Annotated in this window: 64 protein-coding genes and 1 tRNA gene (1 of these 65 running past the window's edge); 30 read left to right on the top strand and 35 right to left on the bottom strand. The window is 41.0% G+C overall.

The window, feature by feature from the left end; all coding sequences use genetic code 11:
- The first annotated feature begins 1,768 nt into the window (after positions 1 to 1,768).
- On the top strand, positions 1,769 to 2,515 hold the full coding sequence (locus LH29_RS22470; RefSeq protein WP_045033574.1) for a PRC-barrel domain-containing protein: 747 nt from the start codon (positions 1,769 to 1,771) through the stop codon (positions 2,513 to 2,515).
- A gap of 514 nt (positions 2,516 to 3,029) precedes the next feature.
- The gene (locus tag LH29_RS22465; protein WP_045033573.1) at positions 3,030 to 3,728 is read left to right on the top strand and encodes an energy transducer TonB; all 699 of its coding nucleotides are present in this window, start codon (positions 3,030 to 3,032) and stop codon (positions 3,726 to 3,728) included.
- Positions 3,729 to 4,016: 288 nt separating this feature from the next.
- On the opposite strand, the gene LH29_RS22460 is transcribed toward LH29_RS22465, so the two are convergent.
- The 4 genes from LH29_RS22460 to LH29_RS22445 form a co-directional block, all read right to left on the bottom strand.
- Positions 4,017 to 4,089, bottom strand: a tRNA-Thr gene (locus LH29_RS22460).
- Between the two features lie 104 nt (positions 4,090 to 4,193).
- Positions 4,194 to 4,673, bottom strand: coding sequence for a hypothetical protein (locus LH29_RS22455; protein WP_045033572.1), 480 nt, complete (start codon positions 4,671 to 4,673; stop codon positions 4,194 to 4,196).
- Positions 4,674 to 4,796: 123 nt separating this feature from the next.
- The gene (locus LH29_RS22450) at positions 4,797 to 5,213 is read right to left on the bottom strand and encodes a hypothetical protein (RefSeq protein ID WP_045033571.1); all 417 of its coding nucleotides are present in this window, start codon (positions 5,211 to 5,213) and stop codon (positions 4,797 to 4,799) included.
- Between the two features lie 348 nt (positions 5,214 to 5,561).
- Positions 5,562 to 5,948: a hypothetical protein gene (locus tag LH29_RS22445; protein ID WP_045033570.1), complete on the bottom strand. Its 387-nt coding sequence runs from the start codon at positions 5,946 to 5,948 to the stop codon at positions 5,562 to 5,564.
- 675 nt (positions 5,949 to 6,623) lie between these two features.
- On the opposite strand from LH29_RS22445, the gene LH29_RS22440 reads away from it, so the two are divergent.
- A complete protein-coding gene (locus tag LH29_RS22440) occupies positions 6,624 to 8,315 on the top strand; it encodes an ELWxxDGT repeat protein (RefSeq protein ID WP_082063908.1) in 1,692 nt (563 codons plus the stop codon).
- A gap of 182 nt (positions 8,316 to 8,497) precedes the next feature.
- Here LH29_RS22440 and lysS read toward each other — a convergent pair whose 3' ends face one another.
- Positions 8,498 to 10,204, bottom strand: a complete 1,707-nt coding sequence (gene lysS, locus LH29_RS22435) for a lysine--tRNA ligase (protein WP_045033568.1) — start codon at positions 10,202 to 10,204, stop codon at positions 8,498 to 8,500.
- Between the two features lie 239 nt (positions 10,205 to 10,443).
- Here lysS and recJ point away from each other — a divergent pair, with 239 nt between their 5' ends.
- Positions 10,444 to 12,171 (top strand): single-stranded-DNA-specific exonuclease RecJ, encoded by a 1,728-nt coding sequence (recJ, locus tag LH29_RS22430; RefSeq protein ID WP_045033598.1) that lies wholly within the window; start codon positions 10,444 to 10,446, stop codon positions 12,169 to 12,171.
- Here the strand turns inward: recJ and LH29_RS22425 are convergent.
- On the bottom strand, positions 12,168 to 12,374 hold the full coding sequence (locus LH29_RS22425; protein ID WP_045033567.1) for a hypothetical protein: 207 nt from the start codon (positions 12,372 to 12,374) through the stop codon (positions 12,168 to 12,170). The two genes, recJ and LH29_RS22425, sit on opposite strands and share 4 nt — an antisense overlap.
- A gap of 89 nt (positions 12,375 to 12,463) precedes the next feature.
- Here LH29_RS22425 and LH29_RS22420 point away from each other — a divergent pair, with 89 nt between their 5' ends.
- Positions 12,464 to 13,009 carry an ORF6N domain-containing protein gene (locus LH29_RS22420; protein WP_045033566.1) on the top strand — a complete coding sequence of 182 codons (546 nt, stop codon included), beginning with the start codon at positions 12,464 to 12,466 and terminating at the stop codon, positions 13,007 to 13,009.
- A gap of 55 nt (positions 13,010 to 13,064) precedes the next feature.
- On the opposite strand, the gene LH29_RS22415 is transcribed toward LH29_RS22420, so the two are convergent.
- Genes LH29_RS22415 through purE form a run of 6 tightly spaced genes read right to left on the bottom strand, consistent with a single transcriptional unit; the run spans position 13,065 to position 18,308 of the window.
- The gene (locus LH29_RS22415) at positions 13,065 to 13,697 is read right to left on the bottom strand and encodes an HAD family hydrolase (RefSeq protein ID WP_045033565.1); all 633 of its coding nucleotides are present in this window, start codon (positions 13,695 to 13,697) and stop codon (positions 13,065 to 13,067) included.
- A gap of 9 nt (positions 13,698 to 13,706) precedes the next feature.
- Positions 13,707 to 14,849: a 1-acyl-sn-glycerol-3-phosphate acyltransferase gene (locus tag LH29_RS22410; protein WP_052671182.1), complete on the bottom strand. Its 1,143-nt coding sequence runs from the start codon at positions 14,847 to 14,849 to the stop codon at positions 13,707 to 13,709.
- Between the two features lie 38 nt (positions 14,850 to 14,887).
- Positions 14,888 to 15,658 carry a hypothetical protein gene (locus tag LH29_RS22405; RefSeq protein ID WP_157493803.1) on the bottom strand — a complete coding sequence of 257 codons (771 nt, stop codon included), beginning with the start codon at positions 15,656 to 15,658 and terminating at the stop codon, positions 14,888 to 14,890.
- A gap of 32 nt (positions 15,659 to 15,690) precedes the next feature.
- Complete coding sequence (locus LH29_RS22400; RefSeq protein ID WP_045033562.1) at positions 15,691 to 16,929, bottom strand: helix-hairpin-helix domain-containing protein; 1,239 nt, start codon at positions 16,927 to 16,929, stop codon at positions 15,691 to 15,693.
- The gene (locus tag LH29_RS22395; RefSeq protein ID WP_045033561.1) at positions 16,926 to 17,744 is read right to left on the bottom strand and encodes a PorV/PorQ family protein; all 819 of its coding nucleotides are present in this window, start codon (positions 17,742 to 17,744) and stop codon (positions 16,926 to 16,928) included. The genes LH29_RS22400 and LH29_RS22395 overlap by 4 nt, the downstream gene beginning before the upstream one ends.
- A 57-nt stretch (positions 17,745 to 17,801) precedes the next feature.
- Positions 17,802 to 18,308 carry a 5-(carboxyamino)imidazole ribonucleotide mutase gene (gene purE / locus LH29_RS22390; protein ID WP_045033560.1) on the bottom strand — a complete coding sequence of 169 codons (507 nt, stop codon included), beginning with the start codon at positions 18,306 to 18,308 and terminating at the stop codon, positions 17,802 to 17,804.
- 88 nt (positions 18,309 to 18,396) lie between these two features.
- Here purE and hpt point away from each other — a divergent pair, with 88 nt between their 5' ends.
- The 10 genes from hpt (at position 18,397) to LH29_RS22340 (ending at position 33,299) form a co-directional block, all read left to right on the top strand.
- Positions 18,397 to 18,936, top strand: a complete 540-nt coding sequence (gene hpt / locus LH29_RS22385) for a hypoxanthine phosphoribosyltransferase (RefSeq protein ID WP_045033559.1) — start codon at positions 18,397 to 18,399, stop codon at positions 18,934 to 18,936.
- 16 nt (positions 18,937 to 18,952) lie between these two features.
- The gene (locus LH29_RS22380; protein ID WP_045033558.1) at positions 18,953 to 19,525 is read left to right on the top strand and encodes an adenylate kinase; all 573 of its coding nucleotides are present in this window, start codon (positions 18,953 to 18,955) and stop codon (positions 19,523 to 19,525) included.
- Between the two features lie 87 nt (positions 19,526 to 19,612).
- Positions 19,613 to 20,602, top strand: coding sequence for a GTPase ObgE (obgE, locus tag LH29_RS22375; protein ID WP_045033557.1), 990 nt, complete (start codon positions 19,613 to 19,615; stop codon positions 20,600 to 20,602).
- Positions 20,602 to 21,294: a phosphatase PAP2 family protein gene (locus LH29_RS22370; RefSeq protein ID WP_052671181.1), complete on the top strand. Its 693-nt coding sequence runs from the start codon at positions 20,602 to 20,604 to the stop codon at positions 21,292 to 21,294. The genes obgE and LH29_RS22370 overlap by 1 nt, the downstream gene beginning before the upstream one ends.
- Positions 21,295 to 23,073 (top strand): MutS-related protein, encoded by a 1,779-nt coding sequence (locus LH29_RS22365; protein WP_045033556.1) that lies wholly within the window; start codon positions 21,295 to 21,297, stop codon positions 23,071 to 23,073.
- A gap of 853 nt (positions 23,074 to 23,926) precedes the next feature.
- Positions 23,927 to 25,762 (top strand): DNA topoisomerase IV subunit B, encoded by a 1,836-nt coding sequence (locus LH29_RS22360; protein WP_045033555.1) that lies wholly within the window; start codon positions 23,927 to 23,929, stop codon positions 25,760 to 25,762.
- A 46-nt stretch (positions 25,763 to 25,808) separates the two neighbouring features.
- A complete protein-coding gene (locus LH29_RS22355; RefSeq protein ID WP_045033554.1) occupies positions 25,809 to 28,460 on the top strand; it encodes a DNA gyrase/topoisomerase IV subunit A in 2,652 nt (883 codons plus the stop codon).
- Positions 28,461 to 28,479: 19 nt separating this feature from the next.
- On the top strand, positions 28,480 to 28,977 hold the full coding sequence (locus tag LH29_RS22350; RefSeq protein WP_045033553.1) for a shikimate kinase: 498 nt from the start codon (positions 28,480 to 28,482) through the stop codon (positions 28,975 to 28,977).
- Between the two features lie 172 nt (positions 28,978 to 29,149).
- Positions 29,150 to 30,781 carry a thiamine pyrophosphate-binding protein gene (locus LH29_RS22345; RefSeq protein WP_045033552.1) on the top strand — a complete coding sequence of 544 codons (1,632 nt, stop codon included), beginning with the start codon at positions 29,150 to 29,152 and terminating at the stop codon, positions 30,779 to 30,781.
- Between the two features lie 64 nt (positions 30,782 to 30,845).
- Complete coding sequence (locus tag LH29_RS22340; protein WP_045033551.1) at positions 30,846 to 33,299, top strand: helix-turn-helix domain-containing protein; 2,454 nt, start codon at positions 30,846 to 30,848, stop codon at positions 33,297 to 33,299.
- Positions 33,300 to 33,404: 105 nt separating this feature from the next.
- Here the strand turns inward: LH29_RS22340 and LH29_RS24165 are convergent, their stop codons facing one another.
- A complete protein-coding gene (locus LH29_RS24165; protein WP_157493802.1) occupies positions 33,405 to 38,189 on the bottom strand; it encodes a PKD domain-containing protein in 4,785 nt (1,594 codons plus the stop codon).
- A gap of 821 nt (positions 38,190 to 39,010) precedes the next feature.
- Here LH29_RS24165 and LH29_RS22330 point away from each other — a divergent pair.
- The 5 genes from LH29_RS22330 (at position 39,011) to LH29_RS22310 (ending at position 49,814) form a co-directional block, all read left to right on the top strand.
- The gene (locus LH29_RS22330) at positions 39,011 to 39,484 is read left to right on the top strand and encodes a hypothetical protein (protein WP_157493801.1); all 474 of its coding nucleotides are present in this window, start codon (positions 39,011 to 39,013) and stop codon (positions 39,482 to 39,484) included.
- 1,019 nt (positions 39,485 to 40,503) lie between these two features.
- Entirely contained in the window at positions 40,504 to 41,145 is a 642-nt protein-coding gene (locus tag LH29_RS22325; protein WP_045033549.1) for a response regulator transcription factor, read from the top strand.
- A 584-nt stretch (positions 41,146 to 41,729) separates the two neighbouring features.
- Positions 41,730 to 45,437, top strand: a complete 3,708-nt coding sequence (locus tag LH29_RS22320) for a T9SS type A sorting domain-containing protein (protein ID WP_045033548.1) — start codon at positions 41,730 to 41,732, stop codon at positions 45,435 to 45,437.
- A gap of 422 nt (positions 45,438 to 45,859) precedes the next feature.
- Positions 45,860 to 49,105, top strand: coding sequence for a ligand-binding sensor domain-containing protein (locus tag LH29_RS22315; RefSeq protein ID WP_082063907.1), 3,246 nt, complete (start codon positions 45,860 to 45,862; stop codon positions 49,103 to 49,105).
- On the top strand, positions 49,089 to 49,814 hold the full coding sequence (locus tag LH29_RS22310; protein WP_052671179.1) for a L,D-transpeptidase family protein: 726 nt from the start codon (positions 49,089 to 49,091) through the stop codon (positions 49,812 to 49,814). The genes LH29_RS22315 and LH29_RS22310 overlap by 17 nt, the downstream gene beginning before the upstream one ends.
- A gap of 11 nt (positions 49,815 to 49,825) precedes the next feature.
- On the opposite strand, the gene LH29_RS22305 is transcribed toward LH29_RS22310, so the two are convergent.
- Entirely contained in the window at positions 49,826 to 50,488 is a 663-nt protein-coding gene (locus LH29_RS22305; RefSeq protein WP_045033546.1) for a transaldolase family protein, read from the bottom strand.
- A gap of 308 nt (positions 50,489 to 50,796) precedes the next feature.
- On the opposite strand from LH29_RS22305, the gene LH29_RS24160 reads away from it, so the two are divergent.
- A complete protein-coding gene (locus LH29_RS24160; RefSeq protein ID WP_052671178.1) occupies positions 50,797 to 51,585 on the top strand; it encodes a M23 family metallopeptidase in 789 nt (262 codons plus the stop codon).
- A 54-nt stretch (positions 51,586 to 51,639) separates the two neighbouring features.
- On the top strand, positions 51,640 to 52,527 hold the full coding sequence (locus LH29_RS24155) for an alpha/beta hydrolase (RefSeq protein ID WP_052671177.1): 888 nt from the start codon (positions 51,640 to 51,642) through the stop codon (positions 52,525 to 52,527).
- 39 nt (positions 52,528 to 52,566) lie between these two features.
- Here the strand turns inward: LH29_RS24155 and LH29_RS22290 are convergent, their stop codons facing one another.
- Positions 52,567 to 53,454 carry a hypothetical protein gene (locus LH29_RS22290; protein WP_045033545.1) on the bottom strand — a complete coding sequence of 296 codons (888 nt, stop codon included), beginning with the start codon at positions 53,452 to 53,454 and terminating at the stop codon, positions 52,567 to 52,569.
- A 197-nt stretch (positions 53,455 to 53,651) separates the two neighbouring features.
- On the opposite strand from LH29_RS22290, the gene LH29_RS22285 reads away from it, so the two are divergent.
- Entirely contained in the window at positions 53,652 to 54,971 is a 1,320-nt protein-coding gene (locus LH29_RS22285) for an aspartate kinase (protein WP_045033592.1), read from the top strand.
- A 61-nt stretch (positions 54,972 to 55,032) separates the two neighbouring features.
- On the opposite strand, the gene LH29_RS22280 is transcribed toward LH29_RS22285, so the two are convergent.
- From LH29_RS22280 to LH29_RS22270, 3 genes are read right to left on the bottom strand one after another with little or no spacing between them, the layout of a single operon-like run.
- On the bottom strand, positions 55,033 to 55,863 hold the full coding sequence (locus LH29_RS22280) for an MBL fold metallo-hydrolase (RefSeq protein ID WP_045033544.1): 831 nt from the start codon (positions 55,861 to 55,863) through the stop codon (positions 55,033 to 55,035).
- Positions 55,864 to 55,920: 57 nt separating this feature from the next.
- Positions 55,921 to 56,463, bottom strand: a complete 543-nt coding sequence (locus LH29_RS22275) for an isochorismatase family protein (RefSeq protein ID WP_045033543.1) — start codon at positions 56,461 to 56,463, stop codon at positions 55,921 to 55,923.
- Positions 56,464 to 56,509: 46 nt separating this feature from the next.
- Positions 56,510 to 57,136, bottom strand: coding sequence for a KpsF/GutQ family sugar-phosphate isomerase (locus LH29_RS22270; protein WP_045033542.1), 627 nt, complete (start codon positions 57,134 to 57,136; stop codon positions 56,510 to 56,512).
- Between the two features lie 286 nt (positions 57,137 to 57,422).
- On the opposite strand from LH29_RS22270, the gene sucC reads away from it, so the two are divergent.
- Positions 57,423 to 58,556, top strand: a complete 1,134-nt coding sequence (gene sucC, locus LH29_RS22265; protein WP_045033591.1) for an ADP-forming succinate--CoA ligase subunit beta — start codon at positions 57,423 to 57,425, stop codon at positions 58,554 to 58,556.
- Positions 58,557 to 58,588: 32 nt separating this feature from the next.
- Positions 58,589 to 59,461 (top strand): succinate--CoA ligase subunit alpha, encoded by an 873-nt coding sequence (gene sucD, locus LH29_RS22260; RefSeq protein WP_045033541.1) that lies wholly within the window; start codon positions 58,589 to 58,591, stop codon positions 59,459 to 59,461.
- Between the two features lie 108 nt (positions 59,462 to 59,569).
- Here the strand turns inward: sucD and arsC are convergent, their stop codons facing one another.
- The 8 genes from arsC to LH29_RS22220 all read right to left on the bottom strand — a co-directional run bounded on the left by arsC (position 59,570) and on the right by LH29_RS22220 (position 70,401).
- Entirely contained in the window at positions 59,570 to 59,908 is a 339-nt protein-coding gene (gene arsC, locus LH29_RS22255) for an arsenate reductase (glutaredoxin) (protein ID WP_045033540.1), read from the bottom strand.
- A 14-nt stretch (positions 59,909 to 59,922) separates the two neighbouring features.
- Positions 59,923 to 62,004 (bottom strand): polyphosphate kinase 1, encoded by a 2,082-nt coding sequence (ppk1, locus tag LH29_RS22250; protein ID WP_045033539.1) that lies wholly within the window; start codon positions 62,002 to 62,004, stop codon positions 59,923 to 59,925.
- Positions 62,005 to 62,103: 99 nt separating this feature from the next.
- Positions 62,104 to 63,193 (bottom strand): peptide chain release factor 2 gene (gene prfB, locus LH29_RS22245; protein ID WP_157493800.1). Its coding sequence is split into 2 segments (ribosomal slippage): positions 62,104 to 63,129 and positions 63,131 to 63,193, totalling 1,089 coding nucleotides; the frame shifts between segments, so codons are not numbered across the junction.
- A gap of 78 nt (positions 63,194 to 63,271) precedes the next feature.
- Positions 63,272 to 65,803, bottom strand: a complete 2,532-nt coding sequence (locus LH29_RS22240; RefSeq protein ID WP_045033537.1) for a DUF3857 domain-containing protein — start codon at positions 65,801 to 65,803, stop codon at positions 63,272 to 63,274.
- A gap of 112 nt (positions 65,804 to 65,915) precedes the next feature.
- Positions 65,916 to 66,386: a regulatory protein RecX gene (locus LH29_RS22235; protein WP_045033536.1), complete on the bottom strand. Its 471-nt coding sequence runs from the start codon at positions 66,384 to 66,386 to the stop codon at positions 65,916 to 65,918.
- 137 nt (positions 66,387 to 66,523) lie between these two features.
- Complete coding sequence (locus LH29_RS22230; RefSeq protein ID WP_045033535.1) at positions 66,524 to 67,246, bottom strand: ABC transporter ATP-binding protein; 723 nt, start codon at positions 67,244 to 67,246, stop codon at positions 66,524 to 66,526.
- 175 nt (positions 67,247 to 67,421) lie between these two features.
- A complete protein-coding gene (locus tag LH29_RS22225; RefSeq protein ID WP_045033534.1) occupies positions 67,422 to 68,888 on the bottom strand; it encodes a DUF5687 family protein in 1,467 nt (488 codons plus the stop codon).
- Positions 68,889 to 68,961: 73 nt separating this feature from the next.
- The gene (locus tag LH29_RS22220; protein ID WP_198152552.1) at positions 68,962 to 70,401 is read right to left on the bottom strand and encodes a lamin tail domain-containing protein; all 1,440 of its coding nucleotides are present in this window, start codon (positions 70,399 to 70,401) and stop codon (positions 68,962 to 68,964) included.
- Positions 70,402 to 70,485: 84 nt separating this feature from the next.
- Here LH29_RS22220 and LH29_RS22215 point away from each other — a divergent pair, with 84 nt between their 5' ends.
- Positions 70,486 to 71,493: an aspartate-semialdehyde dehydrogenase gene (locus LH29_RS22215; protein ID WP_045033532.1), complete on the top strand. Its 1,008-nt coding sequence runs from the start codon at positions 70,486 to 70,488 to the stop codon at positions 71,491 to 71,493.
- Between the two features lie 142 nt (positions 71,494 to 71,635).
- Here LH29_RS22215 and serS read toward each other — a convergent pair whose 3' ends face one another.
- On the bottom strand, positions 71,636 to 72,910 hold the full coding sequence (gene serS, locus LH29_RS22210; protein WP_045033531.1) for a serine--tRNA ligase: 1,275 nt from the start codon (positions 72,908 to 72,910) through the stop codon (positions 71,636 to 71,638).
- Positions 72,911 to 73,092: 182 nt separating this feature from the next.
- Between serS and LH29_RS22205 the strand changes: the two genes are divergently transcribed.
- Positions 73,093 to 74,145 (top strand): alpha/beta hydrolase, encoded by a 1,053-nt coding sequence (locus tag LH29_RS22205; protein ID WP_052671176.1) that lies wholly within the window; start codon positions 73,093 to 73,095, stop codon positions 74,143 to 74,145.
- Between the two features lie 95 nt (positions 74,146 to 74,240).
- On the opposite strand, the gene rpmA is transcribed toward LH29_RS22205, so the two are convergent.
- From rpmA to LH29_RS22165, 8 genes are all read right to left on the bottom strand, one after another.
- Positions 74,241 to 74,810, bottom strand: coding sequence for a 50S ribosomal protein L27 (gene rpmA / locus LH29_RS25215; RefSeq protein ID WP_198152551.1), 570 nt, complete (start codon positions 74,808 to 74,810; stop codon positions 74,241 to 74,243).
- 19 nt (positions 74,811 to 74,829) lie between these two features.
- Positions 74,830 to 75,141 carry a 50S ribosomal protein L21 gene (rplU, locus tag LH29_RS22195; RefSeq protein WP_045033588.1) on the bottom strand — a complete coding sequence of 104 codons (312 nt, stop codon included), beginning with the start codon at positions 75,139 to 75,141 and terminating at the stop codon, positions 74,830 to 74,832.
- Between the two features lie 138 nt (positions 75,142 to 75,279).
- Positions 75,280 to 75,465, bottom strand: coding sequence for a hypothetical protein (locus LH29_RS22190; protein WP_045033530.1), 186 nt, complete (start codon positions 75,463 to 75,465; stop codon positions 75,280 to 75,282).
- Between the two features lie 11 nt (positions 75,466 to 75,476).
- Entirely contained in the window at positions 75,477 to 77,498 is a 2,022-nt protein-coding gene (locus LH29_RS22185; RefSeq protein ID WP_157493799.1) for a transglutaminase-like domain-containing protein, read from the bottom strand.
- A gap of 51 nt (positions 77,499 to 77,549) precedes the next feature.
- Positions 77,550 to 78,290 (bottom strand): hypothetical protein, encoded by a 741-nt coding sequence (locus LH29_RS22180; RefSeq protein WP_045033528.1) that lies wholly within the window; start codon positions 78,288 to 78,290, stop codon positions 77,550 to 77,552.
- A 5-nt stretch (positions 78,291 to 78,295) separates the two neighbouring features.
- On the bottom strand, positions 78,296 to 78,793 hold the full coding sequence (locus tag LH29_RS22175) for an RNA polymerase sigma factor (protein ID WP_045033587.1): 498 nt from the start codon (positions 78,791 to 78,793) through the stop codon (positions 78,296 to 78,298).
- A 96-nt stretch (positions 78,794 to 78,889) separates the two neighbouring features.
- On the bottom strand, positions 78,890 to 79,489 hold the full coding sequence (locus LH29_RS22170; RefSeq protein ID WP_045033527.1) for a helix-turn-helix transcriptional regulator: 600 nt from the start codon (positions 79,487 to 79,489) through the stop codon (positions 78,890 to 78,892).
- 1 nt (position 79,490) lies between these two features.
- Positions 79,491 to 80,312, bottom strand: coding sequence for a hypothetical protein (locus LH29_RS22165; RefSeq protein WP_045033526.1), 822 nt, complete (start codon positions 80,310 to 80,312; stop codon positions 79,491 to 79,493).
- A gap of 202 nt (positions 80,313 to 80,514) precedes the next feature.
- On the opposite strand from LH29_RS22165, the gene LH29_RS22160 reads away from it, so the two are divergent.
- The 3 genes from LH29_RS22160 to LH29_RS22150 form a co-directional block, all read left to right on the top strand.
- Positions 80,515 to 81,105, top strand: coding sequence for a bifunctional nuclease family protein (locus tag LH29_RS22160; RefSeq protein WP_045033525.1), 591 nt, complete (start codon positions 80,515 to 80,517; stop codon positions 81,103 to 81,105).
- Positions 81,106 to 81,218: 113 nt separating this feature from the next.
- Entirely contained in the window at positions 81,219 to 82,670 is a 1,452-nt protein-coding gene (locus tag LH29_RS22155; protein ID WP_045033524.1) for a NupC/NupG family nucleoside CNT transporter, read from the top strand.
- 508 nt (positions 82,671 to 83,178) lie between these two features.
- On the top strand, positions 83,179 to 83,482 hold the 5' end (the start) of the coding sequence (locus tag LH29_RS22150) for a SusC/RagA family TonB-linked outer membrane protein (protein WP_045033523.1). Its footprint extends 2,825 nt past the window's final position; only the first 304 of its 3,129 coding nucleotides appear in the window; the start codon lies at positions 83,179 to 83,181; its stop codon lies off the right edge, out of view.

Raw genomic sequence — 83,482 nt, 5'->3', positions numbered from 1 at the left:
AAATTAGAACCTGGTTCCTTTAGAGGAGCCAGGTTTTTTTATGGAATAAAGTGAAGTCCCGAGGATAAATGTCGGGATTCTAAAAAAAATGGCGAAACGCGGTTGTTAGCTACAAAAAAGGTAATACGTTTAGCATGGTATGAAGCCCGGTACATATGTAAAATGTGCTAAAAAAGGCTATAGGTAGCAGTAGAATAGAATTGTCGCATATTAATAACCTCTGCCAAGAGATTTAGCATTTTGTAGTAATATTTACAATCTACTTACCAAGTACTTTTCACACCGTCGATAACTAAGTGATAAGACTTTTGTAAAAAGGTGCTGAGCGAAAGAAATAAAGGGATGCAAGAACCTGAATTTTCTCCAAGAAAAATCGTTAAGGCTAGTCGCAAGGGTTGGGGAAATATCTTTAACGTCATTTAACCTACTTTAGGACGACTAAAAAATGAGCCTTATCAGAAATAGATTCTGAAAAAGGCTCAAGTTTTTATGTTGAGGAAAGCTCGTTATTCAATACGTAATTAATCTCGCGGATAGCTACCGTATTTTAGAAACCGGAATGCAAGCCTTTCGGAGTGCCAGGTGCTCCGATCGTTTAATACACTGTTTTAACAACTGTTTGTGCTTACTGCGTCCGCCACGAAATAAATAAAACAAATTAAATTACAGCAATTCATGTTAACCAGGTTCAACAAACGTCTGTCCGGTTGAAATTCCCTAACATGTATTAAATAATTTTGTTTACGTCCTTATATTAATATTCTAAAAAAGACGAAAAGGTAATCTTTTTGCACGTTTTTTGCGTATAACTAAATGACTTGACATAAACGAAATATTATGAAAGTAGTGTTGGAAGAGAATTTGTTTGCAAGGCAAGCCGTGTTGCCTTGTAGAGCAGTTGAAATAGTTAATAGTTTAAAAACCAGTTATTATGGCAATTTTTCTTTATGGAAGCGTCGTGATAGCTATAATCGTTGCAGTATTGATTTTATGCTATCGGGATGTAAAACATAGCTAAAAGTATTTTGGTATGGGGCTGCACCCGTGAAATACCACTGATTGAATGGAGTAAATGCCATAAGAGGGGAAGTCTGTACTTATTTGACCACACTGTTTTTAACTTTCTTAATCACTAATATTCTGCTACATATTAACAATCGGCTTTTGATAACTATCTCATTTAAAGCGAAACAACTGCTGTATTAGGCCGTAACCACATCTATACTTTAAAACAAAAAGTTATGGCAGTAATTATTTATGGTATTTTATTTCTGATGGCGATCTCTATAATGATGTACAGAAGTTACCTTGATGTGAAACAAAATCATTAATTTCTGTTTAATCGTCACTCGTTGAAATGCTATCCTTGGCTATGAAACGGATTTGTGAAAATCTGTTATAAGGATTTCTGCCCCCTTTTCAAAAAAAAATCGCCCTTAAAACCGCTTGTAATTATTGCATCATGGAAGTTACCGGGTGCTTTCATTTTTCCGTTAATATTTTTATCGATAAGTAACAATTCTCCACACTTGTTGTGACTTTTTTCCACAGTAAATTCATATTTATTCTTGTTTTATAAACCTATCCCGTTGGCGTAAGTGTCAGCATTTCAGGTCTTATGAGATGTGTTGATTTATTGTGTGGCGTATTGTGGCACATCTTTGGAATTAGTATTAAAAGCAAAGCGATAGCTATAAATCGTAAGCGATAAGAACTGTTCAGGGAGATAGCGTGCAATAGTGCACAACAAAATATAAAATCTGGTATTATGAAACGTAGTTTAAGAGAATTGATAGGATACTCCGTTAGGGCAAAGGATGGAGAAGAAGGAAAAGTAAATGATTTTTTATTTGACGAAAAGAGTTGGATAATAAGGTATGTGGAAGTTGACCTGGGAAATTTCTTTAAGGCGAACAGGGTATTGGTGCCCTATAATTTCCTTGGAGAGCCCGATTGGGAAGAAAAGACGTTCAAAATTAACTTGAGTGTCGACAATATTAAACGGTCGCCAAACTTAAGTTTCGACATGCCGGTATCGCGAATTTACGAGCGAAAACTGGCCGATTATTACGGAATCAAATATCCGTATTGGATGGTCGATTCAGCCGCATTTGCCGGAAACGAAGTTGTTTTTTACCCGGGCGTAGCATTCAGAGCACCGCGTAAGGTAATTAAGGAAGAAGACATTGATACAAGTTTGCGTAGTTTTAACGAGATAAAAGGTTATGGAATTAACGCCACCGATGACAAATTCGGACATATTTCCGATTTGATTATTGACGACACCGACTGGCAAATTCTGTACTTTGTGGTCGACACGAATAATTTATTCCCCTGGAGTAAAAAAGTAATACTTCCGATTGAAGTGATCGATAAGATTAGCTTCTCGGATCGTGAAGCCCGTGTTGATATGACAAAAGAAGCCATTAAAGACTCACCGGAATATAACCCGGATGATGCAGTAAATGCCGAGTTTGAGGAAGTTCTTTACGACTATCACGGTAAAAGGAAATAGAATGAGATAATCAAAATTGGGAAATGGAAAAACCGAAGGCAACAGTCTTCGGTTTTTTTATGGGTTGAAATTTGCAAGGTGTAGAAAATCAAAGAATTAGTGTAGAAGGATTTCAACGGTAAAATCGGTTTGGAAAAATGATAGCACTTTTATTTTTATTTGCTGTAAATGATCCACAAATAAAAATAAAAGCCGACTGTATTTTCTGTGAGTAACTTTCAAATTAGATTCATTCTAAATAGCCTGTGTTTAGTACGATGGAAGAATGAAAATGTTAAAGAATACAGTGTCTCTGATAATATTTAAACCCCTTTATGCAAACAGCGCAAACAGACGTAAAATGGCTATGAATTAGCTAATTGTTTTCAGAATTGTGGCACGGTATTTTAACTATTATAAATAAAAGCCCGAAACAGGCGGACAAGCTACGGACAACAGATTTAAACGTTCGTGAAGGCAGGCCTGTTTCAATCAACTTTTTAACACATAAAACAGAAAAGGAGAAAATTTAGTTATGAAACAATTTAGAAAACAATTTTATTTTAAAACATTTTTAGTAGCACTTGGATTCCTGGTATCGGCGGCGGTATTGCCATTGCAGGCGCAGGATAAAAAGGTAAAAACGGCTTACACCACAAACGACATGCATGATCAGGATATGGAATATACCGATCAGTTGAAAGAAATCGTTGAACAATATCCGGCTTTTACATTTAAATACGGTATTGAAAACGGTGAAGTACAAGATGTGGTTGTAACCGGAATTGATAACGAGATAGACAGAAAACGACTGGAAGTTGTGCTGTTCGACCTAAACAGTCATCGGAATATGGTAAAACAAACCAACGAACAAGTTGGCGTATTTTACGATATTGATAAAGAAGCGATGTACGAACACGGGCATGAAGCACTTTCCGACGAATTAGTTGACAATCTTGAGTATCCGGAAGGAGCAAAAGACTGGGGTGTTGAAGGAACCATATTTGTAAAAATGATTGTTAATGATGATGGTACAATACCATTTGTAACAACCAGTACGAATATCCAATCTCCGGTTGAACGCTACGTTGACGACCTGGAACAACAGGCAATTGACGCTGTGCACGAAACCTCTGGTGAATGGAAACCTGCCGAAGTTGAAGGAGTGGAAGTTGCTTCACTGGCAGTAATTCCAATTACCTTCGAGCTGAGACAAAACCCGTATTTGTACTAAGAAATACAATTAAAATAAAAGGAACACCGGCCATAATTTTTGGTCGGTGTTTTTATTTGCGGTATTTCGACTTGTTTGAAAGCAAGGCAAGTCATAATAAAAGGAAAGAGCCTCTCACGGGACTTGAATGCTGATGCTTTGATCAGCATCCTGACTGAAACGTCAGGGCATGCGACCAGTAAAAGATAGTGAGAAAAGAGCCTCTCACGGGACTTGAATGCTGATGCCTTGATCAGCATCCTGACTGAAACGTCAGGGCCCGCGACCAGTAAAAGATAGTGAGAAAAGAGCCTCTCACGGGACTTGAACCCGCGACCTGCTCATTACGAATGAGCTGCTCTACCAACTGAGCTAAAGAGGCCTGTCTGGTACAATATTAAATATTTTTGCCAATAATGGTTATGCCCAAAAACAATACGAGCCATGAAAAGCAGTGCATATTAATTGTCGGAGAAAGAAGTTCTACTAATCAATGGCTGTTTTATTTTCTTCCAGTACCGAAATGAAATCGAGGTTATAGAACAGACTAAACTTCTCCAGAAGGCGAAACCCGTTGGCCGAGAGCTCCATGAGTTCCGGGAAAAACTGAATCAACAACTCTTTGGCTTTTTGATGTGTTCGTTGGGCAAATTCCGATTCCCGGAAACGCAAAGGATATTTATTCGTTGCACGTGTGATAGATTCCAATTCCAGCGCCAATCGTATTTCGTTGTAGTTTTCATCCTTGTCGGCTACCGAGTCGGCACAATTAAACAAGTGGGCGGCATATTGTTTTAGCGCCTTGTTTAATTCATCTTTTGGCAGGTTTAAGTCCGAATATTCGTTGGCTATAAGCAACTGTTCGCGAATAAAATGGCGATGAAATTGCTCAAAAAGCTGATCGATGCGCTTAAACTCGGCACTTAATTTCAAATGAAAGTCCTTATTGAAATCCCGGTATTCCATATCTAAATAACATTTAATCCGTTAAAAAGATTTTATCCGAATAAAATTACGCGAAAATGAACGGCTTTCAAAAGAATTGAATATGGTGTAAAGCATACAAAACCAAGGGTTACATCTGTTTGGTTAATTAACGCTCCAGTCCTGGATGGCTAAAATTTTTGATTCGCCCAATTCTCTGAATTCCACCCTTAAATGTTCTACATGGCTTAATGCTTTATTCCCCTCTTCGGTGGGGTCGCCGTTGTCGTTCCAAAACCGGTTAAAATGTTGTTTTGACGAATAGTAATAGACCACGCCAATTTTGTTCTCGGTTTCCCGGTTTAATCCCTTCATCAGTTTAATCTCGCAACCCAGTTCCTTTGCAAAAGCCGGATAGAGTTCGTTTTCAAGAAAATTGATTATTCGGTCAACCGGAATGTTTTGGTGTGCGGTAAGTTCGATGGTGTGGATGCTGATAAGACTTCCTTTTTCGATGGTTTGTGCGCCGGCAAATAAGCCAAACAGCAGAAAAGCCGCTGCTATACCTACGATTTTTTTCATGATTGTGATTTAAGATTAATTCATTAGAATGGTTTTGTATACGGAGGCCAAGGTATTGAGTTACAGCGTTACCTGCGGTTTGTTGTAGTTGCAAAATGACTGACTTGGATGAAATAGAAAAAGCCCTTCTCAAAGAAATGGGAAGGGATTTTCATCATATAGTTGTATTCTTCGTTCTCAGTCGGCTTTCCTGAATTTCCTTTTTCTTAAGTGTACTTTCATATTATAATCTTTATGCAAATTATAAGTCCAGTGATACGTACCAACGAAACGCATATGGTTAAGGACATAAAAAAGCCTCTCTAACATCATATAGAAAGGCTTTTAGGATATAGATTGTTAATCCGATTACTCATCCTTCATCTTCCATTTTGCAACAATAGTAACGACGCCGTCACTGTCAACCTTTGCTGGCACATCCCTCATCTCAAATAATGTATTTTTTGTCGTTTCAAATCTAAATCTAAGGTACGGAATGGTGATTTGTTTTGCTCCTTTATCAGGTGGAAGCATACAAACGTCAGGTAGCTGATATTTAGCTTTTAAGTGAACAACTCCTCCAGGAGTAACCAACGCACGAGCTTCAAAAGCAGGTAGCCGTGCTGGGAGCTCGTCGAGAGTGATGTTTGTCCATACATCTGTTTTGATAACTGGATAAAAAGTCGCCTGCGCATTAACAAGATTAGGTGCTAAAAAGATAGCCAGTAAAAAACTTACAAATACTAATTTTTTCATAATAATTCAATTTAAAGGTTCAAAAAGTAAGATTTTGGTTTTTTTATTTAAAAATGTTTGTAGGCTGCAGAAATGCAGTATGAGAGCAGGGATTGATCAGCTAGAAATCAATGGTTTTATCACAAAAATTGCTTCGCTGGAGGAAGGTTGTTGACTAACTCAACAAGTTTCGAATTTGAACAACGACGTTCAAGAAGTACCCTTATTTTTTATCTATCAGTCGTAAAAATTCAATGATAACCCGGTTATCGTGCAACTCATTACAAGTTAAGGTCCTTATCTTCAAAAGGATATAAGTTATCCATAGACAGACTATGTTAAGCAAACATAATGCCAGCATTTCTAAGTATCAGTATATGAGATCTTTATGTGCTGTTTGTTTTTTGAGTGCTTTTTCAGATTTGGAAAAATTGTAGATTATGGATAAAAATGGGACAGGGTTAAATTTGGTGGCTTTCCTGAATACCCTCTTTCATAGGTGTACTTTCATCTTATATTCTTTAGGCCAAAATATAAGACCAGTGACACGTACCAAAAGAAACGAATAGGATTTAGGACAGGGCATGATGAAGAGTATTATTTTCTACACTACACGATTTCGGTTTTAATTGTCGTTAGGTGAATATTTCTGTAACTTTGTAATTAGGTGTTAGTTACAATTAATGCTCCAATGTCATGCCAAAAGTCGTCAATAACTTATTGTTTCTAATTCTTGTAATTGGGAGTATTTCAGTGGATGGAAATTCTTTAATGGATTTTTCTTCTGAAGAACGAAACAGAGGAGATGAAACTTTGATGGAGGATGATGTTTCGGATACAGTGATTTGTGTCAAAGACTTTGATTTTTATTGGCCGACATCATTCAAAGTACTTTCTTTAAATGTCAACGATCAGCTTGTTTTAGGTTTTGATAGTGAAGGTTTGTGGAAAAGTGATGGAACTGAGGAAGGAACCTTTATGTTGAAAGATGTTAGAATTTGGGAAATGCCAGAGAATTCTGAAGTTGTAAGTAATGGAGTATTTCTTTTTGGAGGCAGAGAAAGTTCGTCTACTACTCATCAATTATGGAAGACTGATGGAACAAGAGAAGGAACAGTTTTAGTTAAAATTATACACCCTTATGATGCAATGCCGCATAATTTTCAATTTGTATGGAATAGATGGATTTTTAAAGCTGCAGCTGAGTATTACTATTCTACTGGCGTTTTAGGAGGATGGCGTGTTTCATCCTACGGAGTTTTTATTAGTGATGGAACAACAGACGGAACCTATCAGGTACATCCTAATTTTAGCAGTGGATATGAGCCAATATTTGTATTTGAATTAGCTGAAAAGGACGTGGTCTTTTATTCTACAAACATTTACACGTGTCATGAATTATTTGAAAACATTTCTCTTTTAAAATACATTGATACATATGAAATTATAAACCCAACGAAAGCTAGTGATTCTTTGGTATTCTTTGGAACTAGAGATGCTTTTTATATAGATAATAATAGATATCAAAAATCAACACTTTGGAAGACTGATGGAACATTGGGCGGAACGGAATTACTTGTCGATTCGCTTCGTAATAATATCAGTAATTTTACTATTGTAAATGGAAAATTGTTTTTTATTGGAGATGATGTGACTCATGGTGAAGAATTGTGGACCAGTGATGGTACACAGGAAGGTACAAGGCTCGTAAAAGATATTCAGACTGGTGTTTTATCATCAAACCTGGGTAATTTGATTGATTATAATGGAAAGCTTTATTTTACGGTATATGACGATGATATTGGTTTCAGTCTATGGGAAAGCAACGGCACTGAAGATGGTACTTTTTTAATCAAAAAAATTGATTCAGATACACTTGTCAACAATGTAAATAACATGATGGTTTACCATCATCACCTTTTCTTTTCCGTTATTAATAAAGATGGAAGTGTGGATTTGTGGACCAGTGATGGCACCGCGATTGCCACTTCTTTTTTACAACAACTTGCAAAATTCGATGGTTATTGTATTTTAGATGGTAATTGTATTTCCAACCTTATTTTTATAGATGACATACTCTATTTTCTAATAAATGATTCTTACCATGCTGAATCAATAGAGCTATGGAAATACGTTTTACCAAGTGAATTTTATACAGGAGCTGAATTAATTAAACGAAATGAGACAATTGTTTATCCAAATCCTACACATGATTTTCTTTACTTTATTTCGCCAAGAAAAAGTAATCATATCCATATTCTAGATGTTTATGGAAGAGTGCTATATGATAATGAGATTGCAGATAATTTCATTGATGTTAGTTTCCTGTCTGCTGGTATTTACATTGTAAACATCAATAGTACTTCTTCACGTTTTATTAAATATTAAAACATATATATTCTGATTGTAAACTTTGTGCTTTGCTTAAGGCCATATAGTCTCCATTTTTACAAGAATCCATCAGAGAGACACGCATAGCTACAAATCACAATCTTTAGCAAATAAAAAAGCTCCCTGCAGCAGCAGAGAGCTTAATCACTATCTCATTACTTTATACTCAGTACTATAATCTACAACGCCGTCACCAACAAACCGGCATCCGTATTTTCAACTTTAGCCACACTCTTTTTGGTGAGGCCTTTAATGGCTTTATCCCATTTTTTGTTGCTCAATCCGGCTTTGTCTTTTAGCGCATTAAGTTCAATTGGCGATTCCGCTTTTAGCAATTCGAAAACTGCTTTTTCGTCCTCGGTCAGTTCCACTGCTTTTTTCTCCGGTTTCATTTGCGGGAAAAACAACACATCCTGAATCGATGGGCTGTTGGTCATAAACATCGTTAAGCGGTCCATTCCAATTCCCATTCCCGATGTAGGAGGCATACCGTATTCCAGTGCACGCAGGAAATCCTGGTCGATAAACATCGCTTCGTCATCACCTTTTTCCGAAAGTTTCAACTGGTCCTCAAAACGTTCGCGCTGGTCGATCGGGTCGTTCAGCTCCGAGTAGGCATTTGCCAGCTCTTTACCGTTTACCATCAACTCAAAACGTTCGGTCAATTCAGGGTTGTCGCGGTGCATTTTTGTAAGCGGCGACATTTCTTTCGGGTAATCAGTAATAAAGGTAGGCTGAATGTAGTTGCCCTCACATTTTTCGCCAAATATTTCGTCAATCAGTTTTCCTTTACCCATGGTTTCGTCGATTTCAATATCGAGCTTTTTGCAGATCTCGCGCAGCTCTTCTTCCGACTTACCGCTAATATCGTAACCGGTGTGTTCCAAAATAGCTTCGGCCATGGTAACACGCGGGTAAGGTGCTTTATAATCGATAATGTTGTCGCCCAACTGAACTTTTGTGGTTCCGTGCAATGCCATGGCCACACGCTCACAAATTTCTTCGGTAAAGCTCATCATCCATTTGTAGTCTTTGTAGGCCACATAAATTTCCATCACGGTAAATTCCGGGTTGTGGGTGCGGTCCATTCCTTCGTTACGGAAATCTTTCGCAAATTCGTAAACGCCTTCAAAGCCACCAACAATCAGTCTTTTCAGGTAAAGCTCGTTGGCAATACGCATATACAATGGCATGTTCAGCGCATTGTGGTGCGTAATAAACGGACGTGCAGCAGCTCCTCCAGGAATAGGCTGAAGAATCGGTGTTTCCACCTCGTGATAACCATACTCGTTAAACATCTGGCGCATGGTGTTGTATATGATTGTCCGTTTTTTGAACGTCTCTTTCACTTCAGGGTTAACGATCAGATCGATGTAACGCTGGCGGTAACGCTGTTCCGGATCGGTAAAAGCATCAAAGGTTTTACCGTCTTTTTCTTTTACAATCGGCAAGGGACGCAACGATTTATTCAGCACTGTAAATTCAGTAACATGAATGGTTAATTCGCCCATTTGCGTAATAAAAGCATGTCCTTTTACACCGATGATATCACCAATGTCGAGCAATTTCTTGAACACCTCGTTGTACATCACTTTATCGTCGCCGGTGCAAATTTCGTCGCGGTTAACGTAAATCTGAATACGTCCTTCGTGGTCCTGGATCTCAGCAAACGCAGCTTTTCCCATAATTCTGCGGCTCATCAAACGGCCGGCAATCACTACATCCTGAAAATTCTTCTCCTCTTCCTTGAAGTTCTGTTTTATTTCTTTGGTGTTGGTATTTACGTGGTACTGTGCCGCCGGGTAGGGGTCGATCCCCAACTCGCGCATTTTTTGCAACGAATTTCGTCTGATGATCTCTTGTTCGCTTAATTCCTGATGACTCATTTTTTCTTCACTTTTATTTTGCTGTCACTCTTTTGTTTAAATGACAATTTATTGCCCGGGAAAAGTTTCCCGAATCCTTTAAAAAAATTTGGGCAAAGATAATAAAACAGATCGGTTGTAATTGTTGTTGTAACACTGAATCAATTAAAAAATAATGTTGAGGGTGAATGTTTTATTTCCATATGCGGTTGCATTTTGTATCTTTGCGCATTCACATCTTGAAAACACAAAAACGCAGCATGGATAGAATTTGGAACTTAAAAAAACAAGGCGACCAAAACGAGGTAAAGCACCTCTCAGCGGCGTTGAATGTGAATATGGTAATAGCGCGCTTGCTGGTACAGCGGGGTATAAAAACCTACGCTGAAGCCAAAGCATTTTTCCGCCCCCGACTAAGCGACCTGCACGATCCCTTTCTGATGAAAGACATGGAGAAGGCGGTAATCCGACTGGATCAGGCCATTGAAAATAACGAAAAAGTAATTGTTTACGGCGATTACGATGTTGACGGAACTACTTCGGTAGCGCTGGTATATTCGTTCTTAAAAGAGCGCATAAAAGATATTGAATATTATATACCCGACCGGTACAGCGAAGGATATGGAATTTCGCCCAAAAGTATTGACTATGCCGTTGAAAAAGGAGTAACGCTGATTGTGGCACTCGACTGCGGAATTAAAGCCGTTGAAAAGATTGCCAAAGCCAAGGAACGTGGGATCGATTTTATTATCTGCGATCACCATAATCCGGATGATGAAGTGCCGCCGGCTGTGGCAGTGCTCGACCCAAAACAATCGGATTGTAAATATCCTTACAAAGAACTTTCGGGTTGTGGCGTAGGATTTAAGCTGTTGCAGGCTTACTGCAAAAGACACGAAATTGATTACGAAGAAATTTACGATCTGCTCGATTTGGTAGCTGTAAGTATTGCTGCCGATATTGTTCCGATAACCGGCGAAAACCGGGTTCTGGCGTATTACGGTCTCAAGAAACTGAACTCGAATCCGGGAATTGGTTTGCAAACCATTATTAATTTTGCCGGTATCTCAGGAACCGAAATCACCATTAGCGATATTGTGTTTAAAATCGGGCCACGATTAAATGCATCGGGCCGTATTGAACACGGTAAAAAGTCGGTGCAGATATTGGTTTCAACCGATGAAGATAAATCTGATCTGCTGGGAGAGGAGATCGACTCGTTTAACGAAATACGAAAAACGCTTGACCGAGATATTACCCAGGATGCCCTGGACACTATCGAAAACAGTCCGGAATTTAAGAATAAAAACAGTACCGTGCTTTATAACCGCGACTGGCACAAAGGTGTGGTTGGTATTGTGGCGTCGCGGGTTACCGAGCATTACTACCGGCCAACGGTAATTTTAACCGAATCGAATGGTTTGGCAACAGGTTCGGCACGTTCGGTGCGCGATTTTGATTTGTACGAAGCCATCGGTCAGTGCAGCGATTTGCTGGAATCGTATGGCGGACACATGTATGCTGCAGGATTGACCATGAGAATTGAAAATATTCCTGAGTTCCGACAGCGTTTTGAAGAAATAGTAACCAAACAAATTACCGACAAACAGCAAATTCAAACCATTGAGGTGGATGCTAAAATCGCGCTTAGCGAAATTACGCCGCGCTTTTATCGTATTCTAAAACAATTTGCACCGTTTGGTCCGCACAATATGACTCCTGTTTTTGTTACCGAAGATGTTTTTGATGCCGGTACCAGCCGACTGGTTGGAAAAAACCAGGAGCACCTTAAACTTGATCTGGTAGAGCCCGATGTAAATTCCGGCATATTCCCGGGAATTGCATTTAATCAATCGGATGCTTACGATGTAATTACTTCAGGTTCGCCCTTTGATGTTTGTTATTCGATAAACGAAAACGAATACCGGGGTAAAACCAATCTTCAGCTGTTTATTCGGGATATCAAAAAACGTGAATTTTTAGATTAAAACGGAAGTGTTTTAAGCTGCTGCAAATCGTCGATTACTTTAGCGCCGGTTGCTTCCAGTCGCTCTTTCGACTGGTGCCCGTCGGCTACCAAAATACAATCAACTTCCAGTTGTTGTGCTACCTCAAAATCATTTCTGGTGTTGCCGGTTCCGGTTGTTTTGTGTAAAAATAGTACACATACAACATGATAAATATATAGCATTCCATCCGTTTGGAGATTTACCCAAACTGTGTAGTTAATGATTTAACGTTTTAAATTGTTATTTTTACAATTAACTAAATAACAACCAAATGGCCGAAAAAAAGCAAGAGAGTTCAATGCTTCCCGATGAAATAATTATGAACAAGATTTATTTTATCAGGGAACAGAAAGTGATGCTTGATAGTGATCTTGCAGAGTTGTATGGCGTGGAAACAAGGCGATTAAATGAACAGGTAAAAAGAAATATCTCCAGGTTCCCGGAGGATTTTATGTTTCAATTATCGGAATTTGAATTTGAAAACTTGAAGTCGCAATTTGCGACATCAAGTTGGGGAGGCCGTCGCAAACTGCCCAATGTATTTGCCGAACATGGTGTTCTGATGCTTTCAAGTGTTTTGAACAGTGAAAAAGCAATTAAAGTTAACATCCAAATCATGCGGATATTCACAAAAGTCCGTGAAACATTGACCGATAACCTAAGCATTAAACTTGATATTGAGGAAATCAAAAATAAGCTTGCGAACCAAGACAAAAACATAGAACTGGTTTTTCAATATTTGGACGAATTAATTGAGAAGCAGGAAGAACCGGTTACAAGAAGACAAGTCGGCTACAAAAGAAATAACGAGAGTTAATCTCTTCGCTAGTTTACCTTGCTGGAGTTTATCAAAAAAAACGCGAGTTTCTGGATTAAAGCGGAAGCGTTATCAACTGCTGCAATTCGTCAATTACTTTGGCGCCGGTTGCTTCTAAGCGCTCTTTTGACTGGTGTCCGTCGGCTACCAAAATACAATCAACCTCCAGTTGTTGTGCTACCTCAAAATCGTGGTTGGTATCACCAATAATGGTTGCCTGTGCTTTGTCGATATTCAATTCGCTGATAAATTGTTTTCCGCGTTCAATCTTCGAAGCCGCATAATGATCATTCAGCCCGGCTATTCCTTCAAAATAATCAAAAATATTCTGGTGTTTTAAGGTATGCACCAACATATCTTCCTGCATGGCCGAAAGCACAAATTGCCGATAGCCCATATTTTTAAAATGCTCCAGTACTTCGATAACGCCGGAATGTAATTTGCAGTTGGAAACTCCGGCGTTGTAAATGTCCATATATTCCTGTGCCGAAACGGAGAAATCCTCTTTTGAAAAATCAAAACCGATGGATTCGTAACAATCTTTTACCGGAAACGAGAATACCTCTTTGTACGAATAATGATCAAGCAGATTGAGTTGCCGTTTTTTCAGCAGCACATTTATGGTTGAAATGCAAAAATCAAGATCGTTTAAAAGTGTACCGTTCCAGTCCCAGATAATCGTTTGCATGTTATACCATTACTTTTTAGGCCTGTCGAATTTGTTAATTACCGGGTAGGCATACAGTTTCAGAAAACGTTCCTGGATATCGGTTATCGGGAAATCGATGTGCACCATGGCCTGCTCCACCATAATCTCGAATTTCTTTTGCTCTTCGGCGGTGTAACGGTCTTTAAAGCGGTGCTCCTGCATCAACATATCGTAAGCCACAAAATTGCTTGGCCACAGTTTGTAGTTTTTGTAAATCTGGTCGTCGATCATTTCTGCCAGACGACGGATATAGTCGTTGCGTTGTTCGTTGTTTTTCGCCAGTTCAAAGTGGGTTTCAATCGGTGTTCCAAAAGCAAAACGCATTCTTCCTTTTGGAGCAAACATTCCCATCGACATAGCTTTCAAATCGTCTTTGCTCTGTTTTGCCCGGCCGTAATGTTCTTTTTTTATCAGTTCACGAAGTTTGGGCAAACCACAAGGCTCAATCTCGTACGAAATGGATACCGGAACAATATTCAGTTCATTAAATCCATCCGAAATACCCCCTTTGTTGCTCATGTTCAGCATCTTTAAAACACTTTCCTGTGTTTTGTCGTTGCCGTCTTTTGTGCGGCCTTCGCGTTGTGCAATCCATACCGAAAGTTTGTCTTCGGTAATTGATTTGCGAATAAAATGCGAAACCTTTTTCGAGGCCATCATCAGTTCGCGTGGTGGCAAATTTCGCCTGATTACAAACGAACGGTTCAGCTTAACGGTATGTTCTATCCACTCATATTGCAACAGGTTGTCGCCAATAGCAATCTGCGTGGTGTTCATGCCGTGCTCGAAAATAAGGAAGTTCAATAATGCGGCATCCAGGATAATATCGCGGTGGTTCGAAATAAACAGGTACGGTTTGGTTTTGTCCAACTTGTCAATTCCGGTAACTTTTAATCCGTCGGAAGTTTTGTCAACCAGCCAATGCAAAAGGTCGTAAATAAATACGCCTTGCAACTGTTTGATACTGCTTACCCGGCGCAACTGAAATTTTACCATTTCAACCTTTGGCCGGTTTTTAAACAAGTGATGCAGAACATCGTCGAAGGTTTTATCCTTAACTAATTTTCTGATCTTAGCTTTAACTTCTTTGTCGGTGTAGGGGCGAATATCATCAAAATCAATGTCTCGCATTATTTAAATTTTAACCTGACAAAGTAAGGTATTCAAAATCAAAATTTCAACCTTAACTGAAATTTTAGCTCTGTTTTATGCTGTCCGGCTATCTCGTTGTAGCCCGAACTGATGGTTTCACGGTCGGTCCACCAGGTATTTGCCAGTTTTAACCAGCACTCGATTTTTTTTGCCGGCTGGTATTTTATGTTGAGATAAGTTCTGAATCCTTCTCCATAATAGGCCGGAATTGAAAAAGCATATAAAATATCATTCTCATAAGCGTAAATGCGGCTGTTGTAACTTTCGGTATGAAACCAGGCCAGTCGCGCCGCAAGATTCAGCGGAAATTCCTTGGGCTTAAATTGAATATCCTGAAAAAGCATAAACCCGTTTTCACTTTCCTCGCCTTTGTAGTAAACATGCTCGGCGCGTGTTTTTAGCAAGATTGTTTCCGAAGCCTGAAACTGAATATGAAAACGCAATTTTTGAACGCGTTCCGGAAGATTGATATAACGATTTTCGTTTTTGAATTTTTGATCCTTCTCCTCGTTTTTAAAACGCAGGTAGGCACTGAGTTTTTCGCTGATCTGAAAATTGGCCTGTGTAAAAATATCCCACGAACGTGCCGGGCCGGCAGTGGAATAGTTAAACCACTCTGATTGGTACACATCGGAATAAGCAGAAAGTGTTACAAACTTTGCCGGTAAAAACCGTACTCCAACATAAAGCCCCGACTCGTTGCTGATGTTGCTGCCTTCGGCCATGGTGTTGGCCCAAAAGGCATGGTAGTCTTTATCGAAATGACGAAACAAGGCCGAAAATCCCAATTGATCGTTTACATGAACGATCGTTCCTTGTGTTACCGCTTTGCCTTTTGATTTAGAGATGGCTGCCTCGCCAAACAGCGTATAGTTGTTTTGCTGAAAAGGTAATCGGCACCGGCGGTGTAATTGTTTGTACCACTAAATCGGAATTGGTTATAAAGCTGGTCGCTGCGAATAAACGGTTTGTCGAATTGCTGGAAAACTACAGTTGCTCCCAGTTTCAGGTGATTAAAACGATGGGTGAAAACACCACCTGCATTGGTGAACTTTACGGTTTTTTCATCGGCAATTTCGCTTTCTGTGCGATGGTAGCCTGATGTTTGGAGGCTGGTGAAATGAGTTGCAACAGAATCATTGTATTCCAAATTTCCGTCGGCATTTTTGTGCGAGTAGAAAAGACTTAATCGCGAGTTGCCTAATTTTACCGTTCCCGCCGCTCCTCTGAAATAGAAATTCTCATCTACCGAAGTGTAAGCCCGAACGCCCTGACCGGTTTTAGCGATTCCCAAAACATTCTCTGATTTACCGGTGGTGTATCCTTGCCAAAGCACAAGACCTTGCCCGGATCGTACAAGGTAATCGCCAAGAGAAATATTTTCAAAAGTATTATTCAGTTTAAAGCTAATATGCCCCGAGTAATAATCGAACCCACTTTTGTTGGAGCCGGTAAAAAAGGCTTCACCCGGATCTTTCTCGGCGGTTAACCCGACAGAAAGTTTGTCGCCGGCCCTGAAATTATAACGCGTGTAGTAGCGAAACCGGTTGCCTTCGTACGGAATGGTGCCATCGTCTTTTTCTTTGTAACCGCGAGCTTTTTGCAGATTTCCAAGTGTACGCAGTAATAATTGATTGTCGGCGTATTTTAACTGTTCTTTTAAAGTTTGCGGTTGCTGCTCTTCGGGGCCAAACTCAATGAAATATTGTAGTTTTTGCAGTAGGTTGGGCGTAAATCCGTCAATGGTTTTGAGTTCGAAGATGGAGTATACCGGCCCGTAAGTGGGAATGTATTCCAGTAATTTCTGAATTTGTATTTCATTCAACAAATAAAGCTTTGCCAGTTCGGTGGCACTTGTTGAGTTGATATTTACAGGATGTTCCAAAAAATATTCGAGGTCCTGAATGATCAGTGCCACATCCGTACCTTCTTCAATTTTATCGAGATGCGATTCCAGTATCGATTCAATCAATTGATCCGACGACTCGTTTTGTGCAGATGCCGCCAAAATGAACAGCTGAAACAGGATGAATAGGATATGTCGGATCAGTTTTCTCATTTGATGTTGTATTGAATGGAAACTGATGGTGTAAATCCTAAATTCCCGTGGTAGCTGAATGCGATGTCGGTGCTGATATTTTTGAAACTGTAGCCCAGCCCGGCAGTATATTGAACCGGCCTGCCTGAAATTCCAAAACGTAAGGCCAGATTCTCAAGTGGCATAAATTCCAGTCCGCTTCTTACCACAACATCGTGGTCTGATTCTTTTTGTGTTTCCAGACTCACCAGCACATGTTCGGCAAAAGCATAATGAGCACCGAGACGATAAGCTGCCGGAAGTTTGGTTTTTTCTTCCGGGTAATTGAAGCCGTTTTTTACCGGGTTGTAAGTGTGGGCGCCCAGGGTTATTTGTTCTGTAAGTTGATAGGTTGCTCCAATCTCAAACGTAACAAACGAAAAGGCATCCGCATTTTCGGGCATACGTTGTGCAAGGTAGTCGAATTGTACGGCAGCGTTAAAACGTTCGGATAGTTGTTTGGCATAGGCAAAACCAATTTTATGTTCCTTAAATGTTCCTTTTCCAAACTGGTAAAAACTTAAACCAAAAGTTCCGGCACCGGTTGGCAAAACCACACTCGTGGCTGCCAGTGCAAATTCATCAATTCCGTATTTCGATTCGTAATATACACCGGCAGAAAACCGGTTTAATTGTGCTAAAGTGGCCTGGTTGTGGAAGGTGCTCCAGGTGTCGGAAACAGAAATAAAAGCATCTGAAAGAGCAGCCGAACGTGCTCCTCCTGTGTAGTTTTGCGGGGAGGCTGTTAAAGCAATTATGGTAAAATATACCAGCAGTATGTAAAAGGGTTTTTGCATAAAAAAAGAGGTATTAAAATACCTCTTTAAAATTAAGTAAAATATTGTAAACTACAATTAATTAGTTTTAAATCTGTACTTTACCTCCGAAAGTTCCTGGTTGGCCTTTACAATTTTCTCCTTCAGGTTCTCTTTGTACTCAACCAGTTTGTTCATCAGTTCTTCATCGCCGGTGGCCATCATTTGTGTGGCTAAAATAGCCGCATTCATAGCTCCGTTAACAGCAACAGTTGCTACCGGAATCCCCGGAGGCATTTGCAAAATAGCAAGAATAGAATCAAACCCTGATAAGCTGGCGTTAATCGGAACACCAATTACAGGAATCGGAGTCATTGCTGCAATTACGCCTGGCAGGTGAGCCGCCATTCCGGCACCCGCAATTATAACTTTAATACCACGGTCTTTGGCTCCTTTGGCAAAGCGTTCTACTTCTTCCGGAGTGCGATGTGCCGACAAAGCATTGATCTCGAAAGGAATTTCAAACTCATCAAACAATTTGGCAGCTTTTTCCATCACCGTTAAATCCGATGTGCTGCCCATAATAATGCTAACTTTTGGAGTCATGTTTTATAATTTATTTGTTACTTTGTATCTTTTTATTTTCAGCACGAAAATACAGCAAATTAGCAATTAATAAAAATCAAATCCACATATGAAGAAGGTTAAAATCCTGGATAAAGAATTTGAGTTATTTATTCCATATGAGAAGATTCGTTCAGTTGTTGAGCAAATGGCTGACACAATGAATAAAGAATTGGCCGGCAAAGACCCGCTTTTTTTATGCATCTTAAACGGATCGTTTATGTTTGCCGCCGAAATTTATAAGCGGATCGACTTTGTTGAGTCGGAGATTTCGTTTGTAAAACTGGCTTCGTATCAGGGCGATTCAACAACCGGAAAAGTAAAACAACTGATTGGGTTAAATGAAAAAATTGAAGGACGAACCGTAGTTGTTTTGGAGGATATTGTTGATACCGGAATTACCATCAACAACATTTTGGAGCAATTGGAGCAAATGAAACCAAAAGAAGTGCAGGTGGCAACCTTGTTGCTAAAACCGGATGCGCTTCAGAAAGAAGTAGATCTTAAATATGTGGGAATAGAGATCCCGAATGATTTTATCGTAGGTTACGGACTTGACTACGACGGCTACGGTAGAAATCTGATCGATATTTACACGGTAGTGAAATAAAAAATAACCAAAAATTATGTTGAATCTCGTATTGTTTGGCCCACCGGGGGCAGGAAAAGGAACCCAGGCCGAATTTCTTATTAAATCATTTGGATTGATCCACTTGTCGACCGGCGACTTGCTGCGAAGCGAAATTGCCGCAGGAACAGCACTTGGAATTGAAGCCAAAAACTTCATGGATAAAGGAGAACTCGTTCCTGATGAAGTGGTGATTGGAATGATTAAAAGTAAACTCGACGCAAACAAAGAAGCGAAAGGTTTTATTTTCGACGGATTTCCGCGCACCGTTGACCAGGCCAAAGCGCTGGATGTTTTGTTGAACGAAAATGGTACGCCAATCTCGGGTATGCTTTGCCTGCAGGTTGAAAAACAGGAATTGATCGATCGTTTGTTGAGCCGCGGAAAAGTTTCGGGCCGTTCCGATGATCAGAACCAGTCGATTATTGAAAACCGCATCACGGTTTACACCGAAAAAACACTTCCTCTAATCGAATACTACAAACCACAGGGAAAACATTTCGATATTAACGGAATGGGAACCATTGAGGAAATTGCAGGTAGATTACAAGAAGTTGTAGAAAAATTATAACATCTACTTATAAGGGTGAGAAGCCTGTTGTAGGACAGGTGTCTCACCTTTTTTATATTTGTACAGATAACGAACAGGAAAAATCAGATGGCAGAGACCAATTTTGTTGATTACGTAAGAATTCATTGTCAGTCGGGTAACGGAGGTTCCGGCTCAGCGCATCTGCGCAGAGAGAAATTTGTGGCCAAAGGTGGCCCCGATGGCGGCGATGGTGGTCGTGGAGGCCATATTATCCTTGTGGGTAATGAGCAGATGTGGACATTGCTGCATCTGAAATTCCGGAAACACATTAAAGCCGGACATGGCGAACCGGGCGGGAAGCAACGAAGTACCGGTGCCGATGGTGAAGATATTTATCTGGAGGTACCGCTGGGAACTGTTGCCCGCGATGTGGAAACCGGCGAATTCCTGTTTGAAATTACAAAACACGGCGAAGAGCAAATTCTGATGCAAGGTGGCCGCGGAGGATTGGGTAACGATCACTTTAAAACGGCTACCCATCAAACACCTCGTTTTGCGCAACCCGGCGAAGAAGGTGTAGAAGGCTGGAAAATCCTGGAGTTAAAAGTGCTGGCCGATGTTGGTTTGGTGGGGTTTCCAAGTGCCGGAAAATCAACATTGTTGTCGGTGGTTTCGGCAGCAAAGCCAAAAATTGCCGATTATCCGTTTACCACGCTTGTGCCCAATTTGGGTATTGTGGGGCATCGCGAACAACGTTCGTTTGTGATGGCCGATATTCCCGGAATTATTGAAGGCGCACACGAAGGTAAAGGTTTGGGACTGCGTTTTTTGAGGCATATCGAACGAAACTCGATGTTGCTTTTTATGGTGCCGGCCGACAGTAAAGACCACCTGAAAGAATATAAAGTTTTGCTCAACGAGCTTGAAAAATATAACCCTGAACTGCTCGACAAACAGCGCTTTTTAACCATCAGTAAAGCCGATATGCTGGATGAAGAGCTGATGAAGGAAATTAGCAGGGAGCTGGGCGATATTCCGCACTTGTTTTTTTCTGCCGTTTCAGGATTTAATATTCAACAATTAAAAGACCGAATCTGGGAAATTTTAAATAGTTAATGGAGTTATTACAACCAATACTGGAGCTGGATAAAGATGTTTTTTTATTTCTGAACGGAATCCACAATGAATTTTGGGATACCATGATAATACTGATAACACGTCAGGAAACATGGATTCCGTTTTTTGCCAGCATTTTGTTTTATATTTTCAAGAATTACCGTAGCAAATCAATATTGATATTAATTGCTATAGCGCTGTTAATTACAGCTACTGATCAGTTCTCGAATGTGATAAAAGATTCTGTTCAACGCTTACGTCCAACACACGATCCGGCAATTTCGCACCTGGTTCACATATTCTTTGGGAAAGGTGGACAGTTTGGTTTTGTATCGGCACATGCGGCCAATTCGGTTGCTATTCTGGTGTTAACATCACGAATTTTCAAAAATCGCAGTTACTATTTTTTAACCCTGGCTTGGGTACTGGTTTTTTGTTATTCGCGTATCTATGTAGGTGTGCACTATCCGCTCGACCTGATTTGCGGAGGTCTAATTGGTTGGTTTATTGGTTGGGCCTTGTACCGGCTGATGATGTTTGTCGAGAACCATTTCTTCTTTGGTCGCTCGCCAAAAATTGAAAAAACGGTGCTGTCGCGCAAACAATTCGGAGCTATGGCTTTAGTGTTTTTTGTGTCGGTTTTTACGGTTATTCTTGTGGTTAGTCAACTATACTTTCATAAGGTTTTATAAATGGGTGAACCTGCCAGACTTTATTACGAACGACTTTTGTTTTACACCGATGAATTGCAGCGCATATCGGCTAAAGTAAAACGTTTTGCCTGGTATCGTTTTGTGGCCTTTGTTGGCATATTTCTCCCGCCCATTATTCTTGGCTGGGAAATTACGGCACTGTATGGCACGCTTCCCTTAATTGTGCTTTTTTTCTGGCTGATCAAAAGAAATCTTCAGCTCGATAAGATAAAGCAAACCCTTGTTGTTAAAACGAAATTGCTGGAAGACGAGCTAAAGGCCCTGGATCATTCTTTTTTGCATTTTGAAAATGGCGAGCAATTTCTAAACGTGGAGCATTCGTTTGCTTACGATCTGGATTTGTTTGGCGAAGGTTCGCTGTTTCAGTACCTAAACCGCACGGCAACTGTTGAAGGGCGTCAACGCCTGGCTGATTGGTTGCAAAAGCCATTAAAGGAAAAGGAGGCGATTGAGCAACGCCAGGAAGCCATTAAAGAATTGGCAGGAATGCCATTGTGGCGACTCGATTTTTTAACCGAAGGAAACCTGTTTCAGGAAACCGAAGTGCAGTATAACGAAATTCGGTTGTGGTCGGAGATGGAGCTCGGACTTAAGCATTCAAAGCTGTTGAAATGGTTGATCCTTATTGTTCCGGCAATCACTGTTCTTGCCGCAATTCCATCAATAATGGGGGTGAGTAGTTTTTACCTGGTGACAATGGTGTTTGTGCAGTTTCTGCTATTATTCGCCTTTACAAAACCGGTGAATTATTACTTCGGATTTTTTGGTCGAAAGTCTGACCTGCTTGCCAAATACATGCAGTTGCTTCGAAAGATTGAAGAGAAAGAGTTTCAATCTCCTTATCTCAGCAATTTGAAGAACAAAGTTACAGAACCGTCGGCCGGGAAAGTGTTTGGCGAATTAAAAAGCCTGGTGAAAGAATTCGAATACCGGCAGAATATTTTGGTTGGCGTGGTGTTGAACGGACTTTTTATCTGGGATATTCGTTGTGTATACAAACTCTGGGTGTGGCACAATAAAAATCACGGACGGCTGGCCGAGTGGCTCGAAATTATCGCCCAACTGGATGCTTTAATCAGCCTGGCAAATTATGCCAATAATCACAGCGATTTTGTATATCCGGAAATCACAGATCAGGATTTTTCGTTATGTGCTACCGAATTGGGCCATCCCTTGCTGAAGAAAGACAAGCGGGTAAATAATGACATTGAAATCGAGGGCTGGTCGAAAATAATGATCGTTACCGGGGCGAATATGGCAGGTAAAAGTACCTTCCTGCGCACCGTGGGTACAAATATTTTGTTAGCCGGAATTGGCGCGCCGGTTTGTGCCACATCAATGAAAGTAAGGCCGGTTGATTTGTATACCAATATGCGTACAACCGACTCGTTGTTAAAAGATGAATCGTATTTCTTTGCCGAGTTAAAACGGATAAAAGCTGTGCTCGATCGTTTGGCGGCTGGCGAGCAGATCTTTGTAATCCTCGACGAAATGCTGAAAGGAACCAATTCGGTTGATAAACTTAACGGCTCGAAAGAGTTGGTGCGAAAGCTGGCGCAACAGCCATGTGCGGCAATGATTGCCACGCACGATTTAAAACTGAGTGAAATGGAAAACGAACTTCCGCAACACGTTTTCAATAAATGTTTCGAAATCTGGATCGAAAACAACGAACTGATTTTTGACTACAAACTATCTGATGGTGTTACCCAAACCATGAATGCCACTTTCCTGATGAAAAAAATGGGGATTATTTAATTGTTCCCCGAAAATTACCCGATATGGATCACCCGTGAAATCCTTTGGGCAAATTTATAAATTGACTGGTATTTCTTGTCTGCCGACGGCCTTCATCTTTGCCTTAAAGCAAAGACGAATCAGGCTGATAAGGCAAAAGTATTTTGCTTATGATTGATTGTTAAATTCAATACTGAAACTTCTGGATTGAGATATTTTTTGCTTCTACCTGAATTTTCAGGATGGTCCCGATATTCCTTTTTTTTGTCTTGTATCTTATTCTCCCCTACAGCTAAAATTGCCTTGCGAGGTATCAATAGAATGGTGCGAGCTATAGATATTGATATCAGGGAGAGTAAATACGCGGCATTTTACGCTGAATTAGACTTAAATCTTTTGTCTGTCAATAAATAATACCAATTGCGTTTCAACGTGAGCCTTAAGCGAAACAGTGAAATTGCAATAGCCTGTCCCGAACTTGATTCGGGAGTTAATGCCGATAATAAACGAAAGAGGCTTTGGGAGTAAGCGAACCAAAGGCTCATTTCGATATTTAATCGGTATAGCCTGGTGTTTGGTGGCCGGAAGTCGGTGTTGCGAACACCTAAAAATGTTTTGCGAATCCGTAGGTTAGAATAGAAAGAGTTGCGGTTCTTCGCCCGCTCGTATCCCTAATTTTATCCACACTTTTTCAACGGGTGATTGTTAGTTATTGCAGGCGCGAAACCCCTTGCAAAGTGGATGATTTGATTATATTTGTGACAATTGGGTGAATTCTGTGTTTCTTAAATTAAAAACCAAGTCCCGTAAGCACAAAACCGTTGAAAACACAGGGTTCATATAAATTTCGAAAGTTGATTCTGGAGATTGAGGTATGAGCGCAAACTACGACGAAGGTGCAATTAAAACATTAGATTGGCAGGAGCACATCCGGCGACGTCCGGGTATGTATATTGGTAAACTCGGAGACGGAACTTCTGCCGACGATGGTATTTATGTTTTGTTGAAAGAGGTGATGGATAACTCTGTCGACGAATTTATGATGGGGCATGGTAAAAAGATCCTTGTAAATGTCGATCAGGATTTGGTTACCATCCGCGATTATGGCCGTGGTATTCCACTGGGAAAACTGGTGGATGTGGTCAGCAAAATGAATACCGGCGCAAAATACGATAATAAGGTTTTCAAAAAATCGGTGGGATTGAACGGTGTTGGTATAAAAGCCGTAAATGCCCTTTCGTCCGATTTTACTATAAAAGCAGTGCGCGAAGGCGTGGCTAAAGAAGTATATTTTAGCCAGGGGGTTAAAACCGGCGAGAAAGATTATCAAAATCTCGACGAGGAAAATGGAACAGAGGTGAGGTTTGTCCCCGATGTGGAAGTGTTTAAAAAGTATCGTTATATGAACGATTATATCGTGAATATGATGAAAAACTACACCTTCCTGAATGCTGGCTTAACCATTGAGTACAACGGCGAAAAATTTTACTCGCGCAACGGATTGCGTGATTTGCTCGAGGAAAATATGGATCACGACCCAATTTACCCAATTATACATCTCAGAGGCGAAGATATTGAAGTTGCCATAACACATGGTAATCAATACGGGGAGGATTATTATTCGTTTGTTAACGGTCAGCACACCACCCAGGGAGGGACTCACTTACAGGCTTTTCGCGAAGTTTTAGTGAAAACGATCAGGGACTTTTATAAGAAGGATTTCGACCCGTCGGATATACGGGCATCGATTGTGGCGGCTGTTAGCATTAAAGTAGAAGAGCCTGTATTTGAGTCGCAAACCAAAACCAAACTCGGATCAAGAGATATTGGCCCCGATGGGCCGTCGGTGCGCGCACACGTTGGTAATTTCCTGCAAACCGAGCTGGATAATTTCCTGCATAAAAACCATGAAGTGGCAGAAGTGCTGCTGAGACGAATTGTGGAGTCGGAGCGCGAAAGAAAAGCCATTTCAGGAGTGAAAAAACTGGCCCGGCAACGTGCCAAAAAAGCCAATCTGCATAACAAAAAATTGCGCGACTGCCGTATTCATTTCAACGAAAAAAGTGACCGGAAAGAAGAATCGAGCATCTTTATCACCGAGGGAGACTCGGCAAGTGGATCGATCACCAAATCGCGCGATGTAAATACTCAGGCCGTTTTTAGTTTGAAAGGAAAACCGCTGAACACCTTTGGCCTCACCAAAAAAGTGGTTTACGAAAACGAGGAATTCAACCTCTTGCAGGCGGCGTTGAATATTGAAGAAAGCATGGAAGACCTGCGTTACAACAAGGTAATTATTGCTACTGATGCCGACGTTGACGGAATGCACATTCGGTTGCTGCTTATCACTTTCTTTCTGCAGTTTTTCCCCGAGTTGATTAAGAAGGGCCATGTTTATATTTTGCAAACGCCACTGTTCAGGGTGCGCAACAAACAAAAAACGTACTATTGTTATTCAGAAGAAGAAAAGATAAAAGCCATAAACAAATTACGTGGCAAACCCGAAATAACCCGATTTAAAGGATTGGGCGAAATATCGCCCGACGAGTTTAAACATTTCATTGGTAAGGATATTCGTCTCGATCCGGTGCAAATGAAAAAGCACGAATCGGTGGCAGAAATGTTATCCTACTACATGGGTAAAAACACCCCCGAAAGACAGGAATTCATCATCGAAAACCTGTATGTTGAAAAAGACGAAGTAATGTAATTGGAAGATCTTCAAATAGGAAGCACGGTAAATTTCAAAGAATAGAATGTCAGAAGAGAATTTAAATCAGGAAGAAATTCAGGACGATAGTGTAAAAGATGAAGTAATCTATCTCTCGGGTATGTACCGCGACTGGTTTTTGGATTATGCCTCGTACGTAATACTCGAGCGGGCGGTTCCGTACATTAACGATGGACTAAAACCGGTACAGCGGCGTATTATGCATGCCATGCGCGAAATGGACGACGGACGCTACAATAAAGTGGCCAACATTATCGGGCAAACCATGCAATATCACCCGCACGGCGACGCCTCTATCGGCGATGCTATTGTGCAGATCGGGCAGAAGGAACTACTGATCGATTCGCAGGGAAACTGGGGGAATATTCTCACCGGCGACGGAGCAGCAGCACCTCGTTACATTGAGGCCCGACTGACCAAGTTTGCTTTGGAGGTGCTTTTTAACCCGAAAACTACCGAATGGAAACTCTCATACGATGGCCGTAAAAAGGAACCGGTAACACTTCCGGTAAAATTCCCGCTGCTTTTGGCGCAGGGAGTTGACGGTATTGCTGTTGGTTTGGCGTCAAAATTGTTTCCGCATAACTTTATCGAGCTTATTGATGCCTCAATAAATTACCTTCGGGGAAAGGATTTTGAATTGTACCCCGACTTCCCAACCGGAGGATCGGCCGATTTTAGCAAATACAACGATGGTTTGCGCGGTGGTTCGGTAAAAGTTCGTGCAAAAATTGAAAAGCGCGACAATAAAACCCTGGTGATAACCGAGGTCCCATACGGAAAAACAACCACTACGCTGATTGAGTCGATTATTAAGGCCAACGACAAAGGAAAAATTAAGGTAAAAAAGATTGATGATAACACGGCCGAGCATGTTGAAATTCTTGTTCATCTGGCACCAGGTGTTTCGTCGGATAAAACCATCGATGCGCTTTATGCATTTACCGATTGCGAAGTTTCCCTGTCGCCAAATGCCTGTATCATCGAAAACGATAAGCCGCATTTTATTGGCGTTTCCGAAATTCTGAAGCGTTCGACCAATTCAACAAAAGACCTACTGAAACTCGAACTGGAAATCCGTAAATCGGAACTGGAAGAGCAGTGGCATTTTTCTTCGCTGGAGAAAATATTTATCGAAGAACGAATCTATAAGGATAAAAAGTTTGAAGATTCGGAAAACATGGATCAGGCGGTAGCGCATATCGACCACCGTTTGGAGCCATGGAAACCCAAACTGAAGCGCGAAATTACCCGCGAAGATATTCTTAAACTGATGGAAATTCGAATGGCACGAATCCTGAAATTTAACAAGGATAAAGCCAACGACTTGCTAAAATCGATAGAAGACGAAATTGCAGAGGTTGAAAAGAACATCGAAAATATTATTGACTATACCATTGAGTGGTTTAAACACCTGAAAAGGAAATACGGTAAAGGCAAGGAACGTAAAACAGAAATCCGAAGTTTTGAAAATATTGTAGCTGCGAAAGTGGTGGTGAAAAACGAAAAACTGTATGTCGACCGGAAGGAAGGATTTATGGGAACATCGCTTCGGAAAGAAGAATTTGTTTGCGACTGTTCGGATATCGACGACATAATTGTTTTCCGCCGCGATGGATCGTATTTTATCACAAAAGTTTCGGATAAAGCTTTTATCGGTAAAAATATTTTGCACCTGGCAGTTTTTAAGAAAAACGATAAACGCACCATTTACAACGTGGTGTATAAAGACGGCGAATCGGGCAATTTCTATATGAAACGCTTTTTTGTTACGGGCGTAACCCGCGACAAAGAGTACAATCTGACAAAAGAAACCAAGGGCTCGCGTGTGGTTTATTTCTCGGCCAACCCGAATGGCGAAGCAGAAATTTTACGTATTGTTTTGAAGCCAAAGCCACGAATTAAAAAGCTTGTTTTTGAAGAAGATCTGGGCGAATTGGCCATCAAAGGCCGTCAGTCGATGGGGAATATCTTAAGTAAAAACGATATTCATAAAATTACCCTTAAAGAAAGAGGAGTTTCTACGCTTGGCGGTCGCAAAATCTGGTTCGATCCTGATGTATTGCGCCTGAATGCCGATAACCGGGGAACTTTCTTAGGCGAATTTTCGGGCGAAGACAAAATACTGGTCATCTACAAAAATGGCGAGTTCCAGTTGTATAATTACGATTTGAGCAACCACTTCCAGCAAGATATTCTGGTTATCGAGAAATTTGATCAACGGAAAATTTTGTCGGCAGTTTATTACGATGCCGACCAGAAATATTACTATGTAAAACGTTTTGAAATTGATGAACCGGAAGGAAAACTGATACGTTTTATTGGCGACAATAACGATAATAAACTGATTAGTTTAACCTGGGTGCATTATCCGCGTTTGGAGCTTACGTTTGGAGGAAAGAATGCCGAGCGTGAAAATGAGATTATCGAGGTGGCCGAGTTTATCGGCGTAAAATCGTGGAAGGCGAAAGGTAAGCGACTCAGTAATTACGAGGTGGATAATATTAAAGAAATTGAGCCGGTGATAAAAGATGATTACGATCATCATGAAGAGGAAGAGGACGAACCGGAAAAAGAACAGGATAGCAAGGCAGAGAAAAAAGAGGATGTTGATGATATTCCGTTTGAGGTAACCCGACCCAAAAAGGAAGATGACGGACAAGGCTCTTTGTTTTAGCCAGTAACAGAAGAAAAAGATGCGAGTATATTTGATTGGATACATGGGATGCGGGAAGTCGCGAACAGGGCGCCTTTTATCGGAACACATGGGCGTACCGTTTATCGATATGGACGATTACATTGAAGAAAGAAACTGCAAAACAGTGCCGCAGATTTTTGCCGACCACGGCGAAGATGGTTTTCGTGAAAGGGAACGCAAAGCTTTGGAAGAACTTGCCGAATTCACCGACGTTATAATTGCTACCGGTGGCGGAGCACCCTGTTTTTTTGATAATATCGACCTGATGAACAAAACCGGTAAGACTGTATTTCTGAATATCGACCCGGCTATTCTGGCCGACCGTTTGTTGAAGTCGAAAACCGAACGACCGTTGATTAAAGGAAAATCGCGCGAAGAACTGGTTGCTTTTATTGATGAAACATTAAAGAAACGTAAGCAATTTTATTCGCAGGCACAATATGAGATTACCGAACCCGATTTCGGCCTGGACCAGCTTCAGGAAATGATTTCGTAATTCAGGTCTTTCATTTTCCATAATTTTTTGCTTTTGCATTCTAGCGAAATAGGCTTTAAATTAGTCTGATATTTGGTCAAATATCAATGCAAAGGAAATTATAGTCCGGAAGTTTAATTTGTTTGCTGGTTTTTTTGCCTTTTTACTTTTGCCTTGATAAAATACAAGAAGCATGTCAACAGTTGCAGAAGTTTTTGCTCATACATTAAAGGAAATTGGGGTACGCTATGTTTTTGGAGTACCCAGTGGAAACATGATCGATTATGTGGAAGCTTTGCGAAAAGAGGACGGTATCGATTTTATTCTGGTGGGGCATGAAGCAACCGCTGCTTTTATGGCCGGAGTTTGTGGCCGGCTTACCGGTGTGCCGGGCGTTTGTTTTGCAACCTTTGGGCCGGGAGCAACCAATTTGAGCACAGGAGTTGGCGGCGCTCAACTCGACCGCTTCCCGCTGCTGGCCTTTACCGACGAAATGCCCGACGATTTATTGAAGCGCACGGTTCAGATGAACATCAATCATCAGCAACTTTTTTTCCCAATAACGAAGTGGACAACCCGTCTGAATGAGAATAATGTTGAAGAAATTATTTTAAAGGGAGCAGGAATTGCAACTGACGATCAGCCTGGAGCAGTTCATATCGGAATACCAGCCGGAATTGGCAGAAATCCGGTGCAGAAAGTGAAGGCAGATGTGGATTACCTGCGTTTGGAAAAGAAACGTTGGTCGCCATTGGTTGCCGATCAAATTGCCAAAGTTGAAAAGCTCATTCAAAAATGTAAAAAGCCTGTTTTAGCCGTTGGATTATCGGCAGTACATGCGCAGGTAAGCGAGCAACTTATTGCACTGGCCGAAAAGTTTCAGGTACCGGTGGTACTTACTCCAATGGCAAAAGGTTTGTTCCCCGAAAATCATCCATTGTATGCCGGAGTGCTTTTTCATGCCTTATCAAACCAGGTTGCAAAAGTATATTCGCAAGCCGATCTGGTTATCGGCATTGGTTACGATCCGGTGGAGTTTAATTACGAAGACTGGATGCCTTCTGTTCCGTTAATTCATATCGATCAGCAAGAAGCCAATGTGGCAAGCGGGCAAATTCCGGAAGTGTCTAATGTTATTGGAACACTGGAAGTTGCCTTAAGTGAAATGCTTAAGCTGGATGTCAACCGAAAAGTTTGGGACCTTCAGTTTCTGCAGGAGAATAAACAACAAATCTTCAAAAAGTTAACACCCAAGTCTGGTAGTTTTGTGCCGCTGACTTTGCTTGATGAATTGCGAAAAGTTCTGCCGGACGAGGGAATACTAGCGGTTGATGTTGGCGCTCATTTGCACCTGGTTGGGCAACAGTGGCGTACTCCCAAACCCGACAAATTGTTGATGACAAATGGTTGGTCGAGTATGGGATTTGCTATTCCCGCAGCTTTGGCGGCCAAACTTTGTAATCCTGATCTTCCTGTTGTGGCATTAATGGGCGATGGCGGTTTCCTGATGATGGCCGGAGAACTGGCAACGGCAAAACGTCTTAAGCTCAACATCGTTTTTGTGGTGATTTACGACAATAGTTTGTCACTAATAAGTATAAAGCAAAGCAAAAAGAATTTCCATAGTGGTTACGGAACGGATTTAAATGTCTTGAGCGAAGAACCAACCAATCATTATTTTGGAGTTCCGGTAGTTCGTGTAACAAACCGCAAAGAATACGAAAGCGCATTGGCAAAAGCATTTGCTGCCGATGGTCCGCTTGTAATTGAGGCTGTTGTCAGCAGTGATGAATATGATGAATTGGTGTTGCAGCCCAATAAATAAATTCTGCTTATATTTAATCTTCAAACATAGACAAACCGGATTTTCGAATTTTACTTGAATAAAAATGAAGACCAACAAACAACTCCAGTTAGCTTTTGATTTTGTACAATACACCGGGCAGAATATATTCCTGACGGGAAAGGCCGGAACTGGTAAAACCACCTTCCTGAGAAGCCTGAAAGAACGCTCGCCCAAACGCATGGTTGTGGTGGCACCAACGGGCGTGGCGGCTATAAATGCAGCGGGAGTAACCATTCATTCTTTTTTCCAATTGTCTTTTGCCCCGCAGGTGGGGAATGAGAGCAAACTCAGCAGCGAACAGCGGTTTTCCAAAGAAAAGATAAATATTATGCGAAGCCTCGATCTGTTGGTGATCGATGAGGTAAGTATGGTTCGCGCCGACGTTTTGGATGCGATTGACCGCACACTGCGGCGTTTTAAAAACAAACGAAAGCCTTTTGGCGGTGCGCAGGTTTTAATGATTGGCGATTTGCAACAGCTGGCTCCGGTGGTAAAAAATGAAGAGTGGGGCTTGTTGCGCCGCGAATACGACACACCCTATTTTTTCAGTAGTAAAGCATTGCGCGAATTTCCGCATGTGAGTATCGAGCTTACCGAGGTGTTCCGTCAGCAGGATGAGAAGTTTATTTCGCTGCTGAATAAAGTGCGCGAGAATAAACTGGATGAAGAAGCAAGGCAGCTTTTAAATACGCGGCATATTCCCGGTTTTGTTCCCGGCGACGAGGACGGCTACATTACACTTTGCACACATAATGTAAGTGCGCAGCGCATTAACGATTCAAAACTGAGTGCTTTAGCCGGTAATAAGGAAGTGTTTACTGCTTCGGTTGAGGGTAAGTTCCCTGAATATTCATACCCAACCGATTTTAAACTGGAACTGAAAGTTGGGGCCCAGGTAATGTTTGTAAAGAACGACTCTAATCCTGAAAAACGTTTTTATAACGGAAAGATAGGGCAGGTGCAGTCAATTGAAGAAGACCGTGTTTTTGTGCTGTGCCCGGGTGAAGATGAGGAAATTGAAGTGGAGCCGCAAAACTGGGAAAATTATAAATACTCAATCGATAAAGAATCGGGCGATATTCGCGAAGAAATGGAAGGTATGTTCACCCAGATTCCGTTAAAACTTGCGTGGGCAATTACCATTCATAAAAGCCAGGGACTAACGTTCGAGAAAGCCATTATTGATGCCGAAGCGTCGTTTGCACACGGGCAGGTTTATGTGGCGCTCAGTCGTTGTAAAACCTTGGAAGGCATGGTGCTTTCATCGCCAATTGCAGGCAAGAGTATTATCAACGATCAGAAAGTAAGTGGTTTTATTCGCGAAGTGGAAGAGAACCAACCCGGCGAGCCGGAATTAAATACAGCAAAACTGGAATTTCAAAAAGAACAGCTGACAGAAATTTTTCGCTTTTACCGATCAGAAAACTTGTTGCGAAACATAACAAAGTTGGTAAACGAGAACAAAGGAAGTTTCCCGGAAGTTACCATTACTCAAGTTGAAAAAATGCGCAATGGTCACGATAACGAAATTGTTGCTGTGGCGGCCAAATTCCATAAGCAGATTACAGATCTGTTACGTCAACAGCCCGATGTGTATAAAAATGATGCTTTGCAGGAGCGCACAAAAAAAGCGGCCGCCTATTTTGGCGAAAAAGTGCAGCATATTTTGGCCGACGGAATTAAAAAGATCGACCTGGATATTGATAACAAAGAGATAAAACGCCAGTTGAAACGCTACGTGAACGACTTGAAAGATGACACGCAATTGAAACTGACTGCATTTGAATCGTGTCTCGAAGGATTTGATGTAAAGCGCCTGATGGATTCGCGTGCGAAAACGCTGGTAAAACAAAGCAAGTCTTCAGGGAAGCAAAAGGCCAAAGAAATAACTGATTTCGAAAATATTCCAAATCCCGAATTGTTTGAGCAATTGCGCAATTACCGAACAGAAAAAGCCGGCGAGCTGGAGATTCCACCATTTATGATTTTTTCGCAAAAGGTACTTTATGCATTGGTCACTTACCTGCCAACCGACGCCGCAGCGTTAAAACTGATTAATGGTTTGGGGCCTCGAAAAATAACACAGTTTGGTACCGAGATAGCAGCAATAATTCAGCATTATTGTAACGAAAATAAAATTGAAAAAGGGGAGATCCCGCTTCAGGAACCCAAAAAGGAAAAGAAGGAAAAGGTGGATACAAAGCTGCTTAGTTTCGAATTGTTTAATTCAGGGAAATCCATTGAAGAGATTGCAAAAAAACGTGCCCTTTCAGCGAATACCATTGAGAGCCATTTAGCGCATTACATAAAACTGGGTGAACTGGAGGCTACCCGTTTGGTGGAAGAGGAGAAACTGAAAAAAATAGCTGATTATTTCGAAAAAGCAGAGGACAAATCCTTTGGCGTAGCAAAATCGCATTTTGGTAACGACGTTAGTTACGGCGAGTTGCGGATTGGTTTGAGTTATTGGGAGAGTACCGGGTATACCACAAATTAATATCAGTATAGCATATAAGTTGTGTTGTAAAAACAAAAAAGAGTCACTAAAAAATTAGCAACTCTCTTTTTATGCGTCCACATCAGTCTGGGATTCGTTGTCTCCTTATTTTTTTATGATCTTTTGAATCGTAGGCTGATTAAAGTTTATCACTTTCACCATATAAATTCCTGAAGGGTAACCGGATAAATCGACTCTGAGAAATGAAGAAGTAAGTTGTTCTTCAACTAGTTTTTTACCGCTAAGGTCGTAAACGGAATACGAGTCATCAAATCCCACTTCATCCAGGTTTATATTTATGAAACTGATTGCCGGATTTGGATAAATTGAAATGTTTCTTTCTAACCAGGAATCTGAGGCCGGATTACTGGCAGATGCCATTGGAGGCGCAAAAGAAATGGTATAGTCTTCTACTTCGCCGTCAAATCCGTCTTCACAAGATGATGGAGCACTTCCAATTTTCATTGCAATCCGCATGCGTGTTGTTCCGTTTGCATACGACGGAATAAAAATGTTATCACTAACAGTTCCCTTTTTATTATTTAACTGGAATACCGTTTCATCGGCATCATCAAAATCTCCATCCTGGTTAAAGTCGATCCAAACTCTCCAGAAATTGCGGGTAGTAACGTTAAGTGGTATTAATTCGGTAAAGTAATTTTGCCCCGGAGTGATATCATTAAAAGAGCTTGCAGCAAGGATATAGCCATCGGATCCGGATTGTACTTCAATACCATCAAAAATAACACTGGTAATATAGTTTTGAGTACTACTTATATTAGAAGGTGCACAATAGTTAACCGATGAATTGTCATTTTGATCGTAAACAGTAATTGTCATGCTTTTCTGGGACGATCCCAAATTGTTTGACGCAGTTAAGGTAACTACATAATCGCCGGGACTGTCATACGAAACTACCGGATTTTCGGAAGTCGAAGCACTTGCACTTGCACTGGCATAATTACTGTCAAAATTCCAGACTAAACTTGTAGGATTATACAGAGAAGTATTGGTAAACTGGACTGATTCTCCAACCGCAACGTTTGGACTGCTTGCTGTAAAATCAGCAACTGGTGCAGGCTCAGCTATTGTTACTGTATAGTCTTCAATTTCTCCTGTCAGATCGCCACAAGCCGTTGGGGCAGTTGAGCCCATTGCCACTCTCATTCGTGTGGTTAAATTAAGTCCGGCCGGTACGTTAAAACCTGCAGTAATTTCTGATTTTGATTTTGATGAACTCAGAATCTTCTCCGAATCTGAGAAAATCATATCCTGATCAAAGTCGATCCAAACTGCCCAATACTCAAATTTGCTTCTTGAACTAAATCCGGGTGTCAATGTAATTGTTTCGCTTGTTCCACTTTCTAAGTCAAACCCAAATGCAGTAAAATCGCTGTAACCATTTGAACCTGAATTTTTGGATTGTCCATTAATATTAACGCCTGCAATCCATTCATCACTTGCTGATGCTGTAGGAATACAATAGGAAGGAACATATGGCTCAACCTGGATATAACTTACCGCGGTTTTCGTGTCGGTGCCACCCGCGTTCGAGGTGGTGAGCGTTACGCTGTACGAACCTGACGTTGAGTAGGTAATTGATGGGTTTTGCTGGGTTGAAGTGCCCGGTGTTCCGCCTTCAAAGGTCCAGCTCCATGAGCTTGGTTCATTGGAAGATAGATCCTTGAATGCTACTGTTTGCCCCTCAGTGATAGTGGTTTTATCTGCCGAGTATTCAGCCACCGGTGCAATAACCGGTTGCCTCACTTCAATGTAATCGACTATGGTTTTCGTATCTGATCCATCAGCATTTATCGCCGTTAAAGTTACATTGAAAAGACCAACAGTACTGTATTTAATCGATGGATTTTGAAGCGTTGAAGAAGTTTGGTCAGCTCCTTCAAAAGTCCAGCTCCACGAATTTGCATCGGATGACAGGTCCGAAAAATTAATCGACTCTCCTTTTGTGATTATGGTTTTATTTGCCGCAAAATCAGCCACCGGAAGAATTACAGGTTCATTCACCTGAATGTAATCAACGATTATCTTTGTATCCGATCCGTCAGCATTTGTAGCAGTTAAACTAACATTGAAAATACCAGCGGTACTGTATGTAATCGAAGGATTCTGAAGTGTTGACGAAGTATTGTCTGCTCCTTCAAAAGTCCAGCTCCACGAGGTTGCATCAGATGACAGATCAGAGAAATTAACTGACTCACCTGTGTTGATTATCGTTTTGTTCGCGGTGAAATCAGCTACCGGAAGAACCGCAGGTTCATTCACCTGAATGTAATCAACGATTGTTTTTGTATCCGATCCGTCAGAATTTGTAGCAGTTAAGCTAACATTGTACGTACCGGCTTTACTGTATGTGATCGATGGATTCTGCAATGTTGAAGAGGTTTTGTCGGCTCCCTCAAAAGTCCAGTTCCAAGATGTCGCATCGGATGAAAGGTCAGAGAAATTTACTGAACCACCTGTATTCACAGCTGTCTTGTTGGCTGAAAAATTAGCCACAGGAAGAACAACTTTAACAGGATCGTTAACCGATATGTAGTTGTCAACAAATTTTGTATCCGAACCGTCTGCATTGGTTGCTATTATTGTCACCTTATAGGTGCCGGATGTATAGTAAGTTACTACCGGATTTTGTGCTGTTGATGTTGTTGGTGAACCGCCTTCAAAAGTCCAGCTCCGCGCAGTTGCATCAGATGACAAATCAGAAAAACTAACCGATTCGCCGGTGTTGATTATGGTTTTATTTGCAGCGAAATCAGCAACCGGTAAAACTACAGGTTCCGTCACCTCGATATAGTTGTATGCAGTTTTTGTATTCGAACCACCGGCATTTGTTGCGGTCAAAATAACCTTGTAAGAGCCGGAACTGTTATAGGTAACTGTCGGATTTTTCGCCGTTGATGTTGCCGGATTTCCTCCTTCAAAAGTCCAGCTCCACGACGTTGGTGTGTTAGTTGAAAGATCAGAGAAAGTAACGGTTCCGCCTTTTTCAAGCGATCTCGGACCGGCTGAAAAATCAGCAACAGGTGCAATTACCGGTTCGGTAACTGTAATGTAATTATCTACACTTTTTGTATTCGATCCATCAGCATTTGTTGCTGTTAAAGTTACTTTGTAGGTTCCTGCAGTACTATAGGTAACAGTTGGATTTTGTGCTGTGGATGTTGCCGGACTTCCTCCTTCGAGTGTCCAACTCCACGAAGTTGGCGAGTTGGTTGACAAGTCAGAGAATGAAACAGTTTCGTTTGTGTTTACTGTCGTTTTGTTGGCTGAAAAGTTGGCAACCGGTGCTGCCGTTCCGCCTAATGGCATACAATAACCGTATTCATCCAAAGGCCCCTTTGTGGCATCGGAGTCATCTCCATCTGCTAAATCAGGACACGGAGGACAGTTTGCAGGTTTCGGCCCCAGTCCCCACCAGTAATAACCATCTCCATCACGGTCATCGCAAATAACCTGGTAGTTTTTTATAGCACTTACTACTGGTGTTTTTAATCCTTGTGTGTAGAGCATGTTCGACAAGTCTGGTTCGTCTACATAGACGTATCCGGCATCTCCAAAGTTAATTCCCCAGCTGTTTTTGAAGATCCATACTGTTTTTCCAACTAAAGGATCTCCTGCCTGAATTGTTGTAAATCCATATGAGCTGCTAAAAAACTGGTCTCCTACTTCAACTACTTTATATCCAACTAAAGCCATGGTGTGTGCCCAGTTGTATAAACCACTACTTAATGGCCCATTCTGAATAAGCATTCTTTTAACTGTTTCTTCAGTAAGCGGGTTTGCGGTAGTTCCGGTATAAATCTTACCACCAATTTTTATTAGTTCTGATGCAGGTGTAGATTTAGAATTACAGGATTCCAAAGAGGCAGAGTAGGGGAAGGCAGCTTCATCAATAAGACCTGTATTGGTAATGTAATCTAAAGCGTAACTGGGATAACCTCCATCGCAGTCGCCGGCACCGCTACATGAAACGAGTACCTGCTCTGATAAATCGAGGTTTAATTTTTGGTTATAGAAGATATTAACCAATGCCTCTGTTGCTGCTGTTGTAGAAAAAGCCCAGCAAGAACCACAAGTGCTTTGGTCTTTTATAGATGTCATCCAGTTCTTTCCATGCCGGTTACGCCAGTCCCATTCGCCCACATAAGGGCTTGCAGCGGTGGCCGATTTTAACGTTCCGTCATCAGTGCTGGTAGACGCAGTGCTGCTTGCTGAAATCACACCCCCTGCATAATATTCAAATCCTGCAGGGAAGGTGCTTTGTCCGTATAGTTTTTTTCTTTCTCCGTAACTGAGTTCCGAAACGCTGGTTGGCCCGGCTATCCAATGTTTCCCTTTCTCTTTTAGATTTTTATTGATCTTGTTGATCTTAACCTCATTCTGGCCTTGTTTCTTCTCTTTTTTTGCCTGCTCCACATCAAGTCCTGATTCAATACTTGTTGAATAACTCAGGCTTTTTAACTTTAGCTGAGCATCCTCAATCTCTATCTGTATAGAATAAGGCTTTATGCCATTCAAAATACTTGTTTCTTCACAAATGTCTTTAACCGAAAATGATTTCTCCGCCTCCAGTAAAAGATTATAACTTTCGTAAATCAGATATTCATTAAAGTCATTGTCGATTAGTACTAAGCGAACCAACGAATTTTCGCCATTCAGCGTAATATCTGCCGTGGCATCAAGTCCGTAAATTGGCTTTCCGATCTGTCCGAATGGGAGGATTTCTACTGTTTCCGAATAGGTTTGATTGATAAGAATGGATTGAGCATTTTGCCCAATCATTTTGAATCTGTGGTCCGGATTTTGTCCAAACGATGCCCAGCTGATCACACATAGAACCAGCAGTGCTAAAAGCCCTGATTTTTTCATAGCATACCCTTGAAAGTGATTAAATGGTCCTGCCTTTTTTGATCTGTCTGTTTTTTTTAACAAACAGCGGGTTTGCAAAAACTTCAAATAACCCTAATCAAATTCTCTCAACTTAATTAAAATTAATACTTCAACATTTAAAATCTCTACGTTCTCAAAAGATGCATGGATAAATAAAAAGTAGTCCATCGACATTTAATGATCGCTGTATCTATAGGTTTGCTTCGGCTAATGTAGATGCTTGCTTTTTTATTACCAAGCATTTTTGTTAACAGGAAAGCAATTGGGGAGGAAACAGCTTGTTAAAAAGTGAATGGAATAGTAATAAATACAGGTGTTTTAATGCGATTGAAAAAAAAATAAAAAAATTGAAAAAAAATCCATAATCGACTGATAAACAGAAAGGTGGTGAACAGATGCATTCTTATGTAAATGCTTTTTTGACAAAAATATAAAGGAATAGATCTTCCTTTTGAAGCAAAACTTAGCCATCTTTTGACAGCATAAATAGCATCAGAAACAGGATATAAATCACGTCTGATTTGGTCATGTTTTTGTTGGGCTGTTATTAAATAGATAGTCTATATTTTGCTATTTACAGAAGTATTATAAGTAGCTTGCTGACAGCGTTTAGGAGCTGTGTGGCTTAGTGCTTAATACTGTAATTTGACTTATGTTTAATTGTTTTGTAACTTTTATGCAATAATTCAGGATTGCGGAAACCCTGTAAATAATGTTAATTGGAGGTACCCGGCAGCCGGAAGGGTGGCTGGGGAGATTCACAAATTACCGGTTTACCCCAAACTCTAAAATTTAATAAAATGCAAAATCGAATTTCATTTGTCCTCAGTGATGAGGAAAGAACTGCTATTAACCAGTCGTTAGAGACGCTGGTAAATATACTTGAACCTAAATTGGTGAGTCTTACCACCGACGAACGTAAGGAAATGCCCAAAATGGTTGATAAAACAGTGGCTTTTGTTTCGAAAGCCCTGGACTATGGAGAGGAATATTCAAATTATATTCCTGATTTTATTGATGTACCCGAAGCAAAAACGGATTTTCGTGCAGTACAAACCATGCGTACTTTTTATACACAACTGGAACGTTTAACCAATGGTTTAGACGACAGTATGACTTTGGCCGGGAGCGAGGCTTATAGTTCGGCACTGTCGATTTATAAAGTGTTGAAAAATGCTGCAGCCATGGAGCAATCTGGTGCTGAAGAGGCTGTGAATGATCTGGCAAACCGCTTTCCGAGAGGAAAACGTAGCAGAACGCCCGAGGCCAATTAGTAAGTTTTAATCCTTTCGTAACCCCTGAATTATTACTCCTATTTTCCGCCATAGCAAAAAGCTGCATTAACGTAAAAAGTAGCCGGTTTTTACTAACTAATTCATGTTTTTTTGATCCCGTTCCGGTTTACAGAGAGGGGGACCTCGATCTGTTACCCGTTAGTTTCGTTTTACAGAAAATAATTACCTGATTTTAGCCTGTAAATCCGGTTTGTAATTTCGTTTGTTCGGCTTTTTATCAGAGCAGGCCGGGAAAAAGTTAGGATTTGCTTACGTTTTTTCAAATTCATGCTGCTAGAAATAACAATGAATCTTACTTTTTTTCGAAGCCGCTAGCCTGAAAATCAGAACATCCTCGATTTATATGAGAATTTCGGTGTTTTATCAGAGTACTTCCTTGTTTAGTTCGAATGATATTTTATCTGAATTCGGGCTCGTCTTCACTTAAAGTCAAAATTGTCCGATAATATATCAGCTTATTGGAGTAAGAAATGGAATGATCGAATGAGATTCTGTAATTCTTTCTTCCTGACAATTAATAATTAGAAGTAATATCAAAATGTATTTTCCCGTTTTATCCGGATTTAAATAGCCAGGGAAACGCAATTCTTCTTAGTAAAACTATTGTTCCGTTTAGTGATGTGATTGTTTGAAGCCATTCAACTTTTTGAGTAACTATTATAATAATAGCGATTTTAACCGTAGTATATTTTACTCCTGTTTACCAGTTTTCTAAGTAATTTTCAAATTGACAATACGGAATTTTACGGATTGACTTGCGTATGCATTATTTTGTAACTTGTATAACCGTAATAAACTAGAAGCATTCCTATCGCAAGCCAGTTAACCACATGCGCTATTTATTCTTAAGATGATTGAAACTTGATTAGTTTTTATTGAAATAGGGAGTTTCAGAACAGAAATTAATCAAGGTACGAGAGAACACAACATGAAAATATTGTCTGTTTGAGCTTGCAACTCAGGCGGATAGGGATTGTATCCCTAAAAAGTAAGAAGCCATGTGTAAAATAGCCATTTTGGAACAGTTTAACCTTTTCGGCTCAGGAATTAAATCAATACTGGAAGATGCTAATCAACTAGATGTTGTTATACAGGCCGATTCTATTGATAAGCTGATTGCAGGAAAAGGAATGGAAAAGCCTGATGTAGTAATTTTCGACATCATTCACGACGATAATTCTGGAATGAAAGTTCTTAAGCAAATTAGCAGGTCTTTTTCCGGAGTGCCGGTACTATTGATTGTAAGTAACAACTATGCCGACTGTTTTGAGGAATATATACGCCTTGGAGTAAAAGGCTTCGTGTTTCAGAACTCATCGGGTAAAGAGTTGGTTAAGGCAATAAAAAAACTAAAAGAAGGGGAGGAGTATTTCGCGTCGAAAGTATGGGATATCTTCCGCAGTACGATAAGGGCTCGTAAAGCTAGTCGAATAAACAAACAAAGTAATAAGCTTACGGAAAGGGAAGTTACCGTTTTAAAGCTCTTTACGAAGGGCATGTCATATAAAGAAATTGGTGTGAACCTTAATATTAGTCCGCGCACTGTTGAAACACATAAGCGCAACATATTGGCAAAACTAAAAATACGTACTACAGCGGATATGATAAAATACGCTTACCGAAATAATATTCTAGCTTAGAATCTGATAGTCTTTGTGTAATGATTATCTACTATATAAAAACAGGCATCCGGTGCCTGTTTTATTTTTTTTGAAAGTCCAAAAAAAATTAATAGCAAAATCTGCTTCAAAATTGATAGACTCACCCTGATTGTGCCTTCGACACAATCATCTCTCTCTTCCGGAAAGAGAGGGAATGAGGGAGAGTTAACTGAGCGATTGCATTACATTCATCGCTGTTGGTGATTGCTGGTAATCATGAATGTTTTATTAATACTGCATCTTTTATATCCCGAAATCCAACTTATCCTTTGCCAATAGTAGGTATGAAAAACAGTAACCGGTTTTGTTACGAATGCCGACAGAAAATATGGTGCTAACAAGGCTGTTTTTAGTTCCATAAATCAGTAGAAAACCCGATTGACTTCCTCATGAACCCGCCGTAACTTTTCATTCGTGAAAATATTGAGAAACTTAGGACTTAACTCTGTACCCCTTAGAATTAAATCCAAATAGACCAATTTTATGAATGGCGACGCGTATGGAGGTTTTTTTATGATGATTTGATAAAACGAAAACACATTTTAACTAAAAATTATCAGATTATGGAAAAAAATTACACGCGCTGCAAAAGATGGTATTGCTATCTTTTGTTACTCTTTTGTGCACTGCTCTTCAGCTATACGGGCAATGCACAAATTACTATTGACGGCAATCCAAGTACCACTCCTGGCGAGTGGGTAGATGTATTTACTGATGGAAATATTATTTCCTCATTTGTGATTGACGCAAAGCGACTTGATGGAACCGATAACCAGTTTACAGGTGGTGCAAAAGACTATGATTTGGCCACAGGAATGTATTGGGAATGGGGACAGGTTTCAGACAAAGATGAACTCACCAATGCCGCAGTTGCTGTTATTAATGACACCATGTATTTCTGTACCGACAGGAATTCCACGTCAGGTTCGTCTCAAGTTGGTTTCTGGGTATTTCAGGACGGAACAGCTCCTTATGAAGCCGGAATTACTCCGGGTTTTGAAAATGAGGACAAAAATGCATTCTTCCCCGCAAAAGCGTATGGAGATATGCTTATTCTTGCAACGTTTACTGAAGGTGGACGTGTTCCGGATATAGAGGTATACCAGTTTGATCCTTCACAAAAAGGGAAAAAAAGACTTATAGAAGCTACTGTATTTGCAGAAGCTGAAGTAAGTAGTGCAATGTATACGGTTCCTGATTATACCGATCCTGTTACCGGAATTAACTGGAACGAATACGAGCATAAAGACACCAAAACTGTTGGTGATTACTATCCCGGGTCTTTCTTCGAAGGTAGAGTTGATTTACTTGGACTTCCTATAGGAATAGATTTGTGCGGTGCCTGGTTCTTTTTCGAAACGAGGAATTCGCACTCAACCGATGCTATGCTGAATGACTTTGTTGGAGGTACAGTTGGTGCCAGCCCTGAGATTGAACCAATACCTGATATTGTTTGTGTCGGTGATCCGGCTAATCTTTGTGTTCAGGGAAAAGATGGAAGAGATATCAGTGGATCTGATTTCTACTGGTTTACTTCAATGCCGAGTGTAGATGAGGATGGTATTGTTGATCCAACCGGAGCAACAGTGGATGGTCCTTGTATGGCGCTTCCCGGGTTGGCAGTTGGAACACATTCGCGTTGGGTTGCAGAACTTGACGAATATGGATGTTGGAGTAATGTCGTTCAGGTTGATGCTACTGTAGAACCACGTCCTGCATTAAATCCTGCTTCATTAACCGTATGCGAAAATGTTGCCGGAGAAGGCGTAGGAACATTTGATTTAACCGAAGCCGCATCAGCAATCGGACTTACAGGAGCAATGTCAATAGATTACCTGATTACTGGTGATAGTGCAGCTTTTGATGCCGAAGATGGCGACCAGGTTACTGTTGTTGCCTATTTCACTGCCAATACTTTGGTGTGCGAATCGTCTGCTGTTATCACGTTGCATGTAGAGCCACGACCTGTATTAAGTCCGACTTCGCTAACTGAATGTGAGAATGTTGCAGGTGAAGGCGTCGGAACATTTGATTTAACTGAAGCCGCATCGGCAATCGGACTTACAGGAGAAATGGCAATAGATTACCTGATTACAGGTGATAGTACAGCTTTCGATGCCGAAGATGGCGACCAGGTAACGGTTGTTGCCTATTACACTGCCAACGATCTGGTATGCGAATCATCAGCAATTATTACGCTTCATGTAGAGCCACGACCGGTATTAAGTCCGGCTTCGCTAACTGAATGTGAGAATGTTGCCGGAGAAGGCGTCGGAACATTTGATTTAACTGAAGCCGCATCAGCAATCGGACTTACAGGAGAAATGGCAATAGATTACCTGATTACAGGTGATAGTACAGCTTTCGATGCCGAAGATGGCGACCAGGTAACAGTTGTAGCCTATTATACGACCAATGATTTGGTATGCGAATCATCAGCAATTATTACGCTGCATGTAAATCCAAATCCGCTGGTATCTCCGGCTGAGGATGAGTGGTGTGTTGATTTTCAGCCTGCATTGTTTGATCCAAATGATTACAACGCTGAAATTCTTGATGACGGTCAGGATATAAATGATTTCACATTCAGTTGGGATAAATCAACCGCACCTGACATGCCAACAGATATTTATAATCCTGTTGTAACTGTTTATAATGTTACCGTAACCGATGTGTCCGAGCCTACGAATTGCCAAAGCAGTTCAATATTAACGATCACTGTTTATCCGGGACCAGCAATTCAAAGTCTTGTGGTAAGTCAGCAAGTATCATGGATTGGAGCTCATGATGGCGCATTAGATTTAGAAGTGGCTGGTGGTACAGCTCCTTATAGTTATGCATGGACCGGACCAGATGGATTTACTTACTCTGGTCAGGATCCTACCGGATTATATCCGGGTATTTACGAAGTAACAGTTACAGATGCCCGCGAGTGTACAGATTATAGTCTTATCGAACTTCCGCCTGCAGGTGCCGCAAATGTAATACTTGTGCCTGAGCCAATTTCATGTGTTTATTTGGTTAACGGAGTGGCCGTATTCAATTGCGATGGTGCTATTGATGCTACTGTTAGTGGTGCCGTAAGTCCATACCGTACTTATATTTGGACCGGACCCGATGGATTTACTGCTTCAACAGAAGATATCAGTAATCTATGCGAACCTGGATTCTATCAGTTAGTGATAGAATTCTATAACGATGCTGCAAAAACAGATTTGGCTGTGACACTTCCTCAGGTTGCTCCATTCTACTATGAAGCTGAAGTGCAAGGATATCCAGAGGAAGATGCGCTGTGGATAGATGTTACAGGAATTCCAGGATGTGGTAGTGGTTCTCTTGAGGTAACCGGTAATGGTTATGATAAGTTAAGAGTTTACGATAGCAATGATGTTTTACTTGAAACTATAACCACTTCAACTTCACCATATAGTGGCTTTACAACAGTGTTTGCTGAAGGAGGTTACTATGTAGTAGCTTCACGAGCAAGTTTTGACGGAGAACCTGATTTCTGTGAAGTGTCTGATGACTTTACAGTTGAGCCTTGTCCATGTAATACAGCATTTGGTTATGGTGGATATTTAGATGGTGTTACAAGTCGTTCTTTCTTGGATGATTGTGAGCCTGCTGGTCCATGGAGCAATTGGGGCTGGACCAACTATATTGCAATACAAGGAACGTATAATATCCCAATGTATGCAGGTGCACCAGCTTGTGAGCCGGAACCAGAATATCATGACAATATTGTAGGCACTGCAGTGGTAGATTACTCAGGAGGTTATGTATCAATAACATTTACTGATCTGAAGGAGGGTTATAATTTCGATGGTTTCCATATTTGGACAGGTGATACTCCATTTCCACCAAAGGATGCTCCGGGTCAGTGGACGACCGGATTAAACTTTGAATTCGATGGAGGATGGATTGTTATCCATGCTGTATATTGTGGACCGCCACTATCAGGTCCGGTGCAGCTTCAATCTGCTCATATTCCTGCTCCGACTACTTTCGAAGCAAGTCCATTGATCGCTTATCCGAACCCGTTCAGCGATAAGGTAACTTTCGAGTTTGTTTCAGGCAAAGATGCACATGGTGTTCTTGAGGTTTACAACTTATTCGGACAACGTGTTGCACGTGTTATGGACCGTCCTGTATTACGAGGTGAACTTAATAAGGTAGAGTATGCACCGGAGCACAGAGTTTCCGGAATATACCTCTATCGTTTAGATCTGGATGGAGACGTTCAGGTAGGTAGAATTATTTATAAAGAATGATTTAGACCCTTATTTTTTATCATGTATAATACCAAAGTCTGTCAGGCTTTGGGCTGAGGATCCGTCCTTAGTGGGATTCGTTAAAGAGGCTGGCTTCGCAAGGTCAGCCTCTTTCCTTTTTCTGAAAGTCCTCCGGGTAATTCCAGTAAAGTATTTTCAAGATATTTAAACTCACCCTGATTATGTCTGCGACACAATCGTCCCTCTCTTTTAGAAAAGAGAGGGAATGAGGGAGAGTTAAATTTCATATCAGTTGCTTTCATTCCTGTTGGTGGTTCCCGGGAATCATGATTGTTTTATTCATGACGTTAATGCCAATTTTGTAATGAATTAGCGGATTGAAAGACAGATTCTGAAATAACCCAACTTATCACGAACTTCGCATCGCGCTGGTTAACGAATAGTAATTTACTTGTTTTACCATGAAACGATTGTGCTGTCTTTTGATCTTTAACTTTGCGCTGCTGTTATTTGCTTACCCCCGTGAACTTACTTTTTCCAATTATTCAATCAACGAAGGGCTGTCGCAAAGTGTTGTAAACTGCATGTTTCAGGATTCTCTGGGCTTTATATGGATTGGTACACAAAACGGGCTGAACCGTTTTGATGGCGAAAATTTCAAGGTTTATCGATACCTGCCAAACGATACGCTTTCCATTTCCAATAACTGGATTTATGCCATTTCGGAAGACCGGCAGGGAAATTTGTGGGTTGGCACTAAAGGTGGACTAAATAAATACCTGCGCGAAAAAGATTGTTTTGAACGAATAAATTATCACACCGGTTACGATCCAGAGGTGAGTACTCACAGTTATAATAACCTACTTTTAAGCAGCGGAAAGATGCTTGTACACACTCCACCTGTGGTTTCTGTTTTTGAACCCGAAGCGAAACATTTTACACACTTTCAAAGTAACCTTCCTTTCGATCCTGCCATAAAAGACGTAAAACTTCCGGTGTTGGAAGATCGCGATGGCACACTCTGGGCTGGATGCACAGAAGGTATAGCAGTCTTTTCATTTGCAGATGAAGAATTTTCCTGCTATCCGTTTTTGTTCATTAGTGGCGATACCTTGGAACAGGTGAATGTTACGGAGCTATTCCAGGATTCGAAATCACGGATATGGGCAGGAACAACAGAAGGATTGTTTCTCTTTGATCGTGAAAAGAACGTGTTTAAGGAGCAGGTTTTTGCACTTACATCGGACGGAGATTTTTCGTTTAGAAGCTGTGTTCGGTGCATCGCGGAAACCAAATCGGGGGAACTGGTTGTGGGAACAGAAGGAAACGGAATTTATATTCTGACCGATGAAAACGGGCACTATACCATTGAAAATCTGACTTCGGAAAACAGCGGGCTGACGCATAACATTGTTCAGAGTTTATGGATCGATAAATCGGAAAACCTGTGGGTTGGCACGCTGGCAGGTATCAGCAAAACCGATTTGAAGATGGACAAGTTTCGGCTTTTCCGACATAGCAATTCGCCGGCATCGGTTAATTTGCAGGGCAATGTAATTGCCGGAATGTTGAAAAACGACGATGGCAAATTGTGGATAGGAAACTGGGGACAGGGGCTGAATATTGTTGATCCGGAGAGTAATGAGGTGGAACATTTCTCGTCGCAGGAAAGTGGCAATCATTATCTGCCCAACGATTTTGTACATGTGGTTTTTAAGGATAACGAGGGCAATATTTGGTTAGGGTCACGTGATGGAATTTTTATTTGGAATAAACAGAAAAACTTATTTGAAGATTGGCGGCAATATTTTGATTGCCCCGATTGGCCGGCGTTTGAAAACACCCGTATTTATCACATCATTCAGGATAAAAACGATCGGTACTGGATTGCTACCTCTTTAGGAATTTATCTTGTCGACAAGAAATCGGCAGAAATTATACGTTTTGATCAGCAGGAAGAAGCTTCGAGAAAAATAAGTTCGAACCTGGTTTATACCCTATTGGAAGATTCTGACGGATTGATCTGGATAGCTACCATCAGTGGGGTGGATGTGTATAATCCTGCATCAGATAAACTGATTCATTACAAAAAAGCAGAAGGTGAACTGAGTAGCGATTTTGTGATTTCGTTGTGCGAAGACAGCCGGCAACGGATATGGATTGGAACCAATACGGCACTCAATATTTTTGATAAAAACACACAACAGTTTAGCTATTTGGACGAGAAAGATGGCTTGCCAAGTAATTACATTTACGAAATTGTTGAAGATAAAAATCAGGATTTGTGGTTTGCCACCGGCAATGGTTTGTGCCGGTACAATTTGGATAAAAAAGAGATACAGGTTTTTACGCCTGAAGATGGTTTGCAGAGTTCTGAATTTAACCTGCGTGCCGCTTATTGTGCTGATGACGGCGAACTGCTGTTTGGAGGAATGAATGGCTTTAACACCTTTTTTCCCGATTCGTTGAAAGGCAATCCTTATGTGCCAACTATTGTGTTTACCGCCTTTACAACTACCAGCAACAATCAACAGCACGAAATTAATGTTGCAACTAAATCGAAGGTGGTTTTAAAACACGATGTACAGTCGTTTACCATTGAATTTGCAGCCCTTGAGTTTACCAACGCCAACAAAAACAGTTATGCTTATAAAATGGAAGGCATTTCAAACGAATGGAATGAGATTGCCAACCGTAAGTTTGTGCCGTTTTTTGCTTTGCCTGCCGGTGAATATACCTTTTCGGTTAAAGGATCAAATAACGACGGGGTTTGGAATGAGGAAGGAGTGAGTTTGCAAATTGTCGTACTTCCTCCATGGTGGCGCAGTAAAGTGGCGTATCTGGCCTATCTAATATTGGTTATTCTGGTTATTTGGGTATTTATAAAACTTCGCGAAAGGCGTTTGAAACTGGAAAAAGTAAGGCTGGAGAAAAAGGTGCTGGAACGTACCATTCAGATTAAAGAGCAGAACGAGGTAATTACTGCTAAAAACAAAGAATTGAACGAGTTAAACCGTACAAAAGACAAGTTCTTCTCCATAATCGGGCACGATCTCCGTAATCATTTTAATATCATAATAGGTTTTTCTGAAAACCTGCTGATGAGTTTCAGGAACATGGATGAAACCAATCAGGAAAGGCACATTTCAAATATTTACAAATCGTCGATACAAGCTAACGACTTGCTGGGCAATTTGTTAACCTGGGCAAGGGTGCAACGAAATGCCATCACCTTTAATCCTGAGCCCATAAATGTTACCGAAAAAATTAGGGAGTTATTGCGTTTTCATGAGGAGGCCGCCTTAAAAAAGAATATCCTGATTGAGGTTTTTGCTAAGGAAGAGCTGGTGGCCAATGCCGATGTAAATATGTTCTCAACTATTATACGCAACCTGGTTGCCAATGCAGTAAAGTTTACCCACAACGACGGCGAAATTGCGATTTTAGTTGGCAGGAAAAAAAGTTGGTGCGAAGTAAAAATCAAGGACAACGGAATAGGAATAGAGCATGATAAACTGCAAAGTATCTTTAGTATTGAAAGTACCGAAGTTACCCGCGGAACAAGTGGTGAAAAAGGCACCGGACTGGGGCTGGTACTTTGTAAAGAATTTGTTGAGAAACACGGCGGTAAAATAAGTGTTGAAAGCGAAGTTGGAAAAGGAAGCAAATTTATATTTACTTTGCCTCTTAATGATTCAGAAGTATAACAAATTAGCCATTTTGTTCGGAGTTTTTTTTGCGCTGGCAGCTTGTAAAACAGCTCCGCAAAAACCGGAGAAAGTGGGACAGAAAATCCTTGAAAGTATTCAATGGCCGGATCAGCAGGATGTACGTCAGTTAGTGGTGGTTTTTAATTCTGCCTCGGCTGATCATCATGCAAATTTATTAACGTTCGAAAAAACAGAAGAAGGCTGGCAGCCTGTTTTTGAGGTGATGCAGGCGGGTATCGGCGAAAACGGTTTTGCTCCAATAAACGAAAAAGTTGAAGGCGACGGGAAATCGCCAACGGGTATTTTTGAACTCGGGAAACTGTTTACTTATTTGGACAGCGCCGACACAAAAATGGCTTTTCAGAAAACCACAGCTGAAGATAAATGGATCGACGACCCGGAGTCGGAAAATTACAATCGTTACCTACAGGGCGAAACCGATGCACAATCATACGAAAACCTGCTGCTAAAAAGCGATGCCTACAAATATTGTATGGTAATTGAATACAACACAAATCCGGTGGTAAAAGGTAAAGGAAGTGCCATTTTTTTTCACCTGAATAAAACCGGGAACGAGTCAACCGCGGGGTGTGTGGCCATTACTGAAGAAAACATGCTAAGGGTGCTAAAATGGCTCGATCCCAAAAGCAATCCACACATTATTATGGGAAATAAGGATGAATTGCTTTCAGGGCTTCGCCTTTAATTCTCTTTTCGTTAAAAGATATTGTATAATCCTTCTCCGTCTTTTTCAAACTGTGCAATGCTGATGTCGGTCATCGGGTGCTTAATCAGTTGGAAAAGTAACTCGGGACTAATGGTTGCCGATTGCGCTCCGACCATACTTACCCGGTGAATCTGGTCGACTGTTTTAAAGCTGGCTGCCAGCACTTTGGTGTCCAGATTAAATTCTTTGGTGTTTTTAACAATATCGCCAACTACCTCAATCCCGTGCGACGAAATATTGTCTAATCGGCTAACATATGGTGCTACAAAATCGGCTCCGGCACGCGATGCCACCAATGCCTGTTGCTGCGTAAAAATAGCTGTTGCCGTTACGTTTATGCCTGCATCTTTTAGTATGCGCATGGCTTTGTAACCTTCTATCGATACCGGAATTTTAGCAAAAAAATTATCGCCCAAATTAAAGTAACTTTTATAGGTTTTTGCCTCTTTTACCATTTCGTCGGCCTTATCGCTCATCACCTGAACGTGAACAGTTCCTTTGCCAACAATATCAATGATGTTTTGAATGGCTTCTGAAAGTTTTAAGCCCGATTGTTTTAAAATAGTAGGGTTGGTTGTTACCCCTGTTAGCGGAAAAAAATCGTATAAATCTTTTAATGCCTGAATGTCTGCGGTGTCTGCCAAATAAATCATCTTTATTCTATTTTTTAGGTTGAAATATTATACAGGCGATCAGTTTTGTTTTAGTAAGTGTTGCAAAGATAAGCATGATTTTTCGGAGGCACTTTTTTTCCGGTATTTCAGCATATTTGTTAACATGAAATGAGCACACGAATGAAATTTTTGTATAGAGAGATGACGATAAACCAGTGCGAAATCTCCCTTAATTGCTGGATATCCGGAACGAAATACATTTTAATACAGATGATTTTGTATACTCAAAGAATATTCTTTCAGCTTTGTCGTTTTCAATTCCAGAATCTTTTGACTTTTTTTGTAGCATGAATATCAGGCGAGGGGGAATTTTTTGTTTGCTGCTGTTTGCAGTGTCTGTTGCTTTTGGGCAAAATATCACGGTTAATACATTGGATGTGCCCAATGTGGAAAGTAATATAAATACCGAGGGTTTCATAGCTTCGTTGGACAGCTTCCCCGAATCGGCACAAAAAGGTTACCTGGAACAGTTTCTTGTGCCCGGTAACGACGGGTATATTATCAGTCGTTTTGGACCGCGCTCAGGGCGAATGCACTATGGCACCGATATTAAAATGTATAAAGGTGATACTGTGGTGGCCGCGCAAAGCGGAGTTGTTGTTCGCGCCAACTGGGGCTATGGGTTTGGCCGGCTAGTGGTTATCCAACACCGAAATAATATTGAAACGTATTACGCTCATCTTACGTCATTTCTCAAAAATAAAGGAGATAAAGTGGAAAAAGGGGAGCCCATTGGTTTAGCCGGAAGTACAGGGCGGGCACGCGGAGCACATTTGCATTTTGAGATGCGCGAAAACGGAAAGCCTTTTGATCCTGAACTCGTTTTTGATTTTAAAGAAGAAAAAATACGCGATGATGCCTTGGATACGGAAAGTTTAATGGCGCTGCACAAAAAGCTAAAACCAAAAGGTTATTCAACAAACGTTGCTGTGCCCGAATATTACAAGGTGCGTTCGGGCGATTCGCTTTGGGTGATCTCGCGGAAGTTTAAAACATCAATTACGGAGTTGTGCCGCCTGAACAATATTTCGGAAAACGCCGTATTGCAAATCGGGCAACCACTGCGAATGTACTAAGCGAATACTGCCATTCGTCTGATTTGCGGAATTACCAATAAAACTAAAACAAAAATGACTGAAAATATAGATCTGCCACAGGCTGTAAATGCTGCCGGCGTACCTGCATCTTTTGCCAACGAACGCTACGGCAATCACGAACGAAATACTTTTGATATTTGGCTGGCCGATTCAGATCAACCAACTCCGCTCGTTATGTATATTCATGGCGGTGGTTTTATTGGTGGCGACAAAAGCCGCTACTACGATTCGGAAGACTGGGTACGTTTGCTCGAAGCCGGGATCTCCATTGCCAGCATAAATTACCGTTTTATGAGTGAGCCGCCATACGGAATACTCGGTAGTATGAACGACTCAAAACGCTGCCTGCAATATATTCGGGCCAATGCCGGAAAGTATAATATTGATAAAAATCGCATTGCCTGCAGTGGTGGCTCTGCGGGAGCAGGAACATCCTTATGGCTGGCTTTTTCGGATGATATGGGTGATGCCGAAAGTGACGACCCTGTTTTGAGGGAATCAACAACTATTTCGTGTGCGGCAGCATTTTCAACACAATCAACCTACGACATATTACGCTGGCCCGGGTTGATTGGTATTCCACCGTATAAAAATCCTGAAGACTTGTTAACCATTGCACGGGTTTTTGGACTGAAATCGGCAGATGGTGTTGACCTTTTAGCACAAAAGGATATTCGCTCGGAACTCGATTTTCTTGCAAAAATGACAAAAGATGCGGTGCCGTTTTTTGTTTTCAATCATTACGAAGGTGGCATACCAACCAACGAAGATGAATTGCATCATCATCCGTTGCACGCCAAAGCACTAAAAGACCGTGCAGAAGAAGTTGGTGCCGAGGCAATTGTTTATGCTCCTGCCATCGGAATTTCAGATCTGTCGGGAAAAGATGTGGTTGAATTTTTTATCGAAAAGTTATTGTAGAAAAGGCTGTTCATGTTTGCACACAAACAGCCTCAATTTTTATTCTGTTAGTTTTTCCATTGTTGTTTTAATATCACCGGGAGTACTCATAATCTTCATAAATGTACCCATAGTAAGTTCGGGCCAATGCAGCGCAATGCGGTATTTTCCCGGAAGTATGCTTGCCGTATTTCCCTGAAGAATGATTTCGTATGGCATTGCTGCCACATGTTCGTTGCCGATTATCGGTAAGAAATGGGCTTCTCCGTCTTCTGCATTTTTTAATGCAACACCCCAAACAGCCACTTCCTTGTCGGTATAAACCAATTCATATACCTTCTCCGTTTCACCTTTACCGGCCTTTAGGTTTTGCCGAATGGTTTTTAATCCTTCATCAAATGAATCGAAGGTTTTCAGTTCTTCAGCATCGGTAAAATAGGGCATCATTACCTTGTAGTGGTATTTTTGTAGTTTTTTCTTCTCTAGTGTTCCTCCAAAAGGTACTTCCATTGTTCCGATATTTTTCATGGCTTTAATGGCCTGGTCAGATATCGAACGCAATGCCATTTCCTGTTCATCAACGCCGTCAACAAAATAGGCGTAAAACAGGTACATCGGGTTTGTCATGCTTATTTTCAGCGTTTCGCCTTCTTTTTTCAAGCCAACTTTTAATGCCGATGCCAAAGCACCTCGATCGCTGAAATTAAGCGCAATTTCTTCCAGTTTTGGGTGTGTATAACAAACTACGGCTAATTTTTCAGATTGAGCGGGGCTGTATTCTCCAAGTATTTTGAATCCCGATTCGCTTAGTGCCGATTTAATTTTTGCGATTCCTTCGGCTAACGATTCATCCGATTTGCTGATCAGAAGATAGGGCGATTCGTCTTGTGCTTGAATTGCCGAAAAGGTAAAAAGGTAGATAAGGGTTAATAGAAAAATGCGTTTCATTTTATTACTGATTTAGTTTTGGCCAAAAGTACTTGTTGCATCACAATGCTTTTTAAGCTGTTGTGTGATACTTATCATAGCGCAACGTTAATAAATATGCAAAACGCATGAATAAATATGCATTTCACAAAGAAAGCTTTTCTAATGATTCAAAAATTCTTCATATTTGCACCACTAAATTTTTGAAAAAGCAAGAAATGAAAGTTTTAAAATTCGGAGGAACATCGGTTGGCTCGCCCGAGAATATGAGGGCCGTTATGGATTTGGTAACCGATGGAGAGCAAAAGATAGTTGTGTTATCAGCTATGTCGGGAACAACCAATTCTTTGGTAGAAATTTCAAATTACCTTAAAAAGAAGAATAAAGATACTGCGCGTATTTTTATCGGTAACCTGGAGGAGAATTATAAAAAGGTAGTTGCTGAACTTTTTACTTCCGAAGAAAACAAGAAGAAGGGCTTAAAGATCATTAAAGATGTTTTTCAAACCATAAAATCGTTTACATCAGGCACTTTTAGCGAAGTTGGCGAAAATACGATTCTGGCACAGGGCGAGATTATCTCAACCAACCTGGTAACCTTGCTGATGAACGAAAACGGGCATGATACAAAGTTATTGCCGGCCCTCGATTTTATGAAAATTGATGAGGATAAAGCTGCTGACCTGAATTATATCCGCGAGCATATCAAGCCGGTTATAAAAGAGGTTGGCGATGCAAAATATTATATTACACAGGGATTTATTTGCCGGGATGCCGACGGTGAAATTAACAACCTGCAACGAGGTGGTAGCGATTACACAGCGTCGTTGATTGGTGCTGCTGTTGATGCCGACGAAATTCAGATTTGGACGGATATTGACGGCTTTCATAACAACGATCCGCGTTTTGTTGACAATACTAAAAAAATCGATCAGCTGTCATATAACGAAGCGGCTGAGCTGGCCTTTTTCGGAGCAAAAATTCTGCACCCGCAAACCGTTTTGCCGGCACGTGTTCAGAATATCCCGGTTCGCCTGAAAAACACCATGAATCCGACTGACGACGGTACGCTGATTACGGCAGAATCGGATGGTCGTGGTATTAAAGCGGTTGCTGCCAAAGATGATATTACGGCGATTAAAATTCGTTCAGGAAGGATGTTAAATGCCTATGGTTTCTTGTCGAAAATCTTTAAAATATTTGCCGATTTCCGCACACCTATCGATATGATCTCTACCTCGGAGGTGGCCGTTTCGTTAACAATCGATGACACCCGGAATCTTGAATCAATAAAAGAGGAACTGGATAATTTTGGTACGGTAATTATCGATCAGGATATGACTATTGTTTGTATCGTTGGCGATATCATTCAGGAGGAACATGGTTTTGCATCGAAGGTGTTTAATGCCCTGGATGGAATTCCGATTCGTATGATCTCGTACGGAGGAAGCCGCCATAATATTTCGATTTTGGTGCCAACGGAACGCAAAAAAGAAACGCTGCAGGCTTTAAGCGATAATTTATTGAATGGCTTGTAACGGAAGAAATTCCGGATAGCGACGAATCTCGAATAAGATCCAAAACAGCTTTCGTGGCTGGTTAAAACTCTGGAAACTGGAGTTTTAAATTTTGGGGATTGTTCGGGATTTGTTTTTTATGGCCGGCCGTAGAAGTAAGTTGATAAACTTCCGATGCCTCAAAACGCGATGCAATAGTTATTTCGAACCGATCGGTGAGTGGTTGCATCGTTGCCAAAGCTTTTTTGTGGGTGTTATTGTCTTTCGAAATGTGGCTCAGAAATACGCATTTCAACTCGCCATTGGTGTGTTTATCCAGCAGTTCAAAAGCCTGGTCGTTTGACAGGTGCCCGACCTTTGAGGCAACTCTTTCTTTCAGAAACTGCGGATAGCGGCCTTCCCAAAGCATTTTTTCGTCGTAGTTCGATTCCAGGAACAATGCATTACATTTTGCTACATGCTCTTTTACATTGTCGCACGCCTCGCCAATGTCGGTAAAAACGCCAATGTTAATGTCGTTGTAGCTGATTCTGAAAGAACAGGGTTCAGCTGCATCGTGGAATTTTTGCACCGGGTGCACCGTAAAATCGTCGACAATGATGGTTTCGTCGCAGGTAAAAAAACGCGGGTAATCGGGCCGAAGATTTTTATACGATCCATCGTAGGTTTTGGCGGTCATGTACACCGGAATCTGAAGCCGTTTCCCCATAACCCGTGCACCGCGCATGTGGTCGCTGTGTTCGTGTGTAATAAAAAGTGCCCGTAACTTGTTTGCATCCAAACCACGTTCATCCATACGTTTCAGAATCTGCTTGGTAGAAATTCCGGCGTCGACCAAAATCGCCGAATTCTCGTTGCCAATGTAATAGCAGTTTCCGTTACTTCCTGATGCGATGGCGCAAATTTCGAGCATATTGTTTTGTTAATTGTCATCGCCTGCATTATTTGCAGGCAATGACTATGGTGTTTTTTATTTTACGAGTTTTGAAATGGCGCGGAACGAAGGATCGCCGGCTGAAGCTGTTAATTCAAACAAGATCGATTCGTATGAGCTCATCATAATTCCTTCGAAACGGAAACGCTCTTTTGCCAATTCAACATTCGCAGCAGTGCGCGATGAAACACAATCCATAACTACGATCGGATTTAAACCGGCGGCTTTTAAATCAACAGCAGTTTGCAACACACACACGTGCGATTCAATTCCGCAAATGATGATATTTTTAGCGTTCAGCTCTTTTAATTTTTCAGCAATTTCAGGAACATCGTAGCAGCTAAAGTCTTTCTTTTCAAAGTAGCTGAATTCATCAAAAGCAGCCTGAATTTCGGGTACTGTTTCACCCAGGCCTTTTGTGTATTGCTGCGATACCAACATTGGCACTTCCAGCTCTTTCAAGCCCTGTGTTAGTGTTTCGCAATTTTTTAACAGTGTTTCTTTTTCGTTCATGGCAGCAATCAGCCGCTCCTGAATATCGATAACCAGTCCAACCGTATTTTCTTTTGTAATTCTCATCTTCAATCTCGGGTTATAAATCTTTTCAATCTAATTCAATCGTCTATCAATCTACATCAATCCTTCTCTCGCTCTCGGCCTGTAAACGCGATTTGCTTCCCAAATATCCTCCGTGGTGGCGTTTGGCATAATCTTCGTTTGAAAAACCAATTTTGTTCATCATCGATACCACCAGCGCATCGCCAATAACGGTCATTACCGTGGTTGATGTAGTAGGTGAAAGTCCCAGCGGGCAAACTTCCTGTGGGTTTCCGGTATAAATAAAAGCATCGGCAGCTTTTGCCAGCACACCTTCCGGGTTACTCGAAATTACGATCAGCGGAAGCCCGGCATATAAATTTTCTGCCAGCTCAATCAACTCAATAATTTCGCGTGTTTTTCCTGAGTTGGAGATCACCAGTAAAACATCGTTTTGTTGTAGCACACCCAGGTCGCCATGTTGCGATTCGCTGGGATGTAGAAAAACCGCCGGTGTTCCGGTTGAGCTAAATGTAGTTGCAATATTGGCTGCAATTTGCCCGGCTTTTCCCATGCCGCTGGTTACCAGTTTTCCATTCTTTTGGTGTACCTGGCGGTGTATCAATTCAATAGCATCAAGCATCCCGTCTTCTACCGGAATAGCCTGAATGGCTTTTGCTTCGTGTTCAATAACTTGTCTGATTGCTTCCTTCATTGTAATCTGTTTAAGTGCTGCAAATCTACTGAAAAAAAAGAAGTAGCTCAGTACAGCATTTCTGTTTTAGCAGAATTTTACAATCAAGTGATTTTGGTTACAAAAAAAATGTGTTGTAAGTCATAAAAATTCAAAACAAAATGAAGGGTTTAGCGGTTAAATAATCGTTACATTTAACATTAATTTTTAAAAACTGAAAGTCAATTAGAAAAGAACTAGCGCTTTAACCATGTTTTTGCTCCTGGTCAGGTTATAGTTGGCTTTCGACGACAAACAATTAATATATATGAAAATTCATGAATATCAAGCCCGAAATTTATTCAGGAAGTACGGGATTCCTGTGCCGGAAGGTGTTGTTTGCCATACGGTTGATGAGGTAAAACAAAATGTGTCGGACAAAGACAAGCTGCGTGTTATAAAGGCGCAGGTACACGTTGGTGGACGCGGAAAAGCCGGTGGTGTAAAGTTGGCGAATACAAAAGCCGAGGCCGTTGAAAAAGCCGAGCAAATTCTAGGAATGGAAATTAAAGGCATTACGGTTGAAAAGGTTTTGGTTGCCGATGCTGTTGATATTGAAAAGGAATTTTATGTTGGTCTGATCAACGACCGGAACAGTAAGTCGGTAACGCTTATGGCAAGTGCCGAAGGTGGTGTTGAAATTGAAGAAGTGGCCAAAGTTTCGCCGGAGAAAATCATTAAAATGCCTATCGATCCATCGATGGGATTAATGCCCTGGCAGGCACGTAAAATTGCCATTCAACTATTTAGCGATCCAAAAGAAATCCGCCAGTGTGCCAATATTTTGGTAAAACTTTACCGCTTGTATATCGAAACCGACTCTTCGTTGGCAGAGATAAATCCACTTGTTCTTACGCCCGATAAACAGGTTCTGGCAATCGACGGTAAAATGAATTTTGATGACAATGCCTTGTATCGCCAGAAAGAAATTTTGAGCATGCGCGAGGCCGATAAAGATGAGTTGAAAGAGATTGAAGCAAATGCCAAAGGTCTTTCGTACATTAAACTCGATGGAAATATTGGTTGTATGGTAAACGGTGCCGGTTTGGCAATGGCTACCATGGATATGATTAAACTGTATGGCGGCGAACCTGCCAACTTCCTAGATATTGGTGGTTCATCGAATCCGCAAAAAGTGGTGGATGCCATGAATATTTTGCTGAGCGACCAGAATGTGAAATCGGTTATGATCAACATTTTTGGTGGTATTACCCGTTGCGATGATGTAGCCCGCGGTTTGGTAATCGCACTCGATCAGATAAAAACCAATGTGCCTATTGTAATTCGTTTGTCGGGAACCAATGCCAAAGAAGGTTTGGAAATTATAAAGCAAACAGGATTGCCGGTTGTTGAAACCATGCGCGAAGCGGCTCAAACAGCAATTGAGTTAAGTAAAAAGTAAGGCAGAAGTTTAAAGTAAAAAGTGAAAAAGTAATGAGCATACTTATAAATAAAGATACAAAAGTAATCGTACAGGGAATTACCGGTCGCGACGGAGCTTTCCATACCGAAAAGATGAAAGCATACGGAACCAATGTTGTTGGTGGAACTTCTCCCGGTAAAGCCGGTCAGGAAGTGGAAGGTGTACCGGTTTTTAACAGTGTTGAAGATGCCGTTAAAGCAACAGGCGCCAATGCATCGGTAATATTTGTGCCGGCGGCTTTTGCAGCCGACGCCATTATGGAAGCCAGCTATGCAGGTATAGAGTTGGTGGTTTGTATTACCGAACATGTTCCGGTTCAGGACATGATTAAAGTAACTCCGGTTTTAAAGAAACACGGTACAAAACTGATTGGTGCCAACTGTCCTGGATTAATTACTCCTGAGGAGTGTTTGATCGGTATTCTTCCGGCAATGATCTTTAAAAAAGGAAACGTTGGTTTAATCTCGCGTTCAGGAACGTTAACCTACGAAGTGGTAAATATGTTGACTGAAAGCGGGCTGGGCCAAACTACCTGTGTAGGAATTGGTGGCGATGCCGTTTCAGGTTTATATTTTATCGATTTGCTGGAGATGTACGAAAACGATCCGGCAACCGAAGCCGTAGTTTTAATTGGTGAAATCGGCGGTGATGCGGAAGAGCAGGCAGCCCGTTTTATCAAGGAGAAAATGACTAAACCTGTGGTTGCGTTTATTGCAGGGCAGTCAGCACCTCCGGGAAAACGTATGGGACACGCCGGTGCTATTATTTCAAGTGGATCGGGAACTGCGGAAGAAAAGATTAAAGCTTTTAAAGCTGCAGATGTTCCGGTGGCAAAAGAGCCACGGGATATTCCCGGATTAGTAAAAGAAAAGTTGGGATTGTAATATCCGGTTTGAAAAATAGAAAAGAGGCTGTCCGAAATTGGGCAGCCTCTTTTTTGTGGGATAAAGCGCTAAGCGGTTAGAACCATTAAGCGCGTATCGCTTTGTTTTTTATAGAATCTCGTCAATATTTTCAGGTGGATTTCCCAACACTGCCTTATCGCCATTTACCACGATAGGGCGGTGCAGAAGTTTCGGATTTTCGACCAGTACCTTTATCCATTCTTCGTCGCTCAATACTTTTCCTTTGTATTGCTCTTTGTAGTCTTTTTCGTGCTGACGAACAAAGTCAAAAGGTTTTTTGCCGGTTTTGGCAATCAGCTCCGTAAGTTCTTTTTCGTTTAAGCCATCAGTCAGGTAGCTTACAACTTCAAAATTACAACCTTTGTCTTCAAGGTATTGCAGCCCTTTTCGGCTTTTCGAGCAGCGTGGATTGTGATATATTTTCATGTTTTATTCTGTATTTAATTATTTTCTGTTTCTGTTTCTGTTTCTGAGATCGATTTAATGTAATTGTAGAAGTCCTCCTGCGCCCGGTATTTTTTATCTGTTTCTCCGTCGGAGTAAGTGTTTAATAGTTTCGGATCGAGTATCCGGGCTTTTGAATTATCTTTTAACTGAATGAGTAGTTGTTCTTTTAATTCCGCTTTAATCGACTCGTTGTAAATAGGGCAGGCCACCTCTATTCTTCGGTTCAGATTGCGCGACATCCAGTCGGCTGATGAGATGTACATTTTTTCTTCGCCATCGGCACCAAACAAGAACAGTCGTGTGTGTTCAAGGTATTTATCCACAATGCTAATGGCGGTTATATTTTCGCTGTAGCCATCCAATCCTATCTGCATTCCGAAAATGCCACGTATAATCAGCTGTATTTTAACACCGGCCTGGGAAGCTTCGTACAGCTTAATCATCATTCCCGGATCAATAAGGCTATTCATTTTCAGGATCATCCACGCAGGTTTTCCCTGTTTGGCCAGCTCTATTTCACGATTTATATTTTTTACAAAGTGTTTGCGCATCGAGAACGGACTTACTACCAGGTGCTCATACCCGAAATGCAGGTAGTTTTGTTTGAAAAACATAAATACTTTTTCCACTTCGTCAGCCAGTCGCGAATCGGCTGTAAGCAAGCCTTTATCGGTATAAACCCTTGCTGTCCCTTCGTGGAAGTTCCCTGTGCCAATGTACGCGTAGTTACGCATTTTACCCTCTTCTTTTCGCTGAACCCACACCAACTTGCTGTGTACTTTCATCCCGGGAACACCGTTTATTACATTGGCGCCTTCTTCCTGTAGCTTGTTGGACCAGAGTATATTCGCCTCTTCGTCGAAACGTGCCTGAAGCTCCACAACTACGGTAACCTTTTTCCCGTTTCTTACGGCGTTTAATAGTGCATTCACAACTTTCGAGTCGGCGGCAACACGATAAATCGTAAGTCCTATTTCTTTCACCTGAGGATCGATTGCTGCTTCGCGCAGAAAATCGAGAACATGATTAAAGGTGTGGTATGGGAAATGCAACAGAATATCCTTTTGGCGCATCATTTTCAGGATACTGGTAAAAGGAGGCAGGTCTTTGTGGCGGGAAGGAGGCAGGTTGGTATAGTAATGTTCTTTTTTGCCGATCTCGGGAAAATTCATAAAGTCCTTATGATTGTGGTACCGGCCACCCGGGACTGCATCACTTTTTGCCAACCTCATTTTTTTTAGTAAAAAATCGAGCAGATCATCGGGCATTTCCCGGTCGTAAAGTAAACGAACCGGCTTTCCTTTTTTACGCTTTTTCAGGCTGTGGCTCATTTTTTCCACAAAACTTTTAGAGATGTCATCGTCGAGGTCCAACTCAGCATCGCGCGTAATTTTTATGGTATAAGCCCCATACATGTCGTAATCAAAATAGAAGAAAATGTCGGCCATGCAGAAACGAATAATATCGTCGAGATAAAGTACGAACTGTTTGCCATTCTCCTCAGGCAGCACCAAAAAACGCGGTACCGAGCGGCCCGGAATTCGGATCAGAGAATAGGCCAGATCTTCAGGGTCTTCCTTTTTCCAAAGCTTAACGGCCAGGTAAACCGAGCGATCACGCAAATAAGGGAACTTATTCTTTTTGCTCAGCATTATTGGCACCAGGTTGGGCAATACTTTATCGTAAAAGTAATTACGCACAAACTCGCCTTGTTTTTCTGTCAGGTCCTTTTCTTCAATGATGAAGATATTGTTCTCTTCCAGCTCTTCCAGAATATTGGCATAAATCTCCTGAACCTTATTTTGCTGTTCATATACAATCTCCTGTATTTTGTTGTGCAATTCTTCCGGCGTCATCTCTCCCAGAAGGTTTTCTTCATCACGGCCAAGCGCAACCATCCGTCGGACAGCTGCCACGCGCACTCTGAAAAATTCATCGAGGTTATTCGAGAAAATTCCGATAAAACGAATACGTTCGAAAAGCGGTGTTTCCGGATCCTGAGCTTCCTGAAGCACTCTTTCGTTAAACGATAACCAACTTATTTCGCGGTTTATGAACTTTTCTTTTGAGTACATATTGAATGAAGAATTGAACGGTTATTAAATTACACGACGACCTTTACAAGATGTAAAAAGACAGCGAAAAAAGCAAGAATAAAGCGGGTTTTCGGCGATTTATTGCCCGCCAAATTCCATTAAATAGGCTTTGATAAATCCGTCGAGTTCGCCATCGAGTACTGCGTTAACATTTCCCGATTCAAAATTGGTACGTAAGTCTTTTACCATTTTGTAGGGTTGCAGCACATACGAACGGATTTGTGAGCCCCATTCAATTTTCTTTTTCGCCGATTCTATCTCAGCGGTTTTTTCGTGGCGTTTACGCAGTTCCATTTCGTAAAGCTGCGATTTTAAAAGCCTTAAAGCATTTTCTTTGTTACCCAGTTGCGAGCGGCTTTCGGTATTTTCAATGGTAATTCCGGTAGGAGCGTGTCGTAACCGTACACCGGTTTCCACTTTGTTTACGTTCTGCCCGCCGGCACCTCCGCTTCGGAAAGTATCCCAGGTAATATCTGCCGGATTGATCTCTATTTCGATGGTGTCGTCAACCAGTGGTGCCACATACACCGAAGTGAATGAAGTCATTCGTTTGTTTTGGGCATTAAATGGCGACAAGCGAACCAGGCGGTGAACCCCGTTTTCGCTTTTCAGATATCCGTAGGCAAATTCACCTTCAATTTCGATGGTGCAGCTTTTTATACCCACCTCGTCGCCGCCCTGCATGTCGGCGATTTTCATTTTGTAGCCTTGCTTTTCAATCCAGCGCGTGTACATCCGAAACAGCATGTCGGCCCAGTCGTTACTTTCGGTACCGCCGGCACCTGCATTTATGCGTAACACGGCTCCCAGGCGGTCTTCTTCGTTACGAAGCATATTTTGTGTTTCCAGCTCTTCAATTAGCGTTAGCGTTTCGGTATAAGCCTTATCAACTTCTTCTTCGCTGGCCTCTTCTAGCTCGAAAAACTCGTATAGCACAAGGAAATCTTCGGTGGCTTCGTGTACTTTTTTAAAGCCTTCGGTCCACACTTTTATAGTGCGGATCTTTTTCATTTGGGCTTCGGCTTCTTTGGGATTATTCCAGAATTCAGGATCCTGGGTTTTTAATTCTTCTTCTTCCTGCTCAATTAACTTTGCATCGTAGTCAAAGATGCCTCCTCAGCGCATCCCGGCGCTCAACAAGGTCTTTTACCTGTTCCTTTAAAATCATTGTTTACGTTTTTTAATAGGACGCAAATGTACGATGAAAAGTTCGGAGTTTAAAGTCTTTCCTGCAAAGATAAAGGCTTTAAATGGTTTGATTTTGTACAGTACTTAGTTCCCGTGTTTTGTTTTTGCTTGTTTTAGTAAAGGTTTCTTTAACGCGTTCTGAAATTTGAAAATACGGAACCCATATTACCGCTCCTACAAAAGCTCTTAAAATCAGTTTAAAGCTTTCTTCGGGATCGGATTGTGCATATAAATCCGGAAGTAAAAATTTTAGTGCAAGAAAATCTCCTACGGCACCAACCAAAATTATAATGTAGAAAATAGAAATCAAATGAGGGAGACTGGTTCTTTTCTTAAAAAAAAGAACCATAAGAAAAATTGAAAACGTAAGTTGAAATACGTTATAGATTAATTCTCCTCCAAGAACAAATAAAAATGTCGAAGGAAGCTCTGTTTCTGCATTATACACGCCGACCCAGATGTTGTGGTTAAAGAAATCTTGTGAGAAAATCTGAAAAAGAAGCAGAAAAGGAGTAAGACATAACCCGATTAAAGGTAAAACCATCCATCCCCCAATTGCTTTGTTGGTATCAGGTTCCTGAGGAGCTGGATTATAACGATTGTAAAGAAATACAGACAAAGAAGTGGTTAAACCGACTGAAAGTAACACCAGCAATACAGAAATCCAGCTCACTTTAAATTTGGCGCGATCAGGATCGTAGGTAAGGTAATAATGAAGTTCGTTTTTTATTTCTTCAATATGGTTTAAAAAGGTTTCAATTGAATCGCCCGGAACAGTAGACTGAAGCAACGCATAATCGTGTGTTACTGTAATCTTTGATCCCTTGCAATTAGTCGTATTCGAGTATTTCATATACTTACCATCAACCGAAATTTCCATGTTATCTCCGTTCCATGTTTCTGGCATATTAATTTCAGTGGTTTGTTCATACGTGAACGGGTCTCCCAGGTAATAAGGGATTTTGCGGTTGGTGGCTTTTGTATATTCGATGTAGGGTTCGAGTACAATCGGGTAAATGTCGCAATAAATGGTATTGCCCGAAGTTCCATCTTCCCATATCTTGTTTATCGTATAGCTTTCGCGCACAACAACTGTATTTTTGATGCTGTCGTCTTCAATAATGTCGACTATGTTGGCAGTCTCAATTCTGGGATACAGGTAACGATAGAATTCAGTGTAGTCCTGTTTTATCGACTCTCTGGAGCTTGAATTAAAGTAACTTCTGGTTGCATCGGCTTTAGAACCCGTATAGGTTGTTGTTACCCAAAAGGTGGCGTTACCGTTAATTGAATCTAAGGTTATTATTTCTTTTACTTTAACGCTCGGATTTGGGGTAGGGGCAATGGCTTTAAGTGTTGTTTCGTTTGATTTAATCAAGAGCCCATAACCATAGTCAGGCACCGATAAATTATCCAGATCTCCTTCCTGATCAGAGATAGTTGGATCGACAAAATAGGTTTTACCCTCGTAGTTGAAATTTACAATGCAGTGGTTAAATGCATTTACTGAAGGGAGTTCGCTAAATATGGAATCCTTTAAATAAGAATTTATCAGGCACGGATAAGCTTCTACGCCGATATTTCGAAGCAGCGAAACCAAGAGCAGCGATTTATCCTTACAATCTCCAAATCTTTGGTTAAAAACCTTTTCAGGACTGTGTGGCCTGAATGCATTGATTCCGTCTTCGAATCCAAGGTACCGGATTTTATTTTGAACAAACCGGATGTACGAAGTAATCGTAGCTTTTGTGTCTTTCTTTTGCGGAATCGAACGCGCTATTTCTTTTACTGATTCCTTAGGGTAGGTATATAAGGGTAGTGCCCAGTTTACTACTTCTTCCCAGTTTCGTATGGTTGTGAACGATACTTTTTTGTGAATGTCGATCCATGGCGGAGAATTATTCTCATACAGTTTAAAATCCAGCGCATTCACATTCCATACGTATTCGCGAATACCCGAATATTCTTTAATTTCAGGGTTACTTGCATCGCTATACAATTTAAAATCGAAATGATCATGTTTATCTGTTAGCAACCGTGTATAAATGTGATTAACAGGAATAGCATATTGGTGGTAAACAGTACCGGAAACTTTTCCATCGTAAATCGGGTTGAATCCTTTTGTTGTGTAGGAATATTCAATTATGTCGTTTTCTCTTACATCCGTAAGGTTTACGTAAGCAGTTAAGGAACCGTCATACAACGATCTGTCGAGACTGGTTTCTCTTTGAATGATTTGAAAGTTGTTAAGATTTAGCTTATCGATAACCTCTCCGTTTCGGATGATTTGCAATGAATGGAAATATATTTTTTGATAAGAGGGATCGAATACAACTGATACATCAGAGTTAGATTGAATTCCATTTGAATTAAGCAGTTTTATTGCAATATGTTTATAGGAAGCCTCCTCCGGAAAATTGTCCTGATAGTCGAGCAGAAGGTATTGAAATCCGCCATTTTCAGAATTTACATCTTTGTCTTCAAACGAAATAGAATTAACCCAATTGGGCGTGGGTGATTTTTTAATTTGGTTTTGTGAAAAAACAAAATGGAACGACAATAGAAACAGAATAAAAAGGCTGGTGCGCATGTTAGTCGGATTTATGCAAAGCATTATTTAGAGAAAAATGAATTAAACGGGAGTAATATTAGTTATTCGCAAGGGAAAAATAATGTGAAAATATATGTTTAATAATATACTTTTATTCCAAAACTTCATTCAGATAACGATGAATTAATTCAGGTTCAAAACCACGTCCTTGCGTGTAACGAATGATCTGCCCCATTTTGGTGAATTTGTCTTTCTTCTTAATGGTTTTGGCTTTGTCTTTCATGGTTTTTACCAGCACTTTTATGTATTTTTCTTCATCAATTTTTTCAAGGCCTTTTTCAATGGTGGCATCCGAAAGCCCTTTTTGGCGCAGGTAAAAGCGCATTTTTACACGGCCCCATTTGTTGAATTTGAATTTGTCGTTCACATAGGCTCTGGCAAATCGTTCGTCGTCGATGTACTTTTCAGCGATCAGTTTTTCGATGATCTCGTCTACAATTTCATCTACAATTTCGTAAGTCAGTATTTTTTTACGGATATCTGCAGAGCATTGCTCCGAACGGCTGCAGAGTTGTGCCATTTTAGAATAGGCCTGTTCAATTTGCTGATCGTGATTTTCCATTCGTTCAAAACCATTTTTAAAGGAAAATAAAAATAGTGAAAAATCTAACTTAATCCTATTCTCCTATTGTACAGCATATAATATATGGTGAGTGGGGGTATTTTCTGGTGTTGTGTCATTTTTGAAATGACACAACACTAGTCGGCCAGCGATTCTTCTTTGCGCACTCCGGTAAAGAATTCTTCCAAATCGGCCAGTGTCGATTCTGTTTTCTCCACATCGCGAACTACTTCGCCCTTATCCAGAATAACTATGCGCGAACAAACATCGGCCACATGGTCGAGGTCGTGACTCGAGATCAAAAGTGTTTTCTCCTTTTGTTTCGAAAATTCCTTAATGATATTCCGGAGTTGGTACTGCGACGACGGGTCGAGGTTCGCAAATGGTTCGTCTAAAATTATTACCTCCGGGTTTCCGAGCAGGGCACCAACTACGCCAACTTTCTTCTGGTTTCCTTTCGACAGGTCGCGGATAAATTTCTTTTTACCCAAAATTTCATCCTTAAAAAAGTCGGTGTAATCTTCCAGAAAATTGGAAACGTCTTTAGCATTCAATCCACGTAATTCGCCAATAAATTCGAAATACTCGTCGGGAGTGAGGTAGCCGATTGTAAAACTTTCGTCGATGTAGGCAGCTACCAGTTCTTTCCATTCTTCGGTTTTCGAAACCTGAATTCCGTTTATTATTACCTCGCCTTTATTGGCTCTTATCAGGTCGAGCACCAAGGAAAAGAAAGTTGTTTTTCCGGCACCGTTATTACCAACCAGGCCAAACACTTCGCCTTTGGCAATGTTTAATTCTTCGAGATTCAGAACAGTAGTTCCGTTGTATATTTTTTGTAAGTTTTTTACTTGTATCATGATTTAAAAAGTTTGAAGCTGGAAGAACGAAGTTTGAAGATTCGCGCTTCCGGCATATGGTTAATTTTTTATTTTTTTCTAACTCTGATTGTTTTCTCGCTGATTACGCAAATAATCGCAGATTTTATTTATCATGGTTTTTGCGAAATCAGCGCTATCTGCGAGCCATTCTTTTTTAGGTTGATTTGTAGTTGTAAATCATTTTATGTTTACGTTTAAGGTACTGCCTGGTAAAATAGTCGATTAAGCGCGGGTGAAGGATGATTCCGATCAATCCCAGCGAACCAAAAACGACATATGCGGTGATGCTTCCGAATGCCCACGAAAGCAATCCGTAGAGTGCCACCGGTCCAAAAATTACTGGAAAACTCATCAACCATTGAGTAGCGCCAACACCCTGGTAGTTAAACGCTGCCCGCTGGTTTAATTCGATTGCTTTTTTACTGTTGAGGCCCAGTGCAAAAATAACCCACGAGTTTACACCCACATTGTAAAGCATTACCACTAAATGAATATACAGCACCTTTGGAGTAATGTACATGTAGCCCAGCGAAAGCAGGTAATATACAACGTTAGTTACTGCCATCAGGAAAAAGGCCGATTGGATAACTTGTTTCATTCGTACGTTTTGCGCCATAAGCAAAGGATAGTATTTGCCGTGCCATGCCGGGAAAAACTGTCCGTACATCATGCTGAAAACACCAGTCATAAACATGCCGCCAAGAACGAGGATGAATTCCGGCACTTCTTCTGCTCCATCGGTTTTATAGATAAGAAGACCGTAAAAAAGGAACAGCACCGACATCATGGCTGTATTTTTCGGGCGTTTATTACGCATAATCATTTTCACCTCCAGCGACAGCATTTTTCCATAGTCGCCAATATTATTCAACCACGAGAAATCGTGCGTAGCTCCCTGTTTTTTCTTTTTGCTGAGTTCGTCGAGATAAAAACGACTGTTGATATACGATTGATTTAAAAAGTACAAAGCAACAATTGCAAGAGGGAAGATCAATGCAGCGTATGGGATGGCCACAATAAAGTCGAAAAGTTTTCCAAAACCTCCGGTCAGGTCAACGATATTAAAATAGTCGATAGCCGTTAAGCCGGCGGCTAATCCCAGGAAACTGTAGAATAGGATATCCGATTCGTTGGTTCGCCACTTAATGTACAAGGCCAGAAAGTGGTTTACAAAAATCATTAGAAACAGTGCTGCCAGCCATGCCCAAAAAACGGGAGGCGCCAGTGTTGGTGCTGCAATGCGGATAACAAACGGCAGCCCGAGTATTAAAGGCAAAACGTTAAAAAAATGAAGCAACGATTTGTTAAGCATGTAACGCGCAATTCGTTTGCGTTTTACCGGTAAAAGTAAAAAAGGCTGAAATCCAAAAGTGGGCAGGTTTTGAATCATGATTCGCAACACGAGCTCGTACCCGAAGTAAATCAGTAGCATGGCATTAAATGCCTGCACCGGGTTTTCAAGATCTTTTAAATTTTCGGTAAGCTGGAAGCCCATAAAAAAAGCAACCAGCGAAAAGTAAATGGCAAAAAAGATGAGCACACCTTTGGTGGCCATGTTTTTGTTTTTCGATGCCGAACGTAGAAATTCACGCCAGGCAAAGTAGAAGAAGTTTCGTTTCATTTTAATAATGAGGTTATTGTTTTTTGTTTTTCTTATTTGTTGGTCAGCCGGAACTTGAAAAAGTTACAAATTATTATTCAAATCGGTCAGTTAAAACCACCCCGTCTTTAAAACGTTCAATGGTTCCATCGGTATTAAAAACTTCAACCATAACAATATATGGGCCGATTGGTAAGCGGTTTCCTGCTTCATCTTCTCCGTTCCACGATATTTGTTCGTGTGTCCCCAAAGCAGCGTTATCTGCAAGTTTGCACAGGCGGCGCCCGGCGGAATCGAATACCAGAATATTGCAAATATATCCGGGGCTGTCCATCGAAAGGTCGATTGAGTAATTGTCGTTATAACCGTCGTTGTTTGGCGAAAAGGCATCCGGCTGAAAAGTTACCGTTATCTTTTGTGCTTCCTCATTCATAAATTGAGAGTTCTGATAGCCGGGTGTTCCGTAGCCCGATTGTGTGGATGCTGAATGCCAGTTCTGCACTTCGTTTGTTGGTGCCGAAAAGGAAATGCGTTCGAGAGCAATACCCTCGCGGTCGTAAAAAATTGGCAAATGCATTTTTTCGTAGTAGTAAAATTCATCGATGATTTCCATTTCGTTATTCAGCAAAACCACGTAATCATCATCGTTATTAAACGACGGGAATTTTTCCATTTGCAGAAAACATTCGGGACAAGAAATACTAAACCAAGGGAAAACACCAAGCGTATCTTTTGTTAGCGCAAGATATTCGTTGGGAAGCAATTTCTGCTTTTCGCTCGTTAGTGCATAAACTTGCGTAAGCTCCAAATCGTTGTCGCGCGAGGCGAGGTAAAGTTTATTCAGCGGAATTTCTTTTTCCGAGTTGTTGTAAATCTCCACATAATCCTCACCATCGGGAACCGGGTTAAAAAGTACCTCATTCAAAACAATATCGCCGGGCTCGATGATAACCGGATTCTTTTCTTCGCCCGAAACAATCACTTCATCCAAAATCACTTTATTCGATGCGTAATGATTATTCATATAAACCACGATTTGCAAATCATTTCCAACAAGCCCGGTTTGACTGACAACGGCCTGCCCCCAGTTTCCCCGATTATCGCCGTTGCTTTCAAAAGATTTTGCTTCACCTTGATCGAGAATGTAAAATGCTCTTAAGTATTTCTGTTCTTCGTTGGTACTGCTGCCTGTTTCGTTTGCATTTAATTGGATAGAAATATTCTTATAAGCTGAAATATCGATAATTTCCGAGCGCCAAATTACTTCTCCATTGATGTCGCAGCACTCAAAACGCCCACCGGATGTAGTAACTGTTTTAGCATAATCGTCTTCGTTTTCGAGGGTGATCTGGCTAAAATCGAGTGTCCATTTTGTGATGTCGGTGAAGTCCGAATTGATCCCTGTTCCATCGCTATTTCCCCAAACACCTTTGTTGGGAACAGAAAAACTTTCGTGCCAGATTTCCTGTGCATTTATCGGGTTGAAAAACAGGATGAAAGAGTATGTTAATAATTTTAGAAGATTGGGTTTCATAGCATTTACAATTAGAAGCAAAATACTAACTTTGGCGCACATTTAGACAGAAAAAGACTTTAAATTTTTAAAAATTAAAAAAACATGAAGGTTGCAATTGTTGGAGTGAGCGGCGCTGTTGGACAGGAGTTCCTGAAAGTGCTTGCTGAAAGAGATTTCCCTATGGATGAGTTGGTAATTTTTGGATCGGCAAGAAGTGCCGGCAAAACATACGAATTTAAGGGTAAACAGCTTACAGTGAAAGAGCTCAAACATGGCGACGATTTTAAAGATATTGATATTGCACTGACTTCGGCAGGTGCCGGCGTTTCGAAAGAATATGCTGAAACAATTACCAAACACGGTGCAATTATGATCGACAATTCGAGCGCATTTCGTTACGATGACGATGTGCCGTTGGTAGTTCCTGAAGTGAATCCTGAAGATTCAAAAGTTCGTCCGCGCAATATTATTGCGAACCCGAACTGTTCAACTATTCAGATGGTTGTGGCGCTGAAACCTATCGAAAATATGTCGAAGATCAAACGTGTTCGTGTGGCAACATATCAGGCTGCAAGTGGTGCCGGTGCACAGGGAATTGCTGAATTGGAACAGCAAAACAAAGAAGTAGTGGAAGGAAAACCGGTTACTGTAAATAAATTTGCACATCAGCTGGCTATGAATATTATCCCGCACATCGATGTTTTCTTGGATAATGATTACACCAAGGAAGAGATGAAAATGAACTGGGAGACTAAAAAAATTATGCATACCGACGCTGAGGTAAGTGCAACTTGTGTGCGTATTCCGGTAGCTCGTGCACACTCTGAAGCGATTTGGGTAGAAACAGAAGGACCACTTTCTGCAGGGGCTGTAGCAAAAGCTTTCGAGGAATTTGAAGGTTTAACAGTAATCGATAATCCGGCGAAAAACGAGTATCCGATGCCGTTGTTCGTTTCGGGTAAAGACGATGTGTATGTTGGCCGTATTCGCCAGGATGTTACTGATCCGAACAGCATTACTTTCTGGTGTGTTGGCGATCAGATAAAAAAAGGGGCAGCGCTTAATGCCGTTCAGATTGCTGAGTGGCTGGTAGCCAACGGAGAAGTTTAATAAGTTAAGTGATAAAAGCAGAGTACGCTGGTACTCAACATAAAAAAGCCCGGAAGATTTTTTCTTCCGGGCTTTTTATTTCTTGGAGAATTCATCGGATGACTATAAGTTGTAACGAATAGTCATCTGATGAATAGAGTTTTTAGCTGATCATATCAAAACCGGTAAACGGAACCAGAACCTCAGGAATTTTAATGCCTTCAGGTGTTTGGTAGTTTTCGAGCAAAGCCGCAACAATACGTGGCAATGCCAGTGCACTTCCGTTAAGCGTGTGTGCAATTTGTGGTTTTTTTACGCCTTCTTCGCGGAAACGTAATTTCAGACGGTTGGACTGGAACGATTCGAAGTTGGAAACCGAACTTACTTCCAGCCATTTTTCCTGAGCTGCCGAGAATACTTCAAAATCGAAAGTTAAGGCCGATGCAAAACTAATATCGCCACCACACAACCGAAGGATACGGTAAGGCAAACCCAATTTAGCCACCAAACCTTCAACGTGTGCTACCATTTCGTCCAGAATTCCGTATGATTTGTCGGGGTGTGCAATTTGTACGATTTCTACTTTATCGAACTGGTGCAGACGGTTCAAACCACGAACATCTTTACCGTACGAACCGGCTTCGCGACGGAAACAGGCACTGTAGGCAGTGTTTTTATAGGGCAGGTCTTTGGCATCTAAAATTACATCGCGGTAAATATTGGTTACCGGAACTTCTGCTGTAGGAATCAGGTACAGGTTGTCTTCAGTAATGTGGTACATCTGGCCCTCTTTGTCGGGCAGCTGACCGGTTCCAAAACCCGATGCTTCGTTAACTGCCAGTGGCGGCTGAATTTCTTCGTAACCCGCTTTTGATGCTTCGGCTAAAAAGAAATTGATAAGTGCGCGTTGCAGTTGAGCTCCTTTTCCGCGGTAAACCGGGAATCCTGCGCCGGTAAGTTTTACACCCAACTCAAAATCAATCAGGTTGTATTTGGCTGCCAGCTCCCAGTGAGGCAGTGCTTTCTCGTCCATTGCCGGAATCTCGCCAACTTGTTTTATCACCTCGTTGTCATCTTCTCCTTTTCCAACAGGAACCGATTCGTGAGGTAAGTTAGGCAATAAAACCTGCAATTCGTAAACCTTCTCTTCGATGGCTGCAAAATCAGCATCAAAGTTTTTAATGTTTTCTTTTAGCTCGGCAGTGCGTTCTTTTGCGGCGTTGGCTTCTTCGTGTTTGCCTTCGCGGAAAAGCATTCCAATTTCTTTCGAAATTTTATTCATTTCTGCTTTTGCCGAATCGGCTTCGCCCTGCAGCTTATTTTTTTTGGTATTAAGATCTATAATATTTGAAACAATTTCCGAAGCATCGAAATTTTTGCGTTTTAGTTTTTCTACTACTAACTCCGGATTGTCTTGAATAAATTTTAAGTTGAGCATGTCTTTTCCATTTATTAGGCTGCAAATTTAATAAATGAATTGGCACTTTATGATTAAACCTATTTCTAATTTCCTATCTAATAGCAATAGTTTAAAACCCTGATTGTGAAATAAAGAAATCGCCGCTTTTTTTTAGAGGTGTTTACTTAATCAGCTATTTTTATAAAACAAATAAAAAAATTATGAGAAGACTATCTTTTTTCCTGTTAACAGTACTTGCATTAACAGGCTCTGTAAACGTTCTTTTTGCTCAGCAAGAAAAACAAGAACGAAAAGCTATCCCCGGAATGGGAGGTTTGTTAATGCCACAAGAAATAAAACCTTGTGATAACAGTACCAGTATTGTGCTCGAAGATATTTCCGGTGCTCCCAAAATGCTTAGGGAGGTTCCAGAAAATCTGGTACTTACTGAAAGTGTGATTTTTCACGAAACCAAAAGTTCTGATGGCGATCCAATGTCGATGAAAATGGATATTGTGAGGCCGGCTAATGATAAAGATTATCCGTGCGTTATATTTCTAACCGGTGGTGGTTTTATGTTTGCCCCCAAAAACAGTAGTTTGTACAACCGCTGTGAAATTGCCAAAGCCGGATATGTTGTTGCAAGTATTGAGTATCATGTTGCAAGCAACGGATTGTACAGCGATGCAGTAAAAGATGCCAAAGCGGCCATTCGGTTTATGCGTGCCAATGCGCAAAAATATGGTATCAATCCGGATAAAGTGGCTGTTTGGGGAGAATCGGCAGGAGGTTATTTAACCGGAATGACCGGAACTACAAATGGCGAAAAAGATTTTGAAGTGGGAGAGAACCTTGATCAAAGCAGCGATGTACAGGCGGCTATTGTGGTATTCGGATTAAGCGACCTGACAAAAATTGGTGCCGACTATGATAAAGCAGCCGAAGAAGCACACTATACAAAAGAAGCACCTGAAGCCATGTTTGTACATGGTAAAAACAGTGGGTTAACTATTTTGGATAAACCGGAGGTAGTTGCCAAATCAAATCCGGTAAATTATGTGGACAAAAATGATCCTCCGTTTCTTTTGATTCATGGAACTGTTGATGCATTGGTTTCTCCAAGTCAAAGCGTATTGCTGCACAATGCACTTCGCAAAGCAGGTGTAGAATCAACCCGGTATGCGATAGTTGGAGCAAATCATGGCGGTGGTCATTTTTCCGATCCGAAAGTGATCCAGATAATGGTTGATTTTCTGGATAAAGCCCTAAAGTAGAAAAGCGAAAATTCCCATAAAAAAACTCCTGTCGGTACCGACAGGAGTTTCTTATTTCCTTTGAGGGAGGTTAAACCCTCTGGTTTATCAATATCTTAAGCTAAACCTTTAGCTTCTTCAATCCATGGTTGTGGATCTTTTGAAGCGTAGCGGCTTCCTGCAGCTTCAAGAACTTTCTGAATTGCTTCAACAGATGCTGCAGCAACTTCAGCGTAAGTTGTAAAACCACCTTCAACTAATACTTCAGCTAATTTTGGTCCTACACCAGTTAATTTTGTAAGATCGTCACCTTCGGCTGCTGCTTTTGCTTCAGCTTTAGGAGCTTCTTCTTTTACTTCTTCAACAACCGGAGCAGCTTCTTTTTTAGGAGCAGCTTTTGCAGGAGCTTCAGCAACTGCAACATCAGCATCAACAATAGGAGCTACTGATACATATGAGCGGTTATTTCTTTTCTTTCTGAATACAACAGTTCCGTCGATCAATGCAAATAAAGTATGGTCTTTACCAATACCTACATTGTCGCCAGGAAAATGTTGAGTACCACGCTGGCGAACTAATATATTACCAGCTTTTGCAAACTGACCTCCGTAAATTTTTACTCCAAGTCGTTTACTTTCCGATTCGCGTCCGTTTTTCGAACTACCTACACCTTTTTTGTGAGCCATGGTAAATTTCTTTTATTCGTTATCCAACTATGGTTTCTACTTGAATTTGAGTAAATTGCTGACGGTGACCATTCATTTTCTGATAACTCTTACGACGTTTCTTTTTGAAAACGATCACTTTTTCGCCTTTTACATGTTCCAGCACTTTGGCTGTAATTTTAGCACCTTTTACGGTTGGTGTTCCAACGGCTATTTTACCGTCGTTGTCAACCAGCAATACTTTGTCGAAATCAACCGATGCACCTTCTTCTGCATCCAGGTGATGTACGAAAAGTTTCTTGTCTTTTTCTACTTTGAATTGCTGTCCAGCAATTTCAACAATCGCGTACATAATTTCACTTTTAATGTTTACACCGTCAGGCGGATATCGCATCGGATTTCACTTATTCGAGCCTGATCGATTCAAAATTCGGACTGCAAAAGTAGTTATTTTTAGATAATTAGCAAATAAATGCCAATAAATTGATAGCTAATTTACAAGCTTTTCAATTATTAGCAGAAAATCGACTTTGGCCGTGGCTCCCATTGGCCTGAAGATTGGCTTAATATTGGGTACAATCGATACCACTTCGCCGCGTAAATTATTTAAAAATTGCTCCAGCAGTTGCTGATCTTCGTTCATGTTAACTTTTAGTTTGTGCACTTTGTATTTCATGGCTGTTGTTTTTAAAGTTCAATCTGTTTCTTCAAATAAAAATTTACATACAGAAGCATTCTTACAACTTCATTAGCATCGTTTCTCTCAAACTCAACTTCATTATTCCCGGTTTCGTCTTTCCATAAACCGGTTGCGGTATGTTCTGGTAATCTTACCGTTTCGTTTGCCAAAGGATTCATTAGAGAAAGCACTCCGTCTTCATAAATCACTTTAAAATCGGCTTGTGCCTGTGCAAACCAGTAATTTCCAATAAGTGGCCACATTTCTTCCGGCATTTCGGAAGGGATGCTGTTTTGCTCAAACTTTTTACCCAAAGGAATTACCTGTTGCAATTTCATGGTTGCGATGTTTCCGTAGATGTCGGTTCCGAAAGAAAAATTCAACTGCCTGGTAACTATAGGATAAAACACCCCATTCTCGTCGGGTGGATTAAGCGCCAATACTTGTGAGTTGGGAATATCAACAGCTAGGTAACCATCCTGATAGAGAATCTTAAACATGCTGTTTCGTTCTTCAAACAAGTAATTACCCAGGTATTTTTTGTATTCATCGGGCACTGAATTATCAGCCGTTTCGTTTTCCATTTGATAATCCAGGATTTTCATCGCTTTCGGATTGAAGGTCGTTTTTTCACCCAATCGGATATGTCCGGCATCCACAAAATCGAATTCATGTGCAGTAGCATCAACAGCTACCCAGCCGGCATCGCCCATGTAAACTTCGGTCCAGGCGTGTTGGTAAAAGCAACCACCTGCATACGAAATGTACATGCAGCCAATTGAAAGTCGTGCCGGGATACCAACAGCCCGGCAAAATGCTGCCAGTAATCGCGAGTGGGAGCCGCATTCGCCTTCTCGTGTATTGTAGGTGTTAATTGCGGAAGTTCCTCCGGGAATGGCCCCTATAATATTTTCTCCAACCCATGTGCTGAGTTTTACTGTAGCTTCCCAGGCATCTTTTGAATCTTGAGTAATTCGTTTTGCTTCTTTGATCAAAACCGGATGATCAGACTCCATCAATCTTTCCGGTTCAAGGTATTTTCCGAGTTTTTCATCTGAAAATTGGGGTGGAAAAGGTGGCGCATTTTCGCCGGTGTAATGTTGCCGATCAACTTCAAATACACCTTCAATTAAATTATTGCTTACAGTTCCTTCGAATTTCTGCCCTGCAAAATTAAGGCTCTCAGCGGTAATTATTTCACCCTCTGATTGTATGGTCGCTTCAATTCTCATTGAAGAAATGGCGTGAACATTCGCAATAACTTTACCAACTCGGGCAAAAAGCAAATTGTCGACATCCACAACTTGTATGCTCTTTTTCAAGGATTCGTCGGCCAGGTAAATTAGACGGTTTGAAGTGCTTATTTTTAAAGCGTGACTGTTTTCGTTATTCAGCCAGAGTTTTGTACTAGTGCCGGCTTGGTGATTGAATTCCGCTAATACTGTTGTATTATAAGTGGCTCCTTTCAGTTCGAGTTGTTCTTCTCCAATCCGAGTGTAAGTTTTTATTATAATCTCTCCATTCTGAACATCGAAAACTTTGTATTCTTTCTCTTTTGCTTCTCCCTGGATAAAGTCGGTCATCAAATGCGGATAAGAAAGAGTATTCTCCAGAATAACATCATCGGGCAACTGAATTGCCCGAGGTTCGCCACCTTCTACGGAAGTAAAATACGCAACTCTGTTATTAAAACTGGCACATGAGTACACTTCTGCGTTGGTTTTAAAACGCTGTTCAACCAAAACCGGAAGTTCGGTTTCGGGAGAAATTAAGGCAGACTCAGTAATAGTTAACTCCACATCACCACCCAGGGCACGTTGTTTTACCAGTGCCTCTGTATTCACACTCAGTAACTTTTGGCCATCTTTTTCAATGGTAGTTATGGTCGACTCGGAATAGCCGCAAAGTACACCGCTGATTTCAACAGCGTAAGTCATTTTTCTCGGCAGGTCGTTTAAGGTCTGCCCGGCTGCTGCTACCCATAAAAAAGTAGACAGCAATAGCCAACTTATGGTTTTTATTGTTTTCATGGCAGTAAATTTTTGGTTGATGAACAGTACGTTCACTGTTCCTTGTTCGGTTTATTTGATGATAAAACCAATGTTTTTAAATACAATAACAAGCAGTAGAATTCCGATAACAAGAACCAATGCCAACAGTATTTTATTGGACCGGTCGCGTTTTCGTTGTAGTTCAATGTTTTCAGAAACCAGTTCCAGGTTTTTGTCATTTAGATCATTCAAACAGATTTCGAGGTGTTTAATGTGGTATTTTACCTGTCCCTGGTTAACAAAGAAGTTAAAAGCAATACCTATAAGGATAAAAGTTAGAAATACCACAAAATCTACACCGTCGAGCGGTCGCACATAACCGTAGGCAGTATAAAAATAAACCAACGATCCGGCGATAAAGCCGAAGAGGTAAGTGCCCGATACGGAAAGTAGAGTAGTAAAGAACTTTGTTTTTAGGTAAGTGAGCATGTAAGCCAGCTTGTCGCGAGTGTTTTGTCCGTTGTCAGCCGCCTCGGAAAAGCGGTTCAACATTTTGTATTGCATGAAAATTAAAGGAAGAAGTAACACAATTCCTGCAATAGTAACCGACATTACGTTGGTGGTGCCAAAATAGAGAACAAAGTCAATGGCCAGCACACAAAGTGAGATAGCTTTTAAAACAAGATCGAAAATGATCATGGTCTTAATTTTTTGAGTAGTATCGTTAGAGCGCCCGGAAATAAACTGTTCGATAGACGAGCTTTTATAATCAGAAGCTTCCATCAGGGTTTCTGCTTTGTTCCACATATCTTTTAATTTTTTATCGTTCATGGCTTTTACTCTTGTGTGAAAATCATTTCCTCCAATTTTCGCTTAATCCGAACCAGTTTTACGCTTACGTTCGTTTTCGAGATTCCCAGTATCGAAGCTATTTCGTCGTAACTTTTTTCGTCGAGCCAAAGCAGAATCAGCGCTTTGTCGATCCGGTTCAATTTTGAGATAGCCCGGTACAGCAGTTGAATTTGTTCCTTCTCGTCAGAAGATTCTGTTTCCATACGATCGTTGTCGAGCAGCTGTTCAAAATGAATATCCCTGTTCTTTTTTCGCACGTTGCTAATTGCTGTATTCAGTGCTACTCTGTACATCCAGGTACTGAATTTTGCTTCCTCCCTGAAATTTGGATACGATCTCCATAGCTGCAGGCAGATTTCCTGAAAAAGGTCTTCACGGTCGGCCGGCCCATTGGTATAAACCATTGTTACTCTATGAATGATCGCCTGGTGTTTTTCGATCATTTCACTGAACTCCTTTTTCTTCGATCTCAGCACTTTCATCTTTTTTTCTTTCACCTTGTTGGTCGCAGCGAAACAAGAAAAACTACATTCCTTTGAGAAAAAGTTTAGAACGCCGGGAAATTTTCAACTTATTTCTCAGCCAATAACTTCAATAACTTTGTATTGAATGAGATCTTCAACCAAGTCTTTGATTTCGGGCATGTGCTCCGGTTCAACTCCGGCTTTTACCCGAATCTCTTCAAGAGACAGATGTTCACCATCAGGGAATGGCAAATTATAGAGGAACTTCCCCTGTGCAGTAGTAAGATTGATTTTCTTTTCAGACCGTTCGCGCCCTTTCCCAACCCAAATAGCAAGGTTGCTAAAATACTGTCCGCTGCGAGCCATAGAGAATCGTACACCGGCATTTCTTTTTTCACGTATTTTCGATTGCTCCAAACTGGTATCGCCGGAATTTCCCAATTCTTCCAGCAGGTTGATTTCGAAGGCGATTTTTTGTTTTTCGAGGGTATAACGAAAATACGGACGTTTACGTTCTGTAACTTCTTTTTTCGAAAGTATTCCCAAGTCGGCCATGGCTTCCAGAAAATCCTGAACAGTTTGTATGTGCATGCTTAGTCGCGATGCAGCTTCCGACGCTGAAATGTCGCGGTAATTGTTCAAAAGCCTGAAAATATCTTTCGAATAGTTTTTCGATATGTATGTGCCAAATCTGGCAGCGTCTTCAAAGTTCATGTTATGAAAATATTCCAAGTTTAACCGAATTCAACCGGTCTAAAATCCGCACTTTATCTCCCCGCATGTAAAAATCGGCAAAGGAGATAAACAACTTTCCCATCGATTCGCAAAGGTGATCGAATGCCAGATCTTCTTTGTAATTGAGGTAATCTTTTCGCGAAATATGTACCGATACCTGTCCGTCGAAATTGAAAGCGATCCAGGTTTTTTCCAGGTAATTAAAATTGGGATTATACAAAGCACCCCATTCCTGCCCATACTTTATCGGAACAATCAATACCCTGTTTTCTTCCTCGTAGGTCATTCCAATCATTATGCGTCTCAGGTGGTTTGTGAAATCGATAATGTCGTATTTCGAGTAATCAACCACTCCTGCGGGGCGTGGCCGCTCTGTGTACGATTCCGGTCCTTCTTCCACATCCCATGCCGCCAGTTCCAGTACTTCTCGTCCGCGGTAATTAAATCGTTTGGTTACCATTCCGTAGATCAACCAAAACAACAAGAGGTAAAAAAACACCAGAACAACTTTGAATTCATCCGGGAGTTGGGGGACCGGCTCATGCAGACTTTCAGGAACTTTCATCAATACCATTACCCCGCCCAGCGATAGCAGGTAGAAAGTGCTCACCAGCATGTAATAATTGCCTGTTTTATAAAACGACCAGAATCCGAATGCCAGCGAATAGAATAGAATCAGGATCCCCAGTGTTGTAAAAGCTACTCTGAGATCGAAAAAAATGAAACATAAGAAGAAGAGTACAAGTGAGATGATGGCCGGAATCAATCCTTGTATGCCTCTGTCTGCTTTTAACTTTCTCATGGTTCGAATACTTTAGTTAATAAATACTACAAAAATAATGAACTATACAAAGTTAATACCTTTTGTCCCTGTTTGTCAATATCTACTACGATGTTGTTCAGCATAGATTAGTGTTTGAGTAAATCCTTTTTAATAATTACCGACATAACCAAAATGATTGTTATATTTGTTTTCGTCGAAAAGATACAGGGCAAACGTTAGCATGCAAAAAATACGCTTAAACATTTTAGGATTATCGGTAAGTCAAACCCAATCGGGGGCTTATGCGTTGGTGTTGGCAGAAGAAGATGGAGAACGCAGAATTCCTATAATTATCGGACCGGTTGAAGCACAGGCAATTGCCATTCAGTTGGAAGGGTTAAAACCTCCGCGGCCACTTACTCACGATTTAATAAAAAATATTGCTCTGGCATTTGATATCGCTTTGCTGGAGGTAACCATATATAAGCTGGAAGAAGGCATTTTTTATTCCGAGCTTTTGTGTGAGATGAACGGCAAAGAGATTCGTATTGATTCGCGCACATCGGATGCCGTTGCTTTGGCACTACGTTTCAGATGCCCGATTTATACCTCGGAAGAAATTTTACAGAAAGCCGGAATTGTATTGGAATCGGATGATGAAGACTCTCCGGTGCGCAGTATGATGGATGAAGAAGAGCCCGAAACGACCGGTTCTTCGTATTCGCAATATTCAACAAGTGATTTGCAGGAATTGCTAAACGAGGCCATCGAAGACGAAGATTATGAAAAGGCATCGATTATTCGCGATGAATTGAATAAACGAGAGAAGTAAACCGATTATAGGAAGTTCAAAATCACCCCTGTCGCCCCTTGGGCTCCTGTCCCCTTGAGGGGACAATCGCTGCGAAGCAGGGATAGGGGTGAAAAAAGAAGAAATATATTCATATGAAACGCATGATAATGTTGCTGGTAGTAATTACCGGCATTTTCTTTATACAACCGTTGGCGGCACATGCCGGCGAAACAATGCTTGCGGCAGCCGACGCAGCAGCACAACAAACCGATACTTCAAATATTCTTTTGGCAAAAGAACGACAAACGCCTTTTTCAATTATGACCCTTTTTCGGGGATTGTTAGGAATGGTAGTGTTGGTTTTTGTGGGGTATATATTTAGTTCCGATCGCCGTAATATACCCTGGCGAACCGTTGGAATTGGTTTGGCCATGCAAATTTTGCTGGCGCTTGGTGTTTTGTATGTACCCGTTGTACAAACGGGCTTTGAGTTTTTCGGAAAGATATTCGTTAAGGTGCTCGACTTTACCAAAGAGGGAAGTATCTTTCTTTTGGGCGACCTGATGGATGCCGATACTTATGGTTATATTTTTCTTTTCCAGGTGTTGCCAACAATTATCTTTTTTTCGGCCTTAACTAGTTTGTTATTCTACTGGGGCATTATTCAAAAAATTGTGTACGGGCTGGCTTGGGTGTTTACCAGAGTTCTTCGAATTTCAGGAGCAGAAGCTCTTTCTGTTGCCGGTAATATTTTCCTTGGACAAACCGAATCGCCACTGATGATTAAAGCTTACCTCGATAAAATGAGTAAATCAGAGATTCTGCTGGTAATGACCGGTGGAATGGCAACGCTTGCAGGAGGTGTTTTAGCGGCATACATTGCTTTGCTTGGTGGCGATGATCCGCAACTTCGTCTTGAATTTGCCAAACACCTGCTTACTGCATCGGTTATGGCAGCTCCGGCAGCTATAGTTTTTTCAAAAATGCTTGTTCCGCCAACCGACGCAATTAATAAAACGATTGACGTAAGCCGCGATAAAATTGGAAGCAACGTGCTGGATGCCATTACAAACGGAACAACAGAAGGCGTAAAACTGGCTGTAAACGTGGCTGCAATGCTTTTGGCTTTTATTGCTTTTATTGCCATGTTCAATTTTATATTTACCAAAGTGGGTGCCATCACGCATTTGAACGATGTTATTGCCAATATTACCGATGGAAAATACGATGAGCTGTCGCTGCAGTTTATATTAGGCTACACCTTTTCGCCCATTATGTGGCTGATTGGTGTGTGTCCCGAGGATATTGCTGTTGTAGGTCGTTTACTGGGCGAGAAGCTGATTCTGACCGAATTTATCGGTTATGTTTCGCTAGCCGACCTAAAAGCCGCCGGTGCGTTTGCCGAAACCAAGTCGATTATTATGGCGACTTATATATTGTGTGGTTTTGCCAACTTCTCATCAATCGGAATTCAGATTGGCGGAATCGGTGCACTGGCACCAAAACGTCGGGTACTGCTTTCGCAATACGGAATGCGTGCACTGTTGGCGGGCACACTGGCCTCGTTGATGAGTGCTACTATTATTGGGATGATTTTAGGTTGACATTAGATTATTAGTTCGGCAATTAGAAAAAGTATCAAATGCTTGCAAACAAAAAGAATGTTATTGTATTATGCAAAAAAGAGTAAGATTTGTAACGTTTTTCTTCATTCTCTGTATATTATTACTGGTTGCATTTTGTTGAACAACAGTGTATTCGTATTTTAAATTGAAAATATAAACAGTGGCTCACAGCATCACACGAGTTTTCGTGTAGTAAACAATTAGATCGAAACTCTTTTAATAATTAAATGTGAACTTTTTTAGGGGTAAAAGGTTACAGCATTGTCTAACAATTGTGAGCAAATAAAAGTGATAAAAAATACAATCGGGTATGATTGTAAATTGTGAATGTGGTTGAATCGAATGATTCAATTGCGGGTATCCCGAATATTCATGGGATTTAAAACTTAAAACAAAAACTATTTAGGCTGTACAACTAATTCTATTGTATATGTGCACATAATTGTGCAATACATAATTATTCATTAATCTATCAAATTTATTTTCAATGAAAAAACTGACGCTATTTCTTATTTGTACTCTTATAGTAGGTGTACAAATAGCAAGTGCACAGGTTAGGAGCGTTTCCGGAACCGTATTAAATTCTGAAGACAATTCTCCAATACCGGGTGTATCAGTAAGTGTTAAAGGAACCACCGTTGGTACAGTAACCAATATTGATGGTGTTTATTCCTTCGACATTCCAACAGATGCGCAAACAATTGTGTTTTCGTTTGTTGGTATGAAAACAGTTGAGATGCCGGCAACAGGTTCTGTAATTAATGTTAACCTTGAGTCGGATGTATTAGGAC

Origin of the sequence: Draconibacterium sediminis (assembly GCF_000949475.1) — a bacterium.
GTDB classification, from domain to species: Bacteria; Bacteroidota; Bacteroidia; order Bacteroidales; family Prolixibacteraceae; genus Draconibacterium; species Draconibacterium sediminis.
Note: the sequence above shows the minus strand (reverse complement) of the source record. Positions and strands in the feature narration are given on the sequence as shown.

Coding starts and splice junctions, on each gene's coding strand:
- LH29_RS22470 (WP_045033574.1), top strand. CDS start 1,769: ATGAAACGTAGTTTAAGAGAATTGATAGGATACTCCGTTAGGGCAAAG.
- LH29_RS22465 (WP_045033573.1), top strand. CDS start 3,030: ATGAAACAATTTAGAAAACAATTTTATTTTAAAACATTTTTAGTAGCA.
- LH29_RS22455 (WP_045033572.1), bottom strand. CDS start 4,673: ATGGAATACCGGGATTTCAATAAGGACTTTCATTTGAAATTAAGTGCC.
- LH29_RS22450 (WP_045033571.1), bottom strand. CDS start 5,213: ATGAAAAAAATCGTAGGTATAGCAGCGGCTTTTCTGCTGTTTGGCTTA.
- LH29_RS22445 (WP_045033570.1), bottom strand. CDS start 5,948: ATGAAAAAATTAGTATTTGTAAGTTTTTTACTGGCTATCTTTTTAGCA.
- LH29_RS22440 (WP_082063908.1), top strand. CDS start 6,624: ATGCCAAAAGTCGTCAATAACTTATTGTTTCTAATTCTTGTAATTGGG.
- lysS (WP_045033568.1), bottom strand. CDS start 10,204: ATGAGTCATCAGGAATTAAGCGAACAAGAGATCATCAGACGAAATTCG.
- recJ (WP_045033598.1), top strand. CDS start 10,444: ATGGATAGAATTTGGAACTTAAAAAAACAAGGCGACCAAAACGAGGTA.
- LH29_RS22425 (WP_045033567.1), bottom strand. CDS start 12,374: ATGCTATATATTTATCATGTTGTATGTGTACTATTTTTACACAAAACA.
- LH29_RS22420 (WP_045033566.1), top strand. CDS start 12,464: ATGGCCGAAAAAAAGCAAGAGAGTTCAATGCTTCCCGATGAAATAATT.
- LH29_RS22415 (WP_045033565.1), bottom strand. CDS start 13,697: ATGCAAACGATTATCTGGGACTGGAACGGTACACTTTTAAACGATCTT.
- LH29_RS22410 (WP_052671182.1), bottom strand. CDS start 14,849: ATGCGAGACATTGATTTTGATGATATTCGCCCCTACACCGACAAAGAA.
- LH29_RS22400 (WP_045033562.1), bottom strand. CDS start 16,929: ATGAGAAAACTGATCCGACATATCCTATTCATCCTGTTTCAGCTGTTC.
- LH29_RS22395 (WP_045033561.1), bottom strand. CDS start 17,744: ATGCAAAAACCCTTTTACATACTGCTGGTATATTTTACCATAATTGCT.
- purE (WP_045033560.1), bottom strand. CDS start 18,308: ATGACTCCAAAAGTTAGCATTATTATGGGCAGCACATCGGATTTAACG.
- hpt (WP_045033559.1), top strand. CDS start 18,397: ATGAAGAAGGTTAAAATCCTGGATAAAGAATTTGAGTTATTTATTCCA.
- LH29_RS22380 (WP_045033558.1), top strand. CDS start 18,953: ATGTTGAATCTCGTATTGTTTGGCCCACCGGGGGCAGGAAAAGGAACC.
- obgE (WP_045033557.1), top strand. CDS start 19,613: ATGGCAGAGACCAATTTTGTTGATTACGTAAGAATTCATTGTCAGTCG.
- LH29_RS22370 (WP_052671181.1), top strand. CDS start 20,602: ATGGAGTTATTACAACCAATACTGGAGCTGGATAAAGATGTTTTTTTA.
- LH29_RS22365 (WP_045033556.1), top strand. CDS start 21,295: ATGGGTGAACCTGCCAGACTTTATTACGAACGACTTTTGTTTTACACC.
- LH29_RS22360 (WP_045033555.1), top strand. CDS start 23,927: ATGAGCGCAAACTACGACGAAGGTGCAATTAAAACATTAGATTGGCAG.
- LH29_RS22355 (WP_045033554.1), top strand. CDS start 25,809: ATGTCAGAAGAGAATTTAAATCAGGAAGAAATTCAGGACGATAGTGTA.
- LH29_RS22350 (WP_045033553.1), top strand. CDS start 28,480: ATGCGAGTATATTTGATTGGATACATGGGATGCGGGAAGTCGCGAACA.
- LH29_RS22345 (WP_045033552.1), top strand. CDS start 29,150: ATGTCAACAGTTGCAGAAGTTTTTGCTCATACATTAAAGGAAATTGGG.
- LH29_RS22340 (WP_045033551.1), top strand. CDS start 30,846: ATGAAGACCAACAAACAACTCCAGTTAGCTTTTGATTTTGTACAATAC.
- LH29_RS24165 (WP_157493802.1), bottom strand. CDS start 38,189: ATGAAAAAATCAGGGCTTTTAGCACTGCTGGTTCTATGTGTGATCAGC.
- LH29_RS22330 (WP_157493801.1), top strand. CDS start 39,011: ATGCAAAATCGAATTTCATTTGTCCTCAGTGATGAGGAAAGAACTGCT.
- LH29_RS22325 (WP_045033549.1), top strand. CDS start 40,504: ATGTGTAAAATAGCCATTTTGGAACAGTTTAACCTTTTCGGCTCAGGA.
- LH29_RS22320 (WP_045033548.1), top strand. CDS start 41,730: ATGGAAAAAAATTACACGCGCTGCAAAAGATGGTATTGCTATCTTTTG.
- LH29_RS22315 (WP_082063907.1), top strand. CDS start 45,860: ATGAAACGATTGTGCTGTCTTTTGATCTTTAACTTTGCGCTGCTGTTA.
- LH29_RS22310 (WP_052671179.1), top strand. CDS start 49,089: ATGATTCAGAAGTATAACAAATTAGCCATTTTGTTCGGAGTTTTTTTT.
- LH29_RS22305 (WP_045033546.1), bottom strand. CDS start 50,488: ATGATTTATTTGGCAGACACCGCAGACATTCAGGCATTAAAAGATTTA.
- LH29_RS24160 (WP_052671178.1), top strand. CDS start 50,797: ATGAATATCAGGCGAGGGGGAATTTTTTGTTTGCTGCTGTTTGCAGTG.
- LH29_RS24155 (WP_052671177.1), top strand. CDS start 51,640: ATGACTGAAAATATAGATCTGCCACAGGCTGTAAATGCTGCCGGCGTA.
- LH29_RS22290 (WP_045033545.1), bottom strand. CDS start 53,454: ATGAAACGCATTTTTCTATTAACCCTTATCTACCTTTTTACCTTTTCG.
- LH29_RS22285 (WP_045033592.1), top strand. CDS start 53,652: ATGAAAGTTTTAAAATTCGGAGGAACATCGGTTGGCTCGCCCGAGAAT.
- LH29_RS22280 (WP_045033544.1), bottom strand. CDS start 55,863: ATGCTCGAAATTTGCGCCATCGCATCAGGAAGTAACGGAAACTGCTAT.
- LH29_RS22275 (WP_045033543.1), bottom strand. CDS start 56,463: ATGAGAATTACAAAAGAAAATACGGTTGGACTGGTTATCGATATTCAG.
- LH29_RS22270 (WP_045033542.1), bottom strand. CDS start 57,136: ATGAAGGAAGCAATCAGACAAGTTATTGAACACGAAGCAAAAGCCATT.
- sucC (WP_045033591.1), top strand. CDS start 57,423: ATGAAAATTCATGAATATCAAGCCCGAAATTTATTCAGGAAGTACGGG.
- sucD (WP_045033541.1), top strand. CDS start 58,589: ATGAGCATACTTATAAATAAAGATACAAAAGTAATCGTACAGGGAATT.
- arsC (WP_045033540.1), bottom strand. CDS start 59,908: ATGAAAATATATCACAATCCACGCTGCTCGAAAAGCCGAAAAGGGCTG.
- ppk1 (WP_045033539.1), bottom strand. CDS start 62,004: ATGTACTCAAAAGAAAAGTTCATAAACCGCGAAATAAGTTGGTTATCG.
- LH29_RS22240 (WP_045033537.1), bottom strand. CDS start 65,803: ATGCGCACCAGCCTTTTTATTCTGTTTCTATTGTCGTTCCATTTTGTT.
- LH29_RS22235 (WP_045033536.1), bottom strand. CDS start 66,386: ATGGAAAATCACGATCAGCAAATTGAACAGGCCTATTCTAAAATGGCA.
- LH29_RS22230 (WP_045033535.1), bottom strand. CDS start 67,246: ATGATACAAGTAAAAAACTTACAAAAAATATACAACGGAACTACTGTT.
- LH29_RS22225 (WP_045033534.1), bottom strand. CDS start 68,888: ATGAAACGAAACTTCTTCTACTTTGCCTGGCGTGAATTTCTACGTTCG.
- LH29_RS22220 (WP_198152552.1), bottom strand. CDS start 70,401: ATGAAACCCAATCTTCTAAAATTATTAACATACTCTTTCATCCTGTTT.
- LH29_RS22215 (WP_045033532.1), top strand. CDS start 70,486: ATGAAGGTTGCAATTGTTGGAGTGAGCGGCGCTGTTGGACAGGAGTTC.
- serS (WP_045033531.1), bottom strand. CDS start 72,910: ATGCTCAACTTAAAATTTATTCAAGACAATCCGGAGTTAGTAGTAGAA.
- LH29_RS22205 (WP_052671176.1), top strand. CDS start 73,093: ATGAGAAGACTATCTTTTTTCCTGTTAACAGTACTTGCATTAACAGGC.
- rpmA (WP_198152551.1), bottom strand. CDS start 74,810: ATGGCTCACAAAAAAGGTGTAGGTAGTTCGAAAAACGGACGCGAATCG.
- rplU (WP_045033588.1), bottom strand. CDS start 75,141: ATGTACGCGATTGTTGAAATTGCTGGACAGCAATTCAAAGTAGAAAAA.
- LH29_RS22190 (WP_045033530.1), bottom strand. CDS start 75,465: ATGAAATACAAAGTGCACAAACTAAAAGTTAACATGAACGAAGATCAG.
- LH29_RS22185 (WP_157493799.1), bottom strand. CDS start 77,498: ATGAAAACAATAAAAACCATAAGTTGGCTATTGCTGTCTACTTTTTTA.
- LH29_RS22180 (WP_045033528.1), bottom strand. CDS start 78,290: ATGAACGATAAAAAATTAAAAGATATGTGGAACAAAGCAGAAACCCTG.
- LH29_RS22175 (WP_045033587.1), bottom strand. CDS start 78,793: ATGAAAGTGCTGAGATCGAAGAAAAAGGAGTTCAGTGAAATGATCGAA.
- LH29_RS22170 (WP_045033527.1), bottom strand. CDS start 79,489: ATGAACTTTGAAGACGCTGCCAGATTTGGCACATACATATCGAAAAAC.
- LH29_RS22165 (WP_045033526.1), bottom strand. CDS start 80,312: ATGAGAAAGTTAAAAGCAGACAGAGGCATACAAGGATTGATTCCGGCC.
- LH29_RS22160 (WP_045033525.1), top strand. CDS start 80,515: ATGCAAAAAATACGCTTAAACATTTTAGGATTATCGGTAAGTCAAACC.
- LH29_RS22155 (WP_045033524.1), top strand. CDS start 81,219: ATGAAACGCATGATAATGTTGCTGGTAGTAATTACCGGCATTTTCTTT.